The following is a 112810-nucleotide window of genomic DNA, read 5'->3' as shown; positions in this document are numbered from 1 at the left end:
CCGCGCAGCCGGCCCTCGCCTCGGCAAGGAGGTGCAGAAGGTCATCCGTGCCGCGAAGGAGGGCTTCTGGACCGAGGAGAACGGCGTGGTGACCGCCGACGGCATCGTGCTGGAGCCGCACGAGTACGACCTGGTGCTCGAGACCTCCGGACGCCCCGAGGGCGAGGCTCTGGCGCTCGTGCCCGGCGGCGGATTCATGCTGCTGGACACCGCCACGACCCCCGAGCTGGAGGCCGAGGGTCTCGCGCGCGACGTGATCCGCGCGGTGCAGGACACCCGAAAGAACGCCGGCTTCGACGTGAGCGACCGGATCCGCCTCACTCTGCGTTTCGACGACGTGGAAGACGGGGATGCCGTGAACGGGGCGTTCCATGTCGCGAATGTCGCGGGAGAGACCCTTGCTCTCGAGCACACCCTGCTCGGCGCGGACGATGCGCTCGCCGAGAGCGAGTTCAGCGCCGTGATCCCCAAGGGCACGTACGCCAATCGCGGCGACTTCACTGTCGCCGTGAGCAGGATCGGAGGACAGCAGTGAGCGACACCCAGCGGGCCGACGTCGTCTACGAGAAGCTGCTCGAACGGGCGGGGGAGCGGTGGGTCCAGCCGCGCAAGGAGCGGGTCGCCCGCATCCTGACCCTGCTCGACGACCCGCAGCGCACCTACCGCGTGGTGCACATCACGGGCACGAACGGCAAGACCTCGACCGCGCGCATGATCGAGAGCCTGCTGCGCTCGCACGGGCTGCGCACGGGGCTGTTCACCAGCCCGCACCTGAAGCGCTTCACCGAACGGATCATGATCGACGGCGAGCCGATCGCCGACGGGGCGATCGCGGACGCCTGGGACGAGATCGAGCCCTTCATCGGCATCGTCGACGCCGAGCTCGAGACGGCGGGCGACGCCCCGCTGACGTTCTTCGAGCTGCTCACCGTGCTCGCGTTCGTCGCGGCGTCGGACGCACCGGTCGACGTGCTCGTGCTCGAAGTCGGCATGGGCGGGTCGTGGGATTCCACCAACACCGCCGACGGCGACGTGGCGGTCTTCACGCCGATCGACATGGACCACGCCGACCGTCTCGGAGACACCATCGAGGCGATCGCCGAGGTGAAGGCAGGCATCATCAAGACCGGCGCCGCCGTCGTCTCAGCCGAGCAGAAGCCCGAGGTCGCCGCAGTGCTGCGTCGTGTCGCGGCCGAGCAGGACGCGACGATCGCCGTCGAGGGCGAGGACTTCGGGCTCAGCGATCAGAAGCTCGCCGTCGGCGGCCAGCTGATCGGCATCCGCGGCCTCGCCGGCGAGTACATCGACGAGTATCTGCCGCTGTACGGCGCGCACCAGGGTCACAACGCCGCTCTCGCCGTCGCCGCGGTCGAGTCCCTGATCGGCGGCGCGTCGCAGCGCATCGTCGGCGACATCCTCGCCGACGGGCTGCAGAACGCGACGTCACCGGGGCGTCTGCAGCTGGTCGGCATCGCGCCGACCGTGGTCGTGGATGCCGCGCACAACCCGCACGGCGCCGCGGCACTCGCCCGCTCGCTCGACGACAGCTTCGACTTCGACGAGTGGGGGCTCGTGCTCGGCGTCTTCGCCGACAAGGACGCGGCGGGCATCGTCGATGAGCTGCTGCCGCAGGTCGCCGAGGTGTTCGCGACGGCTCCCGACTCCGATCGGGCAGCGGATGCGGATGCCATCGCCGACCTCGTCGAGCAGCGCGGCCGCCGCGCGAGCGTGCATCCCACCCTCGCTGACGCCGTCGACGCGGCGCGTGAATGGGCGGCGTCGGCCGACCGCCGTGCCGTCGTCATCGCCGGCTCCATCGTGCTGGCAGGTGAAGCCCTGCTGCTCTCGGAGGAGGAGGACTGGAAGTCGGGGTGGCGCGCATGAGCGCCCGCGCCGCGCGACCGGCCCGCCCTTCGCGCACTCTGGTTCAGAAGCTCGGGTCGATCGTGCTGGGATTCGAGGCGATCGGCGCCCTGCTCGCCGGCCTCGTGATCTTCGGGCTCAGGGCGCTGCCCGCGGGCATCCCGCCGTGGTGGGGGGTCGTCGCCGGAGTGGTCGTCGCGATCGCGCTGATCGCAGTAGCCGGCGCCATCGCGAAGCCGTGGGCGATCCCCGCCGGATGGGCACTGCAGGTCATCATCGCCCTCGGCGCGCTGCTCGTGCCGGCGATCGCGTTCGTCGTGCTGATTTTCGGCGGCATGTGGGCGTATGCGACGATCGGTGGGGCCCGCATCGACCGAAAGCGGCCGGCGGGCCCGCCGGCAGAACCTCACACAGAGAGCGAATGACATGGCCACTGAAGAAACCCTCGTCCTCGTCAAGCCCGACGGCGTCGCCCGCGGCCTGACCGGCGGCATCCTCGCCCGCATCGAGGCGAAGGGCTACTCGCTCGTCGACCTGCGTCTCGTCGAGCCCGACCGCGACCGGCTCGCCGCGCACTACGCCGAGCACGAGGGCAAGCCCTTCTACGAGCCGCTGCTCGAGTTCATGATGTCGGGCCCGTCGGTCGCGATCCGCCTCGCCGGCAACCGCGTGATCGAGGGCTTCCGCTCCCTCGCGGGAACCACAGACCCGACCACCGCCGCGCCCGGCACCATCCGCGGCGATTTCGGTCGCGACTGGGGCCTGAAGGTGCAGCAGAACCTCGTGCACGGCTCGGACAGCCCCGAGTCCGCAGCACGCGAGCTCAGCATCTGGTTCGACTGAGCACGGACCGCAGACGGCAAGAGGGACGCCCGATCGGGCGTCCCTCTTCGCGTGTGTGCGATCTCGCGTCTGTGCGGTCAGAAGACCATGTCGACGACCTCGCCGAGCAGGTCGAGGCCGGCGAGCTGCGCCATGGCGATGATGATCGCGTAGGCGAGGATCGTCGCCAGCGGCACCCACACCATGAGACGCCCCGCGCGTTCGCGTGCCGCTGCGGAGAGCCCGAAGGTGCCGTTGCGTGCGAGATGCACCGCCGTGGCGAAGAACGTGGGAATCGTCACGGCCCAGGTGGCCATGCACCACGGGCACAGGGTGTGCAGGTTGTAGATGCTCTGACCGATCAGCCAGCACACGAAGACGACCGCGCCGAGTACGCCGACCCCGAACAGAGCCCAGAACCAGCGCGGGAACCGCACTCCGGCGAGCACGGCGACGCCCATCACCAGCACGGCCATCCACGCGGTCACGCCGATCAGCGGGTTGGGGAAGCCGAACACCGCGCCCTGCCACGAGCCGAGGTTCTTGTCGCACTGCAGCATGACGCTCACGTAGCAGCTCGACGTCGCGCCCGGATTCTCGAGCACGTAGAACTTCTCGATCGTCAGCTGGAACGCCGCCCACCAGCCGAGTACCGCGGCGACGATGAGCCAGATTCCGTAGCCGACGTGACGGGTGCGCGCGGTGGTCATGGCGCGATTATCCCAGCGGCGGCTATGCGGCTCGGGAGAATCGCGGCGCGCGAGTCGGATGCTGTTCCACCGTCGGGTCGCGGAAGTGCGATAATGACTGAAGATGACGTCGTGTTCACACGCGATCGAATCGACAAGACTTCGGGGTGATGTGCCCCAGGCGGTCGCGCCAGAGAGCCGACCTCCAGCCGATCGAGTTCGCGGCCGCTGTTTCGCCGCACGAGTTTTCGCGGCGCACGCAGTGCCCGCGCAGGGAGCTAGCCAGAGATGGCCGATGAGAACGATGACAACAACACCCCCACCTTCGACGACACTCCGGCGCAGCCGGTAGTCGAGGAGACCTCGCTTCCGGAGGCGGATCAGCCCGCCACCGCAGAGCCGGATGTCGCAGAGCCGGATGCCGACGAGCAGTCCGCGTCGCAGGCATCCGAGCCCGCCGCTCCGGCCGAGCCCGCAGCTCCGGCTGAGCCCGCAGCTCCGGCTGAGCCCGCAGCTCCGGCTGAGCCCGCAGCTCCGGCTGAGCCCGCAGCTCCGGCTGAGCCCGAGGCGCCGAAGCCCGTCACCGCGGTGAGCCTGGGGCTGCTGCCCGAGGTGTTCGTCTCGAAGGTGTCGACCCAGCTGCACTTCTACGCACCCGAGATCGTCCCGCTGCCCGCGCGCGGCAGCCGCGACGACGACGAGGGCGACGATCGCGACAGCGCGTTCCGTCGCGGACGCGGCCGCCGCCGCGGCGAGAGCGACGAGACCCGTGACGAGCCGCGCCAGCGCCAGCGTCACGTCGAGTACATCACCGAGCCGAAGGCCATCAAGGGCTCCACGCGCCTCGAGGCGAAGAAGCAGCGTCGCCGCGACGGCCGCGACGCAGGCCGTCGCCGCCCGGTGGTGACCGAGGCCGAGTTCCTCGCCCGCCGCGAGTCCGTCGACCGCATGATGGTCGTGCGGTCCAAGAACGGCCGCACGCAGATCGGCGTGCTGGAAGACGACGTGCTCGTCGAGCACTACGTGGCCCGCAACCAGGATGCCTCGCTGATCGGCAACGTCTACCTCGGTCGCGTGCAGAACGTGCTGCCCAGCATGGAAGCCGCGTTCGTCGACATCGGCCGCGGCCGCAACGCCGTGCTGTACTCCGGAGAGGTCGACTGGGACGGCGTCGAGACCGGGAATCAGCCCCGTCGCATCGAACTGGCGCTCAAGGCCGGCGACCGGGTGCTCGTGCAGGTCACGAAGGATCCGGTCGGCCACAAGGGCGCCCGTCTGACGAGCCAGATCTCGCTCCCGGGCCGCTACCTGGTGTACGTTCCGGGCGGCTCGATGAACGGCATCTCGCGCAAGCTCCCCGACAACGAGCGCGCTCGTCTCAAGCGCATCCTCAAGGAGGTGCTGCCCGAGTCGTCGGGTGTGATCGTGCGCACCGCCGCGGAGGGCGCCACCGAGGAGCAGCTGACCCGTGACGTGCAGCGTCTCACCTCGCAGTGGGAGCACATCCAGAAGCAGGTGCAGACGCAGCAGGCCCCGGCGCTGCTGCACGCCGAGCCGGATCTGCTCGTCAAGATCGTGCGCGACGTCTTCAACGAGGACTTCACCCGCATGACCATCCAGGGCGACGACGCGCGCCAGACCATCCGCGCATACCTCGAGAGCGTCGCGCCTGACCTGCTCGACCGTGTCGAGACCTACACCGACGACGTCGATCCCTTCGACGCATACCGCATCACCGAGCAGATCGAGAAGGCTCTCGACCGCAAGGTGTGGCTGCCGTCGGGTGGTTCGCTCGTGATCGACCGCACCGAGGCTATGACGGTCGTCGACGTCAACACCGGCAAGTTCGTCGGCTCGGGCGGAAACCTCGAGGAGACCGTCACCAAGAACAACCTCGAGGCCGCTGAGGAGATCGTCCGTCAGCTGCGCCTGCGCGACATCGGCGGCATCATCGTCGTCGACTTCATCGACATGGTGCTCGAATCCAACCGCGACCTCGTGCTGCGCCGCCTGGTGGAGTGCCTGAGCCGCGACCGCACGAAGCACCAGGTCGCCGAGGTGACCTCGCTCGGACTCGTGCAGATGACCCGCAAGAAGCTCGGCCTCGGTCTTCTCGAGACCTTCAGCGAGGCGTGCGACGTCTGTGCCGGGCGCGGCGTGATCGTGCACCACGACCCCGTCGTCAAGCACCGCAGCAGCAGCGGCTCGAACGGCGGCGGCCAGAACCGCCGGTCGCGCGGGGGATCGTCACAGCAGTCCGCACCCGCTGCCGAGAAGCAGTCGTCCGCCAACGGCGGCACTCACAGCATCACGGAGGTCGCCAAGTCCGCCCTTGCCGCGATCGCCGCGTCGACCATCGTCGTGAACGACGACGCAGCTCAGGCCCAGGTCCAGGCGCAGGGCCAGCCTGCTGCCGAGCAGCAGCCGACGGCCGAGAGCGACGCCCCCAACGGAGCCTCGAGCGAGCGCCCGAAGAAGCGCAAGAAGCGCGGTGGCGAGCGCAAGGGCGCTCCGAAGACGCAGACCGAACAGCTGCTCGATTCGGTGCTCGACGCGCTTCCCGAGCCGAAGGCGCCCGGCCAGGGCCGCAACCGGCGTCGGGTCACGACCGCCATGCTGACTCCGAACTCCTCGACCGACGGATCAGCGACGGTCGCGCGCTCGGACCCGCAGCCCTGACCGGATCAGCGACGGTCGCGGGCTCGGACTCGCAGTCCTGATCGGATCAGCCGCCTGGTGAGCTCCTTGCCGCCCACGTGCACCGCACCGGCGGCGAGGAGTCTCGGCAGCGCGTCCGCCGGCACGTCGTAGTGGTCGCGGTCGAAGGCGCGGCGGGGGATGCCCTGCTGTGCGGCGAACGCGTGCAGCTCGTCGAGGTCCGAATCGCTGACGAGATGCGCCCACAGCCTGCCGTGTGCGGGCCAGATTGCGTCGTCGACGAGAACGGTCATGCCGTGATCCTAGACGCGACCTGCGTCCGGCCCGCTTTGCGGCATCGGCGATGATCCGGTAAAGTTGTCCCTTGGTGCGAGACCCCTGGCGGCTTTGCCGATCGCAGGAGAAGTCTTGCGTCCGCATCCTTCGCCCCCGGCGATGAACGCAAGCAACAGTCTTCCCGTGAGATTCCCGGAGCGATCCGCTCCCCAACGAAACAGGTATGAAGTGGTTTACGCAGTAGTGCGCGCCGGTGGCCGGCAGGAGAAGGTCGAGGTCGGCACGATCGTTCAGCTCGACCGTGTTCAGGCTGCCCAGGGCGAGAACATCGAGCTTCCCGCCGTGCTTCTCGTCGACGGTGCCTCCGTGACCACCGACGCCGACAAGCTGGCGAAGGTCAAGGTCACGGCTGAGGTTCTCGGCAACCTCCGCGGACCGAAGATCGTCATCCAGAAGTACAAGAACAAGACCGGCTACAAGAAGCGCCAGGGCCACCGTCAGGAGCTCACGCGCGTCAAGATCACCGGCATCAAGTAAGCACGGAAGAGGCTCAGCACATGGCACACAAGAAGGGCGCGAGCTCGACCCGCAACGGTCGTGACTCCAACGCACAGCGACTCGGCGTGAAGCGCTTCGGCGGTCAGACCGTCAACGCCGGCGAGATCCTCGTCCGTCAGCGCGGCACGCACTTCCACCCCGGCGCAGGCGTCGGCCGTGGCGGCGACGACACCCTGTTCGCTCTCGAGGCGGGCGCCGTCGAGTTCGGTACCAAGGGCGGCCGCAAGGTCGTCAACATCGTCGCAGCCGCTCAGTAAGAGCAGCAGACTTCCTGGACGGGGCGGGCTTCGGCTCGCCCCGTCCTCGTATCCCAGCCCAGTGCGGGCCAGGGACCCAGTTCAAGGAGTGACATGGTCACCTTCGTCGACACCGTCACGCTGCACCTCCGCGCAGGCAAGGGGGGCAACGGCTGCGTCTCTGTGCGCCGTGAGAAGTTCAAGCCGCTCGGCGGCCCGGACGGCGGCAAGGGCGGCGACGGAGGCGACATCATCCTCGTCGCCGACCCGCAGGTGACCACGCTGCTGTCGTACCACCACTCGCCGTATCGCAGCGGCGGAAACGGCGGCTTCGGCATGGGCGATCACCGCTCGGGCTACGACGGCGAGTCGCTCGAGCTGCCCGTCCCGGTCGGCACCGTGGTGAAGAGCGTCGACGGCGAAGTGCTGCACGACATGATCATCCCCGGCGAGAAGTACGTGGTCGCCGAGGGCGGTCACGGCGGGCTCGGCAACGCCGCACTCGCCTCGCCCAAGCGCAAGGCGCCCGGATTCGCGCTGCTCGGCACCCCCGGCCAGGAGCGCTCGGTCGTGCTCGAGCTGAAGACCGTCGCGGATGTCGCCCTCGTGGGGTACCCGTCCGCGGGCAAGTCGAGCCTGATCGCCGCGCTGTCGGCGGCACGGCCGAAGATCGCCGACTACCCGTTCACCACCCTGCATCCGAATCTCGGCGTCGTGCAGGCCGGCGACAGCCGGTACACCGTCGCCGACGTGCCTGGCCTGATCGAGGGCGCGAGCGAGGGCAAGGGCCTCGGGCTCGAGTTCCTGCGCCACGTCGAACGCTGCAGCGCTCTGCTGCACGTGCTCGACTGCGCCACCCTCGAGCCGGGTCGCGACCCGCTCTCCGATCTCGACGTCATCCTCGCCGAACTCGCCGCCTACGAGGTGCCCGAGGGTCAGACGCCGCTGCTCGAGCGGCCGCAGATCGTCGCCCTGAACAAGGTCGACGTGCCCGAGGCGCGCGATCTCGCCGAGATGGTGCGCCCCGACATCGAAGCGCGCGGCTTCCGGGTGTTCGAGATCTCGACGGTCGCCCGCGAGGGACTGCGCGCACTGAGCTTCGCGCTGGCCGAGCTCGTCGACCAGCATCGCGCCGAGCTCGCCGTGGAGGTGCCGCGCGAGCGCGTGGTGATCCGGCCGAAGGGCGCGAAGGAGCAGTTCTCGATCCGCGTCGAGGGCGGCACCTACGGCAACATCTACCGCGTGCTGGGCGAGAAGCCGGTGCGCTGGGTGCAGCAGACCGACTTCCAGAACGAGGAGGCCGTGGGCTACCTCGGCGACCGCCTCGAGCGTCTCGGCGTCGAGACCGCCCTGTTCAAGGCCGGTGCCGTCGCCGGTGCGACCGTCATGATCGGCACCGGCGAGAACAGCGTCGTCTTCGACTGGGAGCCGTCGATCGCGTCGACCGCCGAGCTGATGGGCTCCCCGCGCGGCACCGACATCCGCATCGGCGGATCGAACCGCCGCACCACCGCCGAGCGTCGTGAGCAGTACCACGACATGATGGATGCCCGGGCCGCGGCCCGCGCCGAGCTCGAGGAGAAGCGCCTCGCCTCCCGCGAGGACGAGGAATGACCGCGCGCAGCCGCGCAGAGCTCAGCACCGCGAACCGCATCGTCGTCAAGGTCGGATCCTCGTCGATCAGCGGGGAATCGTCGTGGCGCATCCCGATGATCGTGCAGGCGCTGTCGTCGGCGCACCGTCGCGGCGTGGAGATCGTCCTCGTCTCATCGGGGGCGATCGCCACCGGCATCCCGTACCTCGCTCTCGACTCGAGGCCGACCGATCTGGCCACCCAGCAGGCCGCCGCGGCCGTCGGGCAGAACGTGCTCGTCTTCCGGTACCAGGAGGCCCTGCGACCGTTCGGCATCGTCGCCGGCCAGGTGCTGCTGACGACCGGTGACCTCGAGCACCCGACCTCGCGCAGCAACGCGCAACGCGCGATGGACCGGCTGCTGTCGCTGCGCATCATGCCGATCGTCAACGAGAACGACACCGTCGCCACTCAGGAGATCCGCTTCGGCGACAACGACCGGCTCGCGGCGCTCGTCGCGCAGCTCGTCGGCGCGGATGCGCTCGTGCTGCTCAGCGACGTCGAGTCGCTGTACACGAAGCCGCCGTCAGACCCCACCGCGGTGCCGATCGAGGAGATCCCGGCGGATGCCGATCTGAGCGGTCTCGAGTTCGGCGCGTCGGTCGTCAACAGCGTCGGCACCGGGGGAGCGGCGACGAAGGTCTCCGCGGCGCGCATGGCCGCGGCATCCGGCATCGGGGTGCTGGTGACCAGCGCCGACCTGGTCGGCAAGGCTCTCGAGGGGGAGCAGATCGGCACGTGGTTCGCGCCGTCGGTCGTGGGGTGAACCGTCGGCGTCATGCCGGCCCGGGGCCTGTTCGGGCGTCGATACACTGACCGGATGAGCACATCCGTCGTCACCGATGCCCTTGCGGACACCGCACAGGATCGCCTGGTGCGTGCCAAGGAGGCTTCGCGTTCGATCGCGCGGCTGACCAGCGCCGACAAGACGCGTCTGCTCGAGGCGATCGCCGCGGCGATCGCCTCGAGCACCGCGCGGATCGTCGCGGCCAACGCCCTCGACGTCGAGCGGGGACGGGCGGATGCCATCGGCGAGTCGCTCATCGACAGGCTGCGCCTGGATGAACGGCGAGTGGCGGCACTGGCATCCGCTGTCCGCGACGTCGCGACTCTGCCCGACCCGATCGGACAGGTGATCGGCGGGCACCGGATGCCGAACGGCGTCGCCCTCGAGCAGGTGCGGGTTCCGTTCGGCGTGGTCGGCGCGATCTACGAGGCCCGACCCAACGTGACGGTCGACATCGCCGCGCTCGGGCTGCGCGCGGGCAATGCCGTGGTGCTGCGCGGCGGCAGCGCCGCCCGCGAGTCGAACACGGTGCTGGTCGCGGTGATGCGCGACGCGCTGCAGGAGTCGGGGCACGACCCCGAGGCGATCCAGAGCGTCGACGACTTCGGCCGCGACGGGGCGAAGGCCATGATGCACGCGCGGGGTCTGATCGATGTGCTCGTGCCGCGCGGCAGCGCGTCGCTCATCGAGACCGTCGTGACCGAGTCCACCGTGCCGGTCATCGAGACCGGCGCCGGCGTGGTGCACATCGTGATCGACGAGTCGGCGCCGATGGACTGGGCGCGCGACATCGTGCTGAACGCGAAGGTGCAGCGGCCGAGTGTGTGCAACGCGGTCGAGACGGTGCTGGTGCATCGGCAGGCGGCTCCTCAGCTGATCCCGGTGATCGCGAGCGCCCTGCTCAGCGAGGGGGTCGCCATCCACGGCGATGACATGGTCGCGGGGCTCGTCGCCGGCACGATCCCGGCCACCGAGGACGACTGGGCGGCCGAGTACCTGGGGCTGGAGATCGCGATCAAGGTCGTCGACGACCTCGATGAGGCGCTGGCGCACATCCGCCGGTACAGCACTGGGCACACCGAATCGATCATCACGACCGATTCCCGCAACGCCGAGCGGTTCCTCGCCGAGGTCGACTCCGCCGTCGTGATGGTGAACGCGTCCACGCGTTTCACCGACGGCGGTGAGTTCGGGTTCGGCGCCGAGGTCGGGATCTCGACGCAGAAGCTGCACGCGCGTGGCCCGATGGGTCTCGGCGAGCTGACGAGCACGAAGTGGCTCGCGCGCGGGTCCGGTCAGATCCGCGGGTGAGGACTAGAATGGACAGGCGTTTGCTTGCCATGTCAGGAACGGAGTCAGGATGAACCTCATCGCACAGATCGCGATGGCCGCAGCCGAGACGGAGCACCACGGCAACGTGGCCGCCGAGACCTTCATCTTCGGCGCCATCGCCGCGCTGGTCTTCGCCGTCATGGGTCTGGTGACCCTGTCGTTCCGCCACGTCGCGAACCGTCACGCGGCCAAGGCCGAGGCCTACGCCCTGAGGCACGGCAAGGACGGCCACGGCCACTAGGACCGCATGCACGATTCCAGCGCTCGGGCACCGCGCATCGGCGTGATGGGTGGCACGTTCGACCCCATCCATCACGGTCACCTGGTCGCGGCGAGCGAGGTCGCGCACTCGTTCGGCCTCGATGAGGTCGTGTTCGTGCCGACCGGTCAGCCCTGGCAGAAGCAGCACGTCTCGCCGAGCGAGCACCGCTATCTGATGACGGTGATCGCGACGGCGTCGAACCCCGACTTCACCGTGAGCCGCGTCGACATCGATCGCGACGGACCGACCTACACGATCGACACGCTGCGCGATCTGAAGGAGCAGCGTCCGGATGCCGAGCTGTTCTTCATCTCCGGCGCGGATGCCGTGGCGCAGATTCTCAGCTGGAGAGATCATGATGAACTGTGGGATCTCGCCCACTTCGTCGCCGTCTCGCGGCCGGGACACGTGCTGAGCACGGACGGACTGCCCACCGACGATGTGAGTCAGCTCGAAGTGCCGGCGCTGTCGATCTCGTCGACGAACTGCCGCGAGCGAATCGCCGACGGTCAGCCGGTGTGGTACCTGGTCCCGGACGGCGTGGTCCAGTACATCGCGAAGCATCATCTGTATCGGAGCAAGGCATGAGCACTGAAGAGGACGGGCGCACCCTCACGCGTAAGCAGCTGCGTGAGCTTCGCCTGACCGGCTCGACACCGGTCGTCAGCGGTGAGGAGGCGGCCGCAGCGCGGGCCGCGCAGGCCGAGAGGCCGAACGACGCTCCCGCGGAGTCCGCGCCCGCCGAGCCGCACGCGCCCGACGCGGCCGAGCCCGCCATGGTCGAGCCCTCCTCGGCCGAGCAGAACGCCGTCGACCCAAACGCCGCTGAGCCGACCGCGTTGAGCGCGACGCCTTCCCCCGCTTCAGCTGCTCCGCTCACCCGACGCGCCGCACGTGCGCAGGAGCGCCGCGCCGATGCCGTCGCCCCCGCCGAGCAGCCGAGTGCCGCCGAAGAGCCGAGTGCCGCCGAAGAGCCGATCGTCGCCCAGCCCGTCGTCGAAGAGCCCGTCGTGGAGCCGACCGTCGTCGAAGAGCCGGTCGTGGAAGAGCCGGTCCTCGAAGAGCTGATCGTCGACGTGCCCGTCGCCGACACCCGCGCCGTCGCGCCGCAGGAGGCCCAGCCCGCGGCATCCGGTCCTGACGTCACGCCCGCCTCGCCCGCAGACGGCGTGGCGAAGACCGATGCCGAGCCCGAGCGCCCGATGGTCGGAGCCGCCTTCGGCATCGGCGTCAAGAGGTCGCCGTCGGGCCCGGGCATCCCCGCGGCATTCGACGAGCTGCTCGAGACCGGTTCGGCCGGTTCGCACAAGACCTCGAGCACGCTGATCTTCACGCCGTCGCCCGGCGCCGGTTCGCTCTCCGGGCCTGTCGCGTCGACCGGTGAGCTGCTGATCACCGGCACCTACGCGCTGCCGGACGGCATGGGCTCTCAGGGCCACGCGCTCGGCACCACCGACGGCAAGGACGTCGACGCCGTGCTGATCGACGGCGAGCTCGCGCCCGCGTCGTCGCCGACGCCCATCGCCGCAAGCTCGGCGATCAGCACGTCGAAGCCGGCCGGCGAAGTCATCCGCCCGCCCGTTCCCGACAAGGGCAGCAAGCTCACTCTCACCCTCGCGATCGTCGCCGGGGGTCTCGCGCTCGCGCTGGCCGCAGCGCTGATCATCGCCTTCACCACAGGAGTCCTCGGTTGATGCAATCCCCTGAAACCGCCGCAGAGATGCTGCAGATCGCCGCTCGTGCAGCAGATTCGAAGGGCGGCGAGGATCTCGTCGCCCTGAACGTCTCCGAGCCGTTGCCGCTCGTCGACATCTTCCTGCTGGTGACCGGGAACAGCGAGCGCAACGTCGCCGCCATCGCCGACGAGATCGAGGACCAGCTTCTCGAGGCGGGCCACCGTCGCGTGCGCCGCGAGGGCCGCGCCGAGTCGCGCTGGGTTCTGCTCGACTTCGGAGACCTCGTCGTGCACGTGTTCCACGCCGAAGAGCGCGTCTACTACGGCCTCGAGCGGCTCTGGAAGGACTGCCCGGTCGTACCGATCGACCTTCCCACGCACGCCGCGGGGGAGTGATCCCGCGCGGTCGGTGAGCGCGTCGCCTGGTCGTCAGTCGACGCGTTCGTCGCCTGCCCAGGCGTCGTCTTCGTCGTCGGCCCCGGATGCCATCCGGTCGGCGTCGATGCTGTCGATCCGGTCCGGGTCGGCGTCGGGATCCAGTTCGACGTCACCGTCGACCTCTCGGGTCGGAACACCCGCGTTCTCTTCGAGATCGGGGTCTTCGGGCAGCATGTTCGGGGTGGGATTCGACATGATCGCTCCTGTTCGTGATGACGCTGTGCGCGTCGCGTGCGGTGAATCTAACCCGGTCTGATCCGGCAGTGGATCGGCTTGACGGTGCACCTCTCAACGGCTAGCCGACCCGACACTCCCGACCCGGCGGCGCGATTTGGTGCTCGCCCGCCGGTGCGTAGTATGCTGATCAGGTTGCCGAGTTCGGCAGCGAAGATGGGCCTGTGGCGCAGCTGGTAGCGCACCTGCATGGCATGCAGGGGGTCAGGGGTTCGAGTCCCCTCAGGTCCACCACACAGTCCTCGAGCGCGCTTGAGCACGTCGTTGCCGTCTTGGTCGACCTTCTCCATGCCGAGCGGCCCGCTGCTGACCACCCACACCGGGTGCGCGGCGAGCTCGTCGGCATACGTCACGTTCGAGGTTCATGTCACGGCGGTCACGCGCGACCACGCGGCATCCGACACGGCCTCCGACGACATCGTGTCCGGATTCGCCAGGAACTCATCGCGGTGCAGACCGGGCATGACTCGGTAGCGGATGGACCCGGGGACGCTGCCCAGCTCGAGCACACGCCAGAGCGCCGCCGCGTAGTCGTGGGCCTGCTGCGGCCCGTCCCATTCGTAGAGGCCCCGATAGACGCCCGATTCGTCATGAGTGCACCACAGTTTGGAGACCAGCCCCGGGAACCCGACGAAGAGTGGAGTGTTCAACAGGCTCTCGACTTCGAACAGGCGGTGGAGGGTGCGCCCGCGCAGGAGACGGAGCTTGAAGGCGACCACCAGTACGCACGGATACGCAGCTGGTCGACGCTCGACGGTCGTTTCGCGGTAGACCCTCGTCGTGCTCCCGTCGGCGAAGCGCAGCACACGCCCGACGTTTCCGCGTGGGAGATGCACCCGGCCTCGAACAAGCATCACCGCGCTGGCCCCAACGCAACGCAGTACTCGTCGCCAGGCTCGGCCCCTCGGTGCTGGTTCACAGCTGCTCGTCATCATGCCCTCCCCTTGGCAAGATGCGCTGGGGATCGGTGCATCGGCGGGCCTTTCGTCCTCTCAGCTTTGTGAACAGCTGACGAGCGGATGCTGGGCTGATCCCGCATGGCGAGCGGGGGCGATTCCAACGCTCAGCAAAGAGGCCCCGCGCGTGATCGCGGGGTCTCCATGTCTCCGGGCAGTCCGGCGTCAGCCGGCCAGCGCTGCGCAGTCGCCTGTGGCGTTCCTGGCGATCATGTTGCCGTACCCGAACACCCCGGGAACCAGTCCGGAGCAGGTGAGGTTGCGGCCGATCTGGTTGCGAACGACGAACACGTCGTTGATGCCGCTGCCGGCCTCATCGTCGAGTCCGGTCATCCGGATGTCGGACAGCGTCACGTTGCCGCCGATGCGGTTCCACATGACGCCGATCCACTCCTCGACGATCCCGTTCACGGTCAGGTTGCGATCGATCGTGTTGTTCTTGATCGACCACGGGATGTCGGAGCCGCCGCCGGTGACGGTGACGTTCCCGCCCACGGTGACCCCGTTGAGGAAGACGCCGATGGCGCCGTTCACCGTGATGTTGCCGCCCACAGAGATGTCGGAGCTGCCCTCAGGATCGGTCGCGCAGGGATGGCCGGAGTTGCCGGGCATGCCCGGCTGACAGCCGAGCCCGATCATCGATCCGGTCGCGCTGATGACATTCCTGTCGACCGTGATGACAGCGGGGGCGCTCTGGGCGTCGAAGATCGCCCCCTCGAGCACCATGAGCGAGCGCGTCACGTGGATCTCCGCGCCGGCGTCCACGCCGCACATCCCGGCGATCGTGAGTGTGGAGTAGGTGCCGGACGGCACCGTTCCCTCCGTGCAGGTGTAGTCTCCTGCGGCCGCCGTCGCGGCCGTCGCCGGTGCAGCTCCCCACAGCAGGGCGCTGGCGACGAGGACTGCTCCGAGTGAGCGCCATCCAGATCTCATGTCCGAACCTCTCCGTTCCTGCGGTCGCGGGCGACCGCGCCAAGAGGACCATTCCCCTCCTGTGGTCCGGGCATCGTCGTCGACGCCGTGTCACGCACGGTACCCCGCGGCGTGGCAGGCGTCATCGGGGCGAAACCCCCTGCTCAGAGCAGCGTCGTCAGGGCGTAGACCACGAACAGCAGCAGGTGCGCAGCGCCCTGCACCGGGCGCGCCCGCCGCGCTCGGAACGTCACCAGCGTCAGCAGCAGCGTCAACCCCAGCAGCAGCAGATTCAGCGGGCTCTCGGCGAGCACGACGGTCTGTCCGGTGATCAGCCCGATGGTCAGCACGGCGGGGATCGTGAGTCCGGCGGTCGAGACGAGAGCGCCGTGGCACAGATTGCTGACCCGCTGCATCTCGCCGGCGAGAGCCGCCCGCACCGTGGTGATCGTCTCGGGCAGGAACACGATCATCGCGATGAGGATGCCCGACAGCGCGACCGGCGCGCCGAGGCGGCCGAGTCCGTCGCCGAGCAGCGCGGCCATGTCGTGCGAGAGCAGCACGATGGGCAGCGCGAGTGCGAGCAGCAGTAGGGTGCGCGCGATGACCTCCGGACGGTGCTCGGCCGGCACGAGGCCGTCGGACGAACGGGGCGGCGCGTCACCGGCATCCGCCCGCATCCCCACCTCCTGGAAATCCGCCCTGCGCGCGCCCAGCTGCCGCACCAGGAAGAACGCGTACAGCAGCACGACGAGCACGATCACCGCGATCGCGGCGGCCGGCGGGTAGGTGCCCGCATCGCCCAGCACGGCCGGGAGAGCGAACGCGACGGCGAGCAGCACGACCAGCATCCCGAGATAGGTGACGACGCCGGCGCGGTTCGCGTGCCGATCCGGATGCCGGCTGCCGCCGACCACCAGCGCGACGCCGACGACGAGATTCATGATGATCATCGACACGGCCATCACCGAGTCGCGGGCGATGGTCTGATGCTCGCCCGGGCCGAGCATGACGGCCGAGATGAGGATCACCTCGATCGCGGCGATCGAGAGGGTGAGCACGAGCGTTCCGTACGGGTCGCCGAGCCGATGCGCGAGATGTTCGGCCTCGGTGACGACGCCGAACGCGCACACGATGATGACCGTGACGATCGCGGCCAGGGTCAGCCACAGCAGGGCTGTCGGCAGGTGACTCTCGAGCAGGGGAGCGAGCGCGAGGAGCGCGCCGAAGGATGCCCAGCCGAGCACGAGGCGGAGCACGGCGGTGCGCGTCAGAACCGAGCGCAGGAGGGCGGAACGGGTCACGGTGCGAGCCGAATCTGCGGGGCCGTCCCCACCTGTGATGTCGCCGCCGGGTCGTCCCGCCGGTCGCGTCAGCACCAGGCTAGCAAGCAGCACCACGCTGGCAAGCAGCACCACGCTGGCACGCAGCACCGGGCGGGCACGCCGCACCGAGACCCGCACAGCAGACGATCGGAGTCGCGGAGTAGCGTCGACACCATGCGTGCTCGAGCGATCCGTGCCGCCGCGGCTGCGGCCGTGGCAGTGTGCCTGCTCGCCGCCTGCGCACCCACCACGCCGTCCGCCGCGCCCTCCGAAACCCGGCACACCTCGTCGAGCACCCCGTCGCCCGAACCCCGCCCGCCGCGCGACCCCGCGGCCGAGGCCGTCGCGGCGATGAGCGTGACCGAAAAGGCCGCCAGCGTCGTGATGGGGCACATCACCGGCACCGACCCCGCCGCGCTACGCGCGTACATGCAGTCGACGCCGCAGGGCGCACCCCTGGGTGGGTTCATCCTGATGGGCGGCAACATCGGAGCCGATGCGGCCCAGGTCAGGGCGGTCAGCGATGCGGTCACCCTCGACCCTGCCCTGCCCCCGCTCATCGCGATCGACGAGGAGGGCGGCGTCGTCCGTCGCCTGCCGTGGGACACGCTGCCCGGCGGGCGGGGGCTGCAGAGCCTCGACCTGACGCAGACCGAGGACGTGTTCGCGCAGCGTGCTGCCCTCGTCGCCGAGACCGGCGCGAACGTCAATTTCGGCATCGTCGCCGACGTGCCGGCAGACGCCTCATCGTTCATCGCCTCGCGCGCGCTGGGTGCCGACGCCGATTCCGCGTCGTCGCACGTGACGGCCGCCGTCGACGGCGAGGAGGGCATCGTGCTCTCGACGCTGAAGCACTTCCCGGGGCACGGCGCCGCGCCGGGAGACTCGCACCATGGCATCCCCTCGACGGCGATGACCTTGGCGCAATGGCAGGCGGCTGACGCGCGACCGTTCGTCGCGGGCATCGACGCCGGCGCCGAACTGCTCATGTTCGGACACCTGGCGTACACGACCGTCGACCCGGCCCCCGCGTCGCTGTCGGCGCGCTGGCACGAGATCGCGAGAGACGACCTCGGCTTCGACGGTGTGATGATCACCGACGACCTGGGCATGCTCCCGGCATCGGGCGTCGCCGAGTATCGAGATCCCGTGTCGAACGCGGTGACCGCGCTGCAGGCGGGCAACGACATGGTGCTCATGGTCGCGGGCTCGACGGCCGAGACAGCGCCGCAGATGGTCGCCGGGATCGTCAGCGCCGTCGCCGACGGTCGACTCAGCGCCGACCGCCTGCGCGACGCCGCCGAGCACGTCATGCGGCTGCGGATGCAGCTCGCGGCCGCACGCTAGTCGCGTCCGAGCCACGCCGTCAGCAGCGCCTCCCGCAGCGCGTTGCCGCGTTCGGCGAACGCCCGCTGCTGGCGCACGTACTCCGCTTTGCCGTCGACCGTCTCGATCCGCACCGGCCGCACACCCCAGGCCGACAGGTCGTACGGCGCAGCCTCCATGTCGAGGCGGCGGATGTCGGACGCGAGCTCGAAGGCATCCAGCAGCAGCTCACCGGGAACGAGCGGGCCGAGCTTGACCGCCCACTTGTACACGTCCATCCCCGCGTGCAGGCATCCGGGCTGCTCGAGATCGGGCTGACTCTCGCGGCTCAGCGGCAGACGGTTGCGCGGCACGGCGTCGTCGGTGAAGAAGCGGAACGCGTCGAAGTGGGTGCAGCGCAGCTCGGCGGCCTCGACGACGGAATCCGTCCCGGCACCGCCGAGTCGCAGCGGCACGTCGTGCCGGTGCTCGTCGGCGCGGTAGACCATCGCCCACTCGTGCAGCCCGAAGCATCCGAACTGGCCCGGTCGCGCGGCGGTGAGGCGCAGCATCCGCTCCACGAGGGATGCCAGCTGAGGCTTCTCGTCGCGGAATGCGATCGCGTCGGGCGCGTATCCACCCGGATCGACGCCGGGCGAGTACCAGCGCCACCCGGCGCGCTCCTCGGCATCCTGCAGCGTCACCCCGGCACCCGGATGCCACCGCCGCAGCTGCGCGGGCTTGTACGAGTAGTACGTGAAGAGGAAGTCCTCGACCGGATGCTTCTCGCCGCGCTGCTGCCGGGCGCGATGCGCGGCCGTGAGCGTGTCGGCGCGCTCGGCGTGCGCCTGCGCGCGGGACGTCCACTCGTCGCGCGTCAGCGTCGTCATGACCGATCGGCGAGGATGCCGACCTCGGTGAGCCGCTCGCGCAGCCCGGCGCCGTCTTCGGCGCTCACCCACGGCACACTGCCCTCGGCGTGCTCGCCCGACGCGCGACCACCGGCGAGAACCGCCTCGGCCGGCAGCAGGCGACGGATCGCGACGGCGGCGACCAGCGATGGATGCTCTTCGAGGAACTGCGAGTAGATCGCCTCGTCGTGCTGGCCGTCATCGCCGATCAGCAGCCAGCGCACGTTCGGGAACTCCTCGGCGAGCCGGCGCAGGTTGCCGATCTTGTGCTCCTGCCCGCTGCGGAACCAGCGGTCGTGCGTGGGACCCCAGTCGGTGAGCAGCATCGCCCCGGCCGGGAAGAGGTTGCGGCTGAGGAAGCGCGTCAGCGTGGGGGCGACGTTCCACGCGCCGGTGGAGAGGTAGATCACCGGCGAGCCCGGGTTGTCGCGACGCAGCTGCTCGAGCAGCACCGCCATGCCGGGAACGGGGGTGCGGGCGTGCTCGTCGACGACGAACGAGTTCCACGCGGCGATGAACGGCCGCGGCAGCGCCGTGACCATCACGGTGTCGTCGACGTCGGAGATCACGCCGAAGTCGACATTCTCGTCGACGATGAGGGCGGTGGCGTCCACGGGCTTCTGCCCCTCGACCGACATCGAGAAGGTCTGCCAGCCCGCAGGCAGGTCGGCTTCGACGACCGAGTCGATCACTCCGCCGCGGTCGGCGACGACGGTGTGCGTGCGCCCGCCGATCTCGACGACGACCGAGGCGAAGCTGACCGGGATGCTGACGAACGAGCGCCACCCGCGCACGCTGGCCTCGCCGCGGGTCTTCTTCAGCGGCGCCGGGACGATCAGCACGCGGCCGACCACCCGCACCCAGCCGGCTGTGCTGCCGTAGCCGGGGAAGGGAACCACCGTCGCCGAACGACCCCGTCGGCGGGCGCGGCGCTCGCGCCAGACGTGGACGCGGTGTTCGAGACGGGCGAACCAGTGGATCTTCGCCGGTGAAGCAGCAGACATCGTCTCCAGTCTTTCACGCCTGGGCTGCCGCGGTCACGGTGCGGTGTGCCGCCCGCCGTCGTCGGCCTCGCCGACGCGTCGCATGTGCCGCTCCTCGCGCCGGGCGAGCAGCTTCTTCCCGCCGAGCAGCACCACGAGCAGCGCGACGATGATGCCGACGAACACGTATCCGGCGTAGTGCACCCGCTGGGACAGTTCGGGGTAGCTGCCGGCCGCCGTCGCCGCGACGCCCACGTACAGGCCGGCCCACAGAGCACAGGCGGGCAGCGTCCAGGCGATGAACCGGCGATACGCGTACCCGCTCATGCCGACCGTCAGCGGAACGAGGGAGTGCAGCACCGGCAGGAAGCGGGAGAGGAAGATCGCCAGGCCGCCGCGTCGATGCAGGTACCGCTCCGAGCGACGCCACTGCTCTTCGCCGATCCGCCGGCCGAGCCACGACGCGCGGATGTACGGACCCGCCCAGGTGCCCAGCCAGAATCCGATCGATTCCCCGATCAGCGCGCCGATCACCACGGTCACCCCCAGGGCGACGCCTTCGACCCAGCCCTCCACGCCGATCGCCGCGACGAGCACGACTGTGTCGCCCGGCACGACCAGGCCGATCAGGATGCTCGTCTCGAGCAGGATCGCCACACCGGCCAGCACGGTTCGCAGCACGGGATCGACGGCCTGAACGGCCTCGATGACCCAGAGCACGATGTCGTTCACCCCATGAGCGTAAAGCCTGCGACGGAGCCATACGCTGTGAAGGTGCCCGCACCCGCTCCGCTCACCGCCCGCGCCGTCGCGCGTCGGGCGGGCGCGCACCGTCCTGAGGCGGACGCGCTCTTCGCGCACCTGTTCGCAGACGCCGGCCCGGCGTTCTGGCTGGATGCCGGGCCCGACCCGCACGCCGGGTGGAGTCTCATCGGCACCGGCGTCGTCGAGCTGGACCTCGACGCGGTGCGCCGCGTCGATCTGAGCGGCCCGGCGGCGGCATCCGGCCTTCCCTTCCTCGGCGGCTGGGTGGGATGGCTGCCGTACGAGACCGGCGCGGCGGCGAACGGCGCCCCGGTCGCCGCCACCGCCACGGCGCCCACCTGGATCGCCGTCACCCGTGCCGTCGCCGTGGACCACGCGACGGGCGAGGTGCACGCCCTCGCCCCGGCGGCGGAGATCGCCGCGTGGGCGGCGGAGGTGGGCGATGCGCTCGCCGCCCCGCCGCTCGAGCCCGCCCCGCCCGCCCCCGCCGGGCAGACCGCGTCATCGCGTCACGAGGTCGCCGAGTACACCGCTCTCGTCGAGGAGTGCCGCGTCGCGATCCAGCGCGGCGACGCGTACCAGCTGTGCCTGACCACCCGGTTCACCTCAGCCCGTCCCGACGACCCGCTGGCCGTCTACTGCCGGCTGCGCGCGGCGACGCCTGCCCACCACGGCGGATACCTGCGGGTGGGGGAGCAGCACGTGCTCAGCGCCAGCCCCGAGCAGTTCCTCGCGACGGACGGCGGGCGCGCGTCGACGAGTCCGATCAAGGGCACCCGCCCCCGCGGTGTCACGCCGGCGGACGACGCGCGGCTGGCGGAAGAGCTGCGGACGGATGCCAAAGAGCGCGCCGAGAACGTCATGATCGTCGACCTCATGCGCAACGACCTCTCGCATGTGGGCGTTCCCGGCACGGTCGAGGTGGAGCGGCTCTGGCAGGTGGAGACGTATCCCGCGGTGCATCAGCTGGTCAGCACGGTCAGCGTGCGGCTGCGCGACGGGGTCACCTTCGGCGACCTGTGCGACGCGGCGTTCCCGGCCGGCAGCATGACCGGTGCGCCGAAGCTGTCGGCGATGACGATCCTGCATCGCCTCGAGCAGGCGCCCCGCGGCATCTACTCCGGATGCTTCGGGCACGTCGGCCTCGACGGCAGGGTCGACCTCGCGATGGTCATCCGCACGATCGTGGTCGACGCGGATTCGGCATCCGTCGGTGCCGGGGGCGGGATCACCTGGCTCTCCCAGCCGGACGCCGAGGCGGCGGAGGTCGCGACGAAGGCGCGCGCCCCGCTCGCCGCGCTCGGCGCGGTGCTGCCGCAGCCCTGGCGGGACCTGCTGCCGGTTTCCTGAGCGCACACCGCTCGCGATACCCTGGAAACACCCGATTTCCGGGCTGTTCCGCATCGTCAGATTGGCCGTTCCTTGACCGAGCACGCGTCCCACGCCGAGTCCCCTGAAGTGATGTCTGCGCACGACATCCAGCTCAAGTGGCAGGAGTACTGGGCGCAGAACGAGACGTTCGCAGCGGGCGGCGACGACGACGATCGGCCCCGCAAGTACATCCTCGGCATGTTCCCGTATCCGTCGGGCGACCTGCACATGGGTCACGCCATCAACTACCTGTACCCCGACATCGTGGCGCGGTACTGGCGTCATCGAGGGCACAACGTGCTCAACCCGATCGGCTGGGACTCGTTCGGCCTTCCCGCCGAGAACGCCGCGATCAAGCGCGGCGCCGACCCGCGCGAGTGGACCTACAAGAACATCGAGCAGCACAAGGCCGGATTCCGCGGCTACGGCATGTCGTACGACTGGTCGCGCGTGCTGCACACCTCCGACCCCGAGTACTACAGCTGGAACCAGTGGCTGTTCCTGAAGCTGTACGAGCGCGGCCTGGCGTACCGCAAGAAGAGCGCCGTCAACTGGTGCCCGAACGATCAGACCGTGCTGGCGAACGAGCAGGTCGTCGACGGCCGATGCGAGCGGTGCGGCGCCGAGGTCGTGAAGAAGAAGCTCACGCAGTGGTACTTCAAGATCACCGAGTACGCCGACCGTCTGCTCGACGACCTCGACACGCTCGAGGGGCACTGGCCGCACAAGGTGCTGCAGATGCAGCGCAACTGGATCGGCCGCTCGACCGGCGCCGACGTCGACTTCGTCATCGAGGGTCGCGACGAGCCGGTCACCGTGTTCACCACGCGCCCCGACACCCTGCACGGCGCGACGTTCTTCGTGATCGCCCCCGACTCCGATCTGGCTGCCGAGCTGGCATCCGGATCGTCGTCCGAGGTGCGCACGCGTTTCCAGGACTACCTCGAGACGGTGCAGAAGCAGACCGAGATCGAGCGGCAGTCGACCGACCGTCCGAAGACCGGCGTGTTCCTCGAGCGCTATGCGGTCAACCCGGTCAACGGCGAGCGGATGCCCATCTGGGCCGCCGACTACGTGCTGGCCGACTACGGTCACGGCGCGGTCATGGCCGTGCCCGCGCACGATCAGCGCGACCTCGACTTCGCCCGCGCGTTCGACCTGCCGGTCAAGGTCGTCGTCGACACCACCGTCGCCGGCGGCGCGAACGAGGGCGAGGATCTCGCCGAGCTCGACCCCGCGGCGACCGGCACCGCGCTGGTCGGCAACGGCCGCCTGGTGAATTCCGGCGACCTCGACGGCGTCGACAAGGGCGAGGCGATCGCCCGCACGATCGCTCAGCTCGGCGAGGCGGGCACCGGCCGCGCCGCGAAGAACTACCGCCTGCGCGACTGGCTGATCTCTCGTCAGCGCTTCTGGGGCACGCCGATCCCGATGCTGCACCTCGACGACGGCAGCGTCGTGCCGGTGCCCGAAGGTCGTCTGCCCGTGCAGCTGCCGAGCGTCGAGGGTCTCGACCTGCGCCCGAAGGGCTCGTCGCCGCTGGGTGCGGCCGAATCGTGGGTGCGCACGGTCGATCCGGCATCGGGTGAGCCGGCGCTGCGCGACGCCGACACCATGGACACCTTCGTCGACAGCTCGTGGTACTTCCTGCGCTTCCTGTCGCCGCACAGCGACCAGTTCGCCTTCGACCCCGCCGAGGCCAAGCGCTGGGCGCCGGTCGACGGGTACTTCGGCGGTGTCGAGCACGCGATCCTGCACCTGCTGTACGCGCGCTTCATCACCAAGGTGCTGTTCGACCTGGGTCTGATCGACTTCGAGGAGCCGTTCTCGAACCTGGTCAACCAGGGCATGGTCATCATGGACGGCGCGAAGATGTCGAAGAGCAAGGGCAACCTCGTCGAGCTGTCCGACCTGCTCGGGCAGTACGGCGCCGACGCTCTGCGTCTGGGCCTGGCGTTCGCCGGCCCCGTGGAAGACGACAAGGAGTGGAACGGCGTCTCGCTGTCGGGCGCGCAGAAGTTCCTCTCCCGCGCGCTGCGCGTCGCCGACGAGGTGTCGAGTGAGCCGGGCGCGGCTCCGGATGCCGGTGACCCGGCCCTGCGCCGCATCACCCACCGCCTGCTGGCCGACGCGCCGGCGCTCGTCGAGCAGACGAAGTTCAACGTCGTCGTCGCCCGTCTCATGGAGCTGGTGAACGGCATCCGCAAGACGATCGACACCGGCGCCGGAGCCGCCGATCCCGCCGTGCGGGAGGCGGCCGAGACGGTCGCGATGATCGTCGAGCTGATCGCCCCGCACACCGGCGAGGAGATGTGGTCCCGGCTCGGGCACGAGCCGTCGGTCAGCGCGGTGCAGTGGCCGGATGCCGATCCCGCGCTGCTCGTGCAGGACACGGCGACCGTCGCCGTGCAGGTGAACGGCAAGGTGCGCGCGACCCTGGACGTCGCCGCCGACATCTCCGACGCCGACCTCGAGGCCGCCGCGCGCGCCGATGAGAAGGTGCAGCGCTCCCTGGAGGGCAAGGAGATCGTGCGCGTGATCGTGCGCGCGCCGAAGATCGTCAACTTCGCCGTCAAGGGCTGAGGTTCTGCCGGCGACTGTGCACATCCTTCCCTCCTGAGGGAGTTGTGCACAGTCCCCGGGATCCACGGGTAGCGGCCCGTGGCGGGCGGCCTAGCGTGACAGGGTGTCAGCCGACGAGTCCGCAGAGCCGGATGCCCGCGCGCGCCCGCGACTGAGGCTGGGCATCGGCGCGGCGGTGACGCTCGGGCTGGTGGTGCTGTCGGCCGCGGTCGGCTGGGGGATCCTGCGCGGGCAGGCGGCGCCCACCGAGAGCATCGCGCTGGACGGCGCCTCGACGGCGTCGGCCGGAACCGACGACGGTGCCGGGCACGGGTCTGCCGTCGCGCCGGCCGAGGGGCTGTACGTGCACGTGCTGGGGGAAGTCGTCACCCCCGGCCTGTACATCGTCGATCCGGATGCCCGGCTGGTCGACGCCCTGGCGGCCGCGGGTGGCACGCTCGAGTCCGCCGACCTGCAGGCGGTGAACCTCGCCCGCCCGCTGAGCGACGGCGAGCAGATCGTCGTGCCGAAGATCGGCGCGGAGCCGCCGCCCGGCGCGGCGGAGGGCGGCGGGGGCGGCGGCAGCGGCGCCCAGACCGACGGCGTCGTGAACCTCAATACCGCCGACCAGACCGCGCTCGAGACGCTGCCGCGCATCGGTCCGGCGCTCGCGCAGCGGATCATCGAATGGCGCGACGAGAACGGGCGCTTCCGCTCGGTCGACGATCTGCTGGCCGTGCCGGGAATCGGGGAGAAGCTGCTCGCCGGTGTGCGCGAGAAGGTGCGGGTGTGAAGGATCTGCGCACGACCGTGGTCGCGGTGGTGCTCTGGGGGATGGGCCTGCTGCTCATCCACATGCCGGGACTCGTCGCCGTCGCGATCCCGGTCGTGCTCACCGTGGCGGCGCTGCTCGTGGTCACCCGTCGCCGCCGAGCGGGGCTCATCGTGCTCGTGCTGCTGTGCGGGGCGGGTCTCGCCGCGACCATCGCGGCCGCGCAGCCGGCGCGCGACACCCTCGCGACGCAGGACGGGCACGTCATCGAGGCGCTCGTCGAGGTCAGCTCATCGGCATCCGTCGGCAGCGACGGGCGCCTGTGGTTCGATGCGCAGACCGTCGCGATCGGTCCGCCCGGGCACCCGCAGCGCGTCTCCGGCCCGGTGCGGGTCGGCGTCGCGCCGATCGACGGAGCAGACCTCGGTGCCGTGCTCCAGGTGACCGGGCAGGGCAAGCGCACGGATGCCGGCGAGTGGGCCGCCCTCGTGCTCTTCGGCACTCGCGCAGAGGTGACGACGCCGGCATCCGGGATCTTCGCCGTCGCCGCGACCACGCGCGCCGAGTTCATCGAGCGGGCGAGCGGATTGCCCGAGCCGGGTGCCGGGCTGCTCCCGGGACTCGCGGTGGGCGACACGAGAGCGGTGCCGGACGATGTCACCGCCGCGATGCTGGCATCCGGGCTCAGCCACCTCACCGCGGTCAGCGGGGCGAACTGCGCCATCGTCGTCGCGGCCGTCTTCTGGCTCGTCTCGCTGCTCGGCGGAGGGCGGCTGCTGCGCATCGTGCTCGCGCTGCTCGCCCTCGCAGCGTTCGTCGTGCTCGTCACACCCGAGCCGAGCGTGATCCGCGCGTCGGTGATGGCCGCGCTCGCGATGCTCACCCTGCTGCTCGGGCGGCCGAGCGCCGGCCTTGCGATGCTGTCGCTGGCCGTCTGCGGGCTGCTCATCGCCGATCCCTGGCTGTCGGCGACGCCCGGATTCGCGCTGTCGGCGGCGGCGACGGCGGCGCTGCTCGTGCTGTCGCGTCCGCTGCTGCGCGGTCTCGGCCGCTGGATGCCCGTGCCGCTCGCCCTGGCGCTGTCGGTGCCGCTCGCGGCGCAGCTGGTGTGCGGGCCGATCGTCGCGCTGTTCTCCGACACGCAGTCCGTGGTCGGAGTGGTCGCCAACCTTCTTGCCGCGCCCGCCGCTCCCATCGCGACCGTCATCGGGCTGCTGGCCTGCCTCACCTCTTCCGTGCCGGCACTGGCGGATCTGCTCGCGGCGGCAGCGTGGCTGCCCGCGGCGTGGATCCAGACCACCGCGACGGTGTCGGCGGAGCTGCCCGGTGCCACCGCGGCCGTTCCCGCAGGTCCCGTGGCCGCGGTCGTGGTCGCGGTGCTCAGCGCCGCCGTGACGCTGGTGCTCGTGCGCCCTCGCTCGCGGCGGCTGCGTCTCACGGCCGCCGCCGTGGTCGTCGTCGCGGTGGCCGCCTCGATCGCACGGATGCTGCTGAGCGGGCCGCTCGCATCGATGACCACGCCGGGGGCGTGGGCGATCGCCGCGTGCGACATCGGGCAGGGCGACGCGGTGCTCGTCCGGTCGGGCTCGCAGACCGCGCTCGTCGACACGGGACCGGATGCCGAAGCCCTGGCCGACTGCCTCGCGCAGACCGGCACCGACCGCATCGACCTGCTCGTGCTCACCCACTTCGACCTCGACCACGTGGGAGCGGCGGCCACGCTCGCCGGCCGGGTCGCCTCCGTGCTGCACGGACCGGTCGCCGAGCCCGACGATCAGCGGATCCTCGATGAGCTGCAGGCCGGTGGTGCCGTTCTGCGGGACGGATCGGTGGGCACGCACGGGTCGCTGGGACCGGCCGAGTGGCGGGTGGTCTGGCCGCCGCCCGACTCGGCGGCCTTCCCCAGCGGCAACGACGCGAGCATCGTCGTCGACATCGCCGGCGGGGGAGTGCCCCGGATGCTCATGCTCGGCGATCTCTCGGCTGCTCCGCAGCGCCAGCTGCTCTCGAGCGGCCGTATTCGCGGCGAGTACGCGGTGGTCAAGGTCGCGCATCACGGCAGCCGTGATCAGGAGCCGGCGCTGTACGCGCAGATCGCCGCACCGGCGGCGCTGGTCAGCGTGGGGGTGGACAACGACTACGGGCATCCGCGCGAAGAGACGCTGGCGCTCCTCGAGGCCGCAGGTTCCCGCACGCTGCGCACCGATCAGCGCGGCCTCGTGCTGCTCGGCCAGCAGGACGGTGAGCTGGTGGTGTGGACAGAGCGCGAGGAGTAGGCGTCACGGGTGAAGGTCGGCACCCGCCGGTAGGCTGAGAGCATGGCAGCTCCCCGTTCTTCGGCACGCAGCACGGCCGCGAAGGGCGCCAAGATCCCGCAGGTGTCGTGGCGCGAACCGCGCCCGGCGCCGATCGTGCTCGTGTCCGGCCCCGAGGAGGTGCTCGCCGAGCGCGCGATCGCCGGCGTGCGCGACTACCTGCGTGCCGAAGACCCGGCGCTCGAGGTCAGCGACATCCGTGCCGACGACTACGCCGCGGGCGCCCTGCTCACGCTCACATCGCCGTCGCTGTTCGGCGAGCCGCGCCTCGTGCGTGTGGCGGGCGTCGAGAAGTGCACCGACGCGTTTCTGCAGGAGGCCGTGCGCTACCTCGACGCGCCGCAGGACGGCGCGACCGTGATCCTCCGCCACACCGGTGCCACGGTGCGCGGCAAGAGGCTGCTCGACGCCGTGCGCGCGGGCACCGGCGGCGGCATAGAGATCCCGTGCGCCGCCGTGAAGCGCGACTCCGACCGCGTCGACTTCGCAGCCGGCGAGTTCAAGGCGGTGAAGAAGCGCATCCAGCCCACCGCGCTGCGCGCGCTCGTCTCGGCGTTCGCCGACGATCTCACCGAGCTGGCGGCCGCGTGCCAGCAGCTGATCGGCGACGTCGAGGGCGACATCACCGACGACATCGTCACGAAGTACTACGGCGGCCGGGTCGAGGTGTCGGCGTTCGTCGTCGCCGACACGGCCATCGCCGGTCGCTACGGCGAGGCCCTCGTCGCGCTGCGCCACGCCCTGGCATCCGGAGCCGACCCCGTGCCGATGGTCGCGGCGTTCGCCATGAAGCTGCGCACCATGGCGCGCGTGGCCGGCCGCCGCGAGCCCAGTCGGCAGCTCGCGCAGCAGCTCGGCATGAAGGATTGGCAGGTCGACCGCGCGCGCAAGGATCTGGCCGGGTGGAACGAGCGCTCCCTCGGCATGGCCATCCAGGCCACCGCACGTGCCGACGCCGAGGTGAAGGGCGCCGCACGCGACCCGATCTTCGCGCTTGAGCGCATGGTGACCGTCGTCGCCACCCGCGACGCGTTCGCTTCCTGATACAGCAGAAGGCCCGCCCCGCGAACGGAACGGGCCTTCACAACGTTGGAGCTATCTGGGCCCCTGAGCCTGCCGAAGGGTCAGAGCGCGGCGACCTTCTTGGCGATGGCCGACTTGCGGTTCTTCGCCTGGTTCTTGTGCACGACACCCTTGCTGACGGCCTTGTCGAGCTTCACGGACGCGAGCTTGAGGGCGCCCTCTGCGGCCTCCTTGTCGCCGGAGGCGATGGCCTCGCGGGTCTTGCGGACCAGCGTCTTCAGCTCGCTCTTGACGGCGCGGTTGCGCTCCTGAGCCTTCAGGTTGGTCTTGTTGCGCTTGATCTGCGACTTGATGTTTGCCACGTGTGGACACTTTCTGTCTGGATGGATTCGGTGTGCTGCCGACGGTAGAGGGACGCCGCACAGCGGTCGTGAGGGACGAACCCACACGCAAGCCAAGAGTCAATGCTACCAGCACTGACCCGGTGGTGCAGAATCACGCCGCCGGATGCCAGGCGCGACGGGCATCACGACTGTGATCGCACGACCGCGACCGCGAGCCGCAGCACAGCGTTGAACACCGTGGGGCGCATCGCCGTGACCAGGTGCGTGGCGTGGGGTACGACGATCAGCTCGGCGTGCGGGGCGAGACGCTGGAACAGGGTCTCGTTCACCCGCAGCTGGTCGAACTGCCCGTTCACGAACCACAGCGGCACGCGGATGCGCGGAAGCGCGCTCTGCAGATCGAGCACTGCGAGGCTGCTCAACGCCGCGTCCTGCGCGTCGAACGCGTATCCGCCGGCCGCGAAGTCGCCGCGGGTTTCGACCGGCAGGGTAGCGGCCAGCACCCGATCGGTGAGCCACTGCCCTCGCCCGGGCAGCGTGTTCATCGCTCCGGCCAGCACACGGTAGGCCCGCAGCGCCGTGCCGCGGGGTAGAGCCGTGCACGAGACTGCGACGACGCCCGCGATCGGCGGCGCGTCCTCGCCGCCGGCGTAGGTGAGCGAGAGCAGCCCGCCCATCGAATGACCCACGAGCAGCACGGGGCCGTGCTCGGCCGCGGCGCGCACCGCGGCATCGATCGTGTGCAGCGCCTCGTGCAGGGTGAAGTCCTCGTGCATCCGCGTGCCGTGCGCGGGAAGGTCGACCGCAGTCGCCGGGATGCCGTTCTCGGCAAGCCAGGAGAGCTGCGAGCGCCACATCGTCGCCGACGTGCGGATGCCGTGCACGAGGACGACCTGGGGGATCACCCCATCAGCATATGAAGAAAGCGGGACCGGTGGATGAACCACCGGCCCCGCTCAGATCGTGCTGTGCTTACTTCTCCCAGCCGACGTTCTCAACCGGCTGCACGCCGAAGAGATCCAGACCCACGTAGGGCTCCGGGGTCAGGTTGGCGAGGCCCGTCTTGGCCGCCGAGATGGACGGCCCGTTGTACAGCGGGATGAGGCCCCAGTCCTGGAAGATCTCGGCCTCGAGCTTCATGGCCGCAGCCGTCTGCTTCTCGGGGTCGTTGATCGACTCGACCTCTTCGTGGATGCGCTCATCCATCTCGGGCGTCTGCACGCCCGAGAGGTTCAGGCCCATGTCCTGGCAGTACAGCTGGCAGAACCATGCCGCGCCGAACGGGTCGGACGAGGTGAAGCGCAGGCTGAAGATGTCCCAGTTCTTGCTGTTGTAGTCCTCGGCGAACTTGTTCGCCGGCCGGACGTCCACCTTGACCTCGATTCCGATGGCCTTCTCCTGGGCCTGGATCGACTGCGCGAGGGCCTTCTGGGTCGGGTCGTCGTTGTGGATCGGGTAGGTGACCGAGAGCTTGACGCCGTCCTTCTCGCGGATGCCGTCCGAGCCCTCCTTCCAGCCCGCCTCGTCGAGGAGCTTCTTGGCGCCGTCGACGTCGAACTTGTAGCCGGCTTCCTCCAGCGCGTTCGAGTAGCCCGGCTGGAACGAGAAGAGGGTCAGCGAGCCGGCCGGCTCCTCCTCGTATCCGAGGCCGTTCCACGCAATCTTCTTCTGCTGGTCGATGTCGATGGCCTTGAAGAACGCCTCGCGCACCTTGACGTCCGCGAACTGCGGCTTCTCGGCGTCGACCTCGAGCAGCGTGTTGGCCGTCTGCTGGGCGCGGTAGACCTCGATGTCCTTCATGTCCTTGACCTGCGCGAGGCGGTCCTTGGTACCCACGCCGACCATGTCGATCTCGCCGTTCTTGAACGCGTTGATCGAGGCCTGCGAGTCCATTCCCTTGAAGGTGACCTTGTCGAGCAGCGGCTTGTCGCCCCACCACTTGTCGTTCGGCTTGAACGAGATGAAGTCCTTATTCGCGTCGAACTCGTCGACCGTGTAAGGGCCTGCGCCCCACTCGGCGTGCGGCTCGTCGATCATCGCGGAGTTGAAGGTGTCCGGGTCGGCCAGCGCCGGGTGGATGATTCCCGTCAGGAACGGCATCTGCGGCCAGGCGAACTCGCCCTTGAAGGTGACGATCGCGGTCTTGGGCGTGTCGCCCTGCTCGACCTTCTCGATCTCCTTGTAGCCGTCGGTGGCGTTCGGGACGAAGCCCTCCTCGGTGGAGCGGCTGGCCTTCCACGTCGCGTCGATCGCCGTCCAGTCCATCGGCGTGCCGTCGTTCCAGGTGGCCTCGTCGGTGAACGTGAAGGTGATCTGCGTCTTGCCGTCGACCGTGTCGATCTTCCACTCGTCGAGGTACGCGTCGTGCTTGTAGGGCGTGCCGTCCGGCTTCTGCAGCAGGATCTGCGGCATGTACCACGCGGCGACACGAGCGGTGTCGGCGCTGCCGTCACCGTGGAAGGAGTTCAGCTGCTCCGGGATCTCGTTGATCGGGAAGTTGACCGTGCCGCCCTCCTTGAGGTTCTCGCGCGGCTGCGGGTTGTAGTCCGCGGCCGAGGTCTCGGCTGCGCTGCCGTCATCGCCGCTGCCACCCTTGTCTCCGGTGTCAGAGGCGCACCCGGTGAGGACGAGTGCGAAAGCGCCGGCGAGTGCCAGCGCTCCCATCAGCTTCTGCTGCTTCATGGTGCTCCTTTCGCCTTGCGGCGTGTCATATGGGGAGGATAGTTCGCGCTTCCCGGCATCCGGCGGGCGCGACAGTGAATCGGGACTAACTGTTATCGGACGGTGATCAGACAGTCGCCGGACGCGTCGACATCGTCTCCGGGTCGAAGACGACCCGGAGACGGGTGCGCTCGACATCGGGGTCGGGCACGGGAATGGCCGACAGCAGCGCCTGCGTGTACGGGTGCTGCGGGTTGTCGAAGACCTCGTCGACGTCGCCGTGCTCGACGAACTCGCCGAGATACATCACAGCGACGCGGTCGGCGATGTGGCGGATCACCGACAGGTCGTGCGCGACGAAGAGGTACGACAGGCCCAGCTTGACCTTCAGCTCGTCGAGCAGGTTGATCACCCCCGCCTGGATCGACACGTCGAGCGCCGACACCGGCTCGTCGAGCACGATGATCTTCGGGTTGGTCGACAGAGCGCGGGCGATGCCGATGCGCTGGCGCTGCCCGCCCGAGAACGCCCCGGGGAACCGATCGCGGTGGGCGGGGTTCAGCCCCACCAGGTCCATCAGCTCCTGCACTCGGGCATTGACGTCGTCCTTCGCCATCCCGATGGCGCGCATGGGCTCGGCGATGATGTCGGTGACGGTCATTCGCGGATCGAGTGCACCCATCGGGTCCTGGAAGACGATCTGGATGTCGCGGCGCAGCCGGCGCTCCAGCTTGCGGTCGTGCAGCTCGTTCACGCTCGTGCCGGCGATGATGATGTCGCCGTCGGCCTGCTTCTCGAAGTCCATGATCTGCAGCAGCGTCGTGGTCTTGCCCGATCCGGACTCGCCCACGATGGCCATGGTCTCGCCCTCGCGCACGTCGAAGCTGACACCCTTGACCGCCTGCACCTCGCCGACCTTGCGCTTCAGGAAGGCGCCCTTGGTCAGCGGGAACGTCTTGACCATGTTGCGCACTTCGAGCGTCACCGGGCGCTGCTCGCGCGGCGTGCGGGTCAGTTCGCTCTCGGGGATCGGGGCGACCGGGTACACCGGCAGACCGCCGATGCGACCGTCGTCGTCGATCTCGTCGGCTCGGATGCAGGCAGCGAGATGCGCCTGCCCACTGCCGGTGGCCACGGGAAGCAGCTCGGGCTCCCGTTCGACGCAGGCGGCCACGGCGATCGGGCAGCGCGCCGCGAACGGGCACGCGTCCGGCAGGTCGATCAGCAGCGGCGGGTTGCCCTTGATCGGGGTGAGCGGCTCCTTCTCGGTCTTGTCGACACGGGGGATCGCACCGAGCAGGCCGATCGAGTACGGCATGCGGGTGCGGTGGAACAGCTCGTGCGCGGGGGCGTGCTCGACGGGCTTGCCGGCGTACATCACCATGACGTCGTCTGCGGTGCGCGCCACCACGCCCATGTCGTGCGTGATCATGATCACGGCGGCGCCGGTCTCGTCCTGCGCCTTCTCGATGAGGTCGAGGATCTGCGCCTGGATGGTCACGTCCAGCGCCGTCGTCGGCTCGTCGCAGATGATCAGTCGCGGGTTGTTCGCCATCGCGATGGCTATGACCACGCGCTGGCGCATGCCTCCGGAGAACTCGTGCGGGAACGACTTCATCCGCTTCTCGGGTTCGGGAATGCCGACCAGGCGGAGCAGCTCGAGCGAGCGGTCCCAGGCGTCGGTGCGCGACAGGCTGCGATGCACCGTGAGCGCCTCGATGAGCTGGTCACCGATCGTGAACACCGGGGTGAGCGAGGTGAGCGGGTCCTGGAAGACCATTGCCATGCCGTTGCCGCGGATCACCGACATCTGCTTGTCGGTCTTGCCCAGCAGCTCCTCTCCCTCGAACTGGATGGATCCCGTGACGCGAGCGTTCTCGTCGAGCAGTCCCATGATCGCCAGCGAGGTGACCGACTTGCCCGAGCCGGACTCGCCGACGATGCCGAGCGTCTTGCCGGCCTCGAGATCGAAGGAGACGCCGCGCACGGCGTCCACGCGGCCGGCTTCGGACGCGAAGCTGACCCTGAGGTCACGGACGGAGAGTACGTTGCTCATGCACGGCCTCCTGCCGCAGAGGTGGGATCGAGGGCATCCCGCAGACCGTCGGCGACGAGCGCCATCGACACGGTCAGCAGGGTGAGCGCCAGCGCGGGGAAGTAGAACAGCCACGGCGCGCTGGTGACGCTGGCCGCCCCCTCGCCGATCAGCGAGCCGAGCGACACATCAGGGATCTTCACCCCGAAGCCGATGAACGACAGACCGGTCTCCGTCATCACCGCGGCTACCACCCCAGCGTGAAGTTGATCACGAGCAGCGAGCCGACGTTCGGCAGCAGGTGCCGTAGCACCACGCGCATTCCGGGGACGCCCATGTAGCGCGCCGCGTGCACGTATTCGCGCTCGCGCAGGGACAGCGCCATCGTCCAGATCACGCGGGCCGGGAAGAACCAGCCGGTGAAGATCAGTGCGAGCGAGATCACCCGCCAATCGCCACCCGCGTCGTTGGAGACCAGGGCGAGGATGAGGAAGGTCGGCACGACCATGAAGAAGTGGATGATCACGAGGGTGACGCGCTCGACACGACCGCCGAAGTAAGCTGCGGCCGTGCCGACGATCGCCGAGATCACGGTCACTCCGATCGACACGACGAGGGCGATCATCAGCGATCGCTGCAGACCGACGAAGGTCTGCGTGAACGTGTCGTTGCCCGAGGCATTCGTGCCGAAGAAGTGGTCGGACGAGGGGCCGGTGGAGAGATTGAGGAAGTCCATCTCGTTGACATCCCAGCCGGACAGCGGCGGGACGACGACGGATGCCAGCGCGAGCAGGACGAACACGACGATGCCGAACACGGCCGGCTTGTTGCGCATGAACCGGCGCGTGTAGAGCGTCCACTTCGACAGCTGCTTGGTCGGCACCCGCTCGGCGGTCGTGTCGGGCCCGACGGGCGGCTGGATCTGGGAGTCGATCATCTGGTTGGTCATGTCAGCTCACCCTCACTCGCGGGTCGAGGACCACGACGGCGATGTCGGCGAGCACGGCGCCGATCGCGGTCAGGACGGCACCGAAGGCGGCGACGGCGACCACGCCGTGCACGTCGTTGCCGTTGATCGTGGTCAGGAAGTAGCGGCCCATGCCCTGCCAGGCGAAGATCGTCTCCGTCAGGATGGCGCCGGTGAAGATCGCCGGGATCGAGAACGCGACCTGCGTGGCCACGGGGATCAGCGACGTGCGCAGCGCGTGCCGCCGGATCGCCTGTGACTTCGTCAGGCCCTTCGCACGAGCGGTGCGCACGTAGTCGGCACTGATGTTGTCGAGCAGCAGGGAGCGCTGCAGGAAGTGCGTTCCGGCATATCCGGTCACGACGAGGGCGATCGTCGGCAGAATCAGATGCTGCAGCGCATCGACGAGCACCGGGAAGAACCCGGTCACCCCCTGGCTCGAGGAGCCGGTGACGTAGAAGACGCGCGTGCCGACCCAGTTGTTGAAGTTGATGGCCAGGATGACGACGGCGAGCGCCGCGACGATGATGTTGATGTTCATCGTGATGATCGACACGGCCTGCCAGATGCGGTCGCCGAGCTTGTACTGGCGGGATGCCGTGTACACGCCGATCCAGATGCCGAGCACGGTCATGATGATGGTCGCCCCGAGCACCAGCTCGGCGCTGACCCACATGCGGTAGCCGATCTCGTTGTTCACCGAGCCGCCGGTGGGGCTCAGGCCCCAGTCCCACCGGAGCAGGATGCCCGTGAGCCAGGTCCACCACCTTTCGATCAGCGGTGTGCTCTCGCTGAGGTTTCGCGGTCCGAGCAGACCTTCGATCTGCTCCGGACTCAGGGGCGGCTTGCGGCCGACGTAGTTGCTTCGTGGATCGAGGAATGACCAGGCAAGGAAGTAGGTGACATTCGTCGCGACCACGATCATGAGCAGCCAGCCGAGTGTCCGGCGCACGAGATACTTGATCAAAGTGGAGGGTCTTTCTCTTCTACAGCCGTGCCCGGGATCTCCGACGCGACGCTGAGTCGGGATGACGTTCTGGGTCATTCCACTTCCAGCCTACGTCGACACCGGCAGGACGGCCGTGACGGAGTCGTATAGCCGACGGGATCCAGTCTCACCGGATCGCTTCGAGCAACTTCGCGAGACTATCACCGGTGGGCAGGAATGGGGGATTGAGCCGGCGGAACGTAGACTTGTCAGAACCCTTTCGGACGCACCAAGGACCACATGTCACCCCGCGCTCTCACCCCGCTGTCTCCGGCAGCGACGCCCGCCACGCAGATCCGCAACTTCTGCATCATCGCCCACATCGATCACGGCAAGTCGACGCTGGCCGATCGGATGCTGCAGGTCACCGGCTCGGTGGCGGATCGCGACATGCGCGCGCAGTACCTCGACCGCATGGACATCGAGCGCGAGCGCGGCATCACGATCAAGAGCCAGGCGGTGCGGATGCCCTGGTCGTCAGGCGACGAGACCTTCGCGCTCAACATGATCGACACCCCCGGGCACGTGGACTTCACCTATGAGGTGTCGCGATCGCTCGCCGCCTGCGAGGGCGCGATCCTGCTCGTCGACGCAGCGCAGGGCATCGAGGCGCAGACTCTCGCCAACCTGTACCTGGCGCTCGAGAACGACCTGCACATCATCCCCGTGCTGAACAAGATCGACCTGCCCGCCGCTGACCCCGAGAAGTTCGCGAAGGAGCTCGCCGACCTGATCGGCGGCAAGCCCGAGGACGTGCTGCGCGTCTCGGGCAAGACCGGCGTCGGCGTCGAAGAGCTGCTCGACCGGATCGTGCAGGAGATCCCGGCTCCGGTCGGCGATCCGGATGCCCCTGCCCGCGCCATGATCTTCGATTCGGTCTACGACTCCTACCGCGGCGTCGTGACCTACGTGCGAATGGTCGACGGCAAGCTGAACCCGCGCGAGCGCATCCAGATGATGTCGACTAAGGCGACCCACGACCTGCTCGAGATCGGCGTCTCGAGCCCCGAGCCGATCCCCTCGAGCGGCCTCGGAGTGGGCGAGGTCGGCTACCTCATCACCGGTGTGAAGGACGTGCGCCAGTCGAAGGTGGGCGACACGATCACGACGGCTCGGGGAGCGGCGGTCGAGCCCCTCGCCGGCTACACCGACCCGAAGCCGATGGTGTTCTCGGGCATCTACCCGATCGACGGCAGCGACTACGCCGAGCTGCGCGAGGCGCTCGACAAGCTCAAGCTGTCGGACGCGTCGCTGCAGTACGAGCCCGAGACATCCGTCGCGCTCGGCTTCGGCTTCCGCTGCGGCTTCCTCGGGCTGCTGCACCTCGAGATCATCACCGAGCGGCTCTCGCGGGAGTTCGGACTCGACCTCATCACCACCGCTCCCAGCGTGATCTACGAGGTCGTCACCGACACCGGCGAGACGGTCATCGTGACCAACCCGAGCGAGTACCCCGACGGCCGTGTCGCCTCGGTCTCGGAGCCCATGGTGAAGACCGCGATCCTGCTGCCCAAGGACTACGTCGGCGCGGTCATGGAGCTCTGCCAGTCGCGACGCGGGTCGCTGCTGGGCATGGAGTACTTCAGCGAGGAGCGCGTCGAGCTGCGCTACCGCATGCCGCTCGGCGAGATCGTGTTCGACTTCTTCGACCAGCTGAAGTCGAAGACGCAGGGATACGCGAGCCTCGACTACGAGCCGGACGGGCAGCAGGAGGGCGATCTGGTCAAGGTCGACGTGCTGCTGCAGGGCGACAAGGTCGACGCGTTCAGCGCGATCGTGCACCGCGAGAAGGCGTACGCCTACGGCACGATGATGGCCGAGCGTCTGCGCAAGCTCATCCCTCGGCAGAACTTCGAGGTGCCCATCCAGGCGGCGATCGGCGCGCGCATCATCGCGCGCGAGACCATCCGCGCCCTCCGCAAGGACGTGCTCGCCAAGTGCTACGGCGGTGATATCAGCCGTAAGCGCAAGCTGCTCGAGAAGCAGAAGGAGGGCAAGAAGCGCATGAAGATGGTCGGTCGTGTCGAGGTGCCTCAGGAGGCGTTCATCGCCGCCCTCTCGGGTGACGTCGAGGGCAAGGACAAGAAGTAGGTCGCTGCGGACGCGGTGTCGTTCGGAGACTGTTCAGACAGGTCGCTTAGGCTGGAGATCATGCGTCGGGGGACTTTCCGAGAAGGCACGGTGGACTATGCCGCGGTGGGTGCGACCCACGCACCCGATCTCATGCAGTACCCGCCCGAACGCAGTATTCCTGCCGAGGCATCCTGGCGTCTTGGCAGCGGCGAAGACCGTTTCCGCACGGCCGGAGAAGCGCTGCTGTCGTGGACGGCGCAGCGCGCTGCGGGACTCGAGTTGCGCGATGTGCGCCCAGCCGCCGGCTCCGCCTACACCGGCGTGAGCTTCGACGCCGAGGGCGCGCCCATCGCGCCGAACCGCACCCAGGTCGAGCAGCGTTTCGCCGCCGACGGGATGCCGTTCGTCGCGCCGGGCATGACCCTGCAGCTGCACGGCCGTGTCAAGGGCATGAGAGCGGATGCCGAGCTGCGCGTGATCTCGGTGACGGAGGAGCGTCGCCGCATCGGCTTCGTGCTCGGCACCGTCGGCGGCTCGGTGGTGAGCGGTGAGGAGTCGTTCGACATCGACTGGCGCGAGGACACCGACGAGGTGTGGTTCACCGTGCGGGCGTTCGATGCTCCCGTGGCCCTGCTGTACCGGCTTCCCGGCATGGTGCGCCGTCGCCGGCGCGAGCTGTTCGCCCTCTACCTGCGCGCCATCTCGCCGTTGTACGCGACCCCGATCTGATGGTGCGCGCACTCTGATGGCCCACCCACTCTGATGGCACGGACGCTCTGATGGCCGCGCCTCTTCCGCTCGGGGATCCGGCGCCGGCCGACGGCCGCCTGCCGGACGACCTCGTCGTCGACCCCTCCGTGCCGTTCTCGGCCTACCTGCACGTGCCGTTCTGCCGCGTGCGCTGCGGGTACTGCGACTTCAACACCTACACCGCGAGCGAGCTGCGCGGCGCCAAGCAGGACGAGTATGCCGACACGCTGATCCGCGAGGTCGCACTCTCGGCAGCGGTGCTCGGCGAGGCCGGCGGCATCCGTCCCGTCGACACGGTCTTCTTCGGCGGCGGAACTCCGACTCTGCTGCCCGCGGGCGATCTGGCGCGGATGCTCAGCGCGGTGACGTCGGCATTCGGCATCCGGGACGGCGCCGAGGTGAGCGTCGAAGCCAACCCCGACACCGTGACGCCCGACGTGGTGCGGACGCTGGTGGATGCCGGGGTGACCCGCCTCTCGGTCGGAATGCAGTCCGCCGTGCCGCACGTGCTGGCGGCGCTCGACCGCACCCACCGTCCGGAGAACGTCCGCACGGCCGTCGACGCCGCGCGCGACGCCGGCCTCGACGTGAGCGTCGACCTCATCTACGGGGCGCCGGGGGAGTCGCTCGCGGACTGGGAGCAGTCCCTCGATGCGGCCATCGCCCTCGAGCCCGATCACATCTCGGCCTACGCGCTGATCATCGAGGACGGCACCAAGCTCGCCCGGCAGATCCGGCGGGGCGAGGTGCCGGCGCCCGACGACGATCTGCAGGCCGACATGTACGAGTCCGCCGATCAGCGGCTGGCAGCGGCGGGCTTCGAGTGGTACGAGGTGAGCAACTGGGCCCGTCCTTCGACAGGCTCAGGACCCCAGGAGTCAGGCTCAGGACCCCAGGAGTCACGGGATCACCGCTCGCGGCACAACATGGCGTACTGGCGCGGCTCGGACTGGTGGGGCTTCGGACCGGGCGCGCACAGCCACGTCGCGGGCCTGCGCTGGTGGAACGTGAAGCATCCGGCCGCGTACGCGCAGCGGCTCGCCCTCGGCGAGTCGCCCGCCGCGGGCCGCGAGCGACCCGATCTCGCGGCGCGCACGCTCGAGCGCGTGCTGCTGCAGAGTCGTCTCGCGGAGGGCCTGCCGATCGACGACATCGCCGAGAGACGACGTGACCGGGTCGCCGAGCTGATCTCGGACGGGCTCGTCGACGCGGCTGCGGCTCTGCGGCAGCGTCGGGTGCGACTCACCCTGCGTGGTCGGCTGCTGGCGGATGCCGTGGTGCGCGCGCTCACCGACTGACGGGGGTCGCTGGACTCCGGGGATCCCGAGCCTGGCGCTGGGTTCCTGAGCCTGAGACTCCTGGGTTCCTGAGCTTGTCGAAGGACGGACCGACCGCCGGGTGCGAACGGGTAGGATTGGCACTCGGAACGTTCGAGTGCCAGCGGGAGGGATGATGGTCACACAACGAGGCCTTGAGGTCCTCCGTGCGATCGTGCAGGACTACGTCGCGACCCACGAGCCGGTCGGCAGCAAGTCGATCGTCGAGCGGCACGCGTTCGGCGTCTCCGCCGCGACCATCCGCAACGACATGGCGCAGCTCGAGGACGAAGAGCTCATCACCGCGCCGCACACCTCGTCGGGCCGGGTGCCGACCGACAAGGGCTACCGGGTCTTCGTCAACCACCTCGCCCAGGTGCGCCCGCTCTCGGCGCCGCAGCGCACAGCCATCGAGTCGTTCCTCGCCGCACCCAGTGACCTCGACGATCTGATGGCCCGCACGGTGCGCGTGCTCACCCAGCTCACCGGGCAGGTCGCTCTCGCCCAGTACCCGTCGTTCGCGCGAGCGAGCATCACGCACGTCGAGCTCGTCGCTCTCGCGCCGAACCGCATGCTGGTCGTGCTGGTCACCGATGCCGGCGGCGTATCGCAGCGCATCTCGCCGCTGCCCATCGACATCGACGACGCCGACCTGGCCGTGCTGCGCGCCCAGCTCGCCGCGCTCATCACCGGCCGCGCGGTCGGCGAGGCGTCCGAGCGCATCGCCTCCGTCATCGACATGCAGACCGGATCCCGCCTGCAGCCGGCGCTGTCGGCGCTGGCGGCCGTGATCGCCGAGGAACTGGCCGAGTTCCGCCAGGAGCGGCTGGTGATGGCAGGGGCAGCCACCCTCGCGCGGCGCGAGCAGGACTTCCGCGGCAGCATCCATCCTCTGCTCGAGGCGATCGAAGAGCAGGTGACCCTGCTGCGGCTGATGAGCGAGATGGTGACCGACGAGCACGGCCTGGCCACGAGCATCGGCACGGAGAACGCCCCGTTCGGGCTCGGTGAGGCGTCGATCGTCGCCAGCAACTACGCCGCGCCCGGCGGCACGGCGCGCGTCGGCGTGATGGGGCCGACCCGCATGGACTATCCGAGCAACCTCGCCGCAGCGCGGGCCGTGGCCCGCTACCTGTCGCGCATGCTCGAAGAAGACGAGGCAGCCCGCTGATCGGGGCCGCCGCACACACGAACGCACACGAAGAAAGGTGACCGTGGCGGATCACTACGAGGTCCTCGGGGTGTCGAAAGACGCCTCTCAGGATGAGATCAAGAAGGCCTACCGCAAGCTCGCCAGGCAGCTGCACCCCGATGTGAACCCGGGGGAGGACGCCGCGGAGCGGTTCAAGCTCGTCACGCACGCCTACGACGTGCTCAGCGACGAGGACTCCCGGCGCCGCTACGACATGGGCGGCGACCAGAACGGCGGCTTCGGCGGCGGGTTCGGCGGTTTCGGCGACATCTTCGAGACGTTCTTCGGGGCCGCGGGCGGTGCCCGTGCCGCGCGTCCGCGGTCGCGTCGCGAACGGGGACAGGATGCCCTGGTGCGCATCAACCTCGAGCTCGGCGACGTCATCTTCGGCGTGCACAGGGACATCGAGGTCGACACCGCGGTGCTCTGCGAGACCTGTCACGGCAGCTGCTGCCAGCCGGGCACGTCTCCCGTCACCTGCGACGTCTGCGGGGGCAGCGGCCACGTGCAGCGGCAGGTGCGCAGCCTGCTCGGCAACGTCGTCACCACCCAGCCGTGCGGCAGCTGCGAAGGCTTCGGCACCGTCATCCCCAACCCGTGCGGGTCGTGCGCAGGCCAGGGGCGGGTGCGCTCGCGCCGCACGGTCGCCCTCGACATCCCCGCCGGTGTCGAGACCGGCCTGCGCCTGCAGCTGCCCGGTTCGGGCGAGGTCGGCCGGGCCGGCGGCCCGAACGGCGACCTGTACGTCGAGGTGGCCGTCGCACCGCATGCGGTGTTCAGCAGAGACGGCGACGACCTGCTCGCGACCCTCGAGGTGTCGATGACGGATGCCATCCTCGGCACCACCACGACCATCGACGGCCTCGACGGCGCGGTCGACCTCGAGCTGCGCGCCGGCGTGCAGTCCGGTGACGTCCTGACCATCGGCGGACGGGGCATCACCCCGCTGCGCGGATCGCAGCGCGGCGACCTGCGCGTGGGCGTGCAGGTGATCACGCCGACCAAGCTCGACGGGGCGCAGCGCAAGCTCATCGAGGACTTCGCGAAGAAGGCGAAGGCTCCGGCTCCCAAGCTCGCCCAGTTCCAGCAGGGATTGTTCTCGAAACTGCGCGACCGCTTCCGCAGCCACTGACCGACGCCCGCACCACTGCCGATCGGAGCCCCATGGCCCTGCACTTCGTCGTACCCGACTGCACCGACGTCGCCGTCGGCGAACTCGTCCGGCTCACCGGATCCGAGGCGAAGCACGCCTCGGTGGTGCGCCGCGTGCGCGTCGGCGAGACCGTGACCATCGGCGACGGGCGCGGTGTGTGGCTCGAGGGCGCGGCGGAAGACGTCACGGCGTCGCAGGTGAGCGTGCGGATCACCGGACGCCGCGTGCAGGACGGTCCCGAGACGCGCATCGTGCTCGCGCAGGCGCTCGCGAAGGGCGACCGCGACGAGATGGCCGTGCAGGCCGCATGCGAACTCGGCGTCGACGAGATCGTGCCCTGGCAGGCCGCGCGCAGCGTGTCGCGCTGGGAGGGTCCGAAGGCGGCGAAGGGCCGCGAGCGCTGGGCGACGATCGTCCGCGAGGCTGCCAAGCAGGCGCACCGGGCGTGGGTGCCCGAGGTGACTCCCGTGCAGTCGACCGCACAGCTGGCCGAGCGTGCGGCGGATGCCCGGCTGCTCGTGCTCGATCCGTGGACGCAGACGCCGATCACCGGCATCCGCCCCGACGGGCGCGACCTCGTGCTGGTGGTGGGGCCGGAGGGCGGCATCGCGCCCGACGAGATGGAGCGGCTCGAGGCCGCGGGCGCCGAGCGCGTTCGTCTGGGCGACACGGTGCTGCGCACCTCGACGGCTGGCCCCGCGGCGATCGCGGTGCTCTCGGCCAACCTCGGCCGCTGGTGACCCTTCGGCAGGCTCAGGGACCCAGGTGGGCGCAGGGCCCTTCGGCAGGCTCAGGGACCCAGGGTGACAGGCCCAGGGACCCGGATAAGCTGAGAGCATGAGCGAACCCTCGATCTTCACCCGCATCCTGAACGGGGAGATCCCCGGCGACATCCTCGCCGAGACCGACCGCGTGTTCGCGATCCGCGACATCAACCCCCAGGCGCCGCTGCACGCGCTCGTGGTCCCCAAGACCGAGCAGTACCGCGACGTCACCGAGCTCGCCGCCGGCGACCCGGGCCTGATGGCCGACATGGTGGCCGTCGCCAAGCAGATCGCCACCGAGCACGCCAACGGCGAGTACCGTCTGATCTTCAACAACGGCGCCAGCGCCGCCCAGTCGGTCTTCCACGTGCACGCGCACGTGCTCGGAAACATCGAGGAGGGCAAGCTCGTTGGCTTCTGACGACAGCGCACACGCCGAGAGCGCACCCCCGCGGTTCCCCGCGCAGCCCGAGCGCACCGAGCGCATCTTCGCGGACGGCATCGCCATGGTGCAGCTGCTCGGGCCGCAGGACCGGCTGCTGCGGATGCTCGAGAAGCAGCATCCGAGTGTGCAGGTGATGGTGCGGGGCAACGAGATCACGCTGGGCGGCTCGGCCGACGATGTCGCCGCGGCGAAGCGCCTCGTCGACGAGCTGATCGAGATGACCCGTTCGGGGCACGACCTCGCGCCGAGTGACGTCGAGCGCTCCGCGCGCATCCTGCGCCGCGACGAGGGGCCGCGGCCCAGCGAGGTGCTCGGCGAGGCGATCCTGTCGACCCGCGGCAGGGTCATCCGTCCGAAGACCCTCGGGCAGAAGGAGTACGTCGACGCGATCGAGCAGAACACCATCGTGTTCGGCATCGGACCGGCGGGCACCGGCAAGACCTATCTCGCGATGGCGAAGGCCGTGCAGGCGCTGCAGCGCAAAGAGGTGCAGCGCATCATCCTCACCCGCCCGGCGGTCGAGGCGGGGGAGAGGCTCGGGTTCCTGCCCGGGTCGCTGACCGACAAGATCGACCCCTATCTGCGACCGCTGTACGACGCGCTCAACGAGATGATGGACCCCGAGGTCGTGCCGCGGCTGATGGCGACCGGCACCATCGAGGTGGCGCCCCTGGCCTACATGCGAGGGCGCACGCTGAACGACTCGTTCGTCGTGCTCGACGAGGCGCAGAACACCACCCCCGAGCAGATGAAGATGTTCCTCACCCGCCTCGGGTTCGGCACGAAGATGGTCGTCACCGGCGACATCACCCAGATCGACCTGCCGCAGGGCGCATCGGGACTCCGCCTGGTCACGCGGGTGCTCGGCGACATCGACGACATCCACTTCTCACGGCTGACGAGCGACGATGTCGTGCGGCACTCGCTGGTCGGCCGCATCGTCGACGCGTACAGCGAGTACGACGAGCAGCGCACCGCCGCACGCGTCGAGCGCGAGCAGGCGCACCAGTTCGCGAATCGCGCCGAGCGCCGCGGCGGAGCGCCGCAGAGTCCCCGAGACCGCATGCCGAAGCGAGGCCTGAAATGATCGAGATCAACAACGAATCGGCGATCGCGGTCGATGAGACCGTGCTGCAGCGGCTCACCGACTTCAACCTCGCACAGCTGCACGTCAGCCCCGATGCCGAGGTCGCGATCGTGCTCGTCGACGAGGGCGCCATGGAGTCGCTGCACGTGCAGTGGATGGATGAGCCGGGTCCCACCGACGTGCTGAGCTTTCCGATGGACGAGCTGCGTCCCGGCAGCCCGGAGAACCCCACCGCTCCCGGCCTGCTGGGCGACATCGTGCTGTGTCCGCAGGTCGCGGAGGCCCAGGCGCAGACGGCCGGTCACTCGCTGATGGACGAGCTCATCCTGCTGACCACGCACGGCCTGCTGCACCTGCTCGGTTTCGACCACGCCGAACCCGACGAGGAGCGTGAGATGTTCGGGCTGCAGAAGTCGCTGATCGAGGGCTTCGCGCGCGTCGAACGCGGTCGATGACCCCAGCCATACTCCTCGCAGCCGCCGTGCTGCTGGTCGCCTTCGGCGGACTGATGGCCGCCGTCGACGCGGCCTTCTCGGTCAGCTCGAACACCGACCTCGAGAACATGTCGGGCGACGGCCGCAACGCGGCCGCGCTCGCGCGCATCGCCGCAGATCCTGCCCCGCACGTGAACGCCGTCGCCTTCATGCGCGTGCTCTCCGAGACCACGGCCGCGGTGTTCGTCACGGTCGCGCTCGATGCCCTGCTGCCGAGCATCTGGTGGGCGATGCTCGCGGCTGCCGTGCTGATGACCGGCATCACCTTCGTGCTCGTCGGGTCCAGTCCGCGCTCGTTCGGCCGGCTGCACGCGACGTCCATGCTGCGCACCTGGGCGCCGGTCGTGCGGGGCATGCGCATCCTGCTCGGGCCGCTCGCTCAGGCGCTGGTCGCGGCGGGTCAGCGGGTGACGCCCGGCACCGGACGCAGCAGCTTCGCCTCGGAGGAGCAGCTGCTGAGCATGGTCGACGAAGCCGCGTCGAACCTGCTCATCGAGGAGGACGACCGGGACCTGATCCACTCGGTGTTCGACTTCACCGACCAGTTCGTGCGCGCGGTGATGGTTCCGCGCACCGAGATGATGACCGTGGATGCCGAAGCGACCACCACCGAGGCGATGGAGCTCTTCCTGCGCACGGGAGTCTCGCGGATGCCGGTCGTGGACGATGACGCGGATGACGTCGTCGGCGTGCTGTATCTGAAGGATCTCGTGCAGTTCGCGTACCGCGACGAGAGTGCGTGGCGGGGGCGGCCGGTGCGGCCGATCGCGCGACCGGCGGTCTACGTGCCCGAATCGATGCGCGCCGAGACCCTGCTGCAGCAGATGAAACGCGACGCCGTGCATGTGTGCATGGTGATCGACGAGCACGGCGGCATCTCGGGGCTGGTCACGCTCGAGGATCTCATCGAAGAGCTGGTGGGCGAGATCGCCGACGAGTACGACCGCGGTCCCGCCGAGGTCGTGGAGCTGGCGGACGGACGGTACCGCGTCAACTCGCGCCTCGGCCTCGAGGACGTGGGCGACCTGTTCGGGATCGAGCTCGAAGATGAGGACGTCGACTCGATCGGCGGGCTGCTGGCGAAAGAGCTGGGCCGGATACCGCAGCCGGGAGACGCTGTGATCGTGCAGGGCCTCGTGCTCACCGGCGGCGCATCGCGCGGCCGCGGGCGCGGGATCGCGACGGTGTTCGTGGAGCGGGCGCCCGGCACGGTGGAGGATGATGATCGTGATGGAGGAGACCGGGATGACTGAGCCTGACGACCGGACCCGCAGCGGCTTCGTGACCTTCGTCGGTCGGCCGAACGTCGGCAAGTCGACGCTGACGAACGCGCTGGTGGGCGAGAAGATCGCGATCACGAGCGAGAAGCCGCAGACCACGAGGCGCGCGATCCGGGGCATCCTGAACCGCCCCGACGGACAGCTCGTGATCGTCGACACCCCCGGCATCCACAAGCCGCGCACGCTGCTCGGCGAGCGGCTCAACGATCTCGTCGAGCAGGTGCTCGGCGACGTCGACGTGATCGGCTTCTGCGTTCCCGCGACCGAGAAGGTCGGCCCTGGCGACCGGCGCATCGCGGCATCCCTCGACGGCTACCCCCGCGCGAAGAAGGTCGCGATCGTGACCAAGACCGACGCGGCGAACCGTGACGACATCGTCGAACGGCTCATGGAGGTCGACTCGCTGCGCGAGGACTGGGCGGCCGTCATCCCGCTCTCGGCGCTCACCCGCGAACAGCTCGATGTGCTGGCCGATGAGATGCTGCAGCTGATGCCCGCAGGTCCGCGCCTGTACGAGGACGGCATCGTCACCGACGAGTCGGATGAGGACCGTATCGCCGAGATCATCCGCGAAGCCGCGCTGGAGGGCGTTCGCGACGAGCTGCCGCACTCGATCGCGGTCGTCGTCGACGACGTCGAGCCGCGCGAGGACACCGACCTCACCGATGTGCACGCGTCGATCGTCGTCGAGCGCGACAGCCAGAAGGCGATCATCATCGGACGCAAAGGCGCCCGTCTGCGGGATGTCGGCGCGGCCGCCCGCCAGGGCATCGAGGAGCTGCTCGGCACGAGGGTGTTCCTGAAGCTGCACGTCAAGGTGGCCAAGGAGTGGCAGCGCGATCCCAAGCAGCTCGGCCGGCTCGGCTTCTGAGATGGCCGCGCACTGGGTCGCCCGCGAGTGGGGCTCGCCGGACGGATGGCGCCTCGAGGAGTACGACGTAGTGCCCCCGGATGCCGGTGAGGTGACGATCCGCGTGCATGCGGCCGGAGTGAACCCGGCCGACGCGAAGCACGTCGCAGCCCCCAGGAGCGGCGTCGAGCTGCCCATGCCGATCGGTTACGAGGTCTCGGGAGTCGTCACGGCGGTCGGTCCTCGCACCGAGATCGTCACCGGCCGCGTCGCCGTCGGCGACGAGGTGATCGCCTTCCGGGTGCGTGGGGGATACGCGACCGAGCTGACGGTTCCCGCGCAGAAGGTGCTGCGAAAGCCCGCCACGCTCACGCACGCGGAGGCCGCGAACCTGCTGCTCGCGGGAACGACCGCATCGGCCATGCTGCACGCCGTCGGTGCGACACGTGGCGAGACCGTGCTGGTGCACGCTGCCTCCGGTGCGGTCGGAGTGAGCCTTCTGCAGCAGGCCGCGATGCAGGGCATCCGGGTGATCGGCACGGCAGGCCGCGCCCGCTTCGACAAGGTGCGCCGATTCGGCGGTCTGCCCGTCGAGTACGGCGACGGGCTGCTCTCGCGCATCCGCGAGACGATGGCCGGTGCCGGCGTGACCGCGGTCGATGCCGCGCTCGACGCCGCCGGCACACCGGAGGCCGTCGAGACATCGCTCGCCCTCGTGGGTGACCGCCGACGCATCGTCACGATCGTCGCGCCGGCCGCGGCCGCCGAGCACGGCTTCCTCGCCAGCTCGGGCGCCGATCCCGAGACCGCGCGGTACCGTGACGGGGCGCGCACCCAGCTGGTCGAGGCCGCCGAGGCAGGCGACATCGTCGTGCCGGTCGCGCGCGAGTACCCGCTCGGTGGGGCGCCGCAGGCGCTCGCGTTCCTCGCCGAGGGGCATCCGGGGGGGGAAAGCTCGCGTTGATCCCCTGAATCGCCTCGCGGGTGAGCAGAGTGCCAAGCGGGGTGTTACGATCGATGCATGCCTCTGGGCGGTCTGCTTCTTCTTAGCTGCCGCGACGAGTCCTGACAATCGGGCCTCTCTCGTCGCGGCGCTTGTGTTGGCCTGAGCACGTTTTCTGACGAAGAGAAGCAGCCCCATCATGAAGAACAACCAGAAGCCCACCTCGATGCCGGTGCACAAGTACCGTCCGTTCCACGAGCAGATCCGCATCGATCTCGAAGACCGCACCTGGCCGTCGAGGCGCATCTCCGAGGCGCCGCGCTGGTGCGCGGTCGACCTCCGCGACGGCAACCAGGCCCTGATCGACCCCATGTCACCCGAGCGCAAGCGCGTGATGTTCGAGCTGCTCGTGAGCATGGGATACAAGGAGATCGAGGTCGGTTTCCCCTCTGCCAGCCAGACCGACTTCGACTTCGTGCGGCAGCTGATCGAAGAGGACCTCATCCCCGATGACGTCACGATCCAGGTGCTGACGCAGTGCCGTGAGCACCTGATCGAGCGCACCTACGAGGCCATCACCGGTGCCAAGCAGGCGATCGTGCATTTCTACAACTCCACCAGCGTGCTGCAGCGCGAGGTCGTCTTCCGCTCCGACCGCGAGGGCGTCAAGCAGATCGCGCTGGAGGGCGCGCGCCTGTGCCGGCAGTTCGAGAAGCGCATTCCCGACACGCAGGTGTACTACGAGTACTCGCCCGAGAGCTACACCGGCACGGAGCTGGAGTATGCGGTCGAGGTCTGCAACGCCGTGCTCGAGGTGCTCGAGCCGACGCCCGACCGCAAGGTGATCATCAATCTGCCGGCGACCGTCGAGATGGCCTCGCCCAACGTCTACGCGGACTCGATCGAGTGGATGAACCGCCACCTGGCGCACCGTGAGAACGTGATCCTGTCGCTGCATCCGCACAACGACCGCGGCACGGCGATCGCCGCCGCCGAACTCGGGTACCTGGCCGGCGCCGACCGCATCGAGGGATGCCTGTTCGGCAACGGCGAGCGCACCGGAAACGTCGACCTGGTCGCCCTCGGCATCAACCTGTTCACCCAGGGCATCGACCCGCAGATCGACTTCAGCGACATCGACCAGGTCAAGCGCACGGTCGAGTACTGCAACCAGCTGCCCGTTCCCGAGCGCAGTCCGTGGGCCGGTGACCTGGTGTTCACCGCGTTCAGCGGCTCGCACCAGGACGCGATCAAGAAGGGCTTCGAGGCGATGGCCGCGAAGGCCGCCGAGCAGAACGTGTCGATCGACGACAGCGAGTGGGGCGTGCCCTACCTGCCCGTCGACCCGAAGGATCTCGGCCGCTCGTACGAGGCCGTCATCCGCGTCAACTCGCAGTCGGGCAAGGGCGGCGTCGCCTACCTGCTGAAGACCGACCACGCCCTCGACCTGCCGCGCAAGCTGCAGATCGAGTTCTCGGGGGTCGTGCAGGCGAAGACGGATGCCGAGGGCGGCGAGGTCACCAGCGAGCAGATCTGGTCGATCTTCCACGACGAGTACCTGCCGGCCGACGACGACACCGCCAAGTGGGGTCGCTTCGAGCTGCTGGGAACCCAGACCCGCAGCGACATGTCGGGCGAGGTCTCGCTCGATGTCGTGCTGCGCGACGGCGAGACCCGCGAGCAGGCATCCGGCCGGGGCAACGGCCCCATCGCGGCGTTCATCGAGGTGCTGCGCGAGCGCGGTTTCGAGATCTCGCTGTACGACTACGTCGAGCACACCCTGTCGACGGGAGGCGACGCGCAGGCGGCCGCCTACGTCGAGCTGCAGGTCGACGACCAGCGGCTGTGGGGCGTCGGCATCGACGGGGACATCTCGACGGCATCGCTCAAGGCGATCGTGTCGTGCGTGAACCGGTCGATCCGTTCGCGGGTGGGCGCGCTGGTCGGCGCCTGACCGCCACCTGCGAGGGCTCAGCGCTCCTGAGCCCTCGCAGGATCAGCGGCTCATTCGACCCATTGCACCAGCTGCCAGACGAGGCCGTTGGGGTCGGCGAACTGGCAGTAGCGCTCGCCCCACGGTTCGGTCTCGGGCTCGGTGATGACGCGAGCGCCGGAGGCGGCGATGCGTGAGAAGGCCTCGTCGAGATCATCGCAGACGAAGGCGAGCAGCAGCCCCTGGCCTGCGGAGCCGGCGATCTCCTTCGGTTTGAAGGTGCCGAGTCCCGTCGCGAGGAAGATGAGGTTGCCGCCGAGCGACGGGTGCGCGAGCGAGACGAAGCCGTCTGCAGCCATCTCCTCCTGGTAGCCGAAGTGGGCGGTGGCGAAGGCAGCAGATGCCTGCACGTCGGGGACGTTCAGGGATACGGCCGTGCGAGTGATTGTCATGGGTTCCTCTCGAGGATTATTTCGTACAGTGTACAGAGAAACTCCGCGGCGTGGCAGGATATTCCCATGCCTGAACTGATCGACGTGCTCTGGCGCGATGAACTCCCCCCGGTTCCCGCCAGGAGGGGTCCCCGACCGCGTCTCTCGGCCGGCCAGCTCGTCGAGCAGGCCGTGGCGATCGCCGACGAAGGCGGTCTGGAGGCAGTGTCGATCCGCACGCTCGCGCAGCGTCTCGGCAGCACTCCCATGTCGCTGTACACCTACGTCGACAGCCGTGAAGACCTTCTGGTGCTGATGACGGATCACGTGCACTCGCAGAGGCGCGCCGATGAAGCAGTCGACCTCGAGATGCCGTGGCGGGAGCGGGTGCAGCGCATCGCGGAGCACAATCGGGCCCTGTTGATCGAGCATCCGTGGCTGCTCGACGTGCGCGACCCTCGGACTGTTCTCGGCCCCGGCGTCATCGCCAAGTACGATCGAGAGCTCGCGGCTTTCGACGACCTGCCGCTCACCGATCCCGAGCGCGACGCGGTCCTGTCCCACGTGCTCGACTTCGCCAGATCGGGCGCACGCCGGTTGCTCGATCAGCGAAGCGCCGGGCGTCTGGACTGGAGCCGCACCGGGGAGCGGCTGGCGCAGCACCTCGGCGACAGGTACCCCCTCGCGCAGCGGGTCGGAGCCGCGGCCGGTGCCGAACTCGGCGCCGCCTACGGCGCGGACGCGGCGTGGACATTCGGAGTGCAGCGACTGCTCGACGGTCTGGCACCCATCCTGGCAGGCTGAGTCCCGCCGACGGTCACGGTTTGATGATCGGGATCATCCCCGTCTCGGTGGCCACCTTGCGGCGGTACAGGCGCCGCTGCTCGGGCAGCGACACGTCGAACACCACCGCGAGCACTCGGATGACCGCGGTCACGCCGATGCCGATCACCGCAGCGACGGTGAGCGAGACGTCGAGAGCGTTCAGGATGACGATGGTCGTGCATCCGACTCCCGCAGCCACCGCGTAGAGCGAGCCGACGTGCATGATTGCGACGGGCAGACCCATGAGCACGTCGCGCAGCACGCCGCCGCCGACCGCGGCGCAGACGCCGATGAACACGGCGGGCACCGGCGGGATGCCGAAGGCGATGGCCTTGCTCACGCCGAAGGCGCCGAACATGCCGATCACGGCGGCGTCGAGCACGACGATCAGGGTGTTGACGCGGTTGAAGACGCCGGCGAGCAGCATCCCGAACAGTGCCGCACCGGACGCGGTGATGAGGTACCAGTCGTTCTGCAGGGTCGCGGGCGGCTGCCCGATCAGCAGGTCGCGGATGAGGCCGCCGCCCATGCCGATCATGATGCCGATGATCGCGACGCCGAGCCAGTCGAGCCGGCGCTGACCCTGGAAGCCGGAAGCGAACATCGCCCCCTGGATGCCGCCGAGCGCGACGCCGAGAAGATCAGCCCACAGCGGGATGGTGAAGAGCGGTTCCGTCACCCATCCATTGTGTCGTGCCCGGGAGATAATCGAAGGGTGCCCACCTATCGAGACGAAGCGGTGATCCTGCGCACCCACAAGCTGGGTGAGGCCGATCGCATCGTCACGATGCTCTCGCGACGCAACGGCAAGATCCGTGCGGTCGCGAAGGGAGTGCGGCGCACCTCGTCGAAGTTCGGCTCGAGGCTCGAGCCGTTCATGGTCGCCGACGTGCAGATGTACAAGGGTCGCTCGCTCGACATCGTGCAGCAGGCCGACTCACTGGGCGCCTACGGGGCCGACATCGCCGTCGACTACGAGCGCTTCACCGCAGCCAGCGCGATGGTCGAGACCGCCGACCGGCTCAACGAGGCCGAGGCGACCGCCGAGCAGTATCTGCTGCTCGTGGGCGGGCTGCGGTCGCTCTCGCGCGGCGAGCATGCCGCCCGCAGCATCCTGGATTCCTACCTGCTTCGCGTCATGGCACTGTCGGGTTGGGCGCCCGCCCTCGACCAGTGCGCACGCTGCGGCGCTGCGGGCCCGCACCGGCACTTCGGTGCACAGCTGGGCGGCTCGGTGTGCGACTCGTGCGCGCCGGCCGGCAGCCCGCGGATCGGCAGTGCGGCCCTTGCGCTGATGCGCGCCCTGATGGGCGGCGACTGGACGATGGTGGATGCCGCGCCTCCGGCCGACCTGGCGGCTGCCTCCGGCACGGTCGCCGCGTACGCCCAATGGCATCTCGAGCGCGGCATCCGCTCGCTCGAGCACGTCACGCACCCGTCGAGCATTGGAGCACGGTGACCCCGAAGCCCTACACGCATAAGGACGCGGTGCCGTTCCGGCCGCTCGACTGGACAGGCAAGACGCCGCCGGCGTTCCCTGCCGTGCCGGAGCACGTCGCGATCGTGATGGACGGCAACGGGCGCTGGGCGAACCGTCGCGGCCTCAACCGCGTCGAAGGGCACAAGGCCGGCGAGGAGGTGCTGCTCGATGTCGTCGCCGGCGCCATCCAGGCGGGTGTGAAGCACCTGTCGGTATACGCGTTCTCGACCGAGAACTGGGCGCGCTCGCCTGAAGAGGTGCGCTTCCTCATGGGCTACAACCGCGACGTGCTGCACCGTCGACGCGATCAGCTGAACGAGTGGGGCGTGCGCGTGCGCTGGGCGGGCCGCAAGCCCCGGCTGTGGGGGTCGGTCATCAAGGAGCTGCAGTTCGCCGAGCAGCTCACCCGCGACAACGACGTGCTCACCCTGACCATGTGCGTGAACTACGGCGGCCGCGTCGAACTCGTCGACGCCATGCGGGCGATGGCCGAAGAGGTGAAGGCGGGGCGGATGCGCCCCAGCGCGATCACCGAGAAGCAGATCCGCCGGCACCTGTACGTGCCGGACATGCCCGACGTCGATCTGTTTCTGCGCAGCTCGGGCGAGCAGCGCACGTCGAACTTCCTGCTCTGGCAGGCCGCGTACGCCGAGATGGTGTTCCTCGACACGCTCTGGCCGGACTTCTCCCGCGAGGAGCTGTGGCGGGCGATCGAGATCTACCTGTCGCGCGACCGGCGCTTCGGCGGAGCGGTGGACACTCCCGACGCGTCGGTCTGAGACCGGCTGTGCGAGTCTCAGGACGCGGTTGCCTCTCACGGTGGCATTTCGCCCGACGCTGACTGTTCAGAGCGGACCGGTCTCCCAGGGTGGTGGGTCGCCTTTCGCCTCCCACCCGTCGTCGCCCGGTGGTGAGCCGCTGGGCGCGAACATGACGCGTCGGGGTGGTTTGTCGTGGTGGATGCGTCCGGTGGGATTGGTCCACTCGAGCGACCAGTCGGGCAGCTGCCGGGCAGTCCAGCGGAACTGTGCCGGTATGTCCGGATGCTTCAGCGCATGATGAGTGAGGCAGAGATGGGCGAGGTTGTCGGTGCGGGCGGGTCCACTGAGGGCCCAGTCGATGGTGTGGTCGGATTCGCAGCGCTGGACGGGCATGCGGCAGCCGGGGAAACGGCAGTGCTGATCACGGGCGCGCAGGAATCGACGCATCGGCTCGGTCGGGGTGTAGGTGTCGGTCTCGGTGACGAGGCCGGTGGGATCGAGGAACAGTCGCGTCCATCCGGTGCTCTGGCCGGCGAGCTGCCGGGCGATGTCGGGGTGCAGGGTGCCGTGCCCGTCGAGCTGGGCGGGGTGCGCGTCGGCGCCGGTGAGGGTGGAGGCGGCGACGGTGACCTGGATGCGGGCGTGGATGTTATCGAGCCCGGTGCCCATGATCTCGCTCGGCGTGGCACTGAGCAGGAGGTCACAGAGCAGTTCGGTGCGGATCTCGTCCAGCCCTCGGGTGTCGGAGGCGATCCGGATCACCACGGGGCCGGTGTCGACGGCGCGATCCATCGCGTCTTCATACGCCTCCCACGCACCGGGCACGTCGAATGGGTCGGTGGTGTAGGTGTCGTCACGGCCGAAGATCGCCCGCGCCTCAGCCTCTGCCTGCGCGCGACCGGTCTCGTACTCGAGGTCGGCGTCGAGGTCGGTGGGAAGGCTGGGACGGCGATTCTCCGGATGCTGCTTCTGCGCACGGCCCATCGCGGTGAGCCGGTCGAGAATCGCCACCGCCTTGTAGGTGGGCATGATCGCCTGCAGCAGCGACATCTCATCGTCGAGCTCTCGCACCGTGACCGACTGCTCGGCGGCGGCAGCGCGGTGCCGCTCGGTCACCGTCTGCGGCACGAGGGCGGCGACCAGTTCACGCACGTGCGCTCGGGTGCGGGCCGGCGCTTCGGTCTCGGCGAACTCCAGGGCCGCCGCCTCGTACAGGGCCCAGTCCGCGCCCGTCGCCTCACCGGCATCGATCGCCTGGGTCAGCGGAGTCGCCGCCCGGATGACCTCCCGCACGTGCGCTGCGGTGACCCGCCCCTCGGCGTACGAGGCGCGCAGCGCGGGGAAGTCGTCGCGCAGGGCACGGGCGTCGGCGAACGCATGCTCCACGCTGCCCGTCGCCATACGCCCCGCCGCGGAGTACTCCGCCACCATCGACCGGCGGATCGCCTCACGGTGCACAGGAGCCGCCGCGACGTCGGCATCCATCACCTCGATCCGCTGCGCCAGCAGCGCCGCCGCCCGCGATTCGAGCCGGTTGATCTCCGCGCGCGTCTCGACCCACTCATCCAGCAGCTCACGCTGCCGGGCGAACGGATCCTGCGGTGCGGTGGCCATGCTCAAAGAGTAGAACGCACCTCCGACATTCACCCGGACAGTGCCCGGAGCCAGCGCTCGGTCTCACGCGGGTGGGCGAATCGAACGATCGCCAAGTGCGGGAATCGCGCCACCACCTCGGGCATCCGCTGAGCCCACTTGTGCAGGGTCCTCGTCTGCCACAGCAGGATGTTCTCCTCCGGATCACGAAGGAGGATGTTCGACAGCCCGCGCTCCCTGTTGCCGTTCCAGAGCTCCGTTCGCAGGATCTGGCGCGATACGGTGCGACGCACGAGCCGTGACCGCACCACGCGGTAGGGGTAGTCGAGCCACAGCACCATCTGCGCGCGAGGAGCCAGAATCTGATCGGTGCCCTTGCTGGTGTACTGCCATTCGGTCACCCAGTGGTCTTCGGCGGCGAATGCCCGGACATCGTCGAGGAAGGAAGGGCGAAGGGTCCACGCCGGCCCGTGGAACAGTCCGTCGATCTCGACGTGCCGCAGACCCCACGCCGCAGCGATGCGCCGCGCGAGCGTCGTCTTTCCTGACCCGGTGACACCCGCGTTCAGCACTCGCGACGGGCGGAACGGCACGGGATGGTCGGCGGTCAGCACTCGAGAAGGCTACTCGATCGGGAATATGCGCACCGGGGCATGCAGTTGCACTGAATGTGAGCGAACCCATCAACATCGACATCTGGTCCGACATCGCCTGCCCGTGGTGCTACATCGGCAAGCGCAATCTCGAGAAGGGGCTCGCCGCCACCGCCGGTGATGACGACGCCCCGAAGGTGAAGGTCACGTTCCACTCCTTCGAGCTCTCACCCGACACCCCGGTCGACTTCGACGGCGACGAGGTCGACTTCCTCGCCGGGCACAAGGGGATGCCCCGCGAGCAGGTCGAGCAGATGCTCGCGCACGTCACCAATGTCGCATCCGGGGCCGGCCTCGAGTACCGCTTCGACCTGCTGCAGCACACCAACACGGTCAAGGCGCATGAGCTGCTGCACTTCGCGAAGGAGAAGGGCCTGCAGCACGAGATGGAGGAGAGGCTGATGTCGGCCTACTTCACCGAAGGCCGGCACGTGGGGCGCATCGACGACCTCGCCGCCCTGGCCGAAGAGGTGGGGCTGGATGCCGCTGAAGCGCGCTCAGCGCTCGAGACCGAGGCCTACCTCGACGCGGTCCGCGCGGATCAGGCGCAGGCGCGCGCCTACGGCATCAACGGCGTGCCGTTCTTCGTCATCGACGGACAGTACGGCGTGAGCGGCGCTCAGCCGCCGGAGGCGTTCGAGAACGTCATCCGCGACGTGTGGGCGCAGAAGAAGACCGCCGTGAGCTGATCAGCGGCCGGCCTCCGTCAGGGCCGTCTCGATCGCCGAGACGATCTCAACGGAGTCCGGAAGCTGCTTCGGGCGGAAGCGCTGCACCGACCCGTCGGCGCCGACGAGGAATTTCTCGAAGTTCCAATCCACCCGGCCGGCCCTGCCGGCGGCATCCGGAGTCTCCTTCAGCGCCTTGTACAGGTCGTGCGCGTTGCGCCCGTTGACCTTGATCTTGTCGTTGATCGGGAAGGTGACGCCGTAGCTCGTCGAGCAGAACTCGAGGATCTTCTCGATCGAGCCCGGCTCCTGGCCGAAGAACTGGTTGCAGGGGAAGCCGATGACGCTGAAGCCACGGTCGGCATACCGCTGCTGCAGCTGCTCGAGCTGCGTGTACTGCGGAGTGAGCCCGCATTTCGAGGCGACGTTGACCACCATCAGCACGTCGGCGCCGATGTCGTCGAGCGTCTTCTCGGCGCCCTCAGCATCGGTGAACGGGATCTGTCGCAGGGTCGCATCGGCCATCTCCACAGCCTATGCGCGCTGTGCCCCGACACAGCCGCCGTCTGGGAGAATGGGGGAGACATGACTACCGCCGCTGCCCTTCGACCCGCTCAGGGATCCACTGTCGCGCCGGCCCCGGCGCTGCGCATCGGCCCGATCGCTCTCGACACGCCGGTGGTGCTGGCCCCGATGGCCGGCATCACCAACACGGCATTCCGGCGACTGTGCCGCGAGTACGGTGCGGGTCTGTACGTCAGCGAGATGATCACCTCGCGCGCTCTCGTCGAGCGCAACGCGATCACGATGCGGCTCATCCAGCACCACGAGAGCGAGACCCCGCGGTCGATCCAGCTGTACGGCGTCGATCCCGCGACGATCGCCGAGGCCGTGCGGATCATCGTCGCCGAAGACCGTGCCGACCACATCGATCTGAACTTCGGCTGCCCGGTTCCCAAGGTCACCCGCAAGGGCGGGGGTGCCGCGCTGCCGTGGAAGATCGGCCTGTTCTCCGACATCGTGCAGCGGGCGGTGAAGGCGGCAGGCGACGTGCCGCTCACCGTCAAGATGCGCAAGGGCATCAACAAAGACCACCTCACCTTCCTCGACGCCGGTCGTGCGGCGGAGGATGCCGGTGCCGCCGCCGTCGCGCTGCACGCGCGCACCGCGTCGGAGTACTACTCCGGTCACGCCGACTGGAGCGCCATCGGCGAGCTCAAGCAGGCGGTCACCAGCGTCCCCGTGCTCGGCAACGGCGACATCTGGTCGGCCGGCGATGCGGTGCGGATGATGGACGAGACCGGCTGCGACGGTGTGGTCGTGGGACGGGGATGCCTGGGCCGGCCGTGGCTGTTCGGCGAGCTCGCCGCGGCGCTGGGCCCTTCGACAGGCTCAGGGTCCCAGCAGGGGACAGGCTCAGGGACCCAGGGGGCAGGCTCAGGGACCCAGGCGGCACCGGTCGTCGACGCGACGCTCGGCTTCGTCAAGGAGGCCTTCCGTCGGCACGCCGAGCTGCTGGTCGAGTTCTTCGAGGATGAAGACCGCGGCTGCAAGGACATCCGCAAGCACGTCGCCTGGTACTTCAAGGGCTATCCCGTGGGCGGCGAGCTGCGTGCGGCGCTGGCACGGGCATCCACCCTGCAGGAGATCGACGACCTGCTCGGCACGATCGGCGACGCGCCGTACCCCGGCGTCGGCGCCGAGGGGCAGCGCGGCCGCGCCGGCTCGCCCAAGCGCACCGCCCTGCCTGAGGGATGGCTCGACTCGCGTGAGATCGGCGAGGGCGTCGGCGACATGATGCGCGGAGCGGAGACCGAGAACGATGGCGGCTGATCCTTCGACAGGCTCAGGAACCCAGAGTTACGGGGACCATGACGCCGAGCGCTTCTTCTCGGAGACCCATCGGTCCGAGCGCGACGACTTCTCTCGCGACCGCGCCCGCGTCCTGCACTCAGCGGCGCTGCGTCGACTCGCGGCGAAGACGCAGGTGCTCAGCCCCGCCAGCACTGCCGATTTCGCGCGCAACCGGCTCACGCACTCGCTCGAGGTAGCGCAGGTCGGCCGAGAGCTGGCCAGCGCCCTGGGCGTGTCGGCCGACGTGGTCGACACGGCATGCCTGAGCCACGATCTCGGGCATCCGCCGTTCGGGCACAACGGCGAGCGGGCCCTGAACGAGTGGGCGGAAGACATCGGCGGCTTCGAGGGCAACGCCCAGTCGCTGCGCATCCTGACCCGCCTCGAGGCGAAGGTGCTCGATGACCGCGACCACTCCGTCGGGCTCAACCTGACCAGAGCCAGTCTCGATGCGACCTGCAAGTACCCGTGGACCGTCGACGAGCCCGTCCCCGATCCGGGCGGCCGGCTGAAGTTCGGCGTCTACCCCGAGGACGAGCCGGTCTTCCGGTGGATGCGCGAGGGCGCCGCCGGACGCGAACGGTGCATCGAGGCCGAGATCATGGACCTCTCCGACGACATCGCCTACTCGGTGCACGACTTCGAGGATGCGATCGTGAACGGCTACGTCGACGTGGCGCAGCTGTCGGATCCGATCGAGCACCACCCGCTGATCGGACGCATCCAGCAGTGGGTCGGGTACGACTACACCCGCGACGAACTGGCCGACGCGCTCTACCGGCTCACCCGCGAGACGATGTGGATGCGGTCGTTCGACCGCTCGCGTCGCGACCTCGCGCGGCTGAAGAACCTGACCAGCGACATGATCGGCCGCTTCGCACGCGGCTCTGTCGCGGCCACCAGGGCCGCCTACCCGGGCGAGAGCCTCGCCCGCTACAGCGCGCACGTCGTGATCCCGCGCGAGGTCGAGACCGAGATCGCCGTGCTGAAGGGCATCATGGGCCAGGCGATCGTGACCATCGATGCGCGCAAGGGCGTCTATAAGGAGCAGCGTCGGGTGCTGCACCGCCTGGCCGATGCGCTGTGGTCGACGGATGCCCTGTGGTCGGCCGGTGCCGACGTGCTGGAGCCGGCGTTCTCAGCCGACTTCCTCGCGGCCGATTCCGATGCGCAGCGCGCGCGGGTGGTCGTCGACCAGATCGCGAGCCTGACCGACCAGACCGCCGTCGACTGGCACAACAGACTCGTCGGCGAGATCGATCCTGCCGAGGTGGGGATCTGGTCGCCGCGGCACGCGCGCCCCGGCGTACACCGCCGGTCCGAGTCTCGGGTGGTCGTCGAAGGGGCCGTCTGATGCCCCGGATCCTGCAGGCGGATGTCGAAGAGGTCAAGACGCGCACGAACATCGCCGACATCGTCGGTGAACGGGTCGCGCTGAAGTCCGCGGGCGTCGGATCACTCAAGGGCCTCTGTCCGTTCCACGACGAGAAGAGCCCGAGCTTCCACGTGCGCCCGCAGGTCGGCTACTACCACTGCTTCGGCTGCGGGGCGTCCGGGGACGTGTACTCGTTCCTGCGTGAGATGGATCACGTCAGCTTCACCGAGGCCGTCGAGCGGCTCGCCGCCCGGGTCGGCTACTCGCTGCACTACGAAGACGGCGGTGCGGCGCCCGAGACCAGCGGACGCAGCCGGCTGTACGCAGCGAACACGGCGGCGGGGGAGTACTTCCGCTCGCAGTTGCTGAGCCCCGAGGCCGAGACTGCACGACGCTTCCTCGGCGAGCGCGGCTTCGACGCCGGGGCGGCGGCCCACTTCGGCGTCGGCTACGCGCCGCGTGGCTGGGACAACATGCTCAAGGCGCTGAGCGCGAAGGGGTTCACCCGCGACGAGCTCACCGCCGCCGGTCTCGTCTCGGCCGGCCAGCGCGGTGTCTACGACCGGTTCCGCGGCCGGGTCGTGTGGCCCATCCGCGACGTCACAGGTCAGACCATCGGCTTCGGCGCGCGCAAGCTCTACGACGACGACCAGGGGCCGAAGTACCTGAACACCCCCGAGACGCCGATCTACAAGAAGGCGCAGGTGCTGTACGGGCTCGACCTGGCCAAGCGCGACATCGCACGCGGCGAGCCGAGACGCGTCGTGGTCGTCGAGGGGTACACCGACGTCATGGCATGCCACCTCGCGGGCGTCACCACGGCGATCGCCACCTGCGGCACGGCGTTCGGCGCCGAGCACATCAAGGTGCTGCGCCGGGTGATGGGCGACGACTCGGCGGCGGGCGAGGTCGTGTTCACATTCGACGGCGACGAGGCGGGCCAGAAGGCAGCGCTGCGCGCGTTCTCGGAGGATTCGCGCTTCACGGCGCAGACCTTCGTCGCCGTCGCCCCCGACGGTCTCGATCCGTGCGACATGCGTCTGCAGCGGGGGGATGCCGCGGTGCGCGGGCTGATGGATGCCAAGGTCCCCATGTTCGAATTCGCGATCGATCGCAAGCTCGCCGGATACGACCTGGCGACCGTCGAGGGTCAGGTCGGCGCGCTGCGCGCCGCAGCCCCCATCGTCGCCGAGATCCGCGACGAGCTGCTGCGCCCCGGATACGAGCGGGTGCTGGCCCGCCGGCTGGGGATGGACCCCACGGCCGTGCATCAGCAGGTGCAGCGGGCCGCGCGCGGGGAACGCGAGCAGCCGGTTCCGCGACAGCAGGCGCCGGGCGGTGACAGTCCGGAGGGCGTCTCGCGCGTTCGATTGGCCGATCTGCCGCGCACGCCGGAGGTCGCGCTCGAGCGCGATGCGCTCATGGGCGTGCTGCAGTACGGGCACCGACTCGATCAGCAGACGCTGGCCCGCGCGCTGAGCGAGCCGTTCCGCAGCCCGGCTCTGGAAGCGGTGCGCGATGCCGTGGCATCCGTCGCCGACCGCACCAGAGTCGGCTGGGCGACCGCGGCGGCGGATGCCGTGCGAGAGCCGTACCGAAGCCTCGCCGGCGAACTGCTGATGATGCCCTTCCCCGCACGCGACGACGAGGGAGCACTCGCGTCGTCGGCAGATCTCTGCCGCCGGCTGATCCTGCGCGCCATCGAACGTGAGAAGCACGAGCTGCTGGGCGCCGTGCAGCGGGTGCCGGCCGACTCGGACGGCGGGCGGGCACTGCGCATGCGGCTGCGCGACGTGGATGCCGAGCGGCTGCGCTTCGCCGAGTCCTGAGCGCTTTCGGTCTGAGAACCCGGCAGGATGGACATCATGCCTGCCGACAGCGAGTTCGCGATCGACTGCCACGATCTGGTCATCGACCGGATCGGACACGGCGGAACGACCCGTGCCGTCGACGGTGTGACGTTCTCGCTCAGGCCCGGCGAGCTGATGTGCATCGGCGGGGCCACCGGCGCGGGGAAGTCGACCCTCGTGACGGCGCTGGCCGGAATGGGCGATGCGTCGCTGAAGGTCGCGGGCGGCCGGGCCACGGTCTGCGGTGTGAACATCCGCAAGCCGGGGCGCAGACGCCGCACCCTCACCGCCCTCAGCGGTCACCTCGGCCAGGCGGCGGGCGCGTCGCTGCCGCCCAGGCTCACGGTCGGCGAAGCGATCTCCGAGCCGATCACCTCTCGCGAGAAGAAGGTCAACGGCAAGGCGCTGGCCATCCGAGTGGCGTCGCTGCTCGACGAGCTGCATCTGCCGCTCGGACTCGCGTCGAAGTTCCCCTATGAGCTGAGCGCCGGCATGCGCCAACGCGTCGCGATCGCCCGTGCGCTCATGCTCGAGCCGCACGTGCTGATCGCCGACGAGCCGCTCGCGAACCTCGACCTCGAGGTGCGGCCCGTCGTCTTCGACGCCATCACCCGCCGCCGCACCGAGCGGGCCATGGCGGCTCTGCTGGTGACGAACGACGCCGCGTTCATCCGCGAACTCGAGGCCGATACGCTGCTGCTGAAGTCCGGCCATGTCGTGGCTCGGGGGGTCGGCTCGAACCTCGTCTGGGCCCCGAATGCCGAGGCCGACATCGCTCCCTGACCACGCCACGCCCGGGCGGCGCCCGTGTTCAGCAGCGCTCGCGGAGTTTGCTAAGCTGGGGGAGTTGCCCGCGCAGCGGGGAACGACCGATGATCCTCGGTAGCTCAATTGGCAGAGCAGCCGGCTGTTAACCGGCAGGTTCTTGGTTCGAGTCCAAGCCGGGGAGCCACCCCCTCGAAACCCCGCCCTCGTGGCGGGGTTTCGTCGTCTCGGCGTGCGGCTGGCGTGATCGCCGGTCGGAGATCACAGACCGGATGCCCGGCATCCGGCGTGTCGGTGCTGATCGGCACAGCGGCGCGCCGGAGGCGTCCGGACCATCTGAGACTCCCGACGGGCGCGACTGCACCGAGTCCTGGCGTCAGAGCAGCTCGGCGCGCAGCTGCTCGGGAGACTTGGGGGAGAGCAGTCCCGGTGCGATGTCGAACGGCGTCTTCGCGCCGTGATCCGCGGATGCCGCCAGCCGCGCAGCAGCCCGGGCGTACGCCACGAGGACGCTGGCGGTGAACTCGGGGTTCGACTCCAGCGCGAGCCGGAACTCCACGGTCTGCGAGACCCCGTCGGAGGTCGTTCCGCTGCGGATCACGAAGCCGCCGTGCGGCGCGCCGGTGTGATCGCGCGCGAGCTCCTCGGGCGACACGACGTGCACCGTCGTGTCGTAGGGCTCGAAGTAGTCGGGCATCGTCACGATCGCCTCGCGCACGGCATCCGGATCCGCGCCGGCCTCGAGCACCACGAAGCACTCCCTGGTGTGCTTGTCGCGCGTGCTCAGCTCGGGTCGTTCGCCCGCGCGCACGCGGGCCACCGCCTCTTCGGACGGGATGGTGTACTGCACGCCCGCGGCGACGCCGGGCACGCGCCGGATGGCGTCGGAGTGCCCCTGGCTGAGGCCGCGGCCCCAGAAAGTGTACGTCTCGCCCTGCGGCAGGATCGCCTCGCCGTACAGCCGCTGCAGCGAGAACAGACCCGGGTCCCACCCGGTCGAGATCACCGCCGTCGTTCCCGCAGCTCGGGCAGCGGCGTCGACCGCGGCGAAGTGCTCGGGAATGCGCGCGTGCGTGTCGAAGCTGTCGACCACCGAGAAGCGGGATGCCAGCGCCGGTGTCTGCTCGGGCAGGTCGCTCTTCGATCCGCCGCACAGGATCAGCACGTCGATCTCGTCGTGCATCGCGTCGAGCTCGTCGATGCGTCGCACCGGGACGCCGGGGCCGACCGTGCCGATCGACGCGGGGTCGCGCCGGGTGAACACCCCGACGAGACGCATGTCGGGGTTGCGCGCGAGCGAGCGCTCCACCCCGCGGCCGAGGTTGCCGTAGCCGACGATGCCGATGCGGATGTGCGTGTTCAACGTGCGAGCTCCTGGAGATAGGTGGAAGGGCTCAGCCCTCGAGGTCGTCGACGCCGGGCATCCAGCTGTGCGAGCCGCGATTCCAGCCCCGCTTGCGGGCGATCTTCTGCACCGTCTTCCAGTCCGACTCGTCGAGGCGGTCGACGTACAGGATGCCGTCGAGGTGGTCGAACTCGTGCTGCATGATGCGCGCCCGCCAGCCGTCGACCTCGATGCGCACGTCGCGACCCTCGAGATCGGTGCCCGTGACGAGCACACGGTCGGATCTACGCAGGGCGAAGCGCTCACCCGGGAACGACAGGCATCCCTCGGACTCCTCATCAGGGTCGGGGGAGCCGGGCTCGAGGGGAGCCATCCACAGAACGGGGTTGATGATCTCGCCGCGCCACGGGTTCTCGTCGTCGTCGACGTACGAGTAGACGTAGATGCGCAGACCGACTCCCACCTGCGGTGCGGCAAGGCCGACGCCGGGAGCGACGTCCATCGTCTCGTACATGTCGGCGACGAGAGAGCGGACCTCGTCGGTCACCTCGATGACCTCGCTCGCGGGCGCGTGCAGGACGGGATCGCCCATGATGCGAATCGGAAGAACAGCCACGCCACAACCCTAACGGGCGGGAACTGCCGGGTAGGGTGAAACGGTGCAGCATGGGGCGGACTTCGCAGGGAACATGAGCGAGCAGCTGGTCGGGGTGTTCCAGAACCCGGCTCTGCTCCTCGGCATCCCCCTGGCGCTGGCCGGGGCGGTCTTCATGTCACTCGGCGCGCAGTACCAGCACCGCGGCGTCGAGAAGGTGGAACGGCTCAGCGGCACGCACGGCACCACCGGACTCAGCGGCGCACAGCTCAGGGCGCTGCTGACCCGCCCGTCGTGGATCATCGGGACGATGATGCTGGGCCTCGCGATCGCCTGCCAGCTCAGCGCCATCGCGATCGCCCCGCTCATCGTCGTGCAGCCGCTCGGCGCGATCGCGCTGGTCGTCACCACCCTTCTGAACGCGCGGATCTCTGGTCACACGCCGACCAGGCAGTCGCTGATCGCGATCACCGCGTGTCTCGGCGGCATCTTCCTGTTCGTCGTCCTCGCCGCGCTGTACGCGACCGAACGGCCGATCCGTAACGATGACCTGTTCATGATCCTCACGATCCTGCTGGTGGTGATCATCGTGCTCGGCGCGTTCTGGCTGATCCTGCGCCGCCGCATGCGCGCTCTGTTCTACGTCACCGGCGCGGGAATCCTGTACGGCTTCGTCGCCACACTCGCCAAGGCGGTCATCAGCCGCATCCAGGCGGGGAACTTCGAGTGGCTCACCGTGGTCTGCGTCATCGCGCTCATCGCCGCCGCAGCGGTGGGGGCGTACTTCGTGCAGACCGCCTACAGCTCGGGGCCGCCCGACCTCGTGATCGCCGGCCTGACGGTCGTCGATCCGATCGTCGCCGTGCTCATCGGCGCGCTCGTGCTCGGCGAGGCGGCCGCGGCGCCGTTGTGGGTCGTCGTGCTGTTCGTCGTGGCCGGGGCGATCGCGATCTGGGGCGTGTTCAGCCTGGCGCGGTACCACCCGCAGGTGCTCAGCGACAGTCAGGAGCTGGGCATCCGGAGGGGGAGCGACCCTTCGACAGGCTCAGGGACCCAGGAGGGGTCGGGAACCCAGGAGGGGTCGGGAACCCAGGAGGGGTCGGGAACCCAGGAGGGGTGAGGGCCCTTCGACAGGCTCAGGGGCCCAGGAAGGCTCAGGGGCCCAGTGAGTGGGCTCGGGGCCCTTCGACAGGCTCAGGGGCCCAGGAAAGCTCAGGGCCCTTCGACAGGCTCAGGGACCGAAGAAAGCTCAGGGGCCCAGGGATCAGTAGTCGCGATCGATGAGGTCGGGGGAGACCTCCGCGGCCGCGGCCTCGTCGACGAAGAACACCGTGCGGCGCCGGCCCTTGGCGCCCGCAGCGGGCACGCTGGCGTAGCTCGCGCCGGCGAGGGCGAGGCCGAGAGCGGATGCCTTGTCTGCGCCGGTCAGCACCAGCCAGACGCGCTTGGCGGAGTTCAGCACCGGGCGGGTCAGCGTGACGCGCTCCGACGGCGGCTTCGGGGAGTTGCGCACGGGCAGCGCCGCTGCATCGGTCACCGTCACCTCGGGACGATCGGGGAAGAGCGACGCGATGTGCCCGTCGGGTCCGACGCCGAGGAAGCAGACGGCGAACGAGGGCCACTCGCCGTGCACACTGGAGAAGCGCGCGAGCTCGGCGGCGTAGGCATCCGCCGCTTCGTCGAGCGTGACACCGTCGCTGGGAGCGGCCACCTCGTGCACGTTCTCGGTCGACACGGGGATGTGATCGAGCAGCGCCCGTCGCGACTGCAGTGAATTGCGGTCGGGGTCGTCGCGCTCGACGAAGCGCTCGTCGCCCCACCAGAAATGCACCAGAGACCAGTCGATGTCGGCCGAGCGCGGGTCTGCGGCGGTGGCCGCGAGCACAGCCCCGCCCATCGAACCGCCCGTGAGGCACACATGCGCGATGCGGCCGTTGCGGGTGCGAGCCTGCAGCCGCGTGATGAAGCGGTCTGCCACGCGCGTCGCGAGCTCGGCGGGGGTGGGCTCGACGACCACCGACTTCGTCGTTCCCTGGACCTTCATTCGCTCACACTTCCTGCTCGGGCGGACCGAGGTGCGTCCAGCCCTCGGTGATGACTCGACCATAGAGCAGATCAGCATCGAGCCGGCGCAGCTCCTCGGCGAGGCACTCGCGCAGGGTGCGTCGCGGCAGGTGCAGCTCATGATCCGGCTGGCCGGGCTGGGTCAGCAAGGCGACGCTCGGCGAGGGGCGCTCGAGCAGGATGTCTCCGCTGGCACGGGTGAGGCGCACCGACTTGATGCCCTCCTCCCACACGCTCGGGTCCTCGTACGACCACGTGACGGGCACCTGCAGCGCCATCTGCAGCCACGCAGCGAGCAGCGCGGTCGAGGGCGACGCCGCGGCGCCGCGCACCTCGGCGCCGGTGACGTCTTCGAACGGCGGCTGGTCGAGCACGGCCGCGAGCTGTTCGCGCCAGTGCGTGAGACGGGTCCAGGCAAGGTCGGTGTCGCCGGGGGCGTGGGTGCGACCGAGCGTGCTGAGCCGGTCACGCACGTCGGGGCTCGTGGCCGCGTCGGTGATGCGGCGCTGGGCGATCCGCCCGAGGGGCGAGTCGGCGGCATCCTGCGGCGCCTCGTCGGGCCACCACGCGACGACCGGGGCATCCGGAAGCAGCAGACCGGTGACCAGGCTCTCGGCGTTGCTCGCGGCGTCGCCGTAGGCGCGCAGCACCACGACCTCGCTCGCGCCCGCGTCGCCGCCGACGCGGATCTGCGCGTCGAGGCGAGCCTCGCCGTCGCCGACGGTGAGCACGATCACCCGCATCGGATGCTCGCGGGATGCGTCGTTGGCGGCCTCGATGGCCTCTTCGGCCACGCCGTTGCGGGCGGCGATGATCAGGGTCAGCACGCGACCGAGGGCGACGGCGCCGCCCTCCTCGCGCATGTTGACCAGCCGCTTGGCGACCTTGCTGATCGTCGTGTCGGGGATGTCGATGATCACGGGCGTCTCCAGACTCGTCCGTCGCGGGCCAGCAGCTCATCGGCCGAGGCAGGGCCCCACGAGCCGGGGGCGTACTGCTCGGGCTGCTCGTCGAGCGATGCCCAGTACTGCTCGATCGGGTCGAGGATCTTCCACGACAGCTCGACCTCCTCGTGGCGCGGGAACAGCGGCGGATCACCCAGCAGCACGTCGAGGATGAGTCGCTCGTACGCCTCGGGGCTCGCCTCGGTGAAGGCGTGGCCGTAGCCGAAGTCCATGGTCACGTCGCGCACCTGGGTGCCCGCGCCGGGAACCTTCGAGCCGAAGCGGATCGTGACGCCCTCGTTGGGCTGCACGCGGATGACCAGTGCGTTCTGACCGAGCTCCGACTCACGGCCCATCAGGTGGTGCGGTGCGCGCTTGAAGACGACGGCGATCTCGGTGACCCGGCGACCCAGGCGCTTTCCCGTGCGCAGGTAGAACGGCACCCCGGCCCAGCGGCGGGTGGCGATCTCGAGCTTGAGGGCGGCGTACGTCTCGGTGGTCGACTGCGGGTTCATCCCCTCCTCCTCGAGGAAGCCGTTCACCTTCTCGCCACCCTGCCAGCCACCGGCGTACTGGCCGCGGGCGGCCGCCGTCGACAGGTCCTCGGGCAGCTGAACGGCCTCGAGCACCTTCTCCTTCTCGGCGCGCAGATGCTCTGCCGACAGGCTGATCGGCTCTTCCATCGCGGTGAGCGCGAGCAGCTGCAGCAGGTGGTTCTGAATGACGTCGCGCGCCGCGCCGATGCCGTCGTAGTACCCCGCGCGTCCGCCGACGCCGATGTCCTCGGCCATGGTGATCTGCACGTGATCGATGTGGTTGCGGTTCCAGATCGGCTCGTACAGCTCGTTCGCGAAGCGCAGCGCGAGGATGTTCTGCACCGTCTCCTTGCCGAGGTAGTGATCGATGCGGAAGATCGAATCGGCGGGGAACGCGACCTCGAGTGCGCTGTTCAGCGCACGAGCCGACTCGAGGTCATCGCCGAACGGCTTCTCGATCACGACGCGACGCCAGCACGTGTCGTCGTCGCTGTGCTCGCCGACCAGACCCGATTCCTTCAGCTGGCGCGCCACCGTGGGGAAGTCCTTCGGCGGGATCGACAGGTAGAAAGCGTGGTTGCCCATGGTGCCGCGCTCGACGTCGAGCGTCTCGACGGTCTCCCGCAGTCGGGCGAACGACTGCGGGTCGTCGAACGTGCCCTGCACGAACCGGATGCCCTGCAGCAGCTGCTGCCAGGTCTCCTCACGGAACTCGGTGCGGGAGTGCTCCTTCACGGCGTCGTACACGACCTTCGCGAAGTCCTGATCCTCCCAGTCGCGCCGGGCGAAGCCGACGAGGGCGAAACCCGGTGGCAGCAGACCGCGGTTCGCGAGGTCGTAGACCGCGGGCATGAGCTTCTTGCGCGACAGGTCGCCCGTCACGCCGAAGATCACCAGGGCGCTCGGGCCGGCGATGCGGTTCAGCCGGCGATCATCGGGATCGCGGAGGGGATTGTGTCCGCGGGAGACGGTGGCAGTCATCGGTGGGGGATATCTCCAAGTGGTGAGGATGATCTCACTGGGCGGCTTCGAAGAGCGCCAGCACGTCATCCACGGCGTCTGTGATGGTGAGGGTGACGACGGGGCGGCCGAGTCCTGAGAGCACCGCCGCGTCACCCGCGGCCTGCGCCTCGATCAGCTGCCCGAAGGTGAACGGACGCCCGGGGATCTCGAGTTCGACGTCGGTGCGCTCGGTGATCTGCAGGAACACGCCCTGCGCCGGGCCGCCCTTGTGGTACTGGCCCGTCGAGTGCAGGAAGCGGGGGCCCCAGCCGAACGTGGTCGGGCGCCCGGAGTCCGCCGCCGCCATCTCGCGCAGCCCCTGAAGCTGGGGCATCTCGGTGCGGTCGACGTACGCCTGGATCGCGACGTACCCGTCGGTGCCCAACCGGGCCCACAGGGCGTCGAGGACACCGGCGAGTGTCCCCGAGGCGAGCAGCGCCGGGTCCGACGCCCGCACCTCGATCCCGCTCTCGACGAACGCCGCCGCGGTGGCCTCCGGTCGCGCATCGAGGAGTCCGCGTGCGGCGGTCTTCGCCGCTTCCACATCGGGCTGGTCGAACGGGTTGATGCCGAGCAGGCGCCCCGCGATCGCGGTCGCGTACTCCCAGAGCAGGAACTGCGCGCCGAGGGTTCCGCTGACGAGGATCTCGCCCTGGTGACGCAGGTGGCGCTCGTCGGCGTCGTCGACGAGCCGCACGATCTGCAGATCGTGCGGCTGGGACTCCACCTCGGGAGAGACGGGCAGCAGCACCACCGGGAGGATGCCGGTACCGGCCTTCCCGGTGGACTCGGCGATCAGCTGCTCGATCCAGTCGGGCAGCCCCTCGATGTGGGTGCCGTCGCTGATGAGTCCGAGCTTGTCGCGACGCGGCTCGGTGCCCACGATCGCGGCGGCCAGCCGCAGCGCCGGGTTCTCCGGCGAGTCGACGGCGAACTGCAGCAGCGAGGCCTCGGCCTCGTCGAGCAGCTCGCCGATGTCGGCGCCTGCCAGGCCCGCGGGCACCAGGCCGAAGGCAGTGAGCGCCGAGTACCGTCCGCCGACGTTCGGGTCGGCGGTGAAGACGCGGTATCCGGCGTCCCGAGCCGACGCCTCCAGCGGGGATCCGGGGTCGGTGACGACGACGATGCGCTCAGCCGGGTCGATGCCGAGGTCACTGAAGGCGGCCTCGAAGGCGCGCCGCTGCGAGTCGGTCTCGATGGTGGATCCCGACTTCGACGAGACGACCAGCGCCGTCCGGGCCAGACCCTCGTCGATCGCGCGCAGCACCTGAGCGGGGGCGGTGCTGTCGAGGATGGTCAGCGGCACGCCGGCGGTGTTCGCGATGACCTCCGGGGCGAGCGAGGAGCCGCCCATGCCGGCCAGCACGATCCGGTCGATCCCGCGCGCGCGGAGGTCGTCGCGCAGGGCGGCGATCTCCGCGACGAGCGGGCGGGAGTTCGACACGGCGTCGACCCAGCCGAGACGCACGGATGCCTCGGCGGAGGCATCCGCACCCCACAGGTCACTGTCGGCTGCGGTGACACGTGACGCGACGAGGTCGTCGACCAGGCCCGGCACGAGCTGCTCGACGGACGTCTGCGCCGCCTGCGACACGTGCACCGAGACGGTCATCGTGCGGCTTCCAGAACCTCTGCGACGCTGCCGAGCAGGCCGTGCCACGAGTCGATGAACTTGGCCACGCCCTCCTCTTCGAGCACCCGGGTGACGTCGTCGAAGTCGACGCCGACGGCCTCGAGGCTGGCCATCACCTCGTGCGACTCGGCGTAGGTCGAGGTGATGGTGTCGCCGGTGACCTCGCCGTGGTCGAAGGTCGCCTCGAGCGTCTTCTCGGGCATCGTGTTCACCACACCGGGAGCGACCAGCTGGGTCACGTACAGCGTGTCGGGCAGGTTCGGGTCCTTGACACCGGTGGATGCCCACAGCGGGCGCTGCAGGTTGGCACCCAGGGCGATGAGGTCCTGCGCACGCTTCTCGGCGAACTTCTTCTCGAAGAGCTCGTAGGCGAGGCGGGCGTTGGCGAGCCCCGCCTTGCTCTTCAGCGCCAGCGCCTCGTCGGTGCCGATCTCGGTGAGGCGCCGGTCGGTCTCGGTGTCGACGCGCGAGACGAAGAACGAGGCGACCGAGTGGATGCTCGACAGGTCGAAGTCGGCGGAATGCGCGCGCTCGAGGCCGGTCAGGTAGGCGTCGATGACGTCGTTGTAGCGCTCCAGGCTGAAGATCAGGGTGACGTTCACGCTGATGCCGGTGGCGATGGCCTCGGTGATCGCGGGGAGACCGGCCTTGGTGGCGGGGATCTTCACGAGCAGGTTGGGGCGGTCGATCTTCTGCCACAGCTCCTTGGCCGACGCGACCGTACCTGCGGTGTCGTGCGCGAGGTCGGGGGAGACCTCGATCGAGACACGTCCGTCGACGTGGTTCGTGGCCTCCCACACCGGGCGGAAGACGTCGAGTGCGTCGGCCACATCCTGCGTGGTGGCGGCGAAGATCGCCTCGGATGCGCTCGCGCCGGCAACGGCGAGCTCGTGGGTCTGCTCGTCGTAGGAGGTGTCGTTCTCATCCATCAGCGCCGTCGCGAAGATCGTCGGATTCGTGGTGACGCCGACGACGTTGCGCGTGTCGATGAGCTGCTGGAGGTTGCCGGAGCTGATCCGCGTGCGCGACAGGTCGTCGAGCCAGATGCTGACGCCGGCCTGCGCGAGGTTCTCGGTGGGGGTGCTCATGATCTCTTGCTCTCCTTCTGCAGCGCTCAGCGCGCCGCGTCGGCGATGGTCTCGCGTGCGGCCGAGACGACCGCCTCGGCCGTGACGCCGAACTTCTCGAACAGGGTCTTGTAGTCGGCCGACGCACCGAAGTGGTCGATGCCGATCGACCGGCCGCGGTCGCCGACGATGCCGCGCCAGCTTGCGATCGAGCCCGCCTCGACGGAGACGCGGGCGGTGACGGATGCCGGCAGCACCGACTCGCGGTAGGCCTCGTCCTGCTCGGCGAACCACTCCAGCGAGGGTGCCGACACGACGCGGGCGTTCACGCCCTCCGCTGCGAGCGTCTCGCGGGCGGCGACCGCCAGCTGCACCTCGGAGCCGGTGGCGATGAGGATCACGTCCGGCGTGCCGCTCGGCGCCTCGGCGAGCACGTACGCGCCCTTCGCGGTGTGGGCCGCAGAGGCGAGCGTGTCGCCGGAGGCCTCGCCGTCGCCGCGCTCGAAGACGGCGATGTTCTGCCGGGTCAGCGCGATGCCGGCGGGTCCGCCGTGACGGCGCAGCAGCTCGAGCCACGCCGCGGCGGTCTCGTTGGCGTCGGCGGGGCGCACGACGGTGAAGTTGGGGATCAGGCGCAGCGACGCGAGCTGCTCGATCGGCTGGTGCGTCGGGCCGTCCTCGCCCAGCGCCACCGAGTCGTGGGTCCAGACGAAGATGCTCGGCACGTTCATCAGGGCGGCCAGACGCACCGCGGGGCGCATGTAGTCGCTGAAGATGAGGAACGTGCCGCCGAATGCGCGGGTGGGGCCGTGCAGCACGATGCCGTTGATGATCGCGCCCATCGCGTGCTCGCGGATGCCGAAGTGCAGCACCCGGCCGTACGGGTTGCCCTTCCACTCGTGGGTCGACCACTCGGTCGGGATGAACGAGGGCGCGTCCTTGATGGTGGTCAGGTTCGACTCGGCGAGGTCGGCCGAGCCGCCCCACAGCTCGGGCAGCCGCGCGGCGAGCGCGTTGATGACCTGACCGGATGCCGCGCGGGTCGACACGTCCTTGCCGGACTCGAAGACCGGGAGCGCGTCGGCGATGTCCTCGGGAAGCTCGTGCGCCTCGAGCCGGTCGAGCAGCGCCTTTCGCTCCGGATTGGCCTCGGCCCATGCGTCGAACGACTTCTGCCACTCGGCGCGGACCTCGGCCGCCCGCTCTGCGAGCGTGCGGGTGCGCGCGATGACGTCGTCTGCGACGACGAAGTGCTGCTCGGGGTCGAAGCCGAGCACCTTCTTGGTGGCGGCGAGCTCGTCGGCACCCAGTGCGGAGCCGTGGATCTTGCCCGTGTTCTGCTTGCCGGGGGAGGGCCAGCCGATGATGGTCTTCAGGATGATGAGCGAGGGCTTTGACTGCTCGCCCTGCGCGGCGATGATCGCGGCGTGCAGCTCGGCGACGTCCTCGACGTACTGGCCGGTCTTCTTCCAGTCGACCGTCTGCACGTGCCAGCCGTACGCCTCGTAGCGCGCGGCGACGTCCTCGGTGAAGGCGACGTCGGTGTCGTCCTCGATCGAGATCTGGTTCGAGTCGTAGATCGCGATGAGGTTGCCCAGCTGCTGGTGGCCCGCGAGCGACGACGCCTCGCTGGTCACACCCTCCTGCAGGTCGCCGTCGCCGGCGATCACGTAGACGAAGTGGTCGAACGGGCTGGTGCCGGCAGCGGCATCCGGATCGAACAGCCCGCGCTCGTACCGGGCGGCGTACGCGAAGCCGACGGCCGACGCGAGGCCCTGGCCGAGCGGCCCGGTGGTGATCTCGACGCCCTTGGTGTGCCCGTACTCGGGGTGGCCGGGGGTCTTGGACCCCCAGGTGCGCAGCGACTCGAGGTCTTCGAGCTCGAGCCCGAAGCCGCCGAGGTACAGCTGCACGTACTGCGTCAGCGACGAGTGACCGACCGAGAGGATGAAGCGGTCGCGGCCCAGCCAGTCGGTGTCGGCGGGGTCGTGCCGCATCACGCGCTGGTAGAGCAGGTACGCTGCGGGGGCGAGGCTCATCGCCGTACCGGGATGACCGTTGCCCACCTTCTCGACGGCATCGGCCGCGAGCACTCGGGCGGTGTCCACCGCGCGTCGGTCGATCTCATCCCAGTGCAGTTCTGTCACAGCCATACTCCTTAAGACGCGGGGGGACGCTCCCGCATTCCTGCGCCTTCCGCGTCTTCACGGAGTGGAAACATGCACAGCAGCGGGGTGCGCGAGTGGGTTTCAGCATAGCGGGGCGCACGTGACCGGTCTGCGTGTGTTGCGGGCGCTGCCGACGGGGCGTGAGCGCTTTCCGGGCGAGGCCGCGCCGCGGATCGAGGGGCCCGTGCGCCGACCCGGCACGACACGCCGGGTGGCATAGAATGGGGGGACGTCCGCCATGTATAAGGAGGGGATCGCGATCTCGACCACATCGCAGGCCGCCGCGACTCATCACTCGCTCGGTCAGAGGGTTCGCGGTTACATCGCCCTCACCAAGCCCCGCGTGCTCGAGCTTCTGCTCGTCTCCACCGTCCCGGTGATGTTCCTCGCCGAGCGCGGGATGCCCGACATCTGGCTCGTCGTCGCGACGGTCATCGGCGGCGCGATGAGCGCATCGTCGGCGGCGTCGTTCAACATGTACCTCGATCGCGACATCGACGTGCACATGAAGCGCACCGAGAACCGCCCCCTCGTCACCGGCGAGGTGTCACCGCGCGGGGCCCTGGTGTTCTCGTGGGTGCTGGCCGTGGCATCCACCGTCTGGCTGCTGCTGACCACCAACTGGCTCACCGCGACGCTGTCGGTCGTCGCGATCTTCTTCTACGTCGTGATCTACACGATGATCCTCAAGCGCCGCACCGAGCAGAACATCGTCTGGGGCGGCATCGCGGGATGCTTCCCCGTGCTGATCGGCTGGAGCGCCGTCACCGGCTCGCTGGACTGGCCGCCGTTCGTGCTCTTCGTGCTCGTCTTCCTCTGGACGCCGCCGCACTACTGGCCGCTGTCGATGAAGTACAAGGACGACTACGACGACGTGGACGTGCCGATGCTCGGCGTCACCCGCTCGGCCTCGCAGGTCGGCCTGCAGGTCATCCTGTACGCGTGGGCCACCGTGGTGTGCTCGCTGCTGCTCGTGCCCGTCGCGCACATGGGCCTGGTCTACACCGTCTCGGCGCTCGTCTTCGGCGGCTGGTTCGTCTACGAGTCGCACCGCCTGTACAACCGTGCCGTGCGCGGCGGCGAGCCGCGACCGATGCGCGTCTTCCACGCGTCGATCACGTACCTCACGCTGATCTTCCTCGCCGTCGCGGTCGACCCGCTGCTGCCGTTCTGATCTGCCCTCGACACCATCGCGAAGAGGCCCCCACCGGAATCCGGCGGGGGCCTCTTCGCGCGTCGCGCGATGCGCTCAGGTGACGGGCTTCTTCAGCTTCGTGACGACGACCACGTAGGTCGCGGCGGACAGCGCCGCGAGCACCATGTGCACGCCGACGAGCACAGGGGGGAGTCCGGTGCGCGCCTGCAGCACGCCCACGCCGACCTGCACGGCGATCGCCGCCGTGAGCGCCAGCAGCCACGCGCGCGGACGCAGGCGCATGGCCCAGCTCGCCACGAGCAGCGTCAGCACGAGCGCGGCCAGGATGTAGCCGGGCCAGGAGTGCACGTGTGCCAGAACCGTGGCGTCGAAGCCCTCTCGCCGGATCGCCTCGTCGCCCGAGTGCGGACCGGATCCGGTCGTCAGCACGCCGACCACGATGGTGGTCGCGAGAGCGAGACCGGTGACGTGGGTCAGCACCGAGAACCACGTGGGCACGGCCGGCACGCGGGGCGCATCACCGGTGCCGAGCCGAACGAGGAACAGCGCCGTCACGCACACCAGCGCGAGTGAGACGGTGTAGTGGAAGCCCACGATGAAGGCGTTCAGGCTGCTGATCACCGCGAATCCCCCGACCACGGCCTGGGCCATCACGCCGACCAGCACCACCCAGGCGAGCACCGCCAGGTCTTTGCGGGGCATCGGCTGGCGCAGCGAATCGGTGGCGCCGACGAGCACGGCCAGCAGCAGTGCGGCCGACATGAGCGCCGCGGCGATCACCGCCGTCGTCCGCTCATCGGCTCCCGGCACGCCCACCAGAGCGGTCGTGATGTACACCAGCACCCCGAGCGCGATTCCGCCCAGCGCGAACCACACGGCGCGCACCACGAGGCGGCGCCCGCTGACGACGTGCAGGGTGAGCATCAGCACCGCGAGCGCCAGCAGCCCGACCACGCCGGTCATGACGCGGTTGCCGAATTCGATGGCTCCGTGCAGGCCCTGCACCTCGAGGATCGGCACGAGCGACTCGGGCGTGCACAGCGGCCACTCCGAGCATCCGAGCCCCGACCCGGTCAGGCGCACCGCCCCACCGGTGCCGATGATGATGACCTCGGCGAGGAAGGACAGCCACGCGAACACGCGCAGCCGTCGACCGATCGTCGTCGGCAGCCACCCGAAGGAATCGCCGCGGGAGCGGCTGCGCGTGATCATATCCGCAGCGCTGGTGTGGTTCATGGTGCCTCCGGTTCGCGGAATCGACAGGCGGGCGCGGCCCGCTCGCGAGGCGGAACCTGTAGAATCGGGATTGTGATGAGGGGCGCACACAGCGCGAGATCCCTCACCGACAGTTTAGGCGCGAGTCCTGCGCCGAAGATGAGGGCCCATGAGCGGCATCCTTTCCCTGAAGACTCGACGGGGAACCGGTGTGCCGGGGCGGATGACACCGTCTGGGCCCATATTGAGGAGAGTGAGTCATGTCGGATGTGCTGATCGACCGCCCGGAACTCGATGGGCTGGGGGTGTACGAGTTCGGCTGGCACGACGCTGATGCCGCCGGAGCCAGCGCGCGCCGCGGCCTCTCTGAGGACGTCGTGCGCGACATCTCGGCTCTCAAAAGCGAGCCGGAGTGGATGCTCAAGACCCGCCTCAAGGGGCTGTCGCTGTTCGACCGCAAGCCGATGCCCACCTGGGGTGCGGATCTGAGCGAGATCGACTTCGACAACATCAAGTACTTCGTCCGCTCCACCGAGAAGCAGGCGCAGAGCTGGGAAGACCTTCCCGACGACATCAAGAACACGTACGAGCGACTCGGCATCCCCGAGGCAGAGCGCCAGCGCCTCGTCGCCGGGGTCGCCGCGCAGTACGAGTCCGAGGTCGTCTACCACCAGATCCGCGAGGACCTCGAGCAGCAGGGTGTCATCTTCATGGACACCGACACGGCGCTGCGCGAGCACCCCGAGTTCTTCGAGGAGTACTTCGGCACCGTCATCCCGACGGGCGACAACAAGTTCGCCGCGCTCAACACGGCCGTGTGGTCGGGCGGCTCGTTCGTGTACGTGCCCAAGGGCGTGCACGTCGAGATCCCGCTGCAGGCGTACTTCCGCATCAACACCGAGAACATGGGTCAGTTCGAGCGGACCCTGATCATCGCCGACGAAGACAGCTACGTCCACTACATCGAGGGCTGCACCGCCCCGATCTACAAGTCGGACTCGCTGCACTCCGCCGTGGTCGAGATCATCGTGAAGAAGAACGCCCGCGTGCGCTACACGACGATCCAGAACTGGTCGAACAACGTCTACAACCTCGTCACCAAGCGGGCGGTCGCCCACGAGGGCGCCACCATGGAGTGGGTCGACGGCAACATCGGCTCCAAGGTGACGATGAAGTACCCGTCGATCTACCTGATGGGCGAGCACGCCAAGGGCGAGACGCTTTCGGTCGCCTTCGCCGGTCCCGGTCAGCACCAGGACGCCGGCGCGAAGATGGTGCACATGGCGCCGTACACGCAGTCGTCGATCGTGTCGAAGTCGATCGCCCGCGGCGGCGGCCGCTCGGGCTACCGCGGCGAGGTCCGCGTCGATGCGGCGGCGCACCACTCCGCCAACTCGGTGGTCTGCGATGCGCTGCTCGTCGACACGCAGTCGCGCTCCGACACGTACCCGGCGATCGACATCCGCGTCGACGACGTGCAGCTCGGTCACGAGGCCACGGTCTCGAAGGTCAGCGAGGAGCAGCTCTTCTACCTGCAGTCCCGCGGCATCGAGGAGACCGAGGCCATGGCGATGATCGTGCGCGGGTTCATCGAGCCCATCGCACGCGAGCTGCCGATGGAGTACGCGATGGAACTGAACAAGCTCATCGAGATGGGCATGGAAGGATCGGTCGGCTGATGACGGCCCCCACTCAGGCGCCCGAGCTGGCGCCGCAGACGAACGCGCACATCGACCCGGCCGCCCAGGTCGCGAACGCCGGTTTCGTGCCGGTGCAGACCCGCTCCGAGCGGCCCCGGTCGTTCGACCCCGACGACTTCGGCACCCCCACCGGACGCGAGGTCAACTGGAAGCACACTCCCGTCGCGCAGCTGAAGCCGCTGTTCGAGCCGGCCGGCGCGACCGACGCGGTCGCCTACACCTTCAGCCACGAGCAGTACGTGAGCGCACCGCTCGCGCACGGCGCGACACCGCGGGGCGAGTTCTTCGTCCCCGAGGACGTCGTCTCGGCCGTGGCCTGGCAGGGTGCGGCTGAGGCTCTGCATCTCGGCATCCCCGCCGACGAGGAGGTCGCCGAGCCGATCATCGTCACGATCGATGGCCGCGGAGGCCGCGCTGACGCGCACCTCGTGATCGAAGCAGGACGCCACAGCGTCGCGACGATCGTGCTGCAGCACACGGGCTCCGCCCAGTACGCGCAGAACGTCGAGATCATCGTCCGCGACGGAGCGAAGCTGAAGGTCGTCACCGTGCAGCGCTGGGAGGACGACGCGGTGCACGCGTCGGCTCACCAGGCGCGCGTCGACCGCGACGCCGAGCTCACCCACATCGTCGTCAGCCTCGGCGGCGGGGTCGTACGCGTGAACCCGAACGTCGAGCTCGCCGGCACCGGCTCGCACGGCTACCTGTACGGACTGTCGTTCGCCGACGCGGGCCAGCACCTGGAGAGCCAGGTGTACCTGCACCACAAGGGCGCGCACACCACCGGAGACGTGCTCTACAAGGGCGCGCTGCACGGTGAGAGCGCGCACAGCGTCTGGATCGGCGACGTGCTGATCGGCCCCGGCGCCACCGGCACCGACTCGTACGAGGCGAACCGCAACCTGGTGCTGACCGAGGGCGCACGCGCCGACTCGATCCCGAACCTCGAGATCCAGACCGGCGACATCGCCGGCGCCGGGCACGCGAGTGCCACCGGTCGCTTCGACGACGAGCAGCTGTTCTACCTGCAGGCTCGCGGCATCTCGGAGGAGGAGGCTCGTCGCCTGGTCGTGTTCGGCTTCCTCACCGAGGTCGTGCAGCGCATCGGCATCCCCGAGCTGCAGGACGAGCTGACCGCCGCCCTCGAAGCCGAGCTCGAGGCGGTGAGCGCGTGAGCGCACAGCGCGCCTGCAGCGTCAGCGAACTCGAGCAGGACACGCCGCTGCGCGTCGAGCTCGACGGGATCGCGATCTCGATCGTGAAGGACAGCGACGACCAGATCCACGCGATCGGCGACCGCTGCACGCACGGCGACATCTCGCTGTCCGAGGGTTTCGTGGAAGGCAAGACGCTGGAGTGCTGGGCCCACGGCTCGGCGTTCTCGCTCGAGACCGGCCGTCCCCTCAACCTCCCCGCTTACGAGCCCGTCCCGGTTTTCGTCGTCGAGATCGACGGCGACGACGTGCTCATCGACCCCACTGTCACTAAGGAAGTCTGAATGTCTGTTCTCGAGATCCGCGACCTGCACGTAACGGTCGAGACCGATCAGGGCACGACGCCGATCCTCAACGGGATCGACCTCACCATCAACACCGGTGAGACGCACGCCATCATGGGCCCCAACGGCTCGGGCAAGTCGACCCTCGCCTACACGATCGCCGGTCACCCCAAGTACACCGTCACCCAGGGCACCATCACCTTCGACGGTGAGGACGTGCTGGCGATGAGCGTCGACGAGCGCGCCCGCGCCGGTCTGTTCCTGGCCATGCAGTACCCGGTGGAGATCCCCGGGGTGACCGTCACCAACTTCCTGCGCACCGCGAAGACCGCGATCGACGGCGAGGCGCCCTCGATCCGGCAGTGGACGAAGGACGTCAAGTCGGCGATGTCGAACCTGCGCATGGACCCGAAGTTCGCGCAGCGCAACGTCAACGAGGGCTTCTCGGGCGGCGAGAAGAAGCGTCACGAGATCATGCAGCTCGAGGTGCTCAAGCCGAAGTTCGCCGTGCTCGACGAGACCGATTCCGGCCTCGACGTCGACGCGCTGAAGATCGTCTCGGACGGCGTCAACCGCGCCAAGGAGGCGACCAACCTCGGTGTGCTGCTGATCACCCACTACACCCGCATCCTGCGCTACATCCGCCCCGACTACGTGCACGTCATCGTGAAGGGACGCATCGTCGAGGAGGGCGGATCCGAGCTCGCCGACCGGCTCGAGGACGAGGGATACGACCGCTTCCTCGACCCCGCAGAGCCCATCGAAGCGTAGGCTGAGAGCATGACCACGACGCTCACTCCCGAGAAGTACGACGAGGTCACCGAGGCTCTCAAGGACGTCATGGACCCCGAGCTCGGGATCAACGTCGTCGACCTCGGCCTGATCTACGACCTCTCCTGGGACGACGAGAACGACGCGCTGGTCATCCACATGACGCTGACCAGTGCCGGATGCCCGCTCACCGATGTGCTCGAGGAGCAGACCGCCCAGGCGCTGGACTCGGTGGTCGACCAGTTCCGGATCAACTGGGTGTGGATGCCGCCGTGGGGCCCGGAGAAGATCACCGACGACGGCCGCGACATGATGCGCGCGCTCGGCTTCGCGATCTGACATGCAGGCGTGACGACCGGCGCTCCGTCCGCGACGATCTGGGACGGCACCCGTCTCGGGATCACGATCGGCTCGGTCGTGCTCATCTTCCTCGCGGCGATCGAGGCACTCGCCGTCACCACGGTGATGCCGGTCGTCAGCGCGGATCTGCACGGCGAGGCGCTCTACGCGGTCGCGTTCTCGGGCACGCTCGCGACGAGCGTGATCGGGATGGTGGCCGCGGGAACCTGGAGCGACCGCACAGGGCCCCGCGCGGCGCTGTACACGTCGGTCGCGCTGTTCCTGGTCGGGCTGGTGGTCTCGGGCATCGCGACCGACATGTACACCTTCCTCGCCGGCAGGCTCATCCAGGGGCTGGGTGCGGGCGGCCAGACGGTCGCGCTGTACGTGGTGGTCGCGCGCGTGTATCCGCCGCACCTGCACGGTCGTATCTTCGCCGCCTACGCCGCAGCCTGGGTCGTCCCGTCGATGATCGGGCCGTTCCTCGCGGGGCTCGTCACCGAGCTGTTGCACTGGCGTTGGACGTTCCTCGGGGTCGCCGTGCTGACGGCCGGCGCGTTCGTGCTCGTCGCGCAGCGTCTGCGCGGAGTCTCGCTCGAAGCGGACGCGCGCGACGCGGGGGACGCGGATCCGGATGCCGTCGCCGAGACCCCGGCTGCGGCACCCGCGCCCGGATCGTTCGCGACGCGCATGCTGCTCGCCGTCGTCGTGGCCGTCTGCGCGGTCGGCGTCGGCTTCACCGTCGAGGTGCCGTTCCCGGTCGGGGGAGTGCTGGCGGCGATCGGCATCATCGTGATCGGCGTCGCCCTGCTGCCGCTGCTTCCGAAGCGCACCCTGCGTGCGGCACCCGGCCTGCCGAGCGTCGTGCTGACCCGTGGACTCATCGCCGGTGCCTTCTTCGCCGCCGAGGCCTACATCCCGAAGCTGCTGATGGACGAGCACGGCTTCTCGCCGTCGATCGCCGGCCTGGCGCTCACGCTCGCGGCTCTCGGCTGGTCGAGCGCGTCGGCGGTGCAGGGGCGGTGGGGTGAGAGCCTGGGCAGCCGCCGCATCATGCTCATCACCTTTACTCTTATGATCACGGCGATCGTGGGCGTGCTGACGGTTGCTCTCGCCTGGCCACTGCCCTGGATCGTCGTCGTGGGGTGGGCACTCGCAGGCGCAGGGATGGGGCTGCTCTATCCGCGCCTGACCGTGCTCACCCTCGCGTACTCGACGACCCGCGACGAGGGATTCAACTCGTCGGCGCTGTCGATCTCGGATGCCACCGGCTCCGCCCTCGCGGTGGCCGTCGCCGGTCTCGGCTTCGTCGCCCTGCCGCTGCTGGGCAGCGGCTTCGCGACCGTCTATGCGTTCGCCGCGGTGCTCACCGTGCTCGCCCTGCTGCCGGGCCTGCGGATGGGCGATCCGGTCCGCTGACGGCGCAGGTCGACAAGATCTGCGCGCGCACGCTGTAGGTGTCGTCGTGCGCCGATCGGGATTCGGTCAATACTGTGGGAATCGTCAACGTGATCGCCGTTCCGGTGCACGTAGCCCACGATCCTCGGAGGACCGATGACTCCCGACCGCCGTCCACTCAGCGCTGATCTCGCACGCATCGCGGTCTTCGCCGCTCTCGTGATCGTCCTCGGCACGGTCATGGTGCCGCTGCCGAGCGGAGTCCCGATCACCGGCCAGACGCTCGGAGTGATGCTCGCCGGACTCGTGCTCGGCGCCCGGCGTGCTCCTCTCGCGATCCTGCTCGTGCTGGCGCTCGCGGGGATCGGGCTGCCCGTGCTGGCCGGAGGCCGCGGCGGACTAGGCGCCTTCGTCGGACCGACCGCCGGGTACCTGGCCGGCTGGGTGGTCGGCGCGATCGTGATCGGCATGATCGCGCACAGCGGGCGCTTCACGTGGTGGCGTGCGGCCACCGGTGCCGTCGTCGGCGGCATCGTCGTCGTCTACCTCTTCGGGATCCCGGTGCAGGCCGCGGTCACCGGGGTGCCGCTCGATCTGACAGCGCTGTCGAGCGTCGCCTTCCTGCCCGGCGACCTGATCAAGGCGACGCTGGCGACCCTGCTCGCAGTGGCACTCCGCCGGGCGTATCCGCGCGCCTTCCCGGCCCGTGCGGATGCACCGGCGCGCGCTGTCGGCGCCGGGGCCGTCGCTGCGCAGTGACGAGGGCGCACATCGCGTTCGACGACGTCTCCTACGTGGTCGACGGCGTTCCGATCCTGAACGGTGTCACGGCGCGGCTGACCGCGCCGCGCACCGCGGTGATCGGCGCGAACGGCTCAGGCAAGTCGACGTTCGCCCGCATGATGAACGGGCTGCGCCGGCCCACCACGGGCGCGGTGCGCGTGCTCGGGCTCGATCCGGCGGCAGACGGGTCGCGGGTGCGCTCGCGGGTCGGGTTCGTGTTCACCAACCCCGAGGCGCAGATCCTCATGCCGACGCCCGCCGAGGATCTGGCGCTCTCTCTCGGATCTGTGCCGCGCAGCGCGCGCAGGACGCACGTCGAGCAGATCCTCGACCGGTACGGGTTGGCGGGACGAGGTGATCAGCCGGTCTCGGAACTGTCGGGAGGCCAGCGCCAGCTGCTGGCGCTGGCCGCGGTGCTGTCCACCGACCCGCGGCTCGTCGTCGCCGACGAGCCGACGACGCTGCTCGATCTGCGCAACGCCCGACGGATCGCGGATCTGCTCCTGGGGCTTGCGGTGCCCGTCGTGATCGTCACACACGACCTCGATCTGGCAGCCCGCTGCGATGACGCGGTGCTCTTCGACGGCGGGCGGCTGGTCGCCGCGGGGGAGCCGCGCGCCGTGATCGAGACGTACCGTCGGATCAGCGCGTGATCTCGCTGTACCGACCGGGTGACAGCATCCTGCACCGGATGCCGGTGGGAGCAAAGCTTCTCGGTCTGGCGTGCAGCGCACTGGCGATCTCGGTCGCGCGCCCCGGCGCGGCAGGGACGCTCGTGCTGCTCGGCATCGCGTCGATCGTGCTGCTGGCGGCCGGCGCCGGGGCGCGCGGTCTTCTGCTCGCCTGGTGGCGCCTGCGCTGGCTCGTTGTGGTGCTGGGCGGCGCGCTCGTGATCTTCGTGAGCGCCGCCGCGGCCGTGCAGAACACCGGGCGGGTGGTGGCCCTGCTCCTTCTCGCCGAGGCCGTGACGCGCACCACCCGGACGGGCGACCTGCTCGACGTGCTGCGTCGGCTGTTCCGGCCGCTGCGCGTGTTCGGCGTCGACCCCGAGACCCCGGCTCTCGCCGTCTCCCTGACCATCACGATGGTGCCGGTGCTCGCCGGTCTGCTCGAGCAGGTGCGCGACGCACAGCAGGCCAGGGGAGTGCGGCTCGGCGTGCGCGCCGCCGTGCCGCTGCTCGTGCTCGCGATGAAGCACGCCGACGACGTCGGTGATGCGCTCACGGCCCGAGGCCTCGGTCGCTGACGCCGCCGACGGCATCCTGCTCACCCTGAAAGGGCCCCGAACCACCCGCGACGTATACTGGGAGGCTGGCCCATCGGCCGCCTCCCCCCCCTACGAACGGATACCGCTGTGCTCGCCGTGCATGACCTCGAGATCCGCGTCGGAGCACGCGTGCTCATGTCGGATGTGTCGTTCCGGGTCGCCGCCGGCGACAAGATCGGCCTCGTCGGTCGCAACGGCGCGGGCAAGACGACGCTCACCAAGGTGCTCGCCGGTGACGTCCTGGCCTCCGAGGGCAAGGTCGCGCGCTCGGGCGAGATCGGCTACCTCCCGCAGGATCCCCGCATCGGCGATCCTGAGATGCTCGCCAGGACCCGCATCCTCGACGCGCGTGGTCTCGGCACCATTCAGCTGGGCATCTCCACGGCGTCCCACGACATGGCATCCGACGATCCGAAGATCGCCGAGCGCGCCATGCGGAAGTTCGCCAACCTCACCGAGCGCTTCGAGGCGCTCGGCGGCTACGCGGCGGAGGCCGAAGCGGCATCCATCGCCAACAACCTCTCGCTGCCCGACCGCATCCTCGATCAGCCGCTGAGCACCCTCTCAGGCGGTCAGCGTCGCCGGATCGAGCTCGCGCGCATCCTGTTCTCCGACGCCGACACGATGATCCTCGACGAGCCCACCAACCACCTCGACGCCGACAGCGTCGTGTGGCTGCGCGAGTTCCTGAAGAACTACAAGGGCGGACTCATCGTGATCAGTCACGATGTCGAGCTCGTCGGCGAGACGGTCAACCGGGTGTTCTACCTCGACGCGAACCGTCAGGTCATCGACATCTACAACATGAACTGGAAGAACTACCTGCGCCAGCGGGTGGCCGACGAGGAGCGCCGCAAGAAGGAGCGCGCGAACGCCGAGAAGAAGGCCACGCAGCTGCAGCTGCAGGCCGCGCGCTTCGGCGCCAAGGCGTCGAAGGCCGCCGCGGCGCACCAGATGGTCGCCCGCGCCGAGAAGCTGCTGTCGGGCCTCGACGAGGTGCGCCAGGTCGACCGGGTCGCGAAGCTGCGCTTCCCGAAGCCCGCACCGTGCGGGAAGACCCCGCTGATGGCATCCGGTCTGTCGAAGTCGTACGGCTCGCTCGAGATCTTCACCGACGTCGATCTCGCGATCGACCGCGGCTCGAAGGTCGTCGTGCTGGGGCTCAACGGCGCGGGCAAGACCACGCTGCTGCGTCTGCTCGCCGGGGTCGATCAGCCCGACACGGGTCAGCTCGAGCCGGGCCACGGGCTCAAGATCGGCTACTACGCCCAGGAGCACGAGAACCTCGACGTGAAGCGGTCCGTGCTCGAGAACATGATCTCGGCCGCCCCCGACCTGAACGAGACCGAGGCGCGCAAGGTGCTCGGCTCCTTCCTCTTCACCGGCGACGACGTGCACAAGCCGGCGGGCGTGCTCTCGGGCGGTGAGAAGACCCGTCTGTCGCTGGCGACCCTGGTCGTGTCGGCGGCCAACATGCTGCTGCTCGACGAGCCGACGAACAACCTCGATCCCGCCTCCCGCGAGGAGATCCTGGGTGCGCTCGCGCACTACGAGGGCGCGGTCGTGCTCGTCTCGCACGATCCGGGAGCAGTCGCATCGCTCAACCCCGAGCGCGTGCTGATCCTGCCGGACGGCGTCGAGGACATCTGGAGCAAGGAGTACCAGGACCTGATCGAGCTCGCCTGAGCTCGGGAGGCTGAAGGTCAGCGCGTCGCGGAGTCGAGCAGCGCGTCCTCGTCGTCGGCATCCCGGTCGCGCCTGCGCGGCTGCCGCCGCGGCAGCTCTCCGGCATCCTCCTTCGCCTTCACGATCTCGATGCGGATGACGTAGCCGATGAAGGCGAAGCCCATCACGGCGAACAGGATCCACTGGATCGCGTACGACAGGTGCGGACCGGGGTCGTCGGTCGGGGCGTCGAACCCGCCCAGAGCGGGGGCGCCGGCCGGATCCTCGGAGACGAGCTGTCCGTAGGTGCTCGTCACGAGCGACGGGTTCACCCGGTCGGCGATCGTCGGCAGGTGGATCGTGGGCACCTGCCCCTCCGGCGCGGTGCGACCCGACGAGGGGAGACGCTCGCCCTGGCGCAGCCGCACCACCACGGTGCTCTCTCCGGCCGGGGGAGGGGGAACCGCCCTCGGCACGGTGTCCTCGCCCGACGAGATCCACCCGCGATCCACGAGCAGCACCAGACCGCTCTCATCGCGGAAGGGCACGAGCACCTCGAACGCGCTCGTGCCGCCGTGCGGTCGGTTGCGCACGAGCATCTGCTCGTCGGCGAGGTACTCGCCGACGAGCAGCACCGGATGCCATTCGTCGGCGGGCGCGAACGCCGCATCGTCACCGAGCAGATCGGCGACGGGCACGGGCGCGGCGTCGTAGTTGCGCTCGACGAGCGTGATCTGCCCGGCACGCGACTCGTTGCGGTCGAACTGCCATTGCGCCAGGAAGGCGCACGCGATCGCGAAGCCGATCGCGATGAGCAGGTACACGCCCCAGCGCATCAGACGGTTCACGCAGGCATCCCCTCGTGCACGGCGACGGGGAAGTCCCGTGCCCTGAGGTAGTCGCTCAGGAACCCCACGTGCGCGTCGCACGCGAGCCAGATCTTGCGCCGATCCTCCGCATGGATGCGGGGATTGCGCCACACGATGTGATGCGTGGCGGGCTCACGGCACTCCGCCCGCGCGCATACGAACTCGGATGTCATCGGTCGTCGGCCTCACGATCGTCGTGGCTTTCGACGATGGTGATCACGTCGTGCTCCGCGGGGGTCGCGGCGGGGCTCGCCGCACCGGGCGCCTCGAGCTGCGCGAGCGGGGACTCCACAGCGCTGGACGTGCTGTCGCTGCCCGCGTTCGCGTACACGACGGCGATGTACGGCAGGAAGATCGCTGCCACGGCGAACGCCCACGTCCACCACCCGAGCGGCTGCACGACCACCATGAGCAGGAAGCACACCGTGCGGATGATCATCGTCAGCGCGTAGCGGCGCACGCGGTGATCCGCCTCGTCCTGCGGCGACTGCGGCAGGGAGGTTACAGCGGGGGCGTGGCGCTTCTCTTTCACGGTGCTTCCAGCCTACGCCGCGCACAGCTCACCGGACGCCGTCGGGCGAGCCCGTGCTGGGTAGGATGGCGTGCGATCCGATCCCCAGTCAGGAGCCCCACATGAGCGCTGAGCGCGTCGTCCTCGTCACCGGCGGAAACCGCGGCATCGGCCGTGCCATCGCCGAACGCTTCGTCCGCGACGGGTACCGCGTCGCCGTCACGGCACGCAGCGGCGAGGGTCCGGAGGGCACGCTCACCGTCCGCGCCGACGTCACCGACGCGGCCGCGATCGACGCGGCGTTCACCGAGGTCGAGCAGCAGCTCGGGCCGGTCGAGATCGTCGTCGCGAACGCCGGGATCACCAAGGACACCCTGCTGATGCGCATGAGCGAGGACGACTTCGACAGCGTCGTCGCGACGAACCTGGGCGGCACGTTCCGCGTCGTCAAGCGCGCGTCGAAGGGCATGCTGCGGGCGCGGTTCGGACGCGTCATCCTCATCTCCAGCGTGGTCGGCCTGTACGGTTCCGCCGGGCAGGTGAACTACTCGGCGTCGAAGAGCGCGCTGGTCGGCTTCGCGCGCTCCCTCACGCGTGAGCTGGGCGGGCGCGGAATCACCGCGAACGTCGTCGCACCGGGCTTCATCGAGACCGACATGACGGCCGAGCTGCCGGAGGAGACGCAGAAGCAGTACAAGGCGAGCATCCCCGCGGGCCGTTTCGCGACGCCGGATGAGGTCGCCGGCGCCGTCGTGTGGCTCGCGGGAGACGACGCCGCCTACATCTCCGGAGCCGTCATCCCCGTCGACGGCGGCCTCGGCATGGGTCACTGAGGAAGATCCGGAGCCGACCGCGTCGGACGGTCAGCCGTCGACGGCAGCCACCAGCAGCGCGGCCAGCCGATCAGGCACGGTGAACTGCGGCCAGTGGCCGGAGCCGATCTTCACGACCTCGGCGTTCGCGATCGCCCGGTACTCCTCGCCGTAGGGCCCCCAGTCGTCGGCCTCGGCATCGACGCGCGCCTGATCGTACGAGCCCATCAGCATCGTCACGGGAACACCGTGCCGGCTCTCGTGGGTGAGCGTGATGGGATCGGTCGGGACGCGGGCGGGCACGCTGCGCGTCAGCGGGAGTGTGCGGGCTCGGGTCTCGTCATCGAGGTCGTACACGTCCTCATCGGGGAAGTAGCCCCAGCCGGGGAAGGGCACGACACCGTCGACGAGCGGGAAGTCGCTGATCATCCGCCCCGGTGCGGGCGGTATCGTGTCGACGAACACGACCCGTCGCACGCGCTCCGGGCGGGCATCCGCTGCGCCCCAGACGACGTTGCCGCCGCCCGAGTGGCCGATGAGCACGACGGGCTGCTCCGCCGCGTCGATGTGCCGCACGACCGCGTCCACCCAGTCCGCCATCCCGATCTCGGATGACGCGGCGGCCGGCTCGCCCACACCCGGCATGGTCAGCGCGAGCGGATCGTGCCCTGCGGCGCGGAGCGCGTGCACCACGGGATCCCAGGAGGAGGCGTCGAGCCAGAGACCGGGAACGAGGATGATGTCCATGCGAAGACGCTACGCGCAGGCTCGGACATCGTCCAGCGTCGGCGTCCGCACGGAGGCGCCCTTAGGGCAGCAGCGGGATGACCTCGGACAGATCCTGGGGGCCGACGACCAGCGACGCGGCCGCGCGCACGGCGGGCTTGGCGTTGAACGCGATTCCGAGCCCGGCCACGGACATCATCGTCAGGTCGTTCGCCCCGTCACCGATCGCGATGGTCGCGTGCGGTGCGACGCCCAGTTCGGCAGCCCAGCTCTGCAGCGAGGCCGCCTTCGCGTCGGCATCCACGATGTCCCCGTCGACCGTGCCGGCGAGTGATTCGCCGTCCACCGTCAGCCGGTTCGCGCGCCAGCGATCGACGCCCAGTCCGGGTGCGATGTGGTCGAGGATCTCGTGGAACCCGCCTGAGACGACGCCGACCACCCCGCCGCGCTCGTGCACCGCGGCGGTCAGCTCGTGCACGCCGGGCGTCGGCTCGATGCGCGCGCGCACGCGTTCGAAGGAGGTCGTCGGCACCCCGCGCAGGGCTTCGACGCGCGAGCGCAGGCTGGTCGCGAAGTCCACCTCGCCGCGCATCGCCGCCTCGGTCGCCGCCTGCACCTCGGCCCGGCGACCGGCCTCGTCGGCGAGGAGCTCGATCACCTCGTTGCGGATGAGGGTGGAATCGGCATCGAGGACGACGAGGAAACGCGCAGCGGTCACCCGTCGAGCGTAGCGGTCAGCGGGTGATGCGAACGCCCTTGCCCACGACGGTGATGCCCGAGTCGGTCACCGTGAAGCCGCGCTCCAGGTCACGCTCGCGATCGACGCCCACCGTCGCCCCCTCCTCGAGGACGACGTTCTTGTCGAGCACCGCGCGTCGCACGCGCGAACCGAGCCCCATCTGCACGTTGTCCAGCAGCACCGAGTCGGTGATGGTCGAGCCGCCCAGGGCGATCCCGCGCAGTCCGATGACGCTGCGCTCGATGTGCGTCCCCGAGAGCACCGACCCCGCGGCGACGATCGAGTCGATCGCATTGCCGATGCGGCCGACGGCATCGCGCACGAACTTCGCCGGCGGCATGTTGACGTTCTGGGTGCGGATCGGCCAGTCGGTGTTGTACAGGTTGAAGATCGGCAGCGTCGAGATCAGGTCCATGTGCGCGTCGAAGTACGAGTCGATGGTTCCGACGTCCCGCCAGTACGAGCGGTCGCGCGGCGACGAACCGGGCACGACGTTCTGCTTCATGTCGTAGTAGCCCGCTTCGCCGCGCTGCACGAAGTAGGGGATGATGTCGCCGCCCATGTCGTGCCCCGACGAGGCGGATTCGCCGTCCGCCTCGACGGCGGCGACGAGGGCGTCGGCGTCGAAGACGTAGTTGCCCATCGAGACGAGCACCTCGTCGGGCGAGTCGGCCAGACCCACCGGGGCGGCGGGCTTCTCGAGGAAGTCTCGGATGCGTCCGGTGTCGGGGTCGGCGTCGATCACGCCGAACTGCGAGGCCAGGGCGATCGGCTGACGGATGCCTGCGACCGTCGCCGGCGCGCCGGACGCGATGTGCGCGTCGATCATCTGCTGGAAGTCCATGCGGTAGACGTGATCGGCGCCGATCACGACCACGATGTCCGGCTTCTCGTCGTTGATGAGGTTGAGGCTCTGCAGGATGGCATCGGCGGAGCCGGAGAACCAGCGCTTGCCCAGACGCTGCTGAGCGGGCACCGAGGTGACGTACGAGTCGAGCAGAGCCGACATGCGCCAGTTCTGCGAGATGTGCCGATCGAGGCTGTGCGACTTGTACTGCGTCAGCACGACGACCTGTCTCAGGCCCGAGTTGATGACGTTGGATATGGCGAAGTCGATCAGCCGGTACTGGCCGCCGAAAGGCACCGCCGGTTTGGCTCTGTCTGCAGTGAGGGGCATGAGTCGCTTGCCCTCACCGCCGGCGAGGATGATCCCGAAAACCTTCTTAGGAGCCGACATGCGTCCACCATAGAGCGCCCGGTGGCCGATGTACTACCGTGCAGACATGCGAGTCGACATCATCACCAAGGAATACCCGCCGGAGATCTACGGCGGCGCCGGCGTGCATGTCGCAGAGCTCGTGGCGGCGCTGCGCAGCAGCATCGACGTGCAGGTCCGGGCCTTCGGAGGTGAGCGCGCCGAGCCGGGGACCCGGGCGTATCGCACGCCGTCCGAGCTGGCCGGGGCGAACCCGGCCCTGCAGACCCTCGGCACCGATCTCGTCATGGTCGGCGACGTCGCCGGAGCCGACCTCGTGCACAGCCACACCTGGTACGCGAACTTCGCCGGGCATCTCGCATCTCAGCTGCACGGCATCCCGCACGTGCTCACGGCCCACAGTCTCGAGCCGCTGCGACCGTGGAAGGCCGAGCAGCTCGGGGGCGGCTATGCCGTCTCGAGCGGCATCGAGCGGCTCGCGTACGAGAATGCCGCCGCCGTCGTCGCCGTCAGCGACGGGATGCGCCAGGACATCCTGCGCAGCTACCCGCAGGTCGACCCGCAGCGTGTGCGCGTCATCCACAACGGCATCGACGTCGAGCGCTGGCGTCCGGTGGAGAATCCCGGGTTCCTGGCGAGCATCGGCATGGATCCCTCGCGTCCGTCGGTCGTGTTCGTCGGCCGCATCACCCGGCAGAAGGGGCTGCCCTACCTGCTGCGTGCGGCACAGCTGCTGCCGAAGGACGTGCAGCTCGTGCTCTGCGCCGGCGCCCCCGACACACCCGAGATCATGGCGGAGGTGCAGGAAGGCGTCCGTCAGCTGCAGCAGACCCGCGAGGGCGTCATCTGGATCGAGCGGATGCTGCCGCGCGACGAGCTGTCGGCGATCCTCGCCGCGGCCACCACGTTCGTGTGCCCCTCGGTGTACGAGCCGCTCGGCATCGTGAACCTCGAGGCGATGGCGTGCGGCGCGGCCGTCGTCGGCACCGCCACGGGCGGCATCCCCGAGGTCGTCGACGACGGTGTGACCGGCCGTCTGGTGCCGATAGAGCAGCTGCAGGACGGCACCGGCACGCCGGTCGATCCGGAGCGCTACGTCTCGGACCTCGCCGCCGCGCTCACCGAGGTCACGAGCGATCCAGCGCGGGCGCGGCAGTACGGCGAAGCCGGACGCGAGCGTGCCCGCAGCCGGTTCAGCTGGGGCGCGATCGCCGACACCACGCGCGCGCTGTACGAGGAGCTGACCGCCTGAGCCGATAGGCTGGCGTCATGTCGAGCGCTCTGGATCTCACCGATGTCGTCGTGCGTCGCGAAGGCCGCAACATCGTCGATCGGGTGACCTGGTCGGTGTCCGAAGATCAGCGCTGGGTCGTGCTCGGGCCCAACGGCGCCGGCAAGACGACGCTGCTGCAGCTCGCCGACACGCTCATGCACCCGACATCCGGAACGGTGACCGTGCTGGGCGAGACACTCGGGCGCACCGACGTGTTCGAGCTGCGTCCGCGGATCGGCTTCGCCTCATCGGCGATGGCTCGCCGCATCCCGCGCGACGAGACCGTGCTGAACACGGTGATGACGGCGGCCTACTCGGTGACTGGCCGCTGGAGAGAGGACTACGAGTCCATCGATGAGCGTCGCGCGCAGCGCGTGCTCGCGGACTGGCGCCTGGAGCACCTCGCCGAGCGGCTGTTCGGCACGCTCAGCGACGGCGAGCAGAAGCGCGTGCAGATCGCACGGGCCGTGATGACCGACCCCGAGCTGCTGCTGCTCGACGAGCCGACCGCGAGCCTCGACCTCGGCGCACGCGAGGAGCTGCTGCAGCTGCTCAGCGGGTACGCCGCATCGCCGGTCACGCCGGCGATGGTCATGGTCACGCACCACGTGGAGGAGATCCCCGTCGGCTTCACCCACGTGCTGCTGCTGCGCGACGGTGGTGTGGTGGCCGCCGGCCCGATCGCCGAGACGCTGACGGCAGAGGCTCTCACCGAGGCGTTCGGCATGCCGATCCTGCTCACCCAGGACGGCGGACGCTACGCCGCACGCGCCGCCTGAGTGGTGTAAAGTAGACCCTCGGTGCGATCGCACCGCAGACTTCCCTCGTCTCTGGCAGAATCCAGGGCACCACGTAAGGAATCCCATGAAGACTGACATCCACCCCGAGTACCAGGCCGTCGTGTTCCGCGACCTCGGCTCGGGCGAGACCTTCCTCACCCGCTCCACCGTCACGAGCGATAAGACGATCGAGCTGGACGGTGTGGAGTACCCCGTCATCGACGTCGAGATCTCGTCGGCTTCGCACCCGTTCTACACGGGCAAGCAGCGCATCATGGACTCGGCCGGTCGCGTCGAGAAGTTCAACCAGCGCTTCAAGGGCTTCGGCGGCTCCAAGTAAGCCGCCCACGACGAAGGCCCCGCCCCGGCGGGGCCTTCGTCGTACCCGGCATCCGATCGCATCGCGCACGGGCTCATCCGTGCGCCTGCTCGTGAACCGGCCACCTGCTCACCCGCGAACCGGCCACGTGCCGTCGAGCTGCTGCTCCGGGTCGATCCGTCCGATTCCGACGAAGTACTCGGTGAGACTCGCGGCCTGATCCCGCGCCCAGCCGATCTGCCTGGTGTGCAGCTCTGCGGCAGAGTGCGGCCACGCGAACTCACGCGCGAGTGCGAGCGCCACCCGCCCGGCGGCCACGGCATCCGCCGACGCCTCGTGCGCGTCATCCAGCGGAACAGCGTAATGGTCGGCGACGACGGTGAGCGTGCGCTTGCCGGGCCGGTACCGGTCGAACGCCTTGTCTATCACGAGCGGGTCGATCACCGGTGACGGAGCGGCAAGCTCGGAGATGCCGTGGCGCCGGGCCTCGTGGGCGAGAAGAGAGAAGTCGTACGAGGCGTTGTACGCGACGATCGGCAGGCCCTGCGCGAACAGGGCGCGAAGCGCGTGCACGATCTCGGCCACCACCTCATGCGCAGGGCGACCGTGCGCCCTGGCGTGCTCGGTGCTGATCCCGTGCACGGCCGCCGCGCCGTCGGGGATCGGCACGCCGGGGTCGGCCAGCCAGTCGCGGGCGGCGAGCTCTCTGCCGTGTCGGTCGAGAACGCCGACGTGCGCGGTGACGATGCGGTCCTGCGTCACGTCGACGCCCGTCGTCTCGAGATCGAACACGCCCACGCGGGTGAGCCAGGCCGGAGCATCGAGCGGAAAGGTCATGGCCACACCATAGGAGCGAGCGCCGACACTGCCGATTCCGCGTCGGCCGCGCACGCTCACTACGCTGTGCTGGTGACCTGGACGGTATGGCTCTCGCTGCTCGCGGCGTGCGTGGTGATCAGCTTCACCCCCGGGGCCGGGGCCATCAACACCATGAGCAACGCCCTCGTGCAGGGCTGGCGCCGCTCGCTCTGGGGCGTGCTGGGTCAGCAGGCCGCGCTCATCGTGCACGTCGTCGTCGTCGCTGCGGGGGTGGGGCTGTTCGTCGCGCGTTCGCCGGTGCTGTTCGAGATCATCCGGTACGCGGGCGCGGCGTACCTGGTGTACCTCGGCATCCGGATGCTCCTGGCGAGGCCGGAGGCGCAGAGCCTCGACCGGTCCGCTCGGGTGCGGGAGGGTGCCTGGTCGATCTTCCGACGCGGATTCTGGGTCAACCTCCTCAACCCCAAGGCGATCGTGTTCTTCCTCGCCTTCGTGCCGCAGTTCGTCCGTCTGGACCGCGACCCGCTGCCGCAGTACCTCGTGCTCGTCGGCACGGTGATCGTCGTGGACATCCTGGTGATGTGGTTCTTCTTCGCCGCCGCGGCGAAGTCCTTCCGGCGGTTCACACGGGATGCCCGCGGCCAGCGCATCCTGAACGCGGTCTTCGGCGCGCTCTTCATCGCCGTGGCCGCTCTGCTGCTGTTCCTGCACTGACAGCGCCCTGCGTGTCGGTTGCTCCTGCACCGATCGGTTCGAGATCGAGTTCTCCACCGTCCCCGCGAAATCGGCCTCCGGTGTCCGACGCCGGCGTGCACGCTGGTCGGACCCGGGCCGGTCCCGGCAATCAAGGAGCACCCTATGAGCATCACCAACGACGTCCTGACCATCGCCGGGAACATCGGCAACGACCCGGTCGCCAACGAGACCCGCAGCGGCAAGGCGGTGATCAACTTCCGCGTGGCGACGTCATCGGGCTACTTCGATCAGCGCACCGGGGCGTGGGTCGACGGCGGCACCAACTGGTACGCGGTGTCGGCGTTCGGCAAGCTCGCCGAGCACGCGAAGGCGTCGCTGCACTGCGGCGACCCCGTCATCGTCGTCGGGCGGCTGCGCCAGAAGGAGTGGGAGGCGAACGGCAAGAAGGGCATCGACGTCGAGCTCACCGCCGACTCGATCGGCCACGACCTGCGACGGGGCACGAGCGCGTTCGCGCGCCGCCCTCGCCCCGAGCAGGCCGGCGTCGCCCCCGTCGCCGACGAGGCACCGGTGTTCGGCGAGCCCACTGAGGCCGATCGGGACGCCTGGGCCGGTGCGGGGCTGCGGCTGACCGATGAGCCGGATCCCGACGAGGCTTCCGGCGAACCGCGCGACGACGCCCTGACCCCGGCGTGACGCCCGGCGAGACGGGGACGGAGGTGCGGGCGCCTAGACTCGAGGCGTGCGTCACAGGTACTCCGTCTCCGTCCGGCGGTGCGCGCAGGTCAGCTCGCTGCTGGCGAGCACGGCTGCTCTGGTGCTCGCGCTGACGGCCTGCGGTCCGACGGCGACCCCAGGCACGTCATCGGATGCGCCCGTGACGTCCGACCCCGACGTCGGCGCGTCTGCCGCGCCGACCGAGGCGGATGCCGCGCTCGCCTCGTTCACCGAGGTGACGGCCGGCGTGTGGGCATCCGACTCGCGTGCGCAGGGCCGCGCCTACATCGACGCCCTCGAGCAGGCCGGCTTCGCGAAGGACGCGATGCAGGTCACGGCAGACCGGAGCACCGTCGGCAACGCCGCCGAGAGCCTGCAGTTCTCGGTCGCCTGGAGTGACGCGCAGTGCCTGGTCGGCCAGGTGGGGCCGTCGACCGGAGAACCCGTCACCGCGCTGCTGCCGCGACTGGCAGACGGAGCGTGTCTGGTAGGCGCCACCCGCCCCATCGACTGGTGATCCAGCGCCCCGATCACAGGCGCCGTGCCTGCGCGGCGCCTGAGCGCTGCCGCGCGCGTCGACCGGTAGGCTAGGAAGCTGAGCCGACTGGCATGGGGAGCCCCCGCCGTCGGCCGCACACACTTCGCGCATCCGGCACTCGGCGTGCGCTGCGCCGGATCACAGGCGCGTAAGACAGGTCTTCCAGAGGAGCGGTGAAGGTATGGCTGAGTACATCTATTCCATGGTGCGGGCCCGCAAGGCGGTCGGCGACAAGCTCATCCTCGACGACGTGACGATGGCGTTCCTGCCGGGCGCCAAGATCGGCATGGTCGGCCCGAACGGCGCCGGAAAGTCGACGATCCTGAAGATCATGGCCGGTCTCGACACCCCCTCGAACGGCGAGGCCAAGCTCACCCCCGGCTTCAGCGTCGGCATCCTGATGCAGGAGCCCGAGCTCGACGAGACCAAGACCGTGCTCGAGAACATCCAGGACGGCGTGGCGATCAAGCCGAAGCTCGACCGGTTCAACGAGATCTCGGCGCTGATGGCCGACCCCGACGCCGACTTCGACACGCTGCTCGCCGAGATGGGCGTGTTGCAGGAGGAGATCGACGCGGCCGACGGCTGGGACCTCGACTCCCAGCTGGAGCAGGCGATGGACGCTCTGCGCACGCCGCCGGCCGATGCCGAGATCGCGCCGCTCTCGGGCGGTGAGAAGCGCCGCGTCGCGCTGGCGAAGCTGCTCCTGCAGAAGCCCGACCTGCTGCTGCTCGACGAGCCCACCAACCACCTCGACGCCGAGAGCGTGCTCTGGCTCGAGCAGCACCTCAAGGACTACAAGGGCGCGGTCATCGCGATCACGCACGACCGGTACTTCCTCGACAACGTTGCCGAGTGGATCGCCGAGGTCGACCGCGGCCGTCTGATCGGCTACGAGGGCAACTACTCGACCTACCTCGAGAAGAAGGCCGAGCGACTCGACATCCAGGGCAAGAAGGACGCCAAGCTGGCCAAGCGCCTGAAGGACGAGCTCGAGTGGGTCCGCTCCAGCGCCAAGGGCCGGCAGACCAAGTCGAAGGCGCGTCTGGCGCGCTACGAGGAGATGGCGGCGGAGGCCGAGCGCACCCGCAAGCTCGACTTCGAAGAGATCCAGATCCCCGCCGGCCCCCGCCTCGGCAACGTCGTCATCGAGGCGAAGAAGCTGCACAAGGCGTTCGGTGACCGCGTGCTCATCGACGGACTGAGCTTCAGCCTGCCGCCGAACGGCATCGTCGGTGTCATCGGACCGAACGGCGTGGGAAAGACCACGCTGTTCAAGACCATCGTCGGCCTCGAGCCGCTCGACGGAGGCGACCTGAAGATCGGCGAGACCGTCAAGATCAGCTACGTCGACCAGTCCCGCGCGAACATCGACCCGAACAAGACGCTGTGGGAGGTCGTCTCCGACGGACTCGACTTCATCACGGTCGGCAAGACCGAGATCCCCTCGCGGGCGTACGTGTCGAAGTTCGGCTTCAAGGGCCCCGACCAGCAGAAGAAGGCCGGCGTGCTCTCCGGAGGTGAGCGCAACCGTCTGAACCTCGCGCTGACGCTCAAGGAGGGCGGCAACCTGCTGCTGCTCGACGAGCCGACCAACGACCTCGACGTCGAGACCCTGAGCTCGCTCGAGAACGCCCTGCTCGAGTTCCCGGGCTGCGCGGTGGTCATCACGCACGACCGGTGGTTCCTCGACCGCATCGCCACGCACATCCTCGCCTACGAGGGCACCGACGAGAACCCGGCGCAGTGGCACTGGTTCGAGGGCAACTTCGAGGCGTACGAGCAGAACAAGATCGAGCGCATGGGTCCGGAGGCGGCGCGCCCGCACCGCACGACCCACCGCAAGCTGACCCGCGACTGATCCCCACGCCCCACTCCGAACATCGCTGCGCGCTGTCCAGAGCCTCCGGGGCGCGGGGCCCCATGTCGATAGGAACCTGACAGAAGTCATGACCGGCAACACTCCTCGCCTGCACATCCCCATCCACCTGCGGTGGGGCGACCTCGACGCGTTCAACCACGTCAACAACACCTCGATGCTCAAGCTGCTCGAGGAGGCGCGCGTGCGCGCCTTCTGGAAGCCGGAGCCGGGGGAGCAGGCACCGCAGACGGCGATCCTCGAGTCGGGGATCGATCAGGGCGTGCTCACCCTGATCGCCCGTCAGGAGATCGAGTACCTCGCGCCGGTGCCCTATCAGCGTCGTCCTCTCGAGGTGCAGATGTGGTTCGGCAAGCTCGGCGGCTCGAGCCTCGAGGTCTGCTACGAGGTGCACAACGATCCGGCGAGCACCGAGCGCATCCTGTACGCGCGCTCGACCGCCGTGATCGTGCTCGTGGATGCCGCCACCGGCCGACCGGTGCGGATCAGCCCCGAGATGCGCGAGGCGTGGGAGCCGTACGTCGGGGAGCCGATCAGCTATGCGCGTCGCTGACGCTCAGGCGTCGGGCGACGGCACTCGCACCATGATCTCCTGCGCGACGCTGGCGAGCAGCGTGCCCTCGCGGTCGTAGATCCGACCGGTCGAGAGCCCGCGTCCGCCACGCGCGTTGGGCGACTCCTGCACGTAGAGGACCCACTCGTCGGCGCGGCCGAACCGGTGCCACCACATCGCGTGGTCGAGGCTCGCGACCTTCAGCCCCGGCGTGCTCCAGGTCACGCCGTGCCGGCGCAGGATCGGCTCCTGAATGGTCATGTCGCTGAGGTATGCGAGGGCCGCCCGGTGCAGCCGGGGATCATCCGGCATCCCGGCTCGCATCCGCATCCACACGGCCTGGCGCGCGACCCGCTCTCCGGCCACGTCGACGAAGAGCGGACCTTCGACGTGGCGCACATCGGCAGGTCGCTCGGCCAGCATCTTCCGCGTCAGCGGATGCACATCGCCTACGAGCTCCTCGTCGGGACGCAGCTGCTCGGGATCGGGGATGCCGTCGGGCATCGGCTCCGCGTGATCGGCGCCGGGATCTTCGTCCTGGAACGATGCGATCATCGAGAAGATCGGCACGCCGCTCTGGAAGGCCTGGCAGCGGCGGGTCGAGAACGAGCGTCCGTCGTGGATGCGGTCGACCGAGAAGGTGATGCTGCTCGCGGTGTCTCCCGGCCGCAGGAAGTACCCGTGCATGGAGTGCACGACGCGATCCTCGGGGAGCGTCCGCTCGGCGGCCACCAGCGACTGCGCCAGCACCTGCCCGCCGTAGACCCGCCCGGTGGGCATGAAGTGCGATCGGCCGGTGAAGATGTCCTCGGTGGTCCTCGCTTCGGACTCCGCGAGATCCAGGACGTCGAGAAGGGCGTCGACGGATCGGCGGGCATCCTGCTCATCGGTCATCAGACCAGTCTAGATCGACGTGCGGGTGGCCTTTCGGCAGCGGCCATCCGGCTAACGTGGAGGGGTGACCAGACCGCTCGTGCTCGCCGACGCCCAGACCGCACGTGACGTGCTCACCTTCTCCGGGCGAGCAGCGCGGGCCGGCGCAGACGGCGTGCGACTGCAGGCGGCCGATGGCGTGCTCGCCCTCACCTCAGCCGCGCTGGCTCCGCAGAGTCTGTTCGACCAGACGCCGACGGTGCTGGCGATGCGCATCGTGCGCGCTGATCCCGAACTGCACTGCGACATCGTCGTCGACGAGCTCGCCGAGGGCGAGAACCCGCACGAGCTCACCCTGCCCGACACCGGGCGGGCACCGGCCTGGGCGGGGGTCGCCCCACCGCGCGCCGAGTGGATGCATGTGGGCGATCTGACCGCGCAGACCGTCGCGGAACGCGCCCAGTGGGGGATCTCGGCGGTCGCGCGCGGCACCGCACCGGGATCCGGCGAGGAGGCCGTGCGTGCCCTGCGTGCGCGCATCTGGGGCGAGCCGGACGAGGCGCTGTCCGGGCTGCCGCGCGGCGTCGCATTCGCCGCGCACGCCTTCGGGTTCATCAACGGCGCCGAGGAGGTGCGGATCACGCAGTCGGGCCGCTGGACGCGGCTCGCGTTCGCGCGTGGACATGTGCTCAGCCGCGGCCCCTCCGTGACCGGGCTCACGGCGGTGCGCGGCACCGGCCCTTCGGCAGGCTCAGGGACCCAGTAGGTGGGACGGGGCCTTCGGCGGGCTCAGGGGCCCAGTAGGTGGGACCGGGACCGACGGCAGGCTCGTGGACGGAGACCGTCAGCGCGCGGCGGCCCGGCCGGCCTGGCGACCGGAGAACAGGCATCCGCCGAGGAAGGTGCCCTCCAGCGCGCGGTAGCCGTGCATCCCGCCACCGCCGAAGCCGCTCGCCTCGCCCGCCGCGAACAGGCCGGGGATGGCGTTTCCCGCGGCGTCCAGCGCACGACCCTCCAGGTCGGTGTGGATGCCGCCGAGCGACTTGCGGGTGAGCACGTGCAGTTTGACAGCGACCATGGGACCGGCGGACGGGTCCTGCAGGCGATGCGGCGCAGCCGTGCGGATCAGCCGGTCGCCGCGGTATCCGCGCATCGAGCGCAGCATGGCGATCTGCGCGTCCTTGGTGAACTCGTTGTCGATCTCACGGTCGCGCGCGACCACCTCCTCGCGAACCCGGTCGATGTCGAGCAGGTCGCCGCCGGGCTTGGCGCGCATGCCGGCGAGCAGCGAGTCCAGATCGTCCTCCACGACGAAGTCCGCGCCCTCGTCGAGGAACGCCTTCACGGGCGCGGTCGGACCCTTCGCGAGGCGCGACCGCAGCAGCAGCCCGACGTCCTTGCCGGTCAGATCGGGATTCTGCTCGCTGCCCGACAGCGCGAACTCCTTCTCGATGATCTTCAGCGATGTCACGAACCACGAGTGGTCGTGGCCGGTGCGACGCAGGTGCGCCAGTGTGCCCAGCGTGTCGAATCCCGGGTACAGCGGCACCGGCAGGCGCGTGCCGGTCGCGTCCAGCCACAGCGACGAGGGCCCTGGCAGGATCCGGATGCCGTGCCCAGGCCACACCGGGTCCCAGTTCTCGATCCCCTCCACGTAGTGCCACATGCGGTCGGTGTTGATCAGGGCGGCTCCTGCTGCGCGCGTCACCGCCTGCATCGAGCCGTCGACGTACGCGGGAACGCCGGTGAGCATGTGCTCGGGTGCCGTGCCGAGGCGCTCGGGCCACGCCGCGCGAACGAGGTCGTGGTCGCCGCCGATGCCGCCGGAGGCGACGATCACGGCATCCGCCCTGATCTCGAAGTCGGACACCGTCTCACGCGACGTCGGCGCACCTCGCGGGACGAGGGAGTCGGCGAGCACGCTGCCGCGGGCCCCGACGACGCTGTCGGACTCGACGAGAAGATCCGCCACGCGGTGGCGCGCGAGGATGGTCGCACGTCCGTCAGCCTCCGCCTGCTCGACAGCGGCGGCGAAGGGGGCCACGATGCCGGGACCGGTGCCCCAGGTGATGTGGAAGCGGGGCACCGAGTTGCCCGGTCCGATCGCGCTGCCGCCGCCGCGTTCGGCCCAGCCGACCACGGGGAAGAACCCGACGCCGCGCTCGCGCAGCCAGGCGCGCTTCTCGCCGGCGGCGAACTGCAGGTAGGCCTCGGCCCACCGCTTCGGCCAGGCGTCCTCGGGCCGGTCGAAGCCGGCACCGCCGAACCAGTCCTGCCGTGCGAGGTCGAGCGAGTCGCGGATGCCCATGCGGCGCTGCTCCGGGGAGTCGACGAGGAAGAGCCCGCCGAACGACCACCAGGCCTGCCCGCCGAGGTTCTGGCGCGGCTCCTGATCGATGATCGTGACCCGTCTGCCGGCGTCCAGCGCCTCGGCGGCGGCCACCAGCCCCGCGAGCCCCCAGCCGATCACGAGAACGTCGGTCGCGAGGGTGCCGGGCAGGGCTGTCATGTGGTCTCCGTCGACTCCGGGGCTGTGCGGTTCTCGAGCGTGGGGCGGCCCTGGGGGCTCGTGCCGATGCCCGAGGGCTCGAATGTGTTCACCATGGCATAAGCGGCGCGCTCGAGGTAGTCCCACAGGGTCGCCTCGTGCAGAGGTGAGAGCTGCACCTCGTCGAGCGCGGTGCGCATGTGACGCAGCCAGCGGTCGCGCGCGTCGGGGTCGACGTGGAAGGGCACGTGCCGCATCCGCAGCCGCGGATGACCGCGCTGCTCGCCGTAGGTGCTCGGCCCGCCCCAGTACTGGGCGAGGAACCACGTGAGACGATCGGCGGCGGGCCCGAGATCTTCTTCCGGGTACATCGGCTTGAGCACCGGGTCGAGCGCGACCTCGCGATAGAACACCGCCACCAGGCGCTCGAAGGTGGGCTGTCCGCCGACCTCGTCGTAGAACGTCACTGTGTGCCGCCTTCCTCATCGGTCGTCTTCTTGCGTCGCCAGATGCCGCGATCGACGATGCGCGGCACACCGGTGACCGGGTTCGGCTTGGTGACGGGCGGATTCGCGCCGCGCACCCGGCGGGCGCCGTCGAGGCCGGTCAGCGTCACCGCGGCGAGACGCGGCACCTCGATGCCCTGCTCGTTCAGCGCGGCGCGGAGCCGGCGACGCAGCTCCTGCGAGACGTCGTCCATCGCGTTGGCACGCGTCTTCATGACCACCCGCACCACGAGCGCGTCGCCGTCGATGCTCTCCAGCCCCCAGATCTCGGGCTTCGCGATGATCCGCGTGCGCCACTTCGGGTCCTTCGCCAGGGTCTGCGCGGTCTCCATCATCGACTTCTCGACGAGTTCGAGATCGGCATCCGGCGCGACCCCGAGGTCGACGATGGCGCGCGCCCAGCCCTGCGACATGTTTCCGATGCGGGTGACCTCGCCGTTGCGCACGTACCAGAGCGTGCCGTTCACGTCGCGCACCTGCGTGATGCGCACGCTGACGTACTCGACGACACCGGATGCCAGGCCGAGATCGACCACATCGCCGATGCCGATCTGATCCTCGGCCACCAGGAAGATGCCGTTCAGCACGTCCTTCACGATGTTCTGCGCGCCGAAGCCGAGACCGGCGCCCACGGCCGCGGTGAGCAGGGTCAGCGAGCCGAGCAGACTGGGGGCGATCGCGTTGACAGTGAGGACGAGGGCGATCACCACGAGCATCACGTTGACGATGTTCTGCAGGATCGAGCCGAGCGTGCGGGTGCGCTGAACCAGGCGCATGTCGGCGAGCGGGGAGCGCTCGAGGGCCTGCGTGTCGTCGACGCGCGCCTTCGACTTCGCGCTGTTCACGATGCGCTGCACGACACGGCGGATGACCAGCCGCAGGATGAACCCGATGGCCACGCAGCTCGCGATGATCACCGCAACGGCGAGTGCCCTCCCGCCGACCTTCAGCAGGATCTCCAGCACGCCACCCCACCACCCCGGGTCGGTGGGGTCGGGAGCGGCAGTCTCGGTGGCGAAGCGGATGTCCATCACCTCGATTTTAGCGATGGGTCCTGTCGTTCCCGTGAGTCCCCGGTTGACGCCGTGAGTTCCGAGATCGGGTCCCTGAGCCTGTCGAAGGGCGCTGAGTTCCGAAGTTGGACTCTGAGATTGGGCCCCTGAGCCTGTCGAAGGGCCCTGAGTTCCGAAGTTGGACTCCGAGATTGGGTCCCTGAGCCTGTCGAAGGGCCCTGAGTTCCGACGTTGGGCTCCGAGATTGGGTCCCTGAGCTTGTCGAAGGGCCCTGAGCCTGCCGAGGTGGCTCGGGCGCTTCGACAGGCTCAGCGACCCAGGTAACAGGCTGAGCGACCCAGGTAACAGGCTGAGCGACCCAGGTACAGGCTCAGCGACCCAGGTACAGGCTCAGCGACCCAGGTACAGGCTCAGAGGCCAGGCAACTCAGCGTCCCCGCAGACTCAGACCTCCGCGTCGCGGGCCTGCGCGGCGAGCGCCCGCTCGACGTCGGCGAGGTTCTCGTGCACGAGCCGGCGCAGAGCCGGGGCGGCATCCTGGTGCTCGGCGAGCCAGCTGCGCGTCGCGTCGCGCAGCTCGACGCTCGCGAGCGAGCGCGGGTACAGGCCGACGATCAGGTAGTCGGCGATCTGGTAGGTGCGCTCCTCCCAGATGGGCAGCAGCATCTCGAAGTACTTCGGGATGAACGCGCGGAGCACCTCGACACCGGACGGGTGCACGAAGCCGAGGGCGGCCGAGCGCACGATGGTGTTCGGCAGGTCGCTGTTGTCGATCAGCGACGACCACGCGGCCTGCTTGGCCTCGGCGGTCGGCAGCGCGGCGCGCGCTTGAGCGGCGAACTCCGCACCCTTCGACGTGTTGTCCGCGGCCAGGGCCGCATCGATCGCCGCGGCGTCGGTCGCGCCGGCTGCCGCGAGGCCGACGAGCAGCAGCCAGGTCAGGTCGGCGTCGATCTCGAGGCCCGGGAGGGTCTCCTCGCCGGCGCGCAGCCGGCCGACGATGCCCGCCTGCTCGGGCGTGGCGATCGAGTTGGCGAACGCGGTCACGAGCTGCAGCTGGCTGTCACTGCCGGCCTCGGCGTGCTGCGCGAGGGCCCACAGGCCGTCGGCGATCCGCTCGCGCGCGGCAGCGCGCGATTCGGGGGCGACGTAGATGTTCGCCGCGAGCTGCAGCTGCGCGAGCGTCGTGCGCACCGTGGTCGACTCGGTCTCGTGGCCGATGTTGCCGAGCACGAGTTCGATGTAGTCGGAGGCGGCGGTCTCGGCATCCCGGGTCTGGTCCCACGCCGCACCCCACACGAGCGAACGTGCGAGGGGGTCGGCGATGTCGGACAGGTGCGCGATGGCCGTCTCCAGCGAGCGCTCGTCGAGGCGGATCTTCGCGTACGCGAGGTCGTTGTCGTTGAGCAGCACCATGTCGGGACGCTCGAGACCCTGCAGTTCGGGGATCTCGGTGCGGTCGCCGTCGACATCGACCTCGACGTAGTGCGTGCGCACGAGCTCGGAACGCCCGGCGGAATCGGTGAGGTTGTAGAAGCCGATGCCCAGGCGATGCGGACGGATGGTCGGGTAGTCGGCGGGAGCCGTCTGCGTGACGGCGAAACGGGTGATGACCCCGGCGGCGTCCTCGACGATGACCGGTGCGAGCGTGTTGACTCCGGCCGTCTCGAGCCACTTCTTCGCCCAGGTGGTCAGGTCGCGACCGCTGGTGGCCTCGAGCTCGGTGAGCAGGTCGCTCAGCTCGGTGTTGCCCCAGGCGTGCTTCTGGAAGTACTGGCCGACACCGGCGAAGAACGCGTCGATGCCGACCCAGGCGGTCAGCTGCTTGAGCACCGAGCCGCCCTTGGCGTACGTGATGCCGTCGAAGTTCACCATGACGTCTTCGAGGTCGTTGATCTCGGCCACGATGGGGTGCGTCGAGGGCAGCTGATCCTGGCGGTAGGCCCAGGTCTTCTCCATCGCGTTGAAGGTCGTCCAGGCGGCCTTCCACTCGGTGGCCTCGGCGGTGGCGATCGTGGATGCCCATTCTGCGAACGACTCGTTCAGCCACAGGTCGTTCCACCACTTCATGGTGACCAGATCGCCGAACCACATGTGTGCGAGCTCGTGCAGGATCGTGACGACGCGGCGCTCCTTGACGGCATCCGTCACCTTGCTGCGGAACACGTAGGTCTCGGTGAACGTCACCGCACCCGCGTTCTCCATGGCGCCCGCGTTGAACTCGGGCACGAACAGCTGGTCGTACTTCTCGAACGGGTAGGGCACGCCGAACTTCGCCTCGAAGTACTCGAAGCCCTGGCGGGTCTTGTCGAAGATGTAGTCCGCGTCGAGGTGCTGCCACAGGCTCTTGCGGCCGTAGACGCCGAGCGGGATGACCCGACCCGACGAGCTGGTGAGCTCGGAGAAGGTGGCCTCGTAGGGACCTGCGACGAGCGCGGTGATGTACGACGAGATGCGCGGGGTGGGGGAGAAGCCCCACGTCGCCACGCCCTCGGACCCGGACGACGCGTCGTGCACGATCGGCTCGGGCGTGGGGGAGTTGGAGACGACCTTCCACGCCGAGGGCGCGGTCACGGTGAACTGGAACGTCGCCTTGAGGTCGGGCTGCTCGAACACGGCGAAGACGCGGCGGGAGTCGGGCACCTCGAACTGCGAGTAGAGGTACACCTCGCCGTCGACGGGGTCGACGAACCGGTGCAGCCCCTCGCCGGTGTTGGTGTACAGGCAGTCGGCGTCGACGATGAGGACGTTCTCGGCCCGCAGGTCGTCGAGCGCGATGCGCGAGTCATCGAAGGCGGTGCTCGGATCGACCTGCTCGCCGTTGAGCGTGATCTCCCGGACATCGCGCGCGATGAGGTCGATGAAGGTCGACGCGCCCGGCGTCGCGGTGAAGCGGACCACGCTGCGTGAGCCGAACACCTCCGCGCCCTTGGTCAGGTCGAGCGAGATCTCGTACGACTGCGTGTCGATGACGGCACGGCGCTCCTGCGCTTCGATACGTGTGAGGTTTTCTCCAGGCACAGCTGATTTCTCCCATTGGTGGAGGGGACGTCGTGGTGCGTCGACGCTGCTGGCGCCGACGGCAACCATGACAGCCTACGCCAGCCCCGCGGGCAGGTGCAGACCTCGATGCTGGCTCGTTCCTGTCAGGGTGGGGGTGGGTTCCGCTCTCGATGCTGGCTCATAGAGAGTCGGTGCCAGGATGTATCCCGTGAGCTCCTCAGAGAAGATCGTCGTCCCGCACGCCTCGCCGGCCGCATCGACCGGCTCCGCACACGTCGAGGTCCCCGTCGCCTACGACGGCATCCTGCTCGCCGGTTTCGGCGGTCCCGAGGGCCAGGATGACGTGATCCCGTTCCTGCGCAATGTGACCCGCGGCCGCGGCATCCCGGATGAACGGCTCGAGGACGTCTCGCACCACTACCGTCACTTCGGCGGTGTCAGCCCGATCAATGCGCAGAACCGTGCGCTGAAGGCTGCGCTCGAGGCCGAGCTCGCCGCGCGATCGATCGACCTGCCCGTGTACTGGGGCAACCGCAACTGGGCGCCGTACCTCGAGGATGCTGTGGCCGAGGCCGTCTCGGACGAGCACACGACGCTGCTGGCGTTCGCGACCAGCGCGTACAGCTCGTTCTCGAGCTGCCGGCAGTACCGCGAGGACTTCGCGCGCGTCCTCGCCGGCACCGAGTACGACGGCGTCGTCACCATCGACAAGATCCGTCCGTTCTTCGATCACCCCGGCTTCGTGCAGGCGTTCGTCGAGGGAGTGCACGACGCCGTGCGTCAGCGTCTCGAGGAGGGGTTCACCGCGGATGAGATCCAGGTGCTCTTCTCCACCCACAGCATCCCGATGGACGACGCCGTGCGCTCGGGCCCTCGCGACATCGAATGGGGCGAGGGCGGCGCGTACGCCTTGCAGCACGAGGCGGTCAGCGCGTGGGTGATGGCGCGGGTCGCCGAACTGGCGCCCGCCGCCGCAGACGTGCCGTGGGAGCTCGTGTACCAGTCCCGTTCGGGCCCTGCGTCGCAGCCGTGGCTCGAGCCCGACGTCTGCGACGTCATCGGAGAGCTGCCCCAGCGCGGACGACGTGCTGTCATCGTCGTTCCGGTCGGCTTCATGAGCGACCACATGGAGGTTCTCTGGGACCTCGACACCGAGGCGAAGGAGGCGGCGGAGGATGCCGGGCTCGCCTTCGCTCGCACACCCACCCCCGGTGTCTCGCCGGCCTTCGTCGCGGGCATCGTCGACCTCGTGCAGGAGCGATTGGAAGGCCGCCCTGCCGCCGACCGAGCTCACGTGACCGACCTCGGACCGTGGTTCGACGTGTGCCGTCCCGGATGCTGCGAGAACATCCGCGCGGGCTTCAAGCCCGCGGCAGCGGGTATCGCGCCCTGACCCTTCGACAGGCTCAGGGACCCAGTGGGCGAGCACGCTCAGGGACCCAGAGGGCGAGCCTGGCCCTTCGACAGGCTCAGGGACCCAGAGGGCGAGCCTGGCCCTTCGACAGGCTCAGGGACCCAGGGGGGCGAGCACGCTCAGGGGCCCAGGGGGCGAGCACGCTCAGGGACCCAGTGGGCGAGCACGCTCAGGGATCCAGTGGGCGAGCCTGGCCCTTCGACAGGCTCAGGGACCCAGTGGGCGAGCCGGCTCAGGGACCCAGTGGGCGAGCCTGAATAGGATGGTGCACATGCGCATCCACATCGCCACAGATCACGCCGGCCTCGACTTCTCGACCCGCCTGCAGCAGCACCTGCGCGACGCCGGACACGAGGTCGTCGATCATGGTCCTGTGGAGTACGACGCCCTCGACGACTACCCCGCGTTCTGCATCCGCGCGGCGCAGGCCGTGGTCGCCGACCGGCGCGCCGGCGTCGAGGCGCTCGGCGTCGTGTTCGGCGGATCGGGCAACGGGGAGCAGATCGCCGCGAACAAGGTCGCAGGGATCCGTGCGGCGCTGGTGTGGAACCTCTCGACGGCCGAGCTCGCGCGCGAGCACAACGACGCGAACGTGATCTCGGTCGGCGCTCGCCAGCACAGCTTCGACGAGGTCAGCTCGTTCATCGACCGGTTCATCGCGACGCCGTTCTCGGGCGACGAGCGGCACGTGCGGCGCATCGGTCAGATCGCCGACTTCGAGAACGACGGGTCGCTGCTCCCGGATCCGCGTCAGGAGGGCGTCGGCTCCGCCGACGGGCGGGCCTGACATGCCCGAGGGGCATTCCGTCCACCGCATCGCCCGGCAGTTCGCGCGCAACTTCACCGGGCGGCCCGTCACGGCGTCGAGCCCCCAGGGGCGCTTCGCCGACGGAGCAGCCGTGCTCGACGGCCGCGAGATGCTGCAGGCGATGGCGGTCGGCAAGCAGATGTTCCTCGAGTTCGAAGATGCCGTCTGGCTGCGCGTGCACCTCGGCCTGTACGGCGCGTGGGACTTCGCCGGCGAGATCGTCGCGGACCCGACCATCGCATCCGCGAACGGACGCATGGGGCAGACCAACCAGCGCGGCACCGACCTCGATGAGGTGATCTACGACGACGCCGGCGAGAACTCGCTGACCTCGATCGGCGCCCCGCGCAGGTCGCGGGTGCATGTGCGGATGTCGGAGCAGACCCGCGGGCTCGCCGACGAGGGCGACGAGTGGCCCCCGCCGGTGGTCGGACAGGTGCGGCTCCGGCTGCTGAACGAGACCACGTGCGCTGATCTGCGCGGACCGACGGCGTGCGCGCTGCAGACCCCCGACGAGATGCTCGCCACGGTCGCGAAGCTCGGCCCCGATCCGCTGGTCGGCGACCCGGCCGAGGGCGAGGAGCGCTTCGTGCGGACCGTGCGCCGCAAGGCCACCCCGATCGCGCTGCTGCTGATGGACCAGTCGGTGGTCAGCGGCATCGGCAACGTCTACCGCGCCGAGATGCTCTTCCGGGCTCGGCTCGAACCGCACACCCCCGGGCGCGACGTGCCCGAGGAGGTCGTGCGCGCGCTGTGGCGCGACTGGGTGCAGCTGCTCTCGATCGGCGTCGAGACCGGCCAGATGATGACCATGGACGGTCTCACCGGCGACGCGTACCGCGCGGCCATGGCCAGTCGAGACGACCGCCACTGGGTCTACCACCGCGCGGGACTGCCGTGCCGGGTGTGCGGCACGGAGATCGCCCTGGAGGAGATCGGCGCCCGCAAGCTGTACTGGTGCCCGTCCTGCCAGCGCTGATCGCGATCCGCGCGCGATGATCAAACCTGAATGCGCGCTGTGAATATGATGGCGGAGTCCGTTTGCAACGTCGCATGACAGGAGACCTCATGGATCTTTCCGCGCTGCAGGGCGTGCTCGAGAACATCAGCTCATGGATCTGGGGGCCGTGGCTCCTCATCCCACTGCTGCTCGGCACCGGCCTCTACCTCACCATCCGCCTGGGCGGACTGCAGTTCATCCGCCTCGGCGCAGCGCTGCGCCTCGGCCTGTTCACCCGCAAGGACCCCGGTTCCGACGGTGACATCTCGCAGTTCCAGGCGCTGACCACGGCTCTCGCCGCCACGGTGGGCACCGGCAACATCGTCGGCGTCGCCACCGCCATCGGCATCGGCGGCCCCGGTGCGCTGTTCTGGATGTGGGTGACCGGCCTGCTCGGCATGGCGTCGAAGTACTCCGAGGCGTTCCTCGGCGTGCGCTTCCGCACCACCGACTCCGCCGGCGAGAAGAACGGCGGACCGCAGTACTACCTCGAGCGCGGCATCCCGAACCGGTTCGGCAAGTTCCTCGCGATCTTCTTCGCCGTCGCCGCGGTCATCGCCTGCTTCGGCATCGGCAACATGACCCAGGGCAACTCGATCTCGGCCAACCTCGAGAACAGCTTCAACGTGCCCACTTGGGTCACCGGCATCCTGCTCACCGTGTTCGCCCTGCTGGTCCTCGTCGGCGGGATCAAGTCGATCGGGCGCGTCACCGCCGGTCTCGTGCCAGTGATGATCATCTTCTACGTGCTGGGTGCCGTCTACATCCTCATCGCCAACATCGGTGGCGTGCCGGCGGCCTTCGCGCAGATCTTCACCGACGCGTTCACCGGCACGAGCGCCGTCGGAGGATTCGCGGGTTCGGCGATCATCATCGCCGTGCAGTACGGCGTCGCGCGCGGCATCTTCTCGAACGAGTCGGGCATGGGCTCGGCCGCGATCGCCGCCGCGGCGGCCAAGACCAGTCACCCCGTGCGACAGGGTCTGGTGTCGATGACGCAGACGTTCATCGACACGATCATCGTCGTCACCTGCACCGGCCTGGTGATCATCACCACCGGCGTGTGGAACATGACGGACCCGGCCACGGGCAAGCAGTTCGACCCTGCGGTGATGACCGGAGAGGCGTTCTCGCACGGCTTGCCCGGCGAGTGGGGCCACTACATCGTGACGATCGGTCTCGTGCTGTTCGCGGGTTCGACGATCCTCGGCTGGTCGTACTACGGCGAGCGCAGCATCGAGCGTCTCATCGGGCGTCGGGCGGTGATGCCGTTCCGCGTGATCTTCTCGCTGGTCGTCTTCATCGGCTGCACCGTGCAGCTCGGCGTGGTGTGGGCCTTCTCGGACGTGATGAACGGCCTCATGGCGCTGCCGAACCTCATCGGGCTGCTGCTGCTCTCGGGCCTCGTGGCCCGCGAGACGAAGAAGTACCTCGACAACGACCCGAAGCTCACCGCGACACCCGAAGAGGTCAACGCGTTCATGGCCGGCGATCAGGCGTTCGAGGACTGGAAGACGCAGGCGATCCCGGTCGTCAAGACCAAGGTGTGAGATCCCGTTCGGCCGGGACGGTCATAGGCTTGCAGGGTGCGTCACAACCCCAGCTTCGCCATGACCGACCCGGCCGAACTGCGTCGGGTCATCGAACGCCATCCGAGGGGAGGTCGCCCGTGATCGGGCGTGGCGACCGTGTCGACGTCGTGCGCGCGGTCCGACTCAGCGGGCCGCTGGCGCTGACCTTCGGCGACGAGCCCGTCGATCTCGTCATCCGCGACGGCCGCATCGCCGACATCGCCCCGACCGGGGTGCTGCCCGCCCGCGGGGTCGTGCTCGACGGCGAGGGCGGCCGGGTGATTCCGGGGCTCTGGGACCACCACGTGCACACGGTGCAGTGGGCACTGGACGCCGAACGGGTGCAGCTCGGCGAGGCGGCCAGCGCCGCCGAGGCGGCGCGCATGATGGCATCCGCGGTGCCGCTGGCCGACGACCGCGTGATCGGTGCGGGCATGCGCGACGCGCTGTGGCCCGACGAGCCGTCGCTGGAGGCCCTCGACGCGGCGTGCGGCGACCGGGCCGCGTACGCCGTCAACATGGACGTGCACAGCGTCTGGCTGAACTCCGCAGCCTTCCGCCGCGAGGGCTTCGCACCGACCGCGGACGGGATGCTGCGTGAAGAGGACGCGTTCGAGATCTCGCGGCGGCTGAACACCGCCGATGACGCGATGGCGGATGCTGCCGTGCTGCGCGCCGCCGAGCGGGCGGCTGCGCGCGGCATCACGGGGATCGTCGACTTCGACATGGCGTGGAACGCGGAAGCGTGGCAGCGCAGGTCGGCCACCGGATTCGACGCGCACCGGGTGGAGTTCGCCTTCTACGCGACGAACCTCGAGCGGGCGGTCGCCGAGGGCCTGCGCACCCGAGAGCTGCTGGCGGGAACAGACGGGCTGGTGCGTGTGGGTGCGCTCAAGCTCATCACCGACGGGTCGCTCGGCACGCGCACCGCTGCCTGCTCGCACGCTTACGGTGATGATCCGAGCAACTTCGGGTCGTTCACGATCGACCCGGACGCCGTGCGCGAGTACCTCACGGTCGCGACGGGGGCGGGGCTCGACGTGGCGGTGCACGCCATCGGCGACCGCGCGGTGGCGTCGGCTCTGGACGCCTTCACCTACACCCAGGCGCGGGGCACGATCGAGCACGCCCAGCTCGTGCGGCACGCGGACCTCGCCCGCTTCGCGCGGCTGGGCGTCGTCGCGAGCGTACAGCCCGAGCACGCGGTCGACGACCGCGACCTGGTGGGCACGCTGTGGCAGCATCAGCAGGCGATCAGCCATCCCGTGGCATCCCTGCTGGCGGCAGGCATCCCCGTCCGATTCGGGTCGGATGCCCCCGTGGCACCGCTGGATCCCTGGTTGACGATCGCCGCCGCTGTGCACCGCACCGGCGACCAGCGCGAGCCGTGGCACCCCGAGGAGCGCGTGTCGATCGACGCGGCGCTGCGTGCCAGCAGTCATCACGGCGAGACGGAGCTCGAGATCGGCGGCCTCGCCGACATGGCGCTCTGCGCCGGCGACCCGCTCACCGCGGATCGCGAGGAACTGCGTCGGATGCCCGTGACCGCCACCCTGCTCGGCGGGCGCTTCACTTATCTGGCCTGATGGAGGAAGGCGGAACGCCCGACCCCGTTGTCGGGAGTCGGGCGTCCAGGCGGTGCCCTGTGCCTGTCGAAAGGTCAGGCCGCGATGTGCGAGATGAGGAACCAGCGGTCCTTCTCGAGACCGCGCTGGATCTCGATCGCCACGTCCTGGCTGGTGAGGTCGACCTCGTCGAGACCGTCGACGGCGGCCTTCACGTCGACGAGGATCGCGTCGATGTCGCCGATCACGGCACGGATGAGCTCATCCGACTGCTCGAAGCCCGCCGGCACGGCCGTGCTGCCGGCCCGCTCGGCCACGGTCTGCACCCGGGCGTCGATGGGCAGACCGAGGGCGACGATGCGCTCCGCGGCCGTGTCGGCGAAGTCTCCGGCGTGCGCCACGATCGTGTCGAGCAGCTCGTGGACGCCGACGAAGTTCGCCCCGCGGACATGCCAGTGCGCCTGCTTGCCGTTGACGGTGAGGGCCTGCAGGCCGTGCACCACGGGGGAGAGGAACTGTGCGGCGGCAGCGGCGACGGTCGGGTCGACAGCGATGCTGGGAACGGTCTGGGCCTTGCTCATGTGAACCTCCGAGGTGTCTGCTTGCACGTCTACTGAGTACAACGCTACTCGGCGCGAACCATTCCGCAAGCAAGCGTAGGCAACGCTTACCGGCCCGATCTTCCGCGGGATCACGCGGAAGTGAGGGTAGTCTCGCCTTCATGAGCATCGCCGCGAACGCCTCCGTCATCGCCCTCGGAACGCAGGTCCCCCGCATCGCCGCCG

General features: G+C 69.4%; 112 protein-coding genes and 2 tRNA genes (2 of these 114 running past the window's edge). 71 read left to right on the top strand and 43 right to left on the bottom strand.

All coding sequences use genetic code 11. The features are described from left to right. The 4 genes in view from ileS to ndk are tightly spaced (at most 1 nt apart) and all read left to right on the top strand, a layout consistent with a single transcriptional unit that may run on beyond the window. Positions 1–535 carry the end of an isoleucine--tRNA ligase gene (ileS, locus tag ACWIDW_RS03585; protein WP_454122999.1) on the top strand. Its footprint begins 2882 nt before the window's first position, so only the last 535 of its 3417 coding nucleotides appear in the window; its start codon lies off the left edge, out of view; its stop codon occupies positions 533–535. Beyond that, the gene (locus ACWIDW_RS03580) at positions 532–1884 is read left to right on the top strand and encodes a bifunctional folylpolyglutamate synthase/dihydrofolate synthase (protein ID WP_454122997.1); all 1353 of its coding nucleotides are present in this window, start codon (positions 532–534) and stop codon (positions 1882–1884) included. The genes ileS and ACWIDW_RS03580 overlap by 4 nt, the downstream gene beginning before the upstream one ends. Next, positions 1881–2288, top strand: a complete 408-nt coding sequence (locus ACWIDW_RS03575) for a DUF4233 domain-containing protein (protein ID WP_454122995.1) — start codon at positions 1881–1883, stop codon at positions 2286–2288. Before ACWIDW_RS03580 ends, ACWIDW_RS03575 begins: the two co-directional genes overlap by 4 nt. A 1-nt stretch (position 2289) precedes the next feature. Then, positions 2290–2706 carry a nucleoside-diphosphate kinase gene (gene ndk, locus ACWIDW_RS03570; RefSeq protein WP_452321183.1) on the top strand — a complete coding sequence of 139 codons (417 nt, stop codon included), beginning with the start codon at positions 2290–2292 and terminating at the stop codon, positions 2704–2706. Positions 2707–2783: 77 nt separating this feature from the next. On the opposite strand, the gene ACWIDW_RS03565 is transcribed toward ndk, so the two are convergent. After that, positions 2784–3395 carry a vitamin K epoxide reductase family protein gene (locus tag ACWIDW_RS03565; protein ID WP_454122993.1) on the bottom strand — a complete coding sequence of 204 codons (612 nt, stop codon included), beginning with the start codon at positions 3393–3395 and terminating at the stop codon, positions 2784–2786. A 267-nt stretch (positions 3396–3662) separates the two neighbouring features. Between ACWIDW_RS03565 and ACWIDW_RS03560 the strand changes: the two genes are divergently transcribed. Further along, on the top strand, positions 3663–6053 hold the full coding sequence (locus ACWIDW_RS03560) for an Rne/Rng family ribonuclease (RefSeq protein ID WP_454122991.1): 2391 nt from the start codon (positions 3663–3665) through the stop codon (positions 6051–6053). Positions 6054–6058: 5 nt separating this feature from the next. Here ACWIDW_RS03560 and ACWIDW_RS03555 read toward each other — a convergent pair whose 3' ends face one another. Continuing rightward, positions 6059–6325 (bottom strand): DUF4031 domain-containing protein, encoded by a 267-nt coding sequence (locus ACWIDW_RS03555; protein ID WP_454122989.1) that lies wholly within the window; start codon positions 6323–6325, stop codon positions 6059–6061. Positions 6326–6536: 211 nt separating this feature from the next. Between ACWIDW_RS03555 and rplU the strand changes: the two genes are divergently transcribed. The 9 genes from rplU to rsfS all read left to right on the top strand — a co-directional run bounded on the left by rplU (position 6537) and on the right by rsfS (position 13187). After that, positions 6537–6845, top strand: a complete 309-nt coding sequence (rplU, locus tag ACWIDW_RS03550) for a 50S ribosomal protein L21 (RefSeq protein ID WP_182253397.1) — start codon at positions 6537–6539, stop codon at positions 6843–6845. A gap of 20 nt (positions 6846–6865) precedes the next feature. Continuing rightward, positions 6866–7123, top strand: a complete 258-nt coding sequence (gene rpmA, locus ACWIDW_RS03545; protein WP_099196843.1) for a 50S ribosomal protein L27 — start codon at positions 6866–6868, stop codon at positions 7121–7123. A 93-nt stretch (positions 7124–7216) separates the two neighbouring features. After that, positions 7217–8716, top strand: a complete 1500-nt coding sequence (obgE, locus tag ACWIDW_RS03540; RefSeq protein WP_454122987.1) for a GTPase ObgE — start codon at positions 7217–7219, stop codon at positions 8714–8716. Further along, positions 8713–9501 carry a glutamate 5-kinase gene (proB, locus tag ACWIDW_RS03535; RefSeq protein WP_454122985.1) on the top strand — a complete coding sequence of 263 codons (789 nt, stop codon included), beginning with the start codon at positions 8713–8715 and terminating at the stop codon, positions 9499–9501. The genes obgE and proB overlap by 4 nt, the downstream gene beginning before the upstream one ends. Positions 9502–9555: 54 nt before the next feature. Continuing rightward, on the top strand, positions 9556–10833 hold the full coding sequence (locus tag ACWIDW_RS03530; RefSeq protein WP_454122983.1) for a glutamate-5-semialdehyde dehydrogenase: 1278 nt from the start codon (positions 9556–9558) through the stop codon (positions 10831–10833). Between the two features lie 49 nt (positions 10834–10882). Next, entirely contained in the window at positions 10883–11095 is a 213-nt protein-coding gene (locus ACWIDW_RS03525) for a hypothetical protein (RefSeq protein ID WP_454122981.1), read from the top strand. 6 nt (positions 11096–11101) lie between these two features. Further along, positions 11102–11704 carry a nicotinate-nucleotide adenylyltransferase gene (nadD, locus tag ACWIDW_RS03520; protein WP_454122979.1) on the top strand — a complete coding sequence of 201 codons (603 nt, stop codon included), beginning with the start codon at positions 11102–11104 and terminating at the stop codon, positions 11702–11704. Then, positions 11701–12810: a hypothetical protein gene (locus ACWIDW_RS03515; RefSeq protein ID WP_454122978.1), complete on the top strand. Its 1110-nt coding sequence runs from the start codon at positions 11701–11703 to the stop codon at positions 12808–12810. Before nadD ends, ACWIDW_RS03515 begins: the two co-directional genes overlap by 4 nt. Next, entirely contained in the window at positions 12810–13187 is a 378-nt protein-coding gene (gene rsfS, locus ACWIDW_RS03510) for a ribosome silencing factor (protein ID WP_454122976.1), read from the top strand. The genes ACWIDW_RS03515 and rsfS overlap by 1 nt, the downstream gene beginning before the upstream one ends. 33 nt (positions 13188–13220) lie before the next feature. Here the strand turns inward: rsfS and ACWIDW_RS03505 are convergent, their stop codons facing one another. Then, positions 13221–13424 carry a hypothetical protein gene (locus tag ACWIDW_RS03505; RefSeq protein WP_454122974.1) on the bottom strand — a complete coding sequence of 68 codons (204 nt, stop codon included), beginning with the start codon at positions 13422–13424 and terminating at the stop codon, positions 13221–13223. 197 nt (positions 13425–13621) lie between these two features. On the opposite strand from ACWIDW_RS03505, the gene ACWIDW_RS03500 reads away from it, so the two are divergent. Next, positions 13622–13697 (top strand) — tRNA-Ala (locus ACWIDW_RS03500). A gap of 128 nt (positions 13698–13825) precedes the next feature. On the opposite strand, the gene ACWIDW_RS03495 is transcribed toward ACWIDW_RS03500, so the two are convergent. The 3 genes from ACWIDW_RS03495 to ACWIDW_RS03485 form a co-directional block, all read right to left on the bottom strand. Beyond that, positions 13826–14269: a hypothetical protein gene (locus ACWIDW_RS03495; RefSeq protein WP_454122973.1), complete on the bottom strand. Its 444-nt coding sequence runs from the start codon at positions 14267–14269 to the stop codon at positions 13826–13828. Positions 14270–14584: 315 nt separating this feature from the next. Next, positions 14585–15352, bottom strand: coding sequence for a hypothetical protein (locus ACWIDW_RS03490; RefSeq protein WP_454122971.1), 768 nt, complete (start codon positions 15350–15352; stop codon positions 14585–14587). Between the two features lie 143 nt (positions 15353–15495). Further along, positions 15496–16635 carry a calcium:proton antiporter gene (locus ACWIDW_RS03485; protein ID WP_454122969.1) on the bottom strand — a complete coding sequence of 380 codons (1140 nt, stop codon included), beginning with the start codon at positions 16633–16635 and terminating at the stop codon, positions 15496–15498. Positions 16636–16830: 195 nt separating this feature from the next. Between ACWIDW_RS03485 and ACWIDW_RS03480 the strand changes: the two genes are divergently transcribed. Continuing rightward, entirely contained in the window at positions 16831–18003 is a 1173-nt protein-coding gene (locus tag ACWIDW_RS03480; RefSeq protein ID WP_454122967.1) for a glycoside hydrolase family 3 N-terminal domain-containing protein, read from the top strand. Here the strand turns inward: ACWIDW_RS03480 and ACWIDW_RS03475 are convergent. From ACWIDW_RS03475 to ACWIDW_RS03465, 3 genes are read right to left on the bottom strand one after another with little or no spacing between them, the layout of a single operon-like run. Continuing rightward, positions 18000–18851, bottom strand: coding sequence for a 3-methyladenine DNA glycosylase (locus ACWIDW_RS03475; RefSeq protein WP_454122966.1), 852 nt, complete (start codon positions 18849–18851; stop codon positions 18000–18002). The genes ACWIDW_RS03480 and ACWIDW_RS03475 overlap by 4 nt on opposite strands. After that, entirely contained in the window at positions 18848–19876 is a 1029-nt protein-coding gene (locus ACWIDW_RS03470; protein WP_454122964.1) for an App1 family protein, read from the bottom strand. Before ACWIDW_RS03470 ends, ACWIDW_RS03475 begins: the two co-directional genes overlap by 4 nt. Before the next feature lie 33 nt (positions 19877–19909). After that, complete coding sequence (locus tag ACWIDW_RS03465) at positions 19910–20587, bottom strand: DedA family protein (RefSeq protein ID WP_454122962.1); 678 nt, start codon at positions 20585–20587, stop codon at positions 19910–19912. A gap of 42 nt (positions 20588–20629) precedes the next feature. Here ACWIDW_RS03465 and pabB point away from each other — a divergent pair, with 42 nt between their 5' ends. From pabB to holA, 5 genes are all read left to right on the top strand, one after another. Further along, positions 20630–21970 (top strand): aminodeoxychorismate synthase component I, encoded by a 1341-nt coding sequence (pabB, locus tag ACWIDW_RS03460; protein WP_454122960.1) that lies wholly within the window; start codon positions 20630–20632, stop codon positions 21968–21970. Between the two features lie 111 nt (positions 21971–22081). Next, positions 22082–24574 carry a leucine--tRNA ligase gene (leuS, locus tag ACWIDW_RS03455; RefSeq protein WP_454122959.1) on the top strand — a complete coding sequence of 831 codons (2493 nt, stop codon included), beginning with the start codon at positions 22082–22084 and terminating at the stop codon, positions 24572–24574. Between the two features lie 103 nt (positions 24575–24677). Next, positions 24678–25346 carry a helix-hairpin-helix domain-containing protein gene (locus ACWIDW_RS03450; RefSeq protein WP_454122957.1) on the top strand — a complete coding sequence of 223 codons (669 nt, stop codon included), beginning with the start codon at positions 24678–24680 and terminating at the stop codon, positions 25344–25346. Beyond that, the gene (locus ACWIDW_RS03445) at positions 25343–27601 is read left to right on the top strand and encodes a ComEC/Rec2 family competence protein (protein WP_454122955.1); all 2259 of its coding nucleotides are present in this window, start codon (positions 25343–25345) and stop codon (positions 27599–27601) included. Before ACWIDW_RS03450 ends, ACWIDW_RS03445 begins: the two co-directional genes overlap by 4 nt. Positions 27602–27643: 42 nt before the next feature. Continuing rightward, complete coding sequence (gene holA, locus ACWIDW_RS03440) at positions 27644–28684, top strand: DNA polymerase III subunit delta (protein WP_454122953.1); 1041 nt, start codon at positions 27644–27646, stop codon at positions 28682–28684. An 80-nt stretch (positions 28685–28764) separates the two neighbouring features. Here holA and rpsT read toward each other — a convergent pair whose 3' ends face one another. The 7 genes from rpsT to ACWIDW_RS03405 form a co-directional block, all read right to left on the bottom strand. Continuing rightward, positions 28765–29025, bottom strand: coding sequence for a 30S ribosomal protein S20 (rpsT, locus tag ACWIDW_RS03435; protein ID WP_099194666.1), 261 nt, complete (start codon positions 29023–29025; stop codon positions 28765–28767). Between the two features lie 164 nt (positions 29026–29189). Then, positions 29190–29912 (bottom strand): alpha/beta fold hydrolase, encoded by a 723-nt coding sequence (locus tag ACWIDW_RS03430; RefSeq protein ID WP_454122951.1) that lies wholly within the window; start codon positions 29910–29912, stop codon positions 29190–29192. A gap of 67 nt (positions 29913–29979) precedes the next feature. Further along, the gene (locus tag ACWIDW_RS03425; protein WP_454122949.1) at positions 29980–31689 is read right to left on the bottom strand and encodes an ABC transporter family substrate-binding protein; all 1710 of its coding nucleotides are present in this window, start codon (positions 31687–31689) and stop codon (positions 29980–29982) included. Between the two features lie 106 nt (positions 31690–31795). Further along, the gene (locus ACWIDW_RS03420) at positions 31796–33724 is read right to left on the bottom strand and encodes an ABC transporter ATP-binding protein (RefSeq protein ID WP_454122947.1); all 1929 of its coding nucleotides are present in this window, start codon (positions 33722–33724) and stop codon (positions 31796–31798) included. Beyond that, positions 33721–33942, bottom strand: a complete 222-nt coding sequence (locus ACWIDW_RS03415) for a hypothetical protein (RefSeq protein WP_454122945.1) — start codon at positions 33940–33942, stop codon at positions 33721–33723. Before ACWIDW_RS03415 ends, ACWIDW_RS03420 begins: the two co-directional genes overlap by 4 nt. 8 nt (positions 33943–33950) lie before the next feature. Then, positions 33951–34652: an ABC transporter permease gene (locus tag ACWIDW_RS03410; RefSeq protein WP_454122943.1), complete on the bottom strand. Its 702-nt coding sequence runs from the start codon at positions 34650–34652 to the stop codon at positions 33951–33953. A gap of 1 nt (position 34653) precedes the next feature. Further along, positions 34654–35637 (bottom strand): ABC transporter permease, encoded by a 984-nt coding sequence (locus tag ACWIDW_RS03405; protein ID WP_452321156.1) that lies wholly within the window; start codon positions 35635–35637, stop codon positions 34654–34656. 261 nt (positions 35638–35898) lie between these two features. Here ACWIDW_RS03405 and lepA point away from each other — a divergent pair, with 261 nt between their 5' ends. The 13 genes from lepA to leuA all read left to right on the top strand — a co-directional run bounded on the left by lepA (position 35899) and on the right by leuA (position 49959). After that, positions 35899–37749, top strand: a complete 1851-nt coding sequence (gene lepA / locus ACWIDW_RS03400) for a translation elongation factor 4 (RefSeq protein ID WP_454122941.1) — start codon at positions 35899–35901, stop codon at positions 37747–37749. Positions 37750–37809: 60 nt separating this feature from the next. Beyond that, positions 37810–38460, top strand: coding sequence for a DUF1990 family protein (locus ACWIDW_RS03395; protein WP_454122939.1), 651 nt, complete (start codon positions 37810–37812; stop codon positions 38458–38460). 50 nt (positions 38461–38510) lie between these two features. Beyond that, positions 38511–39779 (top strand): radical SAM family heme chaperone HemW, encoded by a 1269-nt coding sequence (gene hemW / locus ACWIDW_RS03390; protein WP_454122937.1) that lies wholly within the window; start codon positions 38511–38513, stop codon positions 39777–39779. 154 nt (positions 39780–39933) lie between these two features. Further along, positions 39934–40968 (top strand): heat-inducible transcriptional repressor HrcA, encoded by a 1035-nt coding sequence (gene hrcA / locus ACWIDW_RS03385; RefSeq protein ID WP_454122936.1) that lies wholly within the window; start codon positions 39934–39936, stop codon positions 40966–40968. A 43-nt stretch (positions 40969–41011) separates the two neighbouring features. Beyond that, entirely contained in the window at positions 41012–42121 is a 1110-nt protein-coding gene (gene dnaJ, locus ACWIDW_RS03380) for a molecular chaperone DnaJ (RefSeq protein ID WP_454122934.1), read from the top strand. 32 nt (positions 42122–42153) lie between these two features. Next, positions 42154–42882, top strand: a complete 729-nt coding sequence (locus tag ACWIDW_RS03375) for a 16S rRNA (uracil(1498)-N(3))-methyltransferase (protein WP_454122932.1) — start codon at positions 42154–42156, stop codon at positions 42880–42882. A 97-nt stretch (positions 42883–42979) separates the two neighbouring features. Continuing rightward, complete coding sequence (locus ACWIDW_RS03370; protein ID WP_313357366.1) at positions 42980–43327, top strand: HIT domain-containing protein; 348 nt, start codon at positions 42980–42982, stop codon at positions 43325–43327. Between the two features lie 85 nt (positions 43328–43412). Further along, positions 43413–44438 carry a PhoH family protein gene (locus tag ACWIDW_RS03365; RefSeq protein ID WP_313357370.1) on the top strand — a complete coding sequence of 342 codons (1026 nt, stop codon included), beginning with the start codon at positions 43413–43415 and terminating at the stop codon, positions 44436–44438. Then, on the top strand, positions 44435–44893 hold the full coding sequence (ybeY, locus tag ACWIDW_RS03360) for an rRNA maturation RNase YbeY (RefSeq protein WP_313357364.1): 459 nt from the start codon (positions 44435–44437) through the stop codon (positions 44891–44893). The genes ACWIDW_RS03365 and ybeY overlap by 4 nt, the downstream gene beginning before the upstream one ends. Continuing rightward, positions 44890–46185, top strand: coding sequence for a hemolysin family protein (locus ACWIDW_RS03355; protein ID WP_313357362.1), 1296 nt, complete (start codon positions 44890–44892; stop codon positions 46183–46185). Before ybeY ends, ACWIDW_RS03355 begins: the two co-directional genes overlap by 4 nt. Next, complete coding sequence (gene era, locus ACWIDW_RS03350) at positions 46178–47083, top strand: GTPase Era (RefSeq protein WP_313357360.1); 906 nt, start codon at positions 46178–46180, stop codon at positions 47081–47083. The genes ACWIDW_RS03355 and era overlap by 8 nt, the downstream gene beginning before the upstream one ends. Position 47084: 1 nt before the next feature. Beyond that, complete coding sequence (locus ACWIDW_RS03345; protein ID WP_454122930.1) at positions 47085–48026, top strand: NADP-dependent oxidoreductase; 942 nt, start codon at positions 47085–47087, stop codon at positions 48024–48026. A 178-nt stretch (positions 48027–48204) separates the two neighbouring features. Further along, on the top strand, positions 48205–49959 hold the full coding sequence (gene leuA / locus ACWIDW_RS03340) for a 2-isopropylmalate synthase (RefSeq protein WP_454122928.1): 1755 nt from the start codon (positions 48205–48207) through the stop codon (positions 49957–49959). Between the two features lie 50 nt (positions 49960–50009). On the opposite strand, the gene ACWIDW_RS03335 is transcribed toward leuA, so the two are convergent. Then, complete coding sequence (locus ACWIDW_RS03335; protein WP_454122926.1) at positions 50010–50390, bottom strand: VOC family protein; 381 nt, start codon at positions 50388–50390, stop codon at positions 50010–50012. 66 nt (positions 50391–50456) lie between these two features. Here ACWIDW_RS03335 and ACWIDW_RS03330 point away from each other — a divergent pair, with 66 nt between their 5' ends. Continuing rightward, on the top strand, positions 50457–51173 hold the full coding sequence (locus ACWIDW_RS03330) for a TetR/AcrR family transcriptional regulator (protein WP_454122924.1): 717 nt from the start codon (positions 50457–50459) through the stop codon (positions 51171–51173). Between the two features lie 13 nt (positions 51174–51186). On the opposite strand, the gene ACWIDW_RS03325 is transcribed toward ACWIDW_RS03330, so the two are convergent. Continuing rightward, entirely contained in the window at positions 51187–51873 is a 687-nt protein-coding gene (locus ACWIDW_RS03325; RefSeq protein WP_313355504.1) for a trimeric intracellular cation channel family protein, read from the bottom strand. Positions 51874–51909: 36 nt separating this feature from the next. Here ACWIDW_RS03325 and recO point away from each other — a divergent pair, with 36 nt between their 5' ends. Both recO and ACWIDW_RS03315 read left to right on the top strand, forming a co-directional pair. Then, positions 51910–52653 carry a DNA repair protein RecO gene (recO, locus tag ACWIDW_RS03320; protein WP_313355502.1) on the top strand — a complete coding sequence of 248 codons (744 nt, stop codon included), beginning with the start codon at positions 51910–51912 and terminating at the stop codon, positions 52651–52653. Further along, positions 52650–53453 (top strand): isoprenyl transferase, encoded by an 804-nt coding sequence (locus tag ACWIDW_RS03315; protein WP_454122922.1) that lies wholly within the window; start codon positions 52650–52652, stop codon positions 53451–53453. Before recO ends, ACWIDW_RS03315 begins: the two co-directional genes overlap by 4 nt. A gap of 66 nt (positions 53454–53519) precedes the next feature. Here the strand turns inward: ACWIDW_RS03315 and ACWIDW_RS03310 are convergent, their stop codons facing one another. Next, positions 53520–55049 carry an HNH endonuclease signature motif containing protein gene (locus ACWIDW_RS03310; RefSeq protein WP_454122920.1) on the bottom strand — a complete coding sequence of 510 codons (1530 nt, stop codon included), beginning with the start codon at positions 55047–55049 and terminating at the stop codon, positions 53520–53522. 29 nt (positions 55050–55078) lie between these two features. Beyond that, positions 55079–55642 (bottom strand): AAA family ATPase, encoded by a 564-nt coding sequence (locus tag ACWIDW_RS03305; RefSeq protein ID WP_454122918.1) that lies wholly within the window; start codon positions 55640–55642, stop codon positions 55079–55081. 56 nt (positions 55643–55698) lie between these two features. Between ACWIDW_RS03305 and ACWIDW_RS03300 the strand changes: the two genes are divergently transcribed. Further along, a complete protein-coding gene (locus tag ACWIDW_RS03300; RefSeq protein ID WP_454122916.1) occupies positions 55699–56370 on the top strand; it encodes a DsbA family oxidoreductase in 672 nt (223 codons plus the stop codon). On the opposite strand, the gene ACWIDW_RS03295 is transcribed toward ACWIDW_RS03300, so the two are convergent. Next, positions 56371–56874 carry a glutathione peroxidase gene (locus ACWIDW_RS03295; protein ID WP_454122914.1) on the bottom strand — a complete coding sequence of 168 codons (504 nt, stop codon included), beginning with the start codon at positions 56872–56874 and terminating at the stop codon, positions 56371–56373. Positions 56875–56934: 60 nt separating this feature from the next. On the opposite strand from ACWIDW_RS03295, the gene dusB reads away from it, so the two are divergent. From dusB to ACWIDW_RS03270, 5 genes are all read left to right on the top strand, one after another. Next, positions 56935–58182, top strand: a complete 1248-nt coding sequence (gene dusB, locus ACWIDW_RS03290; RefSeq protein ID WP_454122912.1) for a tRNA dihydrouridine synthase DusB — start codon at positions 56935–56937, stop codon at positions 58180–58182. Then, a complete protein-coding gene (locus ACWIDW_RS03285; protein ID WP_454122910.1) occupies positions 58172–59557 on the top strand; it encodes a deoxyguanosinetriphosphate triphosphohydrolase in 1386 nt (461 codons plus the stop codon). The genes dusB and ACWIDW_RS03285 overlap by 11 nt, the downstream gene beginning before the upstream one ends. Next, positions 59557–61407, top strand: a complete 1851-nt coding sequence (dnaG, locus tag ACWIDW_RS03280) for a DNA primase (RefSeq protein WP_454122909.1) — start codon at positions 59557–59559, stop codon at positions 61405–61407. The genes ACWIDW_RS03285 and dnaG overlap by 1 nt, the downstream gene beginning before the upstream one ends. A gap of 36 nt (positions 61408–61443) precedes the next feature. Further along, positions 61444–62211, top strand: a complete 768-nt coding sequence (locus tag ACWIDW_RS03275; protein ID WP_454122907.1) for an ATP-binding cassette domain-containing protein — start codon at positions 61444–61446, stop codon at positions 62209–62211. Between the two features lie 93 nt (positions 62212–62304). After that, positions 62305–62380: transfer RNA gene (locus ACWIDW_RS03270), tRNA-Asn, on the top strand. A 189-nt stretch (positions 62381–62569) separates the two neighbouring features. On the opposite strand, the gene ACWIDW_RS03265 is transcribed toward ACWIDW_RS03270, so the two are convergent. Beyond that, positions 62570–63556: a diaminopimelate dehydrogenase gene (locus ACWIDW_RS03265; RefSeq protein WP_313355485.1), complete on the bottom strand. Its 987-nt coding sequence runs from the start codon at positions 63554–63556 to the stop codon at positions 62570–62572. 31 nt (positions 63557–63587) lie between these two features. Then, positions 63588–64154 carry a peptide deformylase gene (gene def / locus ACWIDW_RS03260; RefSeq protein ID WP_454122905.1) on the bottom strand — a complete coding sequence of 189 codons (567 nt, stop codon included), beginning with the start codon at positions 64152–64154 and terminating at the stop codon, positions 63588–63590. 73 nt (positions 64155–64227) lie between these two features. Between def and ACWIDW_RS03255 the strand changes: the two genes are divergently transcribed. Then, entirely contained in the window at positions 64228–65253 is a 1026-nt protein-coding gene (locus ACWIDW_RS03255; protein WP_454122903.1) for a DMT family transporter, read from the top strand. Positions 65254–65397: 144 nt separating this feature from the next. Here ACWIDW_RS03255 and pgl read toward each other — a convergent pair whose 3' ends face one another. The 6 genes from pgl to tkt are packed head-to-tail and all read right to left on the bottom strand — an operon-like array spanning position 65398 to position 73532. Beyond that, complete coding sequence (pgl, locus tag ACWIDW_RS03250; protein WP_454122902.1) at positions 65398–66177, bottom strand: 6-phosphogluconolactonase; 780 nt, start codon at positions 66175–66177, stop codon at positions 65398–65400. 4 nt (positions 66178–66181) lie between these two features. Continuing rightward, the gene (locus tag ACWIDW_RS03245) at positions 66182–67117 is read right to left on the bottom strand and encodes a glucose-6-phosphate dehydrogenase assembly protein OpcA (RefSeq protein ID WP_454122900.1); all 936 of its coding nucleotides are present in this window, start codon (positions 67115–67117) and stop codon (positions 66182–66184) included. Then, positions 67114–68658, bottom strand: a complete 1545-nt coding sequence (zwf, locus tag ACWIDW_RS03240; RefSeq protein ID WP_454122898.1) for a glucose-6-phosphate dehydrogenase — start codon at positions 68656–68658, stop codon at positions 67114–67116. The genes ACWIDW_RS03245 and zwf overlap by 4 nt, the downstream gene beginning before the upstream one ends. Before the next feature lie 34 nt (positions 68659–68692). Continuing rightward, positions 68693–70291 carry a glucose-6-phosphate isomerase gene (locus tag ACWIDW_RS03235; RefSeq protein WP_454122896.1) on the bottom strand — a complete coding sequence of 533 codons (1599 nt, stop codon included), beginning with the start codon at positions 70289–70291 and terminating at the stop codon, positions 68693–68695. Further along, the gene (tal, locus tag ACWIDW_RS03230) at positions 70288–71400 is read right to left on the bottom strand and encodes a transaldolase (protein ID WP_454122894.1); all 1113 of its coding nucleotides are present in this window, start codon (positions 71398–71400) and stop codon (positions 70288–70290) included. The genes ACWIDW_RS03235 and tal overlap by 4 nt, the downstream gene beginning before the upstream one ends. A 26-nt stretch (positions 71401–71426) precedes the next feature. Further along, a complete protein-coding gene (gene tkt / locus ACWIDW_RS03225; protein WP_454122893.1) occupies positions 71427–73532 on the bottom strand; it encodes a transketolase in 2106 nt (701 codons plus the stop codon). Between the two features lie 253 nt (positions 73533–73785). Here tkt and ACWIDW_RS03220 point away from each other — a divergent pair, with 253 nt between their 5' ends. Further along, the gene (locus ACWIDW_RS03220) at positions 73786–74721 is read left to right on the top strand and encodes a heme o synthase (RefSeq protein ID WP_452321124.1); all 936 of its coding nucleotides are present in this window, start codon (positions 73786–73788) and stop codon (positions 74719–74721) included. A gap of 75 nt (positions 74722–74796) precedes the next feature. On the opposite strand, the gene ACWIDW_RS03215 is transcribed toward ACWIDW_RS03220, so the two are convergent. Next, positions 74797–75939, bottom strand: a complete 1143-nt coding sequence (locus ACWIDW_RS03215; protein ID WP_454122891.1) for a COX15/CtaA family protein — start codon at positions 75937–75939, stop codon at positions 74797–74799. Between the two features lie 239 nt (positions 75940–76178). Here ACWIDW_RS03215 and sufB point away from each other — a divergent pair, with 239 nt between their 5' ends. From sufB to ACWIDW_RS03165, 10 genes are all read left to right on the top strand, one after another. Next, entirely contained in the window at positions 76179–77597 is a 1419-nt protein-coding gene (gene sufB, locus ACWIDW_RS03210; protein ID WP_454122889.1) for a Fe-S cluster assembly protein SufB, read from the top strand. Continuing rightward, positions 77597–78793, top strand: a complete 1197-nt coding sequence (gene sufD / locus ACWIDW_RS03205; RefSeq protein WP_454122887.1) for a Fe-S cluster assembly protein SufD — start codon at positions 77597–77599, stop codon at positions 78791–78793. Before sufB ends, sufD begins: the two co-directional genes overlap by 1 nt. Next, positions 78790–79116: a non-heme iron oxygenase ferredoxin subunit gene (locus ACWIDW_RS03200; RefSeq protein WP_454122886.1), complete on the top strand. Its 327-nt coding sequence runs from the start codon at positions 78790–78792 to the stop codon at positions 79114–79116. The genes sufD and ACWIDW_RS03200 overlap by 4 nt, the downstream gene beginning before the upstream one ends. Further along, positions 79117–79887, top strand: a complete 771-nt coding sequence (gene sufC, locus ACWIDW_RS03195; RefSeq protein WP_454122884.1) for a Fe-S cluster assembly ATPase SufC — start codon at positions 79117–79119, stop codon at positions 79885–79887. A gap of 9 nt (positions 79888–79896) precedes the next feature. Then, the gene (locus ACWIDW_RS03190) at positions 79897–80226 is read left to right on the top strand and encodes a metal-sulfur cluster assembly factor (protein WP_454122882.1); all 330 of its coding nucleotides are present in this window, start codon (positions 79897–79899) and stop codon (positions 80224–80226) included. 9 nt (positions 80227–80235) lie between these two features. Beyond that, the gene (locus ACWIDW_RS03185; RefSeq protein ID WP_454122880.1) at positions 80236–81645 is read left to right on the top strand and encodes an MFS transporter; all 1410 of its coding nucleotides are present in this window, start codon (positions 80236–80238) and stop codon (positions 81643–81645) included. A gap of 135 nt (positions 81646–81780) precedes the next feature. Beyond that, a complete protein-coding gene (locus ACWIDW_RS03180; protein ID WP_454122878.1) occupies positions 81781–82383 on the top strand; it encodes a biotin transporter BioY in 603 nt (200 codons plus the stop codon). Continuing rightward, positions 82380–83060, top strand: a complete 681-nt coding sequence (locus tag ACWIDW_RS03175; RefSeq protein WP_454122876.1) for an energy-coupling factor ABC transporter ATP-binding protein — start codon at positions 82380–82382, stop codon at positions 83058–83060. Before ACWIDW_RS03180 ends, ACWIDW_RS03175 begins: the two co-directional genes overlap by 4 nt. Continuing rightward, a complete protein-coding gene (locus ACWIDW_RS03170; RefSeq protein ID WP_454122874.1) occupies positions 83057–83653 on the top strand; it encodes an energy-coupling factor transporter transmembrane component T family protein in 597 nt (198 codons plus the stop codon). Before ACWIDW_RS03175 ends, ACWIDW_RS03170 begins: the two co-directional genes overlap by 4 nt. Positions 83654–83761: 108 nt before the next feature. After that, positions 83762–85360 (top strand): ABC-F family ATP-binding cassette domain-containing protein, encoded by a 1599-nt coding sequence (locus tag ACWIDW_RS03165; RefSeq protein ID WP_313355845.1) that lies wholly within the window; start codon positions 83762–83764, stop codon positions 85358–85360. Between the two features lie 17 nt (positions 85361–85377). Here the strand turns inward: ACWIDW_RS03165 and ACWIDW_RS03160 are convergent, their stop codons facing one another. The 3 genes from ACWIDW_RS03160 to ACWIDW_RS03150 are packed head-to-tail and all read right to left on the bottom strand — an operon-like array spanning position 85378 to position 86740. Further along, entirely contained in the window at positions 85378–86187 is an 810-nt protein-coding gene (locus ACWIDW_RS03160) for an SURF1 family cytochrome oxidase biogenesis protein (protein WP_454122873.1), read from the bottom strand. Beyond that, entirely contained in the window at positions 86184–86381 is a 198-nt protein-coding gene (locus tag ACWIDW_RS03155; RefSeq protein WP_454122871.1) for a hypothetical protein, read from the bottom strand. Before ACWIDW_RS03155 ends, ACWIDW_RS03160 begins: the two co-directional genes overlap by 4 nt. Continuing rightward, positions 86378–86740, bottom strand: coding sequence for a DUF3099 domain-containing protein (locus ACWIDW_RS03150; RefSeq protein WP_454122869.1), 363 nt, complete (start codon positions 86738–86740; stop codon positions 86378–86380). The genes ACWIDW_RS03155 and ACWIDW_RS03150 overlap by 4 nt, the downstream gene beginning before the upstream one ends. Positions 86741–86841: 101 nt before the next feature. Here ACWIDW_RS03150 and ACWIDW_RS03145 point away from each other — a divergent pair, with 101 nt between their 5' ends. Next, positions 86842–87552: a beta-ketoacyl-ACP reductase gene (locus ACWIDW_RS03145; RefSeq protein ID WP_454122868.1), complete on the top strand. Its 711-nt coding sequence runs from the start codon at positions 86842–86844 to the stop codon at positions 87550–87552. Between the two features lie 30 nt (positions 87553–87582). Here the strand turns inward: ACWIDW_RS03145 and ACWIDW_RS03140 are convergent, their stop codons facing one another. The 3 genes from ACWIDW_RS03140 to glgC all read right to left on the bottom strand — a co-directional run bounded on the left by ACWIDW_RS03140 (position 87583) and on the right by glgC (position 90233). Further along, on the bottom strand, positions 87583–88278 hold the full coding sequence (locus ACWIDW_RS03140) for an alpha/beta fold hydrolase (protein WP_454122866.1): 696 nt from the start codon (positions 88276–88278) through the stop codon (positions 87583–87585). Between the two features lie 61 nt (positions 88279–88339). Beyond that, positions 88340–88975 (bottom strand): phosphoserine phosphatase SerB, encoded by a 636-nt coding sequence (gene serB / locus ACWIDW_RS03135; protein WP_454122865.1) that lies wholly within the window; start codon positions 88973–88975, stop codon positions 88340–88342. 16 nt (positions 88976–88991) lie between these two features. Next, positions 88992–90233, bottom strand: a complete 1242-nt coding sequence (gene glgC, locus ACWIDW_RS03130; RefSeq protein ID WP_454122864.1) for a glucose-1-phosphate adenylyltransferase — start codon at positions 90231–90233, stop codon at positions 88992–88994. A 46-nt stretch (positions 90234–90279) separates the two neighbouring features. Between glgC and glgA the strand changes: the two genes are divergently transcribed. From glgA to ACWIDW_RS03115, 3 genes are all read left to right on the top strand, one after another. Continuing rightward, complete coding sequence (glgA, locus tag ACWIDW_RS03125) at positions 90280–91464, top strand: glycogen synthase (RefSeq protein WP_454122862.1); 1185 nt, start codon at positions 90280–90282, stop codon at positions 91462–91464. 17 nt (positions 91465–91481) lie between these two features. Continuing rightward, positions 91482–92264 (top strand): ABC transporter ATP-binding protein, encoded by a 783-nt coding sequence (locus ACWIDW_RS03120; protein ID WP_454122861.1) that lies wholly within the window; start codon positions 91482–91484, stop codon positions 92262–92264. Between the two features lie 85 nt (positions 92265–92349). Next, entirely contained in the window at positions 92350–92604 is a 255-nt protein-coding gene (locus ACWIDW_RS03115) for a type B 50S ribosomal protein L31 (protein WP_454122859.1), read from the top strand. Positions 92605–92712: 108 nt separating this feature from the next. Here the strand turns inward: ACWIDW_RS03115 and ACWIDW_RS03110 are convergent, their stop codons facing one another. Next, positions 92713–93420 (bottom strand): exonuclease domain-containing protein, encoded by a 708-nt coding sequence (locus tag ACWIDW_RS03110; protein ID WP_454122857.1) that lies wholly within the window; start codon positions 93418–93420, stop codon positions 92713–92715. A gap of 72 nt (positions 93421–93492) precedes the next feature. Here ACWIDW_RS03110 and ACWIDW_RS03105 point away from each other — a divergent pair, with 72 nt between their 5' ends. The 5 genes from ACWIDW_RS03105 to ACWIDW_RS03085 all read left to right on the top strand — a co-directional run bounded on the left by ACWIDW_RS03105 (position 93493) and on the right by ACWIDW_RS03085 (position 97785). Continuing rightward, positions 93493–94116: a LysE family translocator gene (locus tag ACWIDW_RS03105; RefSeq protein WP_454122856.1), complete on the top strand. Its 624-nt coding sequence runs from the start codon at positions 93493–93495 to the stop codon at positions 94114–94116. Positions 94117–94260: 144 nt separating this feature from the next. After that, positions 94261–94794: a single-stranded DNA-binding protein gene (locus ACWIDW_RS03100; protein ID WP_454122854.1), complete on the top strand. Its 534-nt coding sequence runs from the start codon at positions 94261–94263 to the stop codon at positions 94792–94794. Positions 94795–94840: 46 nt separating this feature from the next. Then, positions 94841–95332, top strand: coding sequence for a DUF6993 domain-containing protein (locus tag ACWIDW_RS03095; protein WP_454122853.1), 492 nt, complete (start codon positions 94841–94843; stop codon positions 95330–95332). 202 nt (positions 95333–95534) lie between these two features. Beyond that, a complete protein-coding gene (ettA, locus tag ACWIDW_RS03090; RefSeq protein WP_454122851.1) occupies positions 95535–97214 on the top strand; it encodes an energy-dependent translational throttle protein EttA in 1680 nt (559 codons plus the stop codon). An 88-nt stretch (positions 97215–97302) separates the two neighbouring features. Then, positions 97303–97785, top strand: a complete 483-nt coding sequence (locus ACWIDW_RS03085; protein ID WP_454122850.1) for an acyl-CoA thioesterase — start codon at positions 97303–97305, stop codon at positions 97783–97785. Between the two features lie 3 nt (positions 97786–97788). On the opposite strand, the gene ACWIDW_RS03080 is transcribed toward ACWIDW_RS03085, so the two are convergent. Continuing rightward, positions 97789–98679 carry an acyl-CoA thioesterase gene (locus tag ACWIDW_RS03080; RefSeq protein ID WP_454122848.1) on the bottom strand — a complete coding sequence of 297 codons (891 nt, stop codon included), beginning with the start codon at positions 98677–98679 and terminating at the stop codon, positions 97789–97791. Between the two features lie 64 nt (positions 98680–98743). Between ACWIDW_RS03080 and ACWIDW_RS03075 the strand changes: the two genes are divergently transcribed. After that, the gene (locus tag ACWIDW_RS03075; protein WP_454122846.1) at positions 98744–99424 is read left to right on the top strand and encodes a hypothetical protein; all 681 of its coding nucleotides are present in this window, start codon (positions 98744–98746) and stop codon (positions 99422–99424) included. 78 nt (positions 99425–99502) lie between these two features. Here ACWIDW_RS03075 and ACWIDW_RS03070 read toward each other — a convergent pair whose 3' ends face one another. The 4 genes from ACWIDW_RS03070 to pepN all read right to left on the bottom strand — a co-directional run bounded on the left by ACWIDW_RS03070 (position 99503) and on the right by pepN (position 105685). Beyond that, on the bottom strand, positions 99503–101167 hold the full coding sequence (locus ACWIDW_RS03070) for an FAD-binding dehydrogenase (RefSeq protein ID WP_454122845.1): 1665 nt from the start codon (positions 101165–101167) through the stop codon (positions 99503–99505). Continuing rightward, a complete protein-coding gene (locus tag ACWIDW_RS03065) occupies positions 101164–101613 on the bottom strand; it encodes a globin (protein ID WP_454122844.1) in 450 nt (149 codons plus the stop codon). The genes ACWIDW_RS03070 and ACWIDW_RS03065 overlap by 4 nt, the downstream gene beginning before the upstream one ends. Then, entirely contained in the window at positions 101610–102683 is a 1074-nt protein-coding gene (locus ACWIDW_RS03060; RefSeq protein WP_454122843.1) for a mechanosensitive ion channel family protein, read from the bottom strand. The genes ACWIDW_RS03065 and ACWIDW_RS03060 overlap by 4 nt, the downstream gene beginning before the upstream one ends. Positions 102684–103108: 425 nt before the next feature. Next, complete coding sequence (gene pepN / locus ACWIDW_RS03055; RefSeq protein WP_454122842.1) at positions 103109–105685, bottom strand: aminopeptidase N; 2577 nt, start codon at positions 105683–105685, stop codon at positions 103109–103111. 190 nt (positions 105686–105875) lie between these two features. On the opposite strand from pepN, the gene ACWIDW_RS03050 reads away from it, so the two are divergent. The 5 genes from ACWIDW_RS03050 to ACWIDW_RS03030 all read left to right on the top strand — a co-directional run bounded on the left by ACWIDW_RS03050 (position 105876) and on the right by ACWIDW_RS03030 (position 112046). Beyond that, positions 105876–107060 carry a ferrochelatase gene (locus tag ACWIDW_RS03050; RefSeq protein WP_454122841.1) on the top strand — a complete coding sequence of 395 codons (1185 nt, stop codon included), beginning with the start codon at positions 105876–105878 and terminating at the stop codon, positions 107058–107060. A gap of 292 nt (positions 107061–107352) precedes the next feature. Beyond that, positions 107353–107868 (top strand): ribose-5-phosphate isomerase, encoded by a 516-nt coding sequence (locus ACWIDW_RS03045; protein ID WP_454122840.1) that lies wholly within the window; start codon positions 107353–107355, stop codon positions 107866–107868. Between the two features lies 1 nt (position 107869). Then, positions 107870–108868 carry an Fpg/Nei family DNA glycosylase gene (locus tag ACWIDW_RS03040; RefSeq protein WP_454122838.1) on the top strand — a complete coding sequence of 333 codons (999 nt, stop codon included), beginning with the start codon at positions 107870–107872 and terminating at the stop codon, positions 108866–108868. Between the two features lie 89 nt (positions 108869–108957). After that, entirely contained in the window at positions 108958–110439 is a 1482-nt protein-coding gene (locus ACWIDW_RS03035) for an alanine/glycine:cation symporter family protein (RefSeq protein WP_454122837.1), read from the top strand. A gap of 119 nt (positions 110440–110558) precedes the next feature. Continuing rightward, positions 110559–112046 carry an amidohydrolase gene (locus ACWIDW_RS03030; RefSeq protein ID WP_454122836.1) on the top strand — a complete coding sequence of 496 codons (1488 nt, stop codon included), beginning with the start codon at positions 110559–110561 and terminating at the stop codon, positions 112044–112046. Positions 112047–112120: 74 nt separating this feature from the next. On the opposite strand, the gene ACWIDW_RS03025 is transcribed toward ACWIDW_RS03030, so the two are convergent. Further along, positions 112121–112606 carry a Dps family protein gene (locus ACWIDW_RS03025; protein ID WP_454122834.1) on the bottom strand — a complete coding sequence of 162 codons (486 nt, stop codon included), beginning with the start codon at positions 112604–112606 and terminating at the stop codon, positions 112121–112123. A 140-nt stretch (positions 112607–112746) separates the two neighbouring features. On the opposite strand from ACWIDW_RS03025, the gene ACWIDW_RS03020 reads away from it, so the two are divergent. Beyond that, positions 112747–112810: the beginning of a gamma carbonic anhydrase family protein gene (locus ACWIDW_RS03020; protein WP_454122833.1), read on the top strand. It continues 473 nt past the right edge of the window; only the first 64 of its 537 coding nucleotides appear in the window; it begins with the start codon at positions 112747–112749; its stop codon lies beyond the right edge, outside the window.

The sequence above is a fragment of the Microbacterium sp. NPDC055312 genome, assembly GCF_053645675.1.
This window is presented reverse-complemented; position numbering and strand designations above follow the sequence as displayed.

Bases quoted from the DNA above. Each gene is read 5' to 3' on its own strand.
- ACWIDW_RS03575 (WP_454122995.1), top strand. From the start codon at position 1,881: ATGAGCGCCCGCGCCGCGCGACCGGCCCGCCCTTCGCGCACTCTGGTT.
- ndk (WP_452321183.1), top strand. From the start codon at position 2,290: ATGGCCACTGAAGAAACCCTCGTCCTCGTCAAGCCCGACGGCGTCGCC.
- ACWIDW_RS03565 (WP_454122993.1), bottom strand. From the start codon at position 3,395: ATGACCACCGCGCGCACCCGTCACGTCGGCTACGGAATCTGGCTCATC.
- ACWIDW_RS03560 (WP_454122991.1), top strand. From the start codon at position 3,663: ATGGCCGATGAGAACGATGACAACAACACCCCCACCTTCGACGACACT.
- ACWIDW_RS03555 (WP_454122989.1), bottom strand. From the start codon at position 6,325: ATGACCGTTCTCGTCGACGACGCAATCTGGCCCGCACACGGCAGGCTG.
- rpmA (WP_099196843.1), top strand. From the start codon at position 6,866: ATGGCACACAAGAAGGGCGCGAGCTCGACCCGCAACGGTCGTGACTCC.
- obgE (WP_454122987.1), top strand. From the start codon at position 7,217: ATGGTCACCTTCGTCGACACCGTCACGCTGCACCTCCGCGCAGGCAAG.
- proB (WP_454122985.1), top strand. From the start codon at position 8,713: ATGACCGCGCGCAGCCGCGCAGAGCTCAGCACCGCGAACCGCATCGTC.
- ACWIDW_RS03530 (WP_454122983.1), top strand. From the start codon at position 9,556: ATGAGCACATCCGTCGTCACCGATGCCCTTGCGGACACCGCACAGGAT.
- ACWIDW_RS03525 (WP_454122981.1), top strand. From the start codon at position 10,883: ATGAACCTCATCGCACAGATCGCGATGGCCGCAGCCGAGACGGAGCAC.
- nadD (WP_454122979.1), top strand. From the start codon at position 11,102: ATGCACGATTCCAGCGCTCGGGCACCGCGCATCGGCGTGATGGGTGGC.
- ACWIDW_RS03515 (WP_454122978.1), top strand. From the start codon at position 11,701: ATGAGCACTGAAGAGGACGGGCGCACCCTCACGCGTAAGCAGCTGCGT.
- rsfS (WP_454122976.1), top strand. From the start codon at position 12,810: ATGCAATCCCCTGAAACCGCCGCAGAGATGCTGCAGATCGCCGCTCGT.
- ACWIDW_RS03505 (WP_454122974.1), bottom strand. From the start codon at position 13,424: ATGTCGAATCCCACCCCGAACATGCTGCCCGAAGACCCCGATCTCGAA.
- ACWIDW_RS03490 (WP_454122971.1), bottom strand. From the start codon at position 15,352: ATGAGATCTGGATGGCGCTCACTCGGAGCAGTCCTCGTCGCCAGCGCC.
- ACWIDW_RS03480 (WP_454122967.1), top strand. From the start codon at position 16,831: ATGCGTGCTCGAGCGATCCGTGCCGCCGCGGCTGCGGCCGTGGCAGTG.
- ACWIDW_RS03475 (WP_454122966.1), bottom strand. From the start codon at position 18,851: ATGACGACGCTGACGCGCGACGAGTGGACGTCCCGCGCGCAGGCGCAC.
- ACWIDW_RS03470 (WP_454122964.1), bottom strand. From the start codon at position 19,876: ATGTCTGCTGCTTCACCGGCGAAGATCCACTGGTTCGCCCGTCTCGAA.
- leuS (WP_454122959.1), top strand. From the start codon at position 22,082: ATGTCTGCGCACGACATCCAGCTCAAGTGGCAGGAGTACTGGGCGCAG.
- holA (WP_454122953.1), top strand. From the start codon at position 27,644: ATGGCAGCTCCCCGTTCTTCGGCACGCAGCACGGCCGCGAAGGGCGCC.
- ACWIDW_RS03425 (WP_454122949.1), bottom strand. From the start codon at position 31,689: ATGAAGCAGCAGAAGCTGATGGGAGCGCTGGCACTCGCCGGCGCTTTC.
- ACWIDW_RS03420 (WP_454122947.1), bottom strand. From the start codon at position 33,724: ATGAGCAACGTACTCTCCGTCCGTGACCTCAGGGTCAGCTTCGCGTCC.
- ACWIDW_RS03415 (WP_454122945.1), bottom strand. From the start codon at position 33,942: ATGACGGAGACCGGTCTGTCGTTCATCGGCTTCGGGGTGAAGATCCCT.
- ACWIDW_RS03410 (WP_454122943.1), bottom strand. From the start codon at position 34,652: ATGACCAACCAGATGATCGACTCCCAGATCCAGCCGCCCGTCGGGCCC.
- lepA (WP_454122941.1), top strand. From the start codon at position 35,899: ATGTCACCCCGCGCTCTCACCCCGCTGTCTCCGGCAGCGACGCCCGCC.
- ACWIDW_RS03395 (WP_454122939.1), top strand. From the start codon at position 37,810: ATGCGTCGGGGGACTTTCCGAGAAGGCACGGTGGACTATGCCGCGGTG.
- hemW (WP_454122937.1), top strand. From the start codon at position 38,511: ATGGCCGCGCCTCTTCCGCTCGGGGATCCGGCGCCGGCCGACGGCCGC.
- hrcA (WP_454122936.1), top strand. From the start codon at position 39,934: ATGGTCACACAACGAGGCCTTGAGGTCCTCCGTGCGATCGTGCAGGAC.
- ACWIDW_RS03375 (WP_454122932.1), top strand. From the start codon at position 42,154: ATGGCCCTGCACTTCGTCGTACCCGACTGCACCGACGTCGCCGTCGGC.
- ACWIDW_RS03370 (WP_313357366.1), top strand. From the start codon at position 42,980: ATGAGCGAACCCTCGATCTTCACCCGCATCCTGAACGGGGAGATCCCC.
- ACWIDW_RS03365 (WP_313357370.1), top strand. From the start codon at position 43,413: ATGGTGCAGCTGCTCGGGCCGCAGGACCGGCTGCTGCGGATGCTCGAG.
- ybeY (WP_313357364.1), top strand. From the start codon at position 44,435: ATGATCGAGATCAACAACGAATCGGCGATCGCGGTCGATGAGACCGTG.
- ACWIDW_RS03355 (WP_313357362.1), top strand. From the start codon at position 44,890: ATGACCCCAGCCATACTCCTCGCAGCCGCCGTGCTGCTGGTCGCCTTC.
- era (WP_313357360.1), top strand. From the start codon at position 46,178: ATGACTGAGCCTGACGACCGGACCCGCAGCGGCTTCGTGACCTTCGTC.
- ACWIDW_RS03345 (WP_454122930.1), top strand. From the start codon at position 47,085: ATGGCCGCGCACTGGGTCGCCCGCGAGTGGGGCTCGCCGGACGGATGG.
- leuA (WP_454122928.1), top strand. From the start codon at position 48,205: ATGAAGAACAACCAGAAGCCCACCTCGATGCCGGTGCACAAGTACCGT.
- ACWIDW_RS03335 (WP_454122926.1), bottom strand. From the start codon at position 50,390: ATGACAATCACTCGCACGGCCGTATCCCTGAACGTCCCCGACGTGCAG.
- ACWIDW_RS03330 (WP_454122924.1), top strand. From the start codon at position 50,457: ATGCCTGAACTGATCGACGTGCTCTGGCGCGATGAACTCCCCCCGGTT.
- ACWIDW_RS03310 (WP_454122920.1), bottom strand. From the start codon at position 55,049: ATGGCCACCGCACCGCAGGATCCGTTCGCCCGGCAGCGTGAGCTGCTG.
- ACWIDW_RS03295 (WP_454122914.1), bottom strand. From the start codon at position 56,874: ATGGCCGATGCGACCCTGCGACAGATCCCGTTCACCGATGCTGAGGGC.
- dusB (WP_454122912.1), top strand. From the start codon at position 56,935: ATGACTACCGCCGCTGCCCTTCGACCCGCTCAGGGATCCACTGTCGCG.
- ACWIDW_RS03285 (WP_454122910.1), top strand. From the start codon at position 58,172: ATGGCGGCTGATCCTTCGACAGGCTCAGGAACCCAGAGTTACGGGGAC.
- dnaG (WP_454122909.1), top strand. From the start codon at position 59,557: ATGCCCCGGATCCTGCAGGCGGATGTCGAAGAGGTCAAGACGCGCACG.
- ACWIDW_RS03275 (WP_454122907.1), top strand. From the start codon at position 61,444: ATGCCTGCCGACAGCGAGTTCGCGATCGACTGCCACGATCTGGTCATC.
- ACWIDW_RS03255 (WP_454122903.1), top strand. From the start codon at position 64,228: ATGAGCGAGCAGCTGGTCGGGGTGTTCCAGAACCCGGCTCTGCTCCTC.
- pgl (WP_454122902.1), bottom strand. From the start codon at position 66,177: ATGAAGGTCCAGGGAACGACGAAGTCGGTGGTCGTCGAGCCCACCCCC.
- zwf (WP_454122898.1), bottom strand. From the start codon at position 68,658: ATGACTGCCACCGTCTCCCGCGGACACAATCCCCTCCGCGATCCCGAT.
- ACWIDW_RS03235 (WP_454122896.1), bottom strand. From the start codon at position 70,291: ATGACCGTCTCGGTGCACGTGTCGCAGGCGGCGCAGACGTCCGTCGAG.
- tal (WP_454122894.1), bottom strand. From the start codon at position 71,400: ATGAGCACCCCCACCGAGAACCTCGCGCAGGCCGGCGTCAGCATCTGG.
- tkt (WP_454122893.1), bottom strand. From the start codon at position 73,532: ATGGCTGTGACAGAACTGCACTGGGATGAGATCGACCGACGCGCGGTG.
- ACWIDW_RS03220 (WP_452321124.1), top strand. From the start codon at position 73,786: ATGTATAAGGAGGGGATCGCGATCTCGACCACATCGCAGGCCGCCGCG.
- ACWIDW_RS03215 (WP_454122891.1), bottom strand. From the start codon at position 75,939: ATGAACCACACCAGCGCTGCGGATATGATCACGCGCAGCCGCTCCCGC.
- sufB (WP_454122889.1), top strand. From the start codon at position 76,179: ATGTCGGATGTGCTGATCGACCGCCCGGAACTCGATGGGCTGGGGGTG.
- sufD (WP_454122887.1), top strand. From the start codon at position 77,597: ATGACGGCCCCCACTCAGGCGCCCGAGCTGGCGCCGCAGACGAACGCG.
- sufC (WP_454122884.1), top strand. From the start codon at position 79,117: ATGTCTGTTCTCGAGATCCGCGACCTGCACGTAACGGTCGAGACCGAT.
- ACWIDW_RS03190 (WP_454122882.1), top strand. From the start codon at position 79,897: ATGACCACGACGCTCACTCCCGAGAAGTACGACGAGGTCACCGAGGCT.
- ACWIDW_RS03180 (WP_454122878.1), top strand. From the start codon at position 81,781: ATGACTCCCGACCGCCGTCCACTCAGCGCTGATCTCGCACGCATCGCG.
- ACWIDW_RS03155 (WP_454122871.1), bottom strand. From the start codon at position 86,381: ATGACATCCGAGTTCGTATGCGCGCGGGCGGAGTGCCGTGAGCCCGCC.
- ACWIDW_RS03145 (WP_454122868.1), top strand. From the start codon at position 86,842: ATGAGCGCTGAGCGCGTCGTCCTCGTCACCGGCGGAAACCGCGGCATC.
- ACWIDW_RS03140 (WP_454122866.1), bottom strand. From the start codon at position 88,278: ATGGACATCATCCTCGTTCCCGGTCTCTGGCTCGACGCCTCCTCCTGG.
- glgC (WP_454122864.1), bottom strand. From the start codon at position 90,233: ATGTCGGCTCCTAAGAAGGTTTTCGGGATCATCCTCGCCGGCGGTGAG.
- glgA (WP_454122862.1), top strand. From the start codon at position 90,280: ATGCGAGTCGACATCATCACCAAGGAATACCCGCCGGAGATCTACGGC.
- ACWIDW_RS03120 (WP_454122861.1), top strand. From the start codon at position 91,482: ATGTCGAGCGCTCTGGATCTCACCGATGTCGTCGTGCGTCGCGAAGGC.
- ACWIDW_RS03115 (WP_454122859.1), top strand. From the start codon at position 92,350: ATGAAGACTGACATCCACCCCGAGTACCAGGCCGTCGTGTTCCGCGAC.
- ACWIDW_RS03110 (WP_454122857.1), bottom strand. From the start codon at position 93,420: ATGACCTTTCCGCTCGATGCTCCGGCCTGGCTCACCCGCGTGGGCGTG.
- ACWIDW_RS03100 (WP_454122854.1), top strand. From the start codon at position 94,261: ATGAGCATCACCAACGACGTCCTGACCATCGCCGGGAACATCGGCAAC.
- ettA (WP_454122851.1), top strand. From the start codon at position 95,535: ATGGCTGAGTACATCTATTCCATGGTGCGGGCCCGCAAGGCGGTCGGC.
- ACWIDW_RS03085 (WP_454122850.1), top strand. From the start codon at position 97,303: ATGACCGGCAACACTCCTCGCCTGCACATCCCCATCCACCTGCGGTGG.
- ACWIDW_RS03080 (WP_454122848.1), bottom strand. From the start codon at position 98,679: ATGACCGATGAGCAGGATGCCCGCCGATCCGTCGACGCCCTTCTCGAC.
- ACWIDW_RS03070 (WP_454122845.1), bottom strand. From the start codon at position 101,167: ATGACAGCCCTGCCCGGCACCCTCGCGACCGACGTTCTCGTGATCGGC.
- ACWIDW_RS03060 (WP_454122843.1), bottom strand. From the start codon at position 102,683: ATGGACATCCGCTTCGCCACCGAGACTGCCGCTCCCGACCCCACCGAC.
- ACWIDW_RS03045 (WP_454122840.1), top strand. From the start codon at position 107,353: ATGCGCATCCACATCGCCACAGATCACGCCGGCCTCGACTTCTCGACC.
- ACWIDW_RS03040 (WP_454122838.1), top strand. From the start codon at position 107,870: ATGCCCGAGGGGCATTCCGTCCACCGCATCGCCCGGCAGTTCGCGCGC.
- ACWIDW_RS03035 (WP_454122837.1), top strand. From the start codon at position 108,958: ATGGATCTTTCCGCGCTGCAGGGCGTGCTCGAGAACATCAGCTCATGG.
- ACWIDW_RS03025 (WP_454122834.1), bottom strand. From the start codon at position 112,606: ATGAGCAAGGCCCAGACCGTTCCCAGCATCGCTGTCGACCCGACCGTC.